Source organism: Nonomuraea jiangxiensis, assembly GCF_900099965.1.
Classification (GTDB): Bacteria; Actinomycetota; Actinomycetes; order Streptosporangiales; family Streptosporangiaceae; genus Nonomuraea; species Nonomuraea jiangxiensis.
In genome coordinates this window covers 1-110,881 of the sequence record NZ_FNDJ01000023.1, presented here as the reverse complement: position 1 = coordinate 110,881, position 110,881 = coordinate 1, and the positions used below count along the sequence as shown (strand labels likewise).

At 69.5% G+C, this 110,881-nt stretch carries 118 protein-coding genes and 8 pseudogenes (1 of these 126 cut by a window edge); 64 read left to right on the top strand and 62 right to left on the bottom strand.

Annotation, left to right across the window (positions count from 1 at the left end):
• On the top strand, positions 1-682 hold the 3' portion of the coding sequence (locus tag BLS95_RS39105) for an epoxide hydrolase family protein (protein ID WP_090943765.1). It extends 455 nt beyond the left edge of the window; only the last 682 of its 1,137 coding nucleotides appear in the window; its start codon lies beyond the left edge, outside the window; it ends in the stop codon at positions 680-682.
• Between the two features lie 36 nt (positions 683-718).
• On the opposite strand, the gene BLS95_RS39100 is transcribed toward BLS95_RS39105, so the two are convergent.
• From BLS95_RS39100 to BLS95_RS39090, 3 genes are all read right to left on the bottom strand, one after another.
• Positions 719-1,663: an acyltransferase domain-containing protein gene (locus BLS95_RS39100; RefSeq protein ID WP_090943762.1), complete on the bottom strand. Its 945-nt coding sequence runs from the start codon at positions 1,661-1,663 to the stop codon at positions 719-721.
• Between the two features lie 127 nt (positions 1,664-1,790).
• Positions 1,791-2,108 (bottom strand): DMT family transporter, encoded by a 318-nt coding sequence (locus BLS95_RS39095; protein ID WP_090943759.1) that lies wholly within the window; start codon positions 2,106-2,108, stop codon positions 1,791-1,793.
• A gap of 5 nt (positions 2,109-2,113) precedes the next feature.
• Positions 2,114-2,845 carry an SDR family NAD(P)-dependent oxidoreductase gene (locus BLS95_RS39090; protein ID WP_090943757.1) on the bottom strand — a complete coding sequence of 244 codons (732 nt, stop codon included), beginning with the start codon at positions 2,843-2,845 and terminating at the stop codon, positions 2,114-2,116.
• A gap of 176 nt (positions 2,846-3,021) precedes the next feature.
• Between BLS95_RS39090 and BLS95_RS39085 the strand changes: the two genes are divergently transcribed.
• Positions 3,022-3,591, top strand: coding sequence for a TetR/AcrR family transcriptional regulator (locus tag BLS95_RS39085; RefSeq protein ID WP_090943755.1), 570 nt, complete (start codon positions 3,022-3,024; stop codon positions 3,589-3,591).
• A 139-nt stretch (positions 3,592-3,730) separates the two neighbouring features.
• On the opposite strand, the gene BLS95_RS39080 is transcribed toward BLS95_RS39085, so the two are convergent.
• A complete protein-coding gene (locus tag BLS95_RS39080; RefSeq protein ID WP_090943752.1) occupies positions 3,731-4,933 on the bottom strand; it encodes an MFS transporter in 1,203 nt (400 codons plus the stop codon).
• A gap of 85 nt (positions 4,934-5,018) precedes the next feature.
• Between BLS95_RS39080 and BLS95_RS39075 the strand changes: the two genes are divergently transcribed.
• Entirely contained in the window at positions 5,019-5,486 is a 468-nt protein-coding gene (locus BLS95_RS39075) for a winged helix-turn-helix transcriptional regulator (protein WP_090943749.1), read from the top strand.
• 61 nt (positions 5,487-5,547) lie between these two features.
• Here the strand turns inward: BLS95_RS39075 and BLS95_RS39070 are convergent, their stop codons facing one another.
• The 3 genes from BLS95_RS39070 to BLS95_RS57190 form a co-directional block, all read right to left on the bottom strand.
• Positions 5,548-5,979 carry a nuclear transport factor 2 family protein gene (locus BLS95_RS39070; RefSeq protein WP_090943746.1) on the bottom strand — a complete coding sequence of 144 codons (432 nt, stop codon included), beginning with the start codon at positions 5,977-5,979 and terminating at the stop codon, positions 5,548-5,550.
• 233 nt (positions 5,980-6,212) lie between these two features.
• Positions 6,213-7,136, bottom strand: a complete 924-nt coding sequence (locus BLS95_RS39065; RefSeq protein ID WP_090943743.1) for a LysR family transcriptional regulator — start codon at positions 7,134-7,136, stop codon at positions 6,213-6,215.
• A gap of 96 nt (positions 7,137-7,232) precedes the next feature.
• Positions 7,233-7,376 carry a hypothetical protein gene (locus tag BLS95_RS57190; RefSeq protein WP_218136206.1) on the bottom strand — a complete coding sequence of 48 codons (144 nt, stop codon included), beginning with the start codon at positions 7,374-7,376 and terminating at the stop codon, positions 7,233-7,235.
• Positions 7,377-7,658: 282 nt separating this feature from the next.
• Between BLS95_RS57190 and BLS95_RS57185 the strand changes: the two genes are divergently transcribed.
• Positions 7,659-7,931, top strand: coding sequence for a hypothetical protein (locus BLS95_RS57185; protein ID WP_218136205.1), 273 nt, complete (start codon positions 7,659-7,661; stop codon positions 7,929-7,931).
• Positions 7,932-8,250: 319 nt separating this feature from the next.
• Here the strand turns inward: BLS95_RS57185 and nhaA are convergent, their stop codons facing one another.
• A complete protein-coding gene (gene nhaA / locus BLS95_RS39050) occupies positions 8,251-9,429 on the bottom strand; it encodes a Na+/H+ antiporter NhaA (protein WP_245765554.1) in 1,179 nt (392 codons plus the stop codon).
• A gap of 330 nt (positions 9,430-9,759) precedes the next feature.
• Between nhaA and BLS95_RS39045 the strand changes: the two genes are divergently transcribed.
• From BLS95_RS39045 to BLS95_RS39025, 5 genes are all read left to right on the top strand, one after another.
• Positions 9,760-10,245: a SigE family RNA polymerase sigma factor gene (locus BLS95_RS39045; protein WP_245765553.1), complete on the top strand. Its 486-nt coding sequence runs from the start codon at positions 9,760-9,762 to the stop codon at positions 10,243-10,245.
• Positions 10,242-11,288 (top strand): hypothetical protein, encoded by a 1,047-nt coding sequence (locus tag BLS95_RS39040; protein ID WP_090943734.1) that lies wholly within the window; start codon positions 10,242-10,244, stop codon positions 11,286-11,288. Before BLS95_RS39045 ends, BLS95_RS39040 begins: the two co-directional genes overlap by 4 nt.
• An 88-nt stretch (positions 11,289-11,376) precedes the next feature.
• Positions 11,377-11,742: a YbaB/EbfC family nucleoid-associated protein gene (locus BLS95_RS39035; protein ID WP_090943731.1), complete on the top strand. Its 366-nt coding sequence runs from the start codon at positions 11,377-11,379 to the stop codon at positions 11,740-11,742.
• On the top strand, positions 11,739-12,647 hold the full coding sequence (locus BLS95_RS39030; protein ID WP_090943728.1) for a WXG100-like domain-containing protein: 909 nt from the start codon (positions 11,739-11,741) through the stop codon (positions 12,645-12,647). The genes BLS95_RS39035 and BLS95_RS39030 overlap by 4 nt, the downstream gene beginning before the upstream one ends.
• A gap of 7 nt (positions 12,648-12,654) precedes the next feature.
• A complete protein-coding gene (locus BLS95_RS39025) occupies positions 12,655-13,014 on the top strand; it encodes a hypothetical protein (RefSeq protein ID WP_090943725.1) in 360 nt (119 codons plus the stop codon).
• 89 nt (positions 13,015-13,103) lie between these two features.
• Here the strand turns inward: BLS95_RS39025 and BLS95_RS39020 are convergent, their stop codons facing one another.
• Positions 13,104-13,988 (bottom strand): SDR family oxidoreductase, encoded by an 885-nt coding sequence (locus tag BLS95_RS39020; RefSeq protein ID WP_090943931.1) that lies wholly within the window; start codon positions 13,986-13,988, stop codon positions 13,104-13,106.
• Positions 13,989-14,103: 115 nt separating this feature from the next.
• On the opposite strand from BLS95_RS39020, the gene BLS95_RS39015 reads away from it, so the two are divergent.
• A complete protein-coding gene (locus tag BLS95_RS39015; RefSeq protein WP_090943722.1) occupies positions 14,104-15,024 on the top strand; it encodes a LysR family transcriptional regulator in 921 nt (306 codons plus the stop codon).
• 29 nt (positions 15,025-15,053) lie between these two features.
• Here the strand turns inward: BLS95_RS39015 and BLS95_RS39010 are convergent, their stop codons facing one another.
• Both BLS95_RS39010 and BLS95_RS39005 read right to left on the bottom strand, forming a co-directional pair.
• Positions 15,054-15,617, bottom strand: a complete 564-nt coding sequence (locus BLS95_RS39010) for a DUF6624 domain-containing protein (protein WP_218136204.1) — start codon at positions 15,615-15,617, stop codon at positions 15,054-15,056.
• 198 nt (positions 15,618-15,815) lie between these two features.
• Positions 15,816-16,412, bottom strand: coding sequence for a TetR/AcrR family transcriptional regulator (locus tag BLS95_RS39005; RefSeq protein WP_090943719.1), 597 nt, complete (start codon positions 16,410-16,412; stop codon positions 15,816-15,818).
• Positions 16,413-16,467: 55 nt separating this feature from the next.
• On the opposite strand from BLS95_RS39005, the gene BLS95_RS39000 reads away from it, so the two are divergent.
• Positions 16,468-17,259, top strand: a complete 792-nt coding sequence (locus BLS95_RS39000; protein WP_090943716.1) for an SDR family NAD(P)-dependent oxidoreductase — start codon at positions 16,468-16,470, stop codon at positions 17,257-17,259.
• A 159-nt stretch (positions 17,260-17,418) separates the two neighbouring features.
• Complete coding sequence (locus BLS95_RS38995) at positions 17,419-18,645, top strand: glycosyltransferase (protein WP_245765552.1); 1,227 nt, start codon at positions 17,419-17,421, stop codon at positions 18,643-18,645.
• A 146-nt stretch (positions 18,646-18,791) separates the two neighbouring features.
• Here the strand turns inward: BLS95_RS38995 and BLS95_RS38990 are convergent, their stop codons facing one another.
• The 4 genes from BLS95_RS38990 to BLS95_RS38975 are packed head-to-tail and all read right to left on the bottom strand — an operon-like array spanning position 18,792 to position 22,310.
• The gene (locus BLS95_RS38990; protein WP_090943712.1) at positions 18,792-20,042 is read right to left on the bottom strand and encodes an ABC transporter permease; all 1,251 of its coding nucleotides are present in this window, start codon (positions 20,040-20,042) and stop codon (positions 18,792-18,794) included.
• The gene (locus BLS95_RS38985; protein ID WP_090943709.1) at positions 20,039-20,725 is read right to left on the bottom strand and encodes an ABC transporter ATP-binding protein; all 687 of its coding nucleotides are present in this window, start codon (positions 20,723-20,725) and stop codon (positions 20,039-20,041) included. Before BLS95_RS38985 ends, BLS95_RS38990 begins: the two co-directional genes overlap by 4 nt.
• Entirely contained in the window at positions 20,722-21,765 is a 1,044-nt protein-coding gene (locus BLS95_RS38980) for an efflux RND transporter periplasmic adaptor subunit (RefSeq protein WP_176993615.1), read from the bottom strand. Before BLS95_RS38980 ends, BLS95_RS38985 begins: the two co-directional genes overlap by 4 nt.
• Before the next feature lie 53 nt (positions 21,766-21,818).
• Complete coding sequence (locus BLS95_RS38975; RefSeq protein WP_143044043.1) at positions 21,819-22,310, bottom strand: hypothetical protein; 492 nt, start codon at positions 22,308-22,310, stop codon at positions 21,819-21,821.
• Positions 22,311-22,451: 141 nt separating this feature from the next.
• Between BLS95_RS38975 and BLS95_RS38970 the strand changes: the two genes are divergently transcribed.
• The 10 genes from BLS95_RS38970 (at position 22,452) to BLS95_RS38925 (ending at position 31,366) form a co-directional block, all read left to right on the top strand.
• Positions 22,452-23,780: a sensor histidine kinase gene (locus BLS95_RS38970; RefSeq protein ID WP_176993614.1), complete on the top strand. Its 1,329-nt coding sequence runs from the start codon at positions 22,452-22,454 to the stop codon at positions 23,778-23,780.
• Complete coding sequence (locus BLS95_RS38965) at positions 23,777-24,463, top strand: response regulator (RefSeq protein ID WP_245765551.1); 687 nt, start codon at positions 23,777-23,779, stop codon at positions 24,461-24,463. The genes BLS95_RS38970 and BLS95_RS38965 overlap by 4 nt, the downstream gene beginning before the upstream one ends.
• A 218-nt stretch (positions 24,464-24,681) precedes the next feature.
• Positions 24,682-25,182: a pyridoxamine 5'-phosphate oxidase family protein gene (locus BLS95_RS38960; RefSeq protein ID WP_176993613.1), complete on the top strand. Its 501-nt coding sequence runs from the start codon at positions 24,682-24,684 to the stop codon at positions 25,180-25,182.
• On the top strand, positions 25,179-26,135 hold the full coding sequence (locus BLS95_RS38955) for an RNA polymerase subunit sigma-70 (protein ID WP_090943691.1): 957 nt from the start codon (positions 25,179-25,181) through the stop codon (positions 26,133-26,135). The genes BLS95_RS38960 and BLS95_RS38955 overlap by 4 nt, the downstream gene beginning before the upstream one ends.
• Before the next feature lie 62 nt (positions 26,136-26,197).
• Positions 26,198-26,761 carry a dihydrofolate reductase family protein gene (locus BLS95_RS38950; protein WP_090943688.1) on the top strand — a complete coding sequence of 188 codons (564 nt, stop codon included), beginning with the start codon at positions 26,198-26,200 and terminating at the stop codon, positions 26,759-26,761.
• Positions 26,762-26,983: 222 nt separating this feature from the next.
• A complete protein-coding gene (locus BLS95_RS38945; protein ID WP_090943922.1) occupies positions 26,984-27,868 on the top strand; it encodes an SDR family oxidoreductase in 885 nt (294 codons plus the stop codon).
• Positions 27,869-27,969: 101 nt separating this feature from the next.
• Complete coding sequence (locus BLS95_RS38940) at positions 27,970-28,896, top strand: NHL repeat-containing protein (protein WP_218136203.1); 927 nt, start codon at positions 27,970-27,972, stop codon at positions 28,894-28,896.
• A gap of 373 nt (positions 28,897-29,269) precedes the next feature.
• A complete protein-coding gene (locus BLS95_RS38935) occupies positions 29,270-29,608 on the top strand; it encodes a hypothetical protein (protein WP_090943685.1) in 339 nt (112 codons plus the stop codon).
• A gap of 43 nt (positions 29,609-29,651) precedes the next feature.
• Positions 29,652-30,482 carry a maleylpyruvate isomerase family mycothiol-dependent enzyme gene (locus BLS95_RS38930; RefSeq protein ID WP_090943682.1) on the top strand — a complete coding sequence of 277 codons (831 nt, stop codon included), beginning with the start codon at positions 29,652-29,654 and terminating at the stop codon, positions 30,480-30,482.
• 143 nt (positions 30,483-30,625) lie between these two features.
• Complete coding sequence (locus tag BLS95_RS38925; protein WP_090943680.1) at positions 30,626-31,366, top strand: hypothetical protein; 741 nt, start codon at positions 30,626-30,628, stop codon at positions 31,364-31,366.
• A 264-nt stretch (positions 31,367-31,630) separates the two neighbouring features.
• Here BLS95_RS38925 and BLS95_RS59985 read toward each other — a convergent pair whose 3' ends face one another.
• On the bottom strand, positions 31,631-31,924 hold the full coding sequence (locus tag BLS95_RS59985) for a hypothetical protein (RefSeq protein ID WP_425434780.1): 294 nt from the start codon (positions 31,922-31,924) through the stop codon (positions 31,631-31,633).
• 29 nt (positions 31,925-31,953) lie between these two features.
• Here BLS95_RS59985 and BLS95_RS38920 point away from each other — a divergent pair, with 29 nt between their 5' ends.
• On the top strand, positions 31,954-32,784 hold the full coding sequence (locus BLS95_RS38920) for a cation:proton antiporter domain-containing protein (protein ID WP_281250081.1): 831 nt from the start codon (positions 31,954-31,956) through the stop codon (positions 32,782-32,784).
• A 26-nt stretch (positions 32,785-32,810) separates the two neighbouring features.
• On the opposite strand, the gene BLS95_RS38915 is transcribed toward BLS95_RS38920, so the two are convergent.
• Complete coding sequence (locus tag BLS95_RS38915; RefSeq protein ID WP_090943677.1) at positions 32,811-33,200, bottom strand: nuclear transport factor 2 family protein; 390 nt, start codon at positions 33,198-33,200, stop codon at positions 32,811-32,813.
• An 87-nt stretch (positions 33,201-33,287) separates the two neighbouring features.
• Between BLS95_RS38915 and BLS95_RS38910 the strand changes: the two genes are divergently transcribed.
• On the top strand, positions 33,288-34,082 hold the full coding sequence (locus tag BLS95_RS38910; protein ID WP_090943674.1) for a helix-turn-helix domain-containing protein: 795 nt from the start codon (positions 33,288-33,290) through the stop codon (positions 34,080-34,082).
• 27 nt (positions 34,083-34,109) lie between these two features.
• On the opposite strand, the gene BLS95_RS58420 is transcribed toward BLS95_RS38910, so the two are convergent.
• The 4 genes and pseudogenes from BLS95_RS58420 to BLS95_RS38895 form a co-directional block, all read right to left on the bottom strand.
• Positions 34,110-34,415 (bottom strand): alpha/beta fold hydrolase, encoded by a 306-nt coding sequence (locus BLS95_RS58420; protein ID WP_245765560.1) that lies wholly within the window; start codon positions 34,413-34,415, stop codon positions 34,110-34,112.
• 31 nt (positions 34,416-34,446) lie between these two features.
• Positions 34,447-35,118: pseudogene (locus BLS95_RS59980) on the bottom strand (alpha/beta fold hydrolase); the annotation flags it as partial.
• A gap of 226 nt (positions 35,119-35,344) precedes the next feature.
• Positions 35,345-35,869, bottom strand: a complete 525-nt coding sequence (locus BLS95_RS38900) for a hypothetical protein (protein WP_143044040.1) — start codon at positions 35,867-35,869, stop codon at positions 35,345-35,347.
• A gap of 354 nt (positions 35,870-36,223) precedes the next feature.
• Positions 36,224-37,342 carry a hypothetical protein gene (locus BLS95_RS38895; RefSeq protein ID WP_090943667.1) on the bottom strand — a complete coding sequence of 373 codons (1,119 nt, stop codon included), beginning with the start codon at positions 37,340-37,342 and terminating at the stop codon, positions 36,224-36,226.
• Between the two features lie 471 nt (positions 37,343-37,813).
• On the opposite strand from BLS95_RS38895, the gene BLS95_RS38885 reads away from it, so the two are divergent.
• A complete protein-coding gene (locus BLS95_RS38885) occupies positions 37,814-38,389 on the top strand; it encodes a chloramphenicol phosphotransferase CPT family protein (RefSeq protein ID WP_090943661.1) in 576 nt (191 codons plus the stop codon).
• A gap of 317 nt (positions 38,390-38,706) precedes the next feature.
• Here the strand turns inward: BLS95_RS38885 and BLS95_RS38880 are convergent, their stop codons facing one another.
• The gene (locus tag BLS95_RS38880) at positions 38,707-39,414 is read right to left on the bottom strand and encodes a hypothetical protein (protein ID WP_090943657.1); all 708 of its coding nucleotides are present in this window, start codon (positions 39,412-39,414) and stop codon (positions 38,707-38,709) included.
• 357 nt (positions 39,415-39,771) lie between these two features.
• On the bottom strand, positions 39,772-39,894 hold the full coding sequence (locus BLS95_RS59275; protein WP_281250088.1) for a hypothetical protein: 123 nt from the start codon (positions 39,892-39,894) through the stop codon (positions 39,772-39,774).
• Between BLS95_RS59275 and BLS95_RS58410 the strand changes: the two are divergent.
• A pseudogene (locus BLS95_RS58410) lies at positions 39,851-39,958 on the top strand (4Fe-4S dicluster domain-containing protein); the annotation flags it as partial. The gene BLS95_RS59275 and the pseudogene BLS95_RS58410 sit on opposite strands and share 44 nt — an antisense overlap.
• 706 nt (positions 39,959-40,664) lie before the next feature.
• Positions 40,665-41,804 (top strand): vanadium-dependent haloperoxidase, encoded by a 1,140-nt coding sequence (locus BLS95_RS59270; protein ID WP_218136202.1) that lies wholly within the window; start codon positions 40,665-40,667, stop codon positions 41,802-41,804.
• 331 nt (positions 41,805-42,135) lie between these two features.
• On the opposite strand, the gene BLS95_RS58400 is transcribed toward BLS95_RS59270, so the two are convergent.
• The 6 genes and pseudogenes from BLS95_RS58400 to BLS95_RS38845 form a co-directional block, all read right to left on the bottom strand.
• Positions 42,136-42,348 carry a Rossmann-fold NAD(P)-binding domain-containing protein gene (locus BLS95_RS58400; RefSeq protein ID WP_245765550.1) on the bottom strand — a complete coding sequence of 71 codons (213 nt, stop codon included), beginning with the start codon at positions 42,346-42,348 and terminating at the stop codon, positions 42,136-42,138.
• A gap of 139 nt (positions 42,349-42,487) precedes the next feature.
• Positions 42,488-42,841, bottom strand: a pseudogene (locus BLS95_RS59975) (SDR family NAD(P)-dependent oxidoreductase); the annotation flags it as partial.
• Between the two features lie 157 nt (positions 42,842-42,998).
• Positions 42,999-44,162 carry an MFS transporter gene (locus tag BLS95_RS38860; RefSeq protein WP_090943651.1) on the bottom strand — a complete coding sequence of 388 codons (1,164 nt, stop codon included), beginning with the start codon at positions 44,160-44,162 and terminating at the stop codon, positions 42,999-43,001.
• 12 nt (positions 44,163-44,174) lie between these two features.
• Entirely contained in the window at positions 44,175-44,399 is a 225-nt protein-coding gene (locus BLS95_RS38855) for a Rossmann-fold NAD(P)-binding domain-containing protein (protein ID WP_090943648.1), read from the bottom strand.
• A gap of 209 nt (positions 44,400-44,608) precedes the next feature.
• Positions 44,609-44,869 (bottom strand): hypothetical protein, encoded by a 261-nt coding sequence (locus BLS95_RS38850; protein ID WP_090943643.1) that lies wholly within the window; start codon positions 44,867-44,869, stop codon positions 44,609-44,611.
• 170 nt (positions 44,870-45,039) lie between these two features.
• Entirely contained in the window at positions 45,040-45,966 is a 927-nt protein-coding gene (locus BLS95_RS38845) for a tyrosine-type recombinase/integrase (protein ID WP_245765549.1), read from the bottom strand.
• A gap of 118 nt (positions 45,967-46,084) precedes the next feature.
• On the opposite strand from BLS95_RS38845, the gene BLS95_RS38840 reads away from it, so the two are divergent.
• From BLS95_RS38840 to BLS95_RS38825, 4 genes are all read left to right on the top strand, one after another.
• A complete protein-coding gene (locus tag BLS95_RS38840; protein ID WP_342742814.1) occupies positions 46,085-46,783 on the top strand; it encodes a DUF5994 family protein in 699 nt (232 codons plus the stop codon).
• 122 nt (positions 46,784-46,905) lie between these two features.
• Positions 46,906-47,229, top strand: a complete 324-nt coding sequence (locus tag BLS95_RS38835) for an STAS domain-containing protein (protein ID WP_090943634.1) — start codon at positions 46,906-46,908, stop codon at positions 47,227-47,229.
• Positions 47,230-47,234: 5 nt separating this feature from the next.
• Positions 47,235-48,257: an acyl-CoA desaturase gene (locus tag BLS95_RS38830; RefSeq protein ID WP_090943917.1), complete on the top strand. Its 1,023-nt coding sequence runs from the start codon at positions 47,235-47,237 to the stop codon at positions 48,255-48,257.
• Between the two features lie 87 nt (positions 48,258-48,344).
• Entirely contained in the window at positions 48,345-49,715 is a 1,371-nt protein-coding gene (locus BLS95_RS38825) for a PP2C family protein-serine/threonine phosphatase (protein WP_245765548.1), read from the top strand.
• Here BLS95_RS38825 and BLS95_RS38820 read toward each other — a convergent pair.
• Together BLS95_RS38820 and BLS95_RS59970 are read right to left on the bottom strand one after the other, a co-directional pair.
• Positions 49,671-51,137, bottom strand: a pseudogene (locus tag BLS95_RS38820) (transposase); the annotation flags it as partial. The gene BLS95_RS38825 and the pseudogene BLS95_RS38820 sit on opposite strands and share 45 nt — an antisense overlap.
• 575 nt (positions 51,138-51,712) lie before the next feature.
• Positions 51,713-52,198 (bottom strand): annotated as a pseudogene (locus tag BLS95_RS59970) (ATP-binding cassette domain-containing protein); the annotation flags it as partial.
• 99 nt (positions 52,199-52,297) lie between these two features.
• Between BLS95_RS59970 and BLS95_RS38810 the strand changes: the two are divergent.
• The 8 genes from BLS95_RS38810 to BLS95_RS38775 all read left to right on the top strand — a co-directional run bounded on the left by BLS95_RS38810 (position 52,298) and on the right by BLS95_RS38775 (position 60,463).
• Complete coding sequence (locus tag BLS95_RS38810; RefSeq protein WP_218136200.1) at positions 52,298-53,917, top strand: TIGR04028 family ABC transporter substrate-binding protein; 1,620 nt, start codon at positions 52,298-52,300, stop codon at positions 53,915-53,917.
• Positions 53,914-54,846 (top strand): ABC transporter permease, encoded by a 933-nt coding sequence (locus BLS95_RS38805; RefSeq protein WP_090943626.1) that lies wholly within the window; start codon positions 53,914-53,916, stop codon positions 54,844-54,846. Before BLS95_RS38810 ends, BLS95_RS38805 begins: the two co-directional genes overlap by 4 nt.
• Complete coding sequence (locus BLS95_RS38800; protein ID WP_090943623.1) at positions 54,843-55,631, top strand: ABC transporter permease; 789 nt, start codon at positions 54,843-54,845, stop codon at positions 55,629-55,631. Before BLS95_RS38805 ends, BLS95_RS38800 begins: the two co-directional genes overlap by 4 nt.
• A gap of 37 nt (positions 55,632-55,668) precedes the next feature.
• On the top strand, positions 55,669-57,216 hold the full coding sequence (locus BLS95_RS38795; protein WP_090943620.1) for a dipeptide ABC transporter ATP-binding protein: 1,548 nt from the start codon (positions 55,669-55,671) through the stop codon (positions 57,214-57,216).
• Positions 57,213-58,205 (top strand): putative FMN-dependent luciferase-like monooxygenase, encoded by a 993-nt coding sequence (locus tag BLS95_RS38790; protein WP_090943617.1) that lies wholly within the window; start codon positions 57,213-57,215, stop codon positions 58,203-58,205. Before BLS95_RS38795 ends, BLS95_RS38790 begins: the two co-directional genes overlap by 4 nt.
• A complete protein-coding gene (locus BLS95_RS58390; protein ID WP_090943614.1) occupies positions 58,202-58,795 on the top strand; it encodes a CMD domain protein in 594 nt (197 codons plus the stop codon). The genes BLS95_RS38790 and BLS95_RS58390 overlap by 4 nt, the downstream gene beginning before the upstream one ends.
• Positions 58,792-59,361 (top strand): alkylhydroperoxidase domain protein, encoded by a 570-nt coding sequence (locus tag BLS95_RS58385; protein ID WP_090943611.1) that lies wholly within the window; start codon positions 58,792-58,794, stop codon positions 59,359-59,361. Before BLS95_RS58390 ends, BLS95_RS58385 begins: the two co-directional genes overlap by 4 nt.
• A gap of 145 nt (positions 59,362-59,506) precedes the next feature.
• The gene (locus tag BLS95_RS38775; protein ID WP_245765546.1) at positions 59,507-60,463 is read left to right on the top strand and encodes a cyclase family protein; all 957 of its coding nucleotides are present in this window, start codon (positions 59,507-59,509) and stop codon (positions 60,461-60,463) included.
• Between the two features lie 56 nt (positions 60,464-60,519).
• Here BLS95_RS38775 and BLS95_RS38770 read toward each other — a convergent pair whose 3' ends face one another.
• Positions 60,520-61,260 (bottom strand): SDR family oxidoreductase, encoded by a 741-nt coding sequence (locus BLS95_RS38770; RefSeq protein ID WP_090943605.1) that lies wholly within the window; start codon positions 61,258-61,260, stop codon positions 60,520-60,522.
• Positions 61,261-61,359: 99 nt separating this feature from the next.
• Here BLS95_RS38770 and BLS95_RS38765 point away from each other — a divergent pair, with 99 nt between their 5' ends.
• From BLS95_RS38765 to BLS95_RS56170, 4 genes and pseudogenes are all read left to right on the top strand, one after another.
• Positions 61,360-61,911, top strand: coding sequence for a TetR/AcrR family transcriptional regulator (locus tag BLS95_RS38765; RefSeq protein ID WP_090943602.1), 552 nt, complete (start codon positions 61,360-61,362; stop codon positions 61,909-61,911).
• A 324-nt stretch (positions 61,912-62,235) separates the two neighbouring features.
• Positions 62,236-62,742, top strand: a complete 507-nt coding sequence (locus BLS95_RS38755) for a PadR family transcriptional regulator (protein ID WP_090943599.1) — start codon at positions 62,236-62,238, stop codon at positions 62,740-62,742.
• Positions 62,735-63,401: pseudogene (locus tag BLS95_RS38750) on the top strand (ABC transporter ATP-binding protein). The gene BLS95_RS38755 and the pseudogene BLS95_RS38750 overlap by 8 nt, the downstream one beginning before the upstream one ends.
• On the top strand, positions 63,398-64,624 hold the full coding sequence (locus tag BLS95_RS56170; protein WP_090943596.1) for a hypothetical protein: 1,227 nt from the start codon (positions 63,398-63,400) through the stop codon (positions 64,622-64,624). Before BLS95_RS38750 ends, BLS95_RS56170 begins: the two are co-directional and overlap by 4 nt.
• Here the strand turns inward: BLS95_RS56170 and BLS95_RS59965 are convergent, their stop codons facing one another.
• Positions 64,625-65,005, bottom strand: a complete 381-nt coding sequence (locus BLS95_RS59965) for a tyrosine-type recombinase/integrase (protein WP_425434782.1) — start codon at positions 65,003-65,005, stop codon at positions 64,625-64,627.
• A 281-nt stretch (positions 65,006-65,286) separates the two neighbouring features.
• Positions 65,287-65,421 (bottom strand): hypothetical protein, encoded by a 135-nt coding sequence (locus tag BLS95_RS59265; RefSeq protein ID WP_281250079.1) that lies wholly within the window; start codon positions 65,419-65,421, stop codon positions 65,287-65,289.
• 6 nt (positions 65,422-65,427) lie between these two features.
• Here BLS95_RS59265 and BLS95_RS38735 point away from each other — a divergent pair, with 6 nt between their 5' ends.
• Positions 65,428-65,757, top strand: a complete 330-nt coding sequence (locus tag BLS95_RS38735) for a hypothetical protein (protein WP_176993612.1) — start codon at positions 65,428-65,430, stop codon at positions 65,755-65,757.
• 207 nt (positions 65,758-65,964) lie between these two features.
• Positions 65,965-67,977: a WD40 repeat domain-containing protein gene (locus BLS95_RS38730; RefSeq protein ID WP_176993611.1), complete on the top strand. Its 2,013-nt coding sequence runs from the start codon at positions 65,965-65,967 to the stop codon at positions 67,975-67,977.
• An 84-nt stretch (positions 67,978-68,061) separates the two neighbouring features.
• On the opposite strand, the gene BLS95_RS38725 is transcribed toward BLS95_RS38730, so the two are convergent.
• From BLS95_RS38725 to BLS95_RS38700, 6 genes are all read right to left on the bottom strand, one after another.
• Positions 68,062-68,877, bottom strand: coding sequence for an SAM-dependent methyltransferase (locus BLS95_RS38725; protein WP_090943588.1), 816 nt, complete (start codon positions 68,875-68,877; stop codon positions 68,062-68,064).
• 153 nt (positions 68,878-69,030) lie between these two features.
• Positions 69,031-69,486: a (2Fe-2S)-binding protein gene (locus BLS95_RS38720; RefSeq protein ID WP_090943585.1), complete on the bottom strand. Its 456-nt coding sequence runs from the start codon at positions 69,484-69,486 to the stop codon at positions 69,031-69,033.
• Between the two features lie 11 nt (positions 69,487-69,497).
• Positions 69,498-71,723: a xanthine dehydrogenase family protein molybdopterin-binding subunit gene (locus tag BLS95_RS38715; RefSeq protein WP_090943582.1), complete on the bottom strand. Its 2,226-nt coding sequence runs from the start codon at positions 71,721-71,723 to the stop codon at positions 69,498-69,500.
• A 533-nt stretch (positions 71,724-72,256) separates the two neighbouring features.
• On the bottom strand, positions 72,257-72,529 hold the full coding sequence (locus BLS95_RS38710) for a hypothetical protein (RefSeq protein ID WP_090943579.1): 273 nt from the start codon (positions 72,527-72,529) through the stop codon (positions 72,257-72,259).
• A gap of 1,257 nt (positions 72,530-73,786) precedes the next feature.
• Entirely contained in the window at positions 73,787-74,779 is a 993-nt protein-coding gene (locus BLS95_RS38705; protein WP_245765544.1) for a tyrosine-type recombinase/integrase, read from the bottom strand.
• A gap of 66 nt (positions 74,780-74,845) precedes the next feature.
• A complete protein-coding gene (locus tag BLS95_RS38700; protein ID WP_090943577.1) occupies positions 74,846-75,289 on the bottom strand; it encodes a MarR family winged helix-turn-helix transcriptional regulator in 444 nt (147 codons plus the stop codon).
• Between the two features lie 92 nt (positions 75,290-75,381).
• Between BLS95_RS38700 and BLS95_RS38695 the strand changes: the two genes are divergently transcribed.
• Positions 75,382-76,236 (top strand): NmrA/HSCARG family protein, encoded by an 855-nt coding sequence (locus tag BLS95_RS38695; protein ID WP_090943574.1) that lies wholly within the window; start codon positions 75,382-75,384, stop codon positions 76,234-76,236.
• The gene (locus BLS95_RS38690) at positions 76,233-77,060 is read left to right on the top strand and encodes an SDR family oxidoreductase (RefSeq protein ID WP_090943569.1); all 828 of its coding nucleotides are present in this window, start codon (positions 76,233-76,235) and stop codon (positions 77,058-77,060) included. Before BLS95_RS38695 ends, BLS95_RS38690 begins: the two co-directional genes overlap by 4 nt.
• 217 nt (positions 77,061-77,277) lie before the next feature.
• Here BLS95_RS38690 and BLS95_RS59260 read toward each other — a convergent pair whose 3' ends face one another.
• Genes BLS95_RS59260 through BLS95_RS59250 form a run of 3 tightly spaced genes read right to left on the bottom strand, consistent with a single transcriptional unit; the run spans position 77,278 to position 78,100 of the window.
• Complete coding sequence (locus tag BLS95_RS59260) at positions 77,278-77,403, bottom strand: hypothetical protein (RefSeq protein WP_281250078.1); 126 nt, start codon at positions 77,401-77,403, stop codon at positions 77,278-77,280.
• 27 nt (positions 77,404-77,430) lie between these two features.
• Positions 77,431-77,730, bottom strand: a complete 300-nt coding sequence (locus tag BLS95_RS59255; RefSeq protein WP_281250087.1) for a Tn3 family transposase — start codon at positions 77,728-77,730, stop codon at positions 77,431-77,433.
• A gap of 4 nt (positions 77,731-77,734) precedes the next feature.
• The gene (locus tag BLS95_RS59250) at positions 77,735-78,100 is read right to left on the bottom strand and encodes a Tn3 family transposase (RefSeq protein WP_090943563.1); all 366 of its coding nucleotides are present in this window, start codon (positions 78,098-78,100) and stop codon (positions 77,735-77,737) included.
• Positions 78,101-78,335: 235 nt separating this feature from the next.
• On the opposite strand from BLS95_RS59250, the gene BLS95_RS38665 reads away from it, so the two are divergent.
• On the top strand, positions 78,336-78,806 hold the full coding sequence (locus BLS95_RS38665) for a recombinase family protein (RefSeq protein ID WP_090943560.1): 471 nt from the start codon (positions 78,336-78,338) through the stop codon (positions 78,804-78,806).
• Positions 78,803-79,084: a hypothetical protein gene (locus BLS95_RS38660; protein WP_090943557.1), complete on the top strand. Its 282-nt coding sequence runs from the start codon at positions 78,803-78,805 to the stop codon at positions 79,082-79,084. Before BLS95_RS38665 ends, BLS95_RS38660 begins: the two co-directional genes overlap by 4 nt.
• A gap of 178 nt (positions 79,085-79,262) precedes the next feature.
• On the opposite strand, the gene BLS95_RS38655 is transcribed toward BLS95_RS38660, so the two are convergent.
• The 7 genes from BLS95_RS38655 to BLS95_RS59245 form a co-directional block, all read right to left on the bottom strand.
• Positions 79,263-79,895: a 2OG-Fe(II) oxygenase gene (locus BLS95_RS38655; RefSeq protein WP_143044036.1), complete on the bottom strand. Its 633-nt coding sequence runs from the start codon at positions 79,893-79,895 to the stop codon at positions 79,263-79,265.
• Positions 79,859-81,274 carry an MFS transporter gene (locus BLS95_RS38650; RefSeq protein ID WP_176993609.1) on the bottom strand — a complete coding sequence of 472 codons (1,416 nt, stop codon included), beginning with the start codon at positions 81,272-81,274 and terminating at the stop codon, positions 79,859-79,861. Before BLS95_RS38650 ends, BLS95_RS38655 begins: the two co-directional genes overlap by 37 nt.
• Positions 81,271-82,497, bottom strand: coding sequence for an arginase family protein (locus BLS95_RS38645; RefSeq protein ID WP_090943548.1), 1,227 nt, complete (start codon positions 82,495-82,497; stop codon positions 81,271-81,273). Before BLS95_RS38645 ends, BLS95_RS38650 begins: the two co-directional genes overlap by 4 nt.
• On the bottom strand, positions 82,494-83,594 hold the full coding sequence (locus BLS95_RS38640; RefSeq protein WP_090943545.1) for a JmjC domain-containing protein: 1,101 nt from the start codon (positions 83,592-83,594) through the stop codon (positions 82,494-82,496). Before BLS95_RS38640 ends, BLS95_RS38645 begins: the two co-directional genes overlap by 4 nt.
• Positions 83,591-84,754 carry a hypothetical protein gene (locus tag BLS95_RS38635; protein WP_090943541.1) on the bottom strand — a complete coding sequence of 388 codons (1,164 nt, stop codon included), beginning with the start codon at positions 84,752-84,754 and terminating at the stop codon, positions 83,591-83,593. Before BLS95_RS38635 ends, BLS95_RS38640 begins: the two co-directional genes overlap by 4 nt.
• 115 nt (positions 84,755-84,869) lie before the next feature.
• Positions 84,870-85,022: a hypothetical protein gene (locus BLS95_RS56160; RefSeq protein ID WP_176993608.1), complete on the bottom strand. Its 153-nt coding sequence runs from the start codon at positions 85,020-85,022 to the stop codon at positions 84,870-84,872.
• Between the two features lie 270 nt (positions 85,023-85,292).
• A complete protein-coding gene (locus BLS95_RS59245) occupies positions 85,293-85,427 on the bottom strand; it encodes a hypothetical protein (RefSeq protein WP_281250077.1) in 135 nt (44 codons plus the stop codon).
• Between the two features lie 381 nt (positions 85,428-85,808).
• Here BLS95_RS59245 and BLS95_RS38625 point away from each other — a divergent pair, with 381 nt between their 5' ends.
• Positions 85,809-87,923, top strand: coding sequence for a TerD family protein (locus BLS95_RS38625; RefSeq protein WP_218136199.1), 2,115 nt, complete (start codon positions 85,809-85,811; stop codon positions 87,921-87,923).
• A 446-nt stretch (positions 87,924-88,369) separates the two neighbouring features.
• The gene (locus tag BLS95_RS38620; protein ID WP_090943538.1) at positions 88,370-88,816 is read left to right on the top strand and encodes a hypothetical protein; all 447 of its coding nucleotides are present in this window, start codon (positions 88,370-88,372) and stop codon (positions 88,814-88,816) included.
• Positions 88,817-89,212: 396 nt separating this feature from the next.
• Here BLS95_RS38620 and BLS95_RS38615 read toward each other — a convergent pair whose 3' ends face one another.
• Positions 89,213-89,947 carry a peptidase inhibitor family I36 protein gene (locus BLS95_RS38615; RefSeq protein WP_090943536.1) on the bottom strand — a complete coding sequence of 245 codons (735 nt, stop codon included), beginning with the start codon at positions 89,945-89,947 and terminating at the stop codon, positions 89,213-89,215.
• A gap of 562 nt (positions 89,948-90,509) precedes the next feature.
• Here BLS95_RS38615 and BLS95_RS38610 point away from each other — a divergent pair.
• The 5 genes from BLS95_RS38610 to BLS95_RS54715 all read left to right on the top strand — a co-directional run bounded on the left by BLS95_RS38610 (position 90,510) and on the right by BLS95_RS54715 (position 92,429).
• Positions 90,510-90,704 (top strand): hypothetical protein, encoded by a 195-nt coding sequence (locus BLS95_RS38610; protein WP_090943533.1) that lies wholly within the window; start codon positions 90,510-90,512, stop codon positions 90,702-90,704.
• Between the two features lie 56 nt (positions 90,705-90,760).
• The gene (locus tag BLS95_RS38605; RefSeq protein ID WP_090943530.1) at positions 90,761-91,012 is read left to right on the top strand and encodes a hypothetical protein; all 252 of its coding nucleotides are present in this window, start codon (positions 90,761-90,763) and stop codon (positions 91,010-91,012) included.
• Positions 91,013-91,156: 144 nt separating this feature from the next.
• Positions 91,157-91,540: an ArsR/SmtB family transcription factor gene (locus tag BLS95_RS38600; RefSeq protein ID WP_245765543.1), complete on the top strand. Its 384-nt coding sequence runs from the start codon at positions 91,157-91,159 to the stop codon at positions 91,538-91,540.
• A gap of 80 nt (positions 91,541-91,620) precedes the next feature.
• Positions 91,621-91,923, top strand: coding sequence for a hypothetical protein (locus tag BLS95_RS54720; RefSeq protein ID WP_143044035.1), 303 nt, complete (start codon positions 91,621-91,623; stop codon positions 91,921-91,923).
• Positions 91,924-91,949: 26 nt separating this feature from the next.
• The gene (locus tag BLS95_RS54715; RefSeq protein WP_143044034.1) at positions 91,950-92,429 is read left to right on the top strand and encodes a hypothetical protein; all 480 of its coding nucleotides are present in this window, start codon (positions 91,950-91,952) and stop codon (positions 92,427-92,429) included.
• On the opposite strand, the gene BLS95_RS38595 is transcribed toward BLS95_RS54715, so the two are convergent.
• Together BLS95_RS38595 and BLS95_RS38585 are read right to left on the bottom strand one after the other, a co-directional pair.
• Entirely contained in the window at positions 92,417-93,175 is a 759-nt protein-coding gene (locus BLS95_RS38595; protein WP_176993607.1) for an erythromycin esterase family protein, read from the bottom strand. The two genes, BLS95_RS54715 and BLS95_RS38595, sit on opposite strands and share 13 nt — an antisense overlap.
• Before the next feature lie 528 nt (positions 93,176-93,703).
• A complete protein-coding gene (locus BLS95_RS38585) occupies positions 93,704-95,194 on the bottom strand; it encodes a carboxylesterase/lipase family protein (protein ID WP_090943524.1) in 1,491 nt (496 codons plus the stop codon).
• Positions 95,195-95,291: 97 nt separating this feature from the next.
• Here BLS95_RS38585 and BLS95_RS38580 point away from each other — a divergent pair, with 97 nt between their 5' ends.
• Positions 95,292-95,891: a TetR/AcrR family transcriptional regulator gene (locus tag BLS95_RS38580; RefSeq protein WP_090943521.1), complete on the top strand. Its 600-nt coding sequence runs from the start codon at positions 95,292-95,294 to the stop codon at positions 95,889-95,891.
• A 154-nt stretch (positions 95,892-96,045) separates the two neighbouring features.
• The gene (locus tag BLS95_RS38575) at positions 96,046-96,591 is read left to right on the top strand and encodes a GNAT family N-acetyltransferase (RefSeq protein ID WP_090943518.1); all 546 of its coding nucleotides are present in this window, start codon (positions 96,046-96,048) and stop codon (positions 96,589-96,591) included.
• 243 nt (positions 96,592-96,834) lie between these two features.
• On the opposite strand, the gene BLS95_RS56155 is transcribed toward BLS95_RS38575, so the two are convergent.
• The 3 genes from BLS95_RS56155 to BLS95_RS38565 form a co-directional block, all read right to left on the bottom strand.
• A complete protein-coding gene (locus BLS95_RS56155) occupies positions 96,835-96,990 on the bottom strand; it encodes a hypothetical protein (RefSeq protein WP_176993606.1) in 156 nt (51 codons plus the stop codon).
• Positions 96,991-97,220: 230 nt separating this feature from the next.
• Positions 97,221-99,425, bottom strand: coding sequence for a hypothetical protein (locus tag BLS95_RS38570; RefSeq protein WP_090943515.1), 2,205 nt, complete (start codon positions 99,423-99,425; stop codon positions 97,221-97,223).
• 546 nt (positions 99,426-99,971) lie between these two features.
• Positions 99,972-101,423 (bottom strand): coiled-coil domain-containing protein, encoded by a 1,452-nt coding sequence (locus BLS95_RS38565; RefSeq protein ID WP_090943512.1) that lies wholly within the window; start codon positions 101,421-101,423, stop codon positions 99,972-99,974.
• Between the two features lie 120 nt (positions 101,424-101,543).
• Here BLS95_RS38565 and BLS95_RS38560 point away from each other — a divergent pair, with 120 nt between their 5' ends.
• Complete coding sequence (locus BLS95_RS38560; protein WP_245765542.1) at positions 101,544-102,656, top strand: tyrosine-type recombinase/integrase; 1,113 nt, start codon at positions 101,544-101,546, stop codon at positions 102,654-102,656.
• 130 nt (positions 102,657-102,786) lie between these two features.
• Positions 102,787-103,251 (top strand): zinc ribbon domain-containing protein, encoded by a 465-nt coding sequence (locus BLS95_RS38555; protein ID WP_090943509.1) that lies wholly within the window; start codon positions 102,787-102,789, stop codon positions 103,249-103,251.
• A gap of 158 nt (positions 103,252-103,409) precedes the next feature.
• Here BLS95_RS38555 and BLS95_RS54710 read toward each other — a convergent pair whose 3' ends face one another.
• From BLS95_RS54710 to BLS95_RS38540, 5 genes and pseudogenes are all read right to left on the bottom strand, one after another.
• A complete protein-coding gene (locus BLS95_RS54710; RefSeq protein ID WP_143044032.1) occupies positions 103,410-103,892 on the bottom strand; it encodes a hypothetical protein in 483 nt (160 codons plus the stop codon).
• A gap of 188 nt (positions 103,893-104,080) precedes the next feature.
• Complete coding sequence (locus BLS95_RS54705) at positions 104,081-104,395, bottom strand: hypothetical protein (protein ID WP_143044031.1); 315 nt, start codon at positions 104,393-104,395, stop codon at positions 104,081-104,083.
• A complete protein-coding gene (locus BLS95_RS38550) occupies positions 104,385-105,233 on the bottom strand; it encodes an RHS repeat-associated core domain-containing protein (protein WP_425434781.1) in 849 nt (282 codons plus the stop codon). The genes BLS95_RS54705 and BLS95_RS38550 overlap by 11 nt, the downstream gene beginning before the upstream one ends.
• Positions 105,234-105,439: 206 nt before the next feature.
• A pseudogene (locus tag BLS95_RS59960) lies at positions 105,440-105,829 on the bottom strand (transposase); the annotation flags it as partial.
• Positions 105,830-105,914: 85 nt separating this feature from the next.
• Complete coding sequence (locus BLS95_RS38540; protein WP_143044029.1) at positions 105,915-107,255, bottom strand: alpha/beta hydrolase family protein; 1,341 nt, start codon at positions 107,253-107,255, stop codon at positions 105,915-105,917.
• Positions 107,256-107,664: 409 nt separating this feature from the next.
• Between BLS95_RS38540 and BLS95_RS56150 the strand changes: the two genes are divergently transcribed.
• On the top strand, positions 107,665-108,132 hold the full coding sequence (locus BLS95_RS56150) for a hypothetical protein (RefSeq protein WP_176993605.1): 468 nt from the start codon (positions 107,665-107,667) through the stop codon (positions 108,130-108,132).
• Here BLS95_RS56150 and BLS95_RS38530 read toward each other — a convergent pair.
• Complete coding sequence (locus BLS95_RS38530) at positions 108,129-108,968, bottom strand: transposase (RefSeq protein ID WP_090943497.1); 840 nt, start codon at positions 108,966-108,968, stop codon at positions 108,129-108,131. The two genes, BLS95_RS56150 and BLS95_RS38530, sit on opposite strands and share 4 nt — an antisense overlap.
• Before the next feature lie 24 nt (positions 108,969-108,992).
• Between BLS95_RS38530 and BLS95_RS38525 the strand changes: the two genes are divergently transcribed.
• The 3 genes and pseudogenes from BLS95_RS38525 to BLS95_RS38515 all read left to right on the top strand — a co-directional run bounded on the left by BLS95_RS38525 (position 108,993) and on the right by BLS95_RS38515 (position 110,860).
• The gene (locus tag BLS95_RS38525) at positions 108,993-109,295 is read left to right on the top strand and encodes a hypothetical protein (RefSeq protein WP_218136198.1); all 303 of its coding nucleotides are present in this window, start codon (positions 108,993-108,995) and stop codon (positions 109,293-109,295) included.
• Positions 109,292-109,873 carry a hypothetical protein gene (locus BLS95_RS38520; protein WP_143044028.1) on the top strand — a complete coding sequence of 194 codons (582 nt, stop codon included), beginning with the start codon at positions 109,292-109,294 and terminating at the stop codon, positions 109,871-109,873. Before BLS95_RS38525 ends, BLS95_RS38520 begins: the two co-directional genes overlap by 4 nt.
• 40 nt (positions 109,874-109,913) lie before the next feature.
• Positions 109,914-110,860: pseudogene (locus tag BLS95_RS38515) on the top strand (IS5 family transposase).
• The last annotated feature ends 21 nt before the right edge of the window (positions 110,861-110,881 follow it).

Here is a 110,881-nt window from a genome sequence, read left to right as displayed (position 1 = left end):
CCCGCGCCGGGTGGCCCGCGCCTGGGCCGAGCTGATGAGCCGCCTCGGCTACGACCGGTACGGCGCCCAGGGAGGCGACACCGGCGCAGTGGTCTCCCCCGAACTCGGCCGTGTCGCACCGGACAAGGTCATCGGCGTGCACGTCAACGGCGCCCTGGGCTTCCCGACCTTCCAGCCTGACGAACTGGAGGGCCTCACGGAGGCGGAGCAGGCCCGGCTGGCCCTCTACACCGACCAGGACAGCTCGGGTTACGCCATGATCCAGTCGACCCGCCCGCAGACGCTCGCCTTCGGCCTGCATGACTCCCCCGCCGGCCAGCTGGCCTGGATCGTGGAGAAGTTCAAGGAGTGGACCGACCCCGCCCACGACCTCCCCGAAGAGGCCGTGGACCGCGACCAGATGCTCACCGACGTCACCATCTACTGGCTCACCGGCACCGCGGGGTCGTCCGCCCGCCTCTACAAGGAGGGCGCGGCCGACTGGGGTCAGCCCGTCGAGAAGTCCGAGGTTCCCACCGGGGTGGCGGTCTTCCCGGGCGACGCCGCGATCCGCCGCATCGCCGAGCGCGAGCACAACGTACTCCACTGGTCGGAGTTCGACCGGGGCGGCCACTTCGCCGCGATGGAGGCACCGGACCTGCTGGTCACCGACATCCGCACGTTCTTCCGGCTGGTCCGCTGACCCGCCGGCATCGGCCGGACCGGCGAGGAGCCCTGGCTAGATCGGGAAGCTGCCGCGGCGGACCTGCCAGTGGCGGCCGGCCTTCAGGTGGTCGATGATCGCGCGCTGGAGCGCGGTACGGCGCGGCAGCTGGTCGAGCGGCGTGGTCAGGGTGCGGAACACGAACCGCAGCACCTCGACGTCGGCGTCCACCCCTTCCGGCTCCTCGTAGGGCTCCAGCTCGAACCTGCGCTGGAACCGGACGATGTTGGAGTCCTCGGGCAGGTATTCCAGCAGTTGCGGGTCGAGGAGCCACGAGCCGCAGGTGAACGTTGTGTAGCACTCGTCGGGAAAGTGATGCGGGAAGAACGCGCGGGCCTCGTCGAGCGACGCCTCGACCGCCTCCGGGGTCATCGGCCCCGACTCGGGGATGTGCAGGTTGATGGCGGTGCCGCCGCGGTGGTGCTGCAGCCGGCCCAGCTCGTAGATGCCGCCGCGCGCGTGCAGCGTCAGCCAGCTCTGCATGACCGGCCAGCCCTCGCGGCGCATCCGCCGGTCGATCGCGAGGTTGCGGCCCAGGTCCGCGAGGGTCGACCACGTCACGGCGTCGGCGATGCCGTGGTCGCGGTGGTATCCCGTGACGACGTCGACCAGGGCCAGGTACGTGTACACGTAGAGATGCCGCCAGGCTGGGCCCCGCTCGCGCGGCAGCTCCGGACCGGGCGACAGCCAGCCATAGCCCCCGAGATCGGCACGGACCAGGGCGATCGAGCGGTCGAGCAGCCAGCGCAGCTCCGGAGTCCACAGGGGAGAGTCCGGGTCGGGCCAGCCCGCCATGATCTCGTCGGCGTCGTCCGGCCGCACCGCGAGCCGGTCGAGGATGGCGGGCGCGTCGGCCTTGGCCGGCAGCGGAGCCGACGGCCGGTCGCCGGCGAGCCGGTGCACGCGCTCGACGTCCTCGACGGATACCCCGAGCCGGGCGGCGATGTCGTCCAGGTCCACGCGGACGATCCTAACGGTCGATGGGGTCACCCGGTCTCCGGCGATCTGCTCGCTGCCGGGCCACACGACGACGACCCCGCCTTACCGGTTGGCGAGTCGATGCGACGGGCGCGGCGCCGGTCGCGCCTTACTCGGTCAGGAGCCGCAGCCCGATGACTCCGGCGAGGATCAGACCCAGACATGCCAGCCGGAGCGGTGCGACGCTTTCGCCCAGGACGAGGATGCCGACGGCGGCCACGCCGACCGCGCCGATCCCGACCCACACCGCGTAGGCGGTGCCCATCGGCAACTGGCGCAGGGCGAACGAGAGCAGGACGAAGCTCAGCGCCGCGGCGGTCACGCCGAGGACCGACGGCCACGGCCGGGTGAAGCCGTCGGAGCGCTCCAGGGCCGTGGCCCAGACGATCTCCAGCAGGGCGGCTCCGATGAGCAGCAGCCAGGCCATCGCGGTTACGCGGTCGTGCCGGCGTCGACGGCGATGGCCGCGCCGGTGATGTTGCGGCCTCCGTCTCCGGCGAGGTGTGCCACCGTGGCGGCGATGTCGTCAGGAGTGCAGTACCGGTTCAGGGCCGTGTACTGGCGCTCCTCTTCGGCGTCCGGCCCGTCGGCGGGGTTCATTTCGGTGTCGGTCGAGCCGGGGTGAACGAGGTTGGCCGTGATGCCCCGTGGGCCGAGGTCGCGGGCGAGGCCCTTGGTGAGGCCGCTCAGCGCCGATTTGCTCATCGCGTACAAGGTCCAGCCCGGGTAGGGGACGCGCTCGGCCAGGCTGCTGCCGATGTTGATCACCCTGCCGCCCTCTCCCATGTGCCGGACTGCGGCCTGGGCGAGCACGAAGCACGCGCGTACGTGTACGGCGAGCGCCCGGTCGAGGTCCTCCAGCGTCACGGCCTCCAGGGGGCCGTAGACGGCGATGCCCGCGTTGTTCACCAGGACGTCCAGCCGTCCGAATGTGGCCACGACGTGGTCCACGGCGCCGGCCAGCGCGGCCGGGTCGGTTGCCGGAGCGGCGACCGCCGTCCCTCGCGCGCCCACGGCTTTGACGGCCGCGACGGTCTCGGCGGCGCGGTGAACGGCGTGCTCGTAGGTGATCCCCACGTCCATGCCGTCGCTCGCCAGTCGTCTGGCGATCGCGGCTCCGATCCCCCGGCTGCCTCCGGTGACGAGGGCGACTCTGCGTGCCATGCGTGTTCTCCGTCCGGCGATTAATCGGAATCAATTCCGCTTAATCGAAGCGGAATCCGTTCCGGATGTCAAGGCGTCGGCTGGGCCATGGTGGGGCCGCGCCCGTGGCCAGGACGCCTGAGGGAGAAGCGAACCGAGTTCCGTTAGGCTGACGTCCGGCCCGAAGGAGGTGGTCAATGGGCGCGAAGCGCGAAAGGGCGGACGCCGCCCGCAACCGCGCCAAGATCCTCACCGCGGCCGGCGAGATCGTCGCGGCCCGCGGCGTCGAAGCCCTCGCGATGGCGGACGTGGCCACCGCGGCCGGCGTCGGAGTGGGCACGCTCTACCGCCGCTTCGGCGACCGGTCAGGGCTCGCGTACGCGCTGATCGACGAGCGCGAGCGGGAGTTCCAGGCGGCGTTCATCGAAGGGCCGCCACCGCTGGGCCCCGGCGCGCCCGGCCTCACCCGGATCCGGGCCTTCCTGCATGCCTTGGTCGACCGCACCACGGCCCAGCTCGACCTGCTGGTCATGGCCGAGACGGCGACCCCGCTGGCCCGGTTCGGCGCCGCGTACGATCTCTACCACAGCCACCTGACGATGCTCATCGCCCAGGTCGACCCGGACGCCGACGCCTTCTGCCTGGCGGACGCCCTCCTGGCCCCGCTGGCCGCTCCCCTGCTGGCCCACCGTCTCCGCGCCGGCGAGGTGACCGCCGACCGCATCAAGTCGGCGCTGGACGGTCTGCTGGCCGGCTTCAAGGCCTGAAGAAGGCCCGATTGCCCCAGCGACACCGCTCATCACCTCGCCCAGAGCCGCGTAGTCGCCGGACTCCACCAGAGCGGCACAGCGCCGGCAGGCGTCGACGCGGGCCCAGGCCGGTGCCCGCCGGCATGGAGTCCGGGGGTCATGGCCGGCTTGCTCGCTGCGGGTCCTTCAGGGGCAGGTGCGGGCCGGTCGCCACGCGGCGGCTGGATGCCCAGACGGCGAGCGCGCAGGCCGCGAAGGCAGCGCCCAGGATGCTGGAGCCGGTCCATTCGGCGCCGGCGAACACGGTGGTCGTGGTGGTGGCGCCGAGGGCGGAGCCGAGGGAGTAGAAGATCATGTAGCCGCCGATGACGCTGCTGGTGCGGTGCGGGTGGGTCATCGTGAGCAGGTGCTGATTGCTCACGTGCACGGCTTGGACGGCGAAGTCGAGCACGACCACGCCGATGACGACGAGCCACAGCGACCACGACGCTTGCCCGATGGCCAGCCATGAGGCGGCGAGGAGGACGAGCGCTCCGCCGGTCACGGCGCTCGCGCGTCCGGTGTCGGCCGAGAGTCCCGCCCGGGCGGCGCCGAGAGCGCCGGCCAGGCCGGCAAGGCCGAACAGGCCGATCTGCGCCGTGCTCAGATGCCACGGGGCCGCCGCGAGCGGTAGCGCCAGGCCGCTCCACAGCGTGCCGAAGGAGGCGAACAGGAAGAACGCGATCAGCCCGCGCGAGATGAACAGGCGCTCGCGGAACAGTCCGCCCAGCGATGTCAGCACCTGTCGATACGTGGCGTGGTCGGCGCGCGTGTCCGGCGGCAGGGTTCTCAGGACGAGGAACGCCAACGTCACCAGGAGCACGGCGAGCGCGACGTACACGCTGCGCCAGCCCCACACCGCGGCCAGCGCGCCGGCCGCGACCCGTGCTCCGAGAATGCCGATGACGACGCCGGAGGTCACCACGCCGAGGTTGCGGCCGCGTTCCTCGGGCGTGGACAGGGCGGCGGCGTAGGCGACCGTCGTCTGCACGACGACCGCGAACAGGCCCGCGACCACCAGCCCGGCAAGCAGCACCCAGGTCCGAGTGGCTGTCGCGGCCAGCGCCGCACCGGCCGCGGTCAGCAGAAGGTGCCCCGCCATGAGCCTGCGCCGATCGATCATGTCGCCCAGCGGGACGAGAACGGCCAGTCCCGCCAGATAGCCGAGCTGCCCGGCGGCGACGACCCATCCCAGGTGAGCCTCCGGCACGCCCAGATCGCTTCCGATCTGGGCGAGCACCGGCTGCGCGGCGTAGATGCTCGCGACGGCGACCGCGCAGGTCGCGGCGAACAAGGTCCTTCGGCCAATGGTCAGGCCCACTCGCTCCCCCTCAATCAGTAGCACATTGCAACTGATTCGAGAGTACGGAAGAATGGTTTCAAACAGCAACTCTTCGGGAGCCGTGATGCCTCAGACCGCGATCAATGCCGAGGACGTGACCTGGACCGACCAGACCTGCCCGGTGGCGCGGACCCTCGACCTGATCGGTGACCGTTGGAGCCTGCTCATCGTCCGCGACGCCATGGACGGCGCGAGCGCGTTCACCGACTTCCAGCAGCGCACCGGCATCGCCCGCAACATCCTCACCGACCGGCTCCGCCGGCTGGTCGAGCGCGGCGTGCTCGACCGGCGGACCGCGCCATCGGGCAGGCGGCAGCTCTACACACTCACCCCTGCCGGGCGCGACCTGTTCACCGTCATCGTGGCCCTGCGCCAGTGGGGCGAACGCCATGCTTTCGCCCCCGACGAGACCCACTCCGTCCTCGTCGACGAACGTGGTCTCCCGCTTCCAGAGCTTCGGCCGATCAGCTCAGGCGGCAACCCCGCCGACGTCGACACGACCTCCGTGCAGAAGGGTCGCCACCGCCAGTAGATATGGCTACTTGTGGCGAGCGGGTCGTCCCGCCACGGCAGATCGGTTTCGCGTTTTGCCGTCAGGCCTTCGGCAGGGCGTCCACGACGACCTGGAAGCGGCGAGGATCGAAGTAGTCGTGGTATTCGCTGATCAGGCCATCGGTGAAACGGAAAACGGCGATATTGTCGTTGGTGTATTCCGTTCCGCCGATCAGGGTGGCGACGTTGCGGTATTCGACACAGACGGCGTCGGAGTCGGCCGCGGGATAGATGCCGGTGATTTGGGCGTTGAAGGTCTCGAAGTTGCCCATCAGGTGGTGGAAGCCGTTGACGATGTCCTCCTTGCCACGGATGGCCGAGGCGAATCCCTCCGGCGGGTAAGGCACCGTGATCACCGCGTCCGCGTGCCACAGGGTGCCCCACCCCGTCACGTCCTTGACAGACAGCAGCCGGAAGAACTCCCGGACTGTGGCAACGTGGCCGACGCCCAACTGCTGGGTCGACTGGCTCATCTGATCGCTCCTCTTGGTTCATAAGTGCGGTAGTGAGAAGTGCGTTCCGAACGGAGATTGCCCAAGCGTTCGGCGGTGCCGGCGCACCGAGCGTCAGATCCCCACTTTTATCGGTCCGGTCGGCAATGGACCGGCTCTGCCAATGGTGGGGGGACAGCCGGATGTCGATCAACCGGCGATTCCTCATAGCAGCCAGTCGTACGGCTCATCGATCGGAGGGCGACTCACCTGGGTCAGGACGACCCGGGACCGTCGTCGGTCCTGGCGAGCAGTTCCTCAACCACGGCGACGAAGGCCTGCGCGGCAGGCCCGAGCCTGCCGGTGCGCCAGACCAGCCCACTGCGCGACAACCTTTCGGTGGGCATCGGCACGGTGACCACGTCCGGGTGGCGGTAGTACCTCTCCGTGGACATCACGGTCGGATGCACGATCTCCCCGAGCGCGACATGCGCCAGGATCTCGGGCATCGACATCAGTCGCGGTCCTCGGTGAATCGGCCGGCCGCTCGGCGTGCGCGCCGGATAGAGCTCGGCGATGATCTCCTCGGGCGCGTTCGGGATGCTGACGACGGTCTCGCCCGCCAGGTCCTCGAAGGTCACGGCCTCGCGGGTCGCCAACCGATGATTGCGGGCCACCATGACGACGCGCGGCTCCTCGGTCAGCACCGGGCCGACCGTGTATCCGGGCTGGGTGATCGGCAGGCGGATGGCCAGCAGGTGGATGTCGTCGTCGAGCCGCCCGAGCAGCGGACGGTCGTGCCCGATGTCGACCAGTTGCACCCGGCACCCTGGATGACGCCTCTCGAAGGTCCGGGCGATCTCCGCCAGCCGGTCACCTCCGGCCATCAGCGTCGCCAGGCCGACGCGGACCCGCCCCGTGACGCCTCCCGCAGCCTCAGCGACCTCCGCCAGCGCGGCGTGCAGGCCCTCGTAGTGCGGACGGATGCGCTGCAGCAGCTTCTCGCCGAGAGGGGCCAGCATCACCCGGCGGCTGCTGCGCTCGAAGAGCGTGCCGCCCAGACGTCGTTCGAGCTCGCGGATGACCTGGCTGACGCGTGACTGGGTCAGGTGCAGCCGCTCGGCGGTCCGCCCGAAATGCAACTCCTCCGCCAACGTCAGAAACGTCCTGATCTCGTGCAGCTCGATCGCTTCCCACATCAGCGCACCCCTTCCGACCCGCCACGAAGGCTATTCGAGGTTGAAGCATGATGTCGTCAGGGTGGGGCGGGGAGTCCGGGGCCAGGGTGCCGGCGGTCATGACACGCCCGCCCGCATGCTCGACCACCGTGTGCCGCCGTCCACGAAATGCACGTCAAAGCGGTCCTGCTCCGGCAGCAGGCTTTCCGGCGCGTCCAAGCCTTGTGCGATCCGCCCGAGCAGCCTGAAGTAGTCGAACACAGCGTGTGACAGTGCGGCCTGGCGCCGTCGGCCCCGCGCTCAACGTGAGCCGGTTGGCGCCGAGTGGGCCCTCTGTCCCGCCGGCATCGGCCAGTAGCCGGAACGCGCTGCCAGGCGACAGCTCCACCACCTCCGCGGCCCCGTCTGACACGACCATGGCCTCTGACATGGCAACTCCTTCCAGGAACGATCAGGACCCATTCCAGCGCGGGAACATCCGCCGAACCAGAAGCAGTTGTCGCAGGGAGAAATCATCAATCGTGATAAATCCCGGAAGGACGAATGGAGCTCCGGCAACTGCGGTACTTCCTCGACGTGGCCGAGGAAGGCGGCTTCGCCCGGGCGGCCGAACGCACCCGCCAGGTGGCCGCCGACATTGTCGCAGGCACCGACGGCGCCCTACGACTCGGCACGATTCACGGCCCCGGCCAGCGCCTCTACCGCAGCCTGGCAGCGCTGGTCGCTGTCGCGCCCCGACTGCGCGTCCGGCCGAAGCGGCTCCCCCCGGCCGAACGGCTCACCGCCGTACGCGAAGGGCAACTGGACGCCGACTGATCCGCGCCCTCACCACGGCCCCCGGCCTGAAGCTGATTCCCGTCTGGACCGACCCCCTCTACGTCGCGCTTCCTGCCGGCCCCCCGCTGGCCGCCGAACCCCGGCTGCGCGAGATCCTGGCCGACATCGCCGCAAGTGCCCCGTCCTGGACCGTCTTCTACGAGGTCTCCGGCCTCCCCCTCGCCCCGGGCATCGCCATCCGCCCGCTGACCCGGCCAACCCTTGTCACGTCGCTCGCCGTACGGGCCGAGCCGCTCACTCCCGCGCTGGAGCAGTTGCTGACCGCGCTGGCAACCGGCGCCCAAGGGCGATGAGTTCGTCATTCCCGGTTGCGGTTGCGGAGGCCGAGCACCACCGCTCCCAGCACGCAGGCGACGGCGGAGGCCAGCAGGATAGCGCCCTTGGCCTGGGTGAGGTGGGCCTGGCTGGTGTAGGAGAGTTCGGCGAACAGCAGGGAGATGGTGAAGCCGATGCTCGCGAGCACGCCGAGACCGGCGATGTCGATCCAGGACAACTGCGGGTTGAGGTGAGCGCTGGTGAAGCGGGCGACCAGCCAGGACGCGCCGAAGACGCCGATGAGTTTGCCGCCGATCAGTCCGGCCAGCACGCCCCAGGTGATGGTGCTGGACCAGAAACCGCCCGCCCCGGACAGGCTGATGCCGGCCGACATCAACGCGAACACCGGCAGCACGAGGCCGGAACTGACCGGCCGTAGTGCCTCCTCGGCCCGGTGGGAGGGTGAGGTCGTCTCGCCGTCGCGGGCACGGGTACGCATCAGCAGGCCCATCGCAACGCCGGCGACGGTGGCGTGCACGCCCGAACCGTGCACCAGCACCCAGATCAGTACGGCGAACGGCCCCTGCAACAGCCGGCCCGTCACCCTCGACCGCAGCCCGGCGGCGGCCCGGTCGCGCCCGTACTGCAACCAGGCCCAGCCGGCCAGACCCGCGGCCGCCATGACCAGCGCGGCCAGGTTCAGGTCGGCGGTGTAGCCGACGGCGATGACGATGACCGCGCACACGTCGTCCACGGTCGCCAGCGTCAGCAGGAACGTCCGCAGCGGCGTGGGCAGGCGCCGCCCCACGATGGCCAGCACCGCCAACGCGAAGGCGATGTCGGTGGCCATCGGGATGCCCCAGCCGCGCGCCGCCTCACCGCCGGAGCCGGCATTGACCGCGAGGAACACCGCGGCGGGCACGGCGACACCGCCGAGCGCGGCGACGATAGGCAGCATCGCCCGGCGCGGATCCCTGAGTTCGCCGTGCACGAGCTCCTGCTTGAGCTCGTTACCGACGATGAAGAAGAACACCGTCAGCAGCCCGTCAGCCGCCCACTCCTGGACGGTCAGGCGCAGGTGCAGCCCGGCCGGGCCGAAGGCGAAGGTGCGCAGTGCCTCATAGGAGCCGGCGAGTGAAGAGTTCGCCCAGATCATCGCAACGAGGGCGGCGCCGATGAGCAGCAGGCCGCTGACCATATCCGAACGCAGGGCAGCGATCATTCGTGTGAAAACAGCAGGCATGGAGGAACGTCTCCCGGGACGGTACGCAGGGTGGGCGCCGACAGCGCCCCCAGCTCGTGTGCCTGAGCCGAGCGGTGGGCTCAGGCGTGCTTCGGTGGGCAGACGCTCATGATCGCGCCCCACGTGCTGACGTAGCCGTTCGTGCCGATCGGCCGGAACTCCAGCGGCCGCGGCGACTGCCCACGCCGTCCCGGCCGAACCCGGACGCAAAGGTGAACGCGGACGTTGTGCACCGCCGCCTCCTTCGCGCCCTCAGCCTGCCGTATCGTCCCCACCCTACAAAAGTTCTTGCAACGAGGACGTCGGCCTGTGCGTCCCTGGAAGGTGGAGTTCGAGGAGTTCGTCCGCGCCAGAAGCCATGCACTGCTGCGCTACGGCCTGGTGCTGACCGGCAACGCCGATGACGCGGCCGATCTGGTCCAGGAGGCGCTGCTCAAGCTGAGCTCCTCGTGGCGGCGTGTGCGCAACAAGGACGACCCCGAGGGCTACGTGAGAACGATCATGGCGCGGCAGCATGTGAGCTGGTGGCGCAGGCGACGGCGGGAGCACCTTACCGCTGACATTCCCTCGCCGGTCCACGATGACGAACCCGAGCTCGGCGAGATCTGGCAGCGTCTGCGGGCCTTACCGGCCAGGCAGCGCGCGGTGCTGGTGCTGCGCTACTACGAGGATCTCGCCGATGAGGAGATCGCGGCGAGGCTCGGCATCTCGCAGGCGACCGTCCGCAGCCAGGTCTCGCGTGCGCTGGCCACGCTCCGCGTCCGCGCGGACGCTCTCACGGGGAGGTGGAGATGACAACCGAGGAACGGTTGGCCCAGGCGTTGCGCACCATCGCCGATCGGGCCGAGAACCGGGATGTGCTGCCCGGCGTGATGGCGAAACAGCGGAGCCTGGTGCGCAGGAGGGCCAAGGGGGCGCTCGCGGCGGTCTGCGCGGCGACCCTGGGGTGGGGCATGCTGGTCGCCTGGCCCGCGGCAGCGCCTGGTGTCATGGACACGGTGGAGCCGCGGAGGAACGCGGTCGAGCGGGTGTGGCCGCAGGCCGTGTTCACCATGCCTGGGCACTCCAGGCCGTTGGCGGCGATCAGCGCCACAGAGGTGCTGGTCTGGGCCGAGCCGGGAGCACTCAAGGTGTACGACTCCCGCTCCAAGCGTTCGCGCTTGGTCGCCACGCTCGGGCAAGCCCCGCAACAACTGGCCGTCGACCGTGAGCGGGTGCTCTGGATCGCCGACGGGCATTTCTGGGTCGTTCCCTTGCGGCCCGGTGGGCAGGCCAGGAAGGTCGGCCCGACCCTGGGGAAGAACATCGATCGCATCGCGCTCGCCGGTCAGGATGTTGTCTGGTCGGCACCGCTGGATGGCGTCTGGCGGATGGGGATCGACGGCGGGACTCTCGAACGGGTGGCCAGGTCCAAGGGGCTGCAGCTTGTGGAGTGGCCGTGGGCGACGGACGAGCCTCTGGACGTGCGTACGAATCCGACGAGAGTCGTCAATCTGCAGACGGGGCGCACCATCGAGGTCCGCCCCGCGGCAGGGGTTGAGGGCCTGCGTTGCGGGCCGACCTGGTGCACCGGGACACGCGGGGAGCATGCCATCGTGCAGCGCAGCGACGGCGGCTGGAACCAGGTGCACCGGGGGTTGCGCGGTTATCCGTACCGGGATCGCTTCCTCACCGGCTCTGGGGAGATTTACGACGCCCGCTCGAATACGACCGTGAGCTTCGAGGGAGCCAAGCTGCCGTCGGGTGAAACGCAGTGGTCGACAGGCGGCGGCGTCATCTTCTGGACCCAGGCCGACGGAGTGCGCGTGGTGAACCTGGCCGCCGTTCCTCAGCCATGACAGAGCGGCCCACCCCGGAGCCGGAAAACCCTTATTTCCTATCTTTTTATGTATATTAAGGAGCTCGCGCGGGTGATCAGGAGGCGGGATGACATCACCGACAGATCCGTTCGCCACCGATGGCGACCAGGAACTGGGCAGGCTCCTTCAGGGCTTTCAGCAGGATCTGGCGGCGCTGGAAGGGCTGCGCGATCGGATCGGCTCCGTCAAAGGCCGGGGTGAGGCGGCCGACGGCCGGGTGGTGGTGAACGTGACGCAGACCGGGACGCTCGTCGGGCTCACGATCGATCCGCGCGCCATGCGGCTCGGCTCCGACCAGCTCGCGGCGGCGATCATGGAGGCCGCCGCACGGGCGGCGCGCGACGCCCAGCAGGAGGCGAACGACCTGGTGGCGCCGTTCATCGCCGGCACGCTGCTGGACGGCGACCGTACTGATGGGGCTCGGCGGCGTTGAGGATCAATCCCGGTCGCGCGAGCATCTACGGGTTCGGCACCCTCGGCATCGCCGCCTTCGTGTTCGAGATGCTGGCCGTCGACTATCCCGAGGGCGATCCGGACAAGGCCCGCCAGGCCGCCGCCGTCTGGGCCCGCCTGGCCGACCGCATCGAGCAGAGCCCCGACCGCACCTACCCGGCCGCGGAGTCGGTGTGGCGCAGGAACGAAGGGGACGGAGTGGAGGCGTTCAAGTCGGCGGTCACCGCCGAGCTGTACCGGCAGCCCGAGGCGGACGGGTACGCCGCCAAGCTCGCAAGACGGTGCCGCGACAACAGCGCCGCCTGCGTCGACTTCGCCGAGACGATCAAGGCCGCCCGGGACGCGTACTGGACGCTGGCCCTGGCGAACCTCGCCAGCTTCGTCTTCATCACCACCTTCCCCTGGCAGGCCGGGGCGGCGTACCAGATCACGCAGATCCTCATCCGGCGGGCGCAGGCCCGGCTGCTGGCGAAGCTGCTGGAACACAGCATCGCCAAGATCGTGCTGAGCAAGCTGACGGAGTACACGATCGGCAGCGTCTTCTTCGCCGTGGGCGACGTGGCGGTCGTGGCGGGCGTCAAGGCGGCGCGCGGTGAGGACCCCGGCTCGCTCGGGGAGAACGCCACGCAGGCGCTGAAGGAGTTCGCCGCCTCGGTCGCCTTCTACGGGGTGTTCGACGCGGCCGCGCCCGTGGCCAGGAAGGTGACCGCGAACGCGGACGTCCAGTATTTCCTGAGCCGCCTGGCCGGCGGGTCGATCGGGTACGGCCCCTCGTACGACGCCATGAACGGGCAGTCGGGCGAGGAGCTCATCCCCACCTGGAAGGAGACCCTGGGCCGGGTGCTCCTGTACTTCACCATGGCTCACAAGCCGGCGGGAGGCTGAGGACGGCATGGAGTTCCACAAAGCTCCGGTCCGCGGGGTGGCAGCAGCGTTCGACCTCGAAAGGGAGGACCTGGCCAGGTTCGTCACCGAGGCCGCCGAGGACCTGAACGCCATCGGCGACTTCTGGGGCGGCACCACAGAGGGCGCGACGTTCTTCAAGGGCCAGGGCGGCGCCAGCGGTTACGAGGCGGTCACCGGTCAGATCATCGCGGGCATCCAGGTACTCCTCGACGCGCACCACGAGATCGCCGAACGACTCCGCCTCATGACCAACAACGTCGAGGTGGCCGACTGGGACAGCGTGGCCGCCATCTTGTCGAAACTTCCTCCCGCCGATCCCGACCGGCCGATCTGGGGCGTGGGCTGAACCGCATGCCGCCGCGACGACCCTTATGCGACTGACCGGCACGTTCGTTCGACAACGGCCAGCGGCCGGTCAGGACCAGGGAGGAGGGGTCAGCCCTTGAAGTAGTGTCCCGCGTTCAGGTCCTCGATGAGCCCGGGCCGGGCGGGATGCCAGTCCAGCAGTTTCTGGGTCAGGGCGGAGGAGGCCGGCATGTCCAGCGTGACGAAGGAGGCCAGCCAGCCGAAGTGCTCGTACGCCTCCCCCGAGGTGATCGCGGTCACCGGCACGCCGAGCCGGCTCCCGATGACGCCGGCGATGTCGCGTACCGGCACGCCCTCCTCGGCGACGGCGTGCAGCCGTGCGCCCGTGGGAGCCTCCTCCAGGGCCAGCCGGTACAGGCGGGCGGCGTCCAGCCGGTGCACGCTCGACCAGCGGTGGTCGCCGTCGCCCACGTAGGCGGAGACGCCCTTCTCGCGGGCGATGCCGATCGCGGTCGCGACGAACCCCGGGTCGCCCTCCCCATGCACCAGCGGCAGCCGCACCAGCGAGGCCCGCACCCCGCGCTCCACGAACGACAGCCCCACCTGCTCGGCGGCCCCCCGAGGCGAATGCGTCCCCGGCTCGTCCTCCTCGGTGCCGACGCGGCCGGGCGGGAGCACGCCGGTGCCCGAAGTGATCACGAACGGCCGGCCGGACCCCGCCAGCGCCTCGCCGAGCGCCGCGATGGCCCGCCGGTCGGTCTGGTTGGCGGCCTCGAAGTTCGCGAAGTCGTGCACGAAGGCCAGGTGGATGACGCCGTCCGCGGCGGCGGCCCCGTCGCGCAGGCCGGCGAGGTCGTCGAGCGAGCCGGGGCGGGGCTCGGCTCCCGCGGCCCTCAACGCGGCGGCGGCCTCGTCCGTACGGGCCAGGCCGGCCACCTGGTGCCCGGCCTCGATGAGCTCACGAACGACGGCGGAACCCACGAAACCCGTGGCCCCGGTGACGAAAACACGCATGATGATCTCCTTCTTCAGCGGTGTTCCCATCGTCGGAGCCGGCGCCGTCCCGCGTCCAAAGCCTGTTCCGCATCGGGCAATACGTTTCAGGCATCACCGCAGTAAGCTGCGGGATATGACCGAATCGCCCGACCTCGATCTGCGGCTCGTACGCTACTTCACGGCCGTCGCCGAGCACCGGCACTTCGGCCGCGCCGCCGAGGCCCTGCACATCACCCAGCCGTCGCTGAGCCGCCAGATCCGCGGCCTTGAGCGGCAACTGGGCGCCCGCCTGCTCGACCGTACGTCGCAGGGCACGCGGCTCACCGAGGCGGGCGAGGTCTTCCTGCCCCGCGCCAAGACGCTGCTGCGCTCGGCCGCCCAGGCGGCGGCGCAGGCCCGCGCCGCCGCTCGGCCCAGCCGGATCACGATCGGGTACACGTCGGGCCTCATCGTCACGCCGGCCGTGCGCGAGCTGCGCCGCCTGCACCCTGACGCCGACGTACGCACCTCACACGTGGCCTGGAACGAGCCGCGCCCCGCCCTGCTCGACCACCGTGTGGACGCTGTGGTGACCCGCCTGCCGTTCGCGACCGACGGGCTCGACGTGACGATCCTGTACGACGAGCCGCGCATGCTGCTGGTCTCGCGTGACCACCGCCTGGCGGGCCAGGAGTCCGTGACGCTGGACGACATCGCCGACGAGCCGCTGCCCCGGCTGGCCGACCCGGACCCGGTCTGGGAGGCGTACTGGCGTATCGATCCCCGGCCCGACGGCCGCCCGGCCCCCGGCGGCCCGCTCATCGCCGGCATCGAGGACAAGTTCGAACTGATCGCCGCCGGGGAGGCGGTGGCCATCGCGGCCGGCCCGATCTTCGTCAGCCTCCGCCCGGACGTCACCTCGATCCCCCTGGAGGGCGTCGAGCCGAGTCACGTCGTGCTGGCGACCCGGGCCGGCGACCGCAACCGCCTGGTGGCGGCGTTCCGCAAGTCCGCCAGGGCGCTGCTCACCCGTTCACCGGCAGCCCAGGGCTCGTCGGAGGCGGCGGAAACCTGAGGCGGCCCGCGAACGGCGGGCCGGGTGCGTCACTGCATGGACTGCAGCTCCTTCAGGTAGTCCCGCAGCGGCTGCAGCCCGGCTTCGGCACGGCGTTCGTCCACCTCGGCCTCGTTCTCGATGGGGGTGCGCGGCTGCCACGTCCCCTCCGCGTCCACACCCCACTGCGTGCCGTACACCTGCGGCTTCTTCTCCGCCACCCGTACCCGGTCGGTGAGGTAGGCCAGGTCTCCCGGATCGGCGTCGTCCTTCGCCACGGCCTGCCGCATCAGCGCGAGGCCGCGACGCTGGAATTCGGGGTCGAGGTCGGCGTGCTGGACCATCACCCAGGCCGCGTGGGCGCCGTCCTCGCCCACCAGGGCGTGGCCGGGCCAGCCGTGCGTGTCGAGGATCCGCCGCATCCGTTCGGTGTTGGCGCGATCCACGCCGGCCATCCGGTCGGGGTCCGCGCCGGGGGCTCTGACCTGCTGGTCGCGTTCCATCATCGTCAGCAGCTCGGCCCGCAGCGCCGGATCAGCCGGGGCGTCCTCGCCGCACCCCGTGATCAACATGACCGCCGCGAGCAGCGACAGCGACGCAAACAACCCGCGCATGATCGGCCTTTCCACCGGGGGGAGGCAGAGACGCAAACGTACAACGGCGGAGGCGTGCTCACCAGAGGTCCTACCCGGCGAGCAGCAGGCCCTCCCTCACGACAGACATCCGGCTCGTCACGGCCAGGCGCGGGGCCCTCGGACTCAGCGGCGGCCAGGTACCAGGCGGCGCTCCCCCACCGTCGCTGACATCACCGCTCAGCAGTCCCGCAGTGCGGCGCGGGTCTGCGCGGTGGACATGGGAGGGATCGGCAGGGGGTGGGCCGCGGTGGCGTGCAGGCCGTCCAGGGCCAGGGCGAGGTGTCGCCGCCAGGCTCCCGGGGCCACCTTGTGGGTGGCTCTGACGGTCGCCGCCACTCCCCAGACCACGAACGCCATGTCAGTGAGTGTGACGTCGGCCCGCAACTCCCCGCCTCGCTGGGCGCGTTCGAGGATCTCCCGCATCAGGCCGTACCCGCGATCCCCGTCCACCGCGGCCGTGCGTGCGGCGAGGTCGTTGTAGCCGAGGTCGGCCGCTTGCAGTTCGCACACGCCGGTCAGGAACGCGACGAACCCCTCCCAGGGGTTGTCCATGGCCAGCGCGTGCTCGGCCAGCTCGGTCACGGTCGCCGCTCGGTCCGCGAAGGCCGCCTCCACGAGGGCGTCTCGGGTGGGGAAGCGATTGTAGAGCGTGCCGATGCTCACCCCTGCCGCGCGGGCGATCTCGTCGAGCGGCACGTCGAGCCCCCGATCCGCGAACAGCTGCCGCGCCGCCTGCAGGAGGCGCTCACGGTTTTGCACGGCGTCCTTGCGCATGCCCGCCAGCTTAGCTAACTTGAGGGGCCTCTCAACTTGAGGAGGTCCTCAACTTATGGCTCGGACCATCGTGATATCCGGCGGCACGAACGGCATCGGCAAGGCCCTGGCCCGCCACTACGCCGAGCTCGGCGATCAGGTCGTGGCGGTGGGCAGCAGCGACGAGGGCGGGCGGCGCCTGCGCGAGGAGGTGCCGAAGGCCCACTTCGTCAGATCCGACCTCAGCTCCCTGCGCCAGACCCGCGACCTGGTGGAACGACTCAACGCCGAGCACCCCATGATCGACGCCTTGGTGCTCGCCGCGTTCCGGTTCAATCCCACACGAGTAGAGACCGAGGAGGGTTTCGAGCACACCTTCGCCCTCTACGTGCTCAACCGCTGGCTCATGGCCGAAGGACTGCGTGGCCCGCTGGAGAACGCGGCGACCCCAGTGATCATCAACCTGTGCGGCGCGGGGCAGGGCGGCCGGATTCACTGGGACGACCTCCAGCTGAAGCACAAGTACCGGGCTGTCACCGCGACCATGCAGGGAGCCAGGGCCAGCGAGTTACTGGGGACGGCCTATGCCTCTGAGCGTACGAAGTACGTGCTGTACAACCCGGTGTTCGTGGCGACAGGGCTGCACGAGCCCTTCAAACAGCCGCTACGCGGCATCGTGCGAGTGGCGTCGGCGGCCTTCGCCCAGCCGCTGGCCAAGGCCGTGCCGCCGATCACCGCGCTCATCGACCATCCGCCGGCCGAACCGTTCACGACCTGGAAGAAGGGAAAGATCCTCGATCGTGCCGTGGACCGGAACGAGGCGCGGCGTTTCGAGGAGACCATCCGCGCCCTGACTCAGCCCGGCTGATCCCCTCGCCTGGAAAAATGGCAAGGGGGACATCCGCTCCTTGCCACTACCAGCCTATAGCGCATGGGGGGCCTTGCCACAAGGCCCCGGTCGTACCGCACAATCACCCTTCGGCCGGAACGTACGGAAACTGGGGGCTGCGGGATGCGGGTTGTGTTGGTGAGTTACGGGTCGCGCGGGGACGTCGAGCCCATGGCAGGGCTGGCGGTGCGGCTACAGGCTCACGGCGTCGAAGTAACGGTGTGCGCGCCGCCGGATTTCGCGGAGCTGCTGGACGATGTCGCCGTGCCGCTGACTCCCGTAGGCTGGCCGATCCGCGCGCTGGCGACGGGGGCGATCCCCGGCAAGGCGGGCCTGTCCGACATCGCCGCCGAACTGACCGCCATGGCCTACGAGGCGGTCGCCGGGGCGGCCGAGGGCTGCGCCGCGGTGGTGGCCGCCGGCTCGTTCCCGGCCCTGGCCGGTACGCGGACGGCGGCCGAGAAGCTGGGCGTGCCCTATGTGTTCGCGTCCTTCTCCCCGTGTTACCTGCCGTCGTCGCATCACCCTCCTCTCCGCCGGCCGGGCCAGGTGATCCCCCCTGAGGTGACCGGCAACCGGGGCCTGTGGGACCTGCACGCCGAGCACATGGAAGCCCTGTTCGGCGACACGATCAACACCCACAGGACCTCGATCGGCCTGCCGCCGGTGAGCGGCGTCCGCGACCACGTCTTCACCGGCCACCCGTTCCTGGCGGCCGACCCGGTTCTGGGCCCGTGGCAGGAGACGCCGGAGCTCGACGTGACGCAGACCGGCGCGTGGATCCGGCCGGACCAGCGTCCGCTCCCAGTCGGCCTGGAGGCGTTCCTGGCCGCCGGTGCGGAGCCGGTGTACGTGGGCTTCGGCAGCATGCTGATCCGGGGCGCGAACGCGCAGGAGGTCTCCCGGGCCGTCATCGAAGCGGTCCGGACGCGGGGTCGCCGCGTTCTGCTCGGCAGCGGCTGGGCCGACCTGGCCCTGATCGACGACCGGGACGACTGCTTCGTCGTCGGGGAGGTCAACCAGCAGGCGCTGTTCCGCCGGGTGGCCGCGGTCGTGCACCACGGCGGCGCGGGCACGACGACGACGGCCGCTCGTGCCGGGGCGCCGCAGGTGATCGTGCCTCAGGTCGCGGATCAGCCGTACTGGGCGGGCCGGGTGACCGAGCTCGGCATCGGCACGGGACACGACGGTCCGACGCCGACCGCCGAGTCCCTCTCGGCCGCACTCAAGATCGCCCTGGCCCCCGAGACCGGTGCCCGCGCGGCCGTCGTGGCCGAGACGGTCCGCACCGACGGGGCGGAGGTGGCCGCGAAGCTTCTGCTCGACATGATCGGCCGGAGCGGGTCCGCGGTGTCCACGGGCTGATCCCCGGAGGTCACATGACCAGGTCTACATCCTCTGCGGGTCCATACGGATCCGTCGTTGCGTGGCGACGAGCTCGGGGCCGCGTTCGCCGACGTCTGGTGCGCTCTCCCGAAGGTCGTCTTCAGGACGGGCCGGCGCAGTGCGGCTCAGGACGTTCGGAGTGCCTGGGTCGGTGGCATGGAGGCCGCGCGTAGCGCCGGGTAGATGCCCGACAGCACGCCGATCGCCATCGCAGTCCCCAGCCCCGCGGACATCGCGGCCGGTGGGATGATCACCTGCCAGCCGAGGTGCACCGCCATGCCGTAGGTGACGGTGACCCCGACGAGCACGCCCGCCACGCCGCCGGCGGTCCCCAGCAGGAACGATTCCACGACGAACTGCGCGGCCACGTGGCGGCGCGCTGCGCCCAGCGCACGCCGCAGCCCGATCTCCGACCGTCGTTCGAGCACCGAGATCACCATGACGTTCGCGATGCCGATGCCGCCCACCAGCAGCGCGACCGCACCGAGGCCGACGAACATCGTCGTGGTCGCGTTCGCCACCTCCAGACGCGCGGTGAGCACGTCGGAAGGCCGGCTCACCGCCACCTCGTTCGGGTTCTTCGGGTTCGCGGCGCGCGCCAGCACCTCGAACACCTCCAGGGTGCGCTCGGTCTGGCTCCGCACGTAGATGCGGCTGGGCCGGTCGTTGTACGCGAAGTCCCGCGCCGCGACAGGGAAACCGATCAGGGCCGATCGGTTGATCTCGGAGGCGAGCTCGATCGGACGGAGGATGCCGATCACCGTGTACCAGCGGCCGCCGAGCCACACGCGGGGAGCGCCGGAGAGATCGGTGATGCCGAGTGTCTCCGCCGCGGTGTGCCCGAGCACGGTCGTAGGGTATCGGCTGGTCGCCTCGTTGAGGTACGTTCCGGCGAGCATGTCGGCCCCGAGCGTGGAGACCAGGGACGAGTCGGCCGCCCGTACGGACAGGCCGCCGGTGATCTGCGGCGGGATCTTGTCGGACCGATAGACGCCGACCCCGGCGAGTTCCGCGGTAGGGGCCACGGCTTCGACGCCCTCGGTGTGCCCGATGGTGGTCGTGGCCGTCGCGGGCAGTGGCACCTCAGCGTCCGACAGGTTGCTGCCGTTCACGACGGTGAGCAGGTTCGTTCCGAGCCGGTCCAGCCGGGCCAGCAGGTCCGCCTGGCTGGAGCGGGTGATGCCGAGCACGGCCACGACGGCGGAGATGCCGATCGCGATGCCGAGCATCGACAGCAGGACCCTGACCCGTCGGGTGCGCAGCCCACCGGTTGCCACCGGAATGAGGTCCGCGGCGCGCAACCGGGACAGCCCGATGTCGCTGCCGCTCGTAGCAGGCGTTCCCGGGAACGTGCGGGGCCGGTCGGTCGCGGTCATCCGGAGCTCCTTGAATCGTGCACGATCTGCCCGTCGCGCATTTCGATGTGCCTTCGACCGGCGCGGGCGACCTCCTCGCTGTGGGTGATGACCACGATCGTCGTTCCGTCGCCGTTCAACTCGTCGAGCAGCGCGAGCACGCCCGCGCCCGAACCGGTGTCCAGATTGCCTGTCGGCTCGTCGGCGAAGACCAGCTCGGGCCGGCCGACCACCGCCCGGGCGATGGCGACCCGCTGCTGCTCGCCGCCGGACAGCTCGTGCGGTCGGTGGTGCGCCCGGTGGCCGAGCCCCACCCGTTCCAGCGCCTCAGCCGCGGCCGCGCGGCGCCGCCCGCCCGGGATCGCGCGGTACAGCAGTCCCGTGGCCACGTTGTCGAGCGCGGAGAGGTGGTCCAGGAGGTGGAACCGCTGGAACACCACGCCCATGTGGTGCGCGCGCAGCCCCGACAACCTGCGGTCGGACAACCCGTGCGCGGCGCGACCGGCGATGCGGATCGAGCCCGAGGTGGGCCGGTCGAGGCCGGCCGCCATGTTCAGGATCGTCGTCTTCCCCGAGCCTGACGGGCCGACGATGGCCACGAGTTCGCCGCGTTCCACGGTGAAGGACACGCCGCGTACGGACTCGACGGGCGGGTTGCCCGGATACACCTTCCAGGCGTCCCGTACCTCCAGCACCACGCTCATTGGACCGGCACCTTGATCTGGTCTTGTGTGGAGAGTTCACCGGCCACTTCCACCATGCCGGTGCTGCTGTCGAACAGGCCGGGCTCCACCTTCACCAGGCGGTTGGAGGCCAGCCGCACCTCGTAGCCGCCTCCGGAACGGGCCAGCAGCGCCGTCACCGGCACGGTCAGCACGTTCTTCCGGGTCATGGTCGCGATGCCCGCCTGCACCGGCGCCTGATCGAGGCTCGGGCCGTCCTTCGGCAGCGTGACCCCGATGGTGACGGGCACGGCGGCGGGCAGGCTCGTCGACTGCGCGTTTCCCGCGGACCGCGGTTGCGTCGCCACCCTGCCCACCCGAATCACCGTGCCCTTGAGTGGCTTCACCCCGGACAACGTGATCTCCACCGAGTCGCCCGCCTTGACCAGGTGCTGCCGATCCGTGCTCAACTGGACGGTTACCACGTGCCGGTTGGAGGTGCCCGTCAGCACGTTGGAGTTCGCGCTCACGGCGCTCCCGACCTCGGCCCTCGCCTCCGCCACGCGCAGGGATCGCGGCAGGAAGGCCACCGTACCGAGCGGCAGCCGCCCGGTACGCTCCCACGACCGCACGCCCCACCTCGCCTCCCATGCGCGGATGGCCTGTGAGGTGGCGTGAGTGAACCGGTCGTCGACGTCGATCCGGCGATCGGGGTCGAGGCCGAGACGGACGAGGTTGCGCTCCAGTTGCCTGACGTCGGGACCGCTCGTCATGCCGTACTCGAAGGCGCGGTAGGCGGGCAGGTCACCGTACAGGAGGCGGACCTGCTTGCCGTCCACGGAATACAAGGGTTCACCGCGCTCGATGAGGCTTCCTGGCGTGGGAACGCTGGTGAGGATGGCCGAGGCACCCTGGTGCACCACGGAGTAGTCGCCCTCGTAGCCGAGGGTGCCGCCGACCTGGATGCGCTCCGTGATCGTGCCGCGGGTCACCGGCGCGGTCTGGGTGGCGACGCTGGGAGCCGGCGTCACGGGCCGCTGCCGGCTGGGCAGGGCGATCCAGGCGGTCACTGCGGCCACCATGAGGAGGAGCGTGGTCCACAGGACCCGGGCTCGGGACCGCACAGCGGGACGGTTCACGAGGCGCGCCACCCCTTGGCCCAGTGCTGGACGCATGCCTGGCGGGCGCGCATCAAACGCTCGGTCTTTCCGTCCAGCGGGGTGCCGACGACGGGGAAGCTGCCGTCGGACTTGGGATCGGGCCACTCGGGAACCCCGTTCTCGCGGATGCACTGCGCGAACTTCCGCAACTGGGCGATCTCGGCGTCGGAGTACCGGTCGTCGACAGCGGACTGCGGCAGTTTCCTCGTGATCGAGTCACAGGCGGCCAGTGCCTTGTCGACCTGGTCCTCGGGCTGGTTCTGGGCCATGACGAGCCGGCCGTCTTTGACCGTGGGGTCAGGGAAGTTCGGAGCGCCGTTCTGGCGTATGCACTGGGCGAGCTCCTTGCCGATGCCGAGGATCTCCGCGTCGCTCGTGGCGCCCGAGCCGGAGGCCGCCCCCTCGGATCCGCAGGCGGTGGACGCGGCGAGTAACGCCACGGCGCCGAGTCGAAGGAATTTGGTCATGCACGTAACGTGACAGCGCTGGGAGGTGCCCGTCGTCGGATCGGGCTCCGGTTCGCCTCCTCCCTCAGGACGAAGTCGCCGTGGCCCATGTACGAGTCGGCGCTGATGTGCGGCCGGCCGCGGCTCCCTACGATGGGCGGTATGGCCCTGATCGCTGAATGGCGCCGTCTCCTCGGCGCCCGGCGGGTTCTGCTCCTCGACGTCGCCGTGGCCGTCGTCTTGACGCTCCTGTCCAGTCCCAGCACGCGGGTCCACGCCGATGCGACGGCCTGGTGGGCGTTCAGCGCCGTCATGGTCGCCGGCCTCCTCATCCGGCACCGACGTCCGCTACCGGCGTTCCTGCTGGCGCTTGCGGGAGGCGCGGCGCACCAGCTCGATCTGTACGTGCCCCTGCAGCCGATCGACCTGATCGTCCCCATCACCCTCTACGCGGTGGCCGCCCACAGCAGCACGCGCCGAATTTCCTACGTCGTGCTCGGCCTGGCGATCACGACGGCGTACGTGATCGGCATCGTCAACCTGCTGCGCCCGGGAGTCGCCGGTGGCAGGTTCGCCCTCCCCGGGACGGTCAGCTCCAAGGCTGAGCTGTCCATGGAGGCGCTTGCCGGTCGGCCGGCGCCCGATTCCGTGGCCGCATTGGCCGCCCTGTTGGGAGAGGCGGTGACCTCCGCCATGAGCGTCATGTTCGTCCTCGTGCTCGCCTTCGCGTGGGGCACGGGCGTACGCAGCAGGACAGAACGCCTCCTGCTGGCCCGCCGGCGCGCTGAGGATCTGGAGCGTGAGCAGCACCAGCGCACCGCGCTGGCCACCGCGGCCGAGCGCGCCCGGCTGGCCCGCGAGATGCACGACGTTGTGGCCCACGGGCTGTCGGTCATGGTCGCCCAGGCTCAGGCGGCGGTGGCGGCCCAGCGGCGCAACCCCGAGTTGAGCGCACAGGCGATGCGCGAGGTCGTCACCGTGGGCAGGAGCTCCCTGGCGGAGATGCGTCAGTTGCTGGGCGTGCTGCGCGGCTGCTCAGAGGGTGCCGACCGGCTGCCGCTGCCGGATACCGGCGATCTGCCCGCGCTGATCGACCGGGTCCGGGCGGCTGCCACCCCCGTTGCCTTCCGGGTGGAAGGCGAACCGGTCAACCTCCCGACCAGCGTGGATCTGTCCGTTTACCGGATCATCCAGGAAGCGCTGACGAACACGATGAAGCATGCGGGTCCGGGTGCGAGCGCCGATGTGCGCCTCACCTTTGGGCGGAGTCAGGTCGAGATCGAGGTCTCCGACGACGGTGTCGGGTTCTCCGGGGCAGAGGAGGGTAACGGCCTTCGCGGCATTGCCGAGCGGGTCAAGCTGCTCGACGGCGAGTTGGAGCTCGGCCGTTCCGCGGCCGGCGGCGTACGCGTGCACGCCCGCCTGCCGACCTCCGCGGGTGCGCGTTTCGATCGTGTCGTGTTCCACGCGCCGGAGGTCGCGCCGGCGTGAGCGATGAGGCCGCGGGGTCGCGGCATCCGACGCGTGTCGTGCTGGTGGACGATCAGTCACTGCTCCGCGCCGCCTTTCGGATGATCTTCGATGAGACGGACGACATCCGGGTCGTCGGCGAGGCGGCGGACGGTGATCAGGGGCTGGCGGTCGTCCGGGACAAGCGGCCGGACGTGGTGTTGATGGACATCCGCATGCCCGGCATGGATGGTGTCGAGGCCACCCGGCGCATCAGGGAGGACTGCGCCTTCGCCAAGGTGCTCATCCTCACCACCTTTGACCTGGATGAATATGTCTATGATGCGTTACGTGCCGGGGCGAGCGGATTTCTGCTGAAGGACACGCTGGCCGAGGACCTGCTGTCGGCGGTGCGCGCGGTCGCCTCAGGGGCGGCCGTGACCGGGCCGACCGTCACTCGCCGCCTCATCGATCACTACGTTCGGCGTGAACCTGAGACGTCGCAGGCCGAGAGACTGCGGGCACTGACCGCGCGGGAGCTGGAGGTGCTCACCATGATCGCCCGCGGCCGGTCGAACAGCGAGATCGCGCGGGAGATGTATCTGTCCGACGGGACGGTGCGCACTCATGTCGGCCGGATATTCGCCAAACTCCGCCTACGCGACCGGGTGCAGGCGGTCATTCTCGGTTATGAATGCGGCCTGGTGCCGCGCGGCCGGGAGTAGGCGAACCACCCGATCGGACCGCTGCTTCAGTGGGTGTAGAACAATTGTTCAAGTCTCGTCGTTGATGAGACCGTGTGGTGACCGCGAGGATGTGGCGACACACCGACGATCACAGGAGGAACGATGGCGAACGCGAGCGCGGCCCCCACGGGAGGGCACGGGACCGCACCGATCGCGGAGCTCACCGCCGGGCACCTGGTCCCCGGCCGATGACCGGCATGTGGGAGACGGTTCCCCGGCTGCTCGGCGACAGCCGCTACCTCGTGCTCGCCACCGCCGATCGCCAGGGGCGGCCGTGGGCCACCCCCGTCTTCTTCGCCGCCCGCGACGAGGACCGGCTCTTCTGGGTGTCGGCGCCGGACAGCAGGCATTCCCGTAACCTCGCCGAACGCCCGGACGTGGCCATCACGGTCTTCGACTCCCATGCGCCCGTGGGCGGCGCCGAGGCGCTCTACCTTGAGGCGACCGCCGGCCCCGCGGACGATCCCGTCGCGGCCCTGGCGGCGCTCAACGCCCGCCTCCCCGCGGGCAAGGAGCTCACCGGCGACGACCTCGCGCCGTCCGGCCCCATGGTGGCCTACAGCGCCGACGTGCGAAGGCACTTCGTCCTGATCCGAGGCGGGGACTCGCGCTTCGACAACGTCACCGACGCGCGGCTCCACGTCACGCGCCCCCGGCAGGGGGCTCAGCCGCGGTACGCCCGGAGGGCCGCCCGATGACCGACTTCGCCGAACGTGTCGAGCGGCACCGGGGCGAGCTGCGGGTGCACTGCTACCGGATGCTCGGGTCGTTCGACGAGGCGGAGGACCTGGTCCAGGAGGTGTTCCTGCGTGCGTGGCGCGGCCGGGACGGCTTCGAGGGCCGTTCCTCACTGCGCGCCTGGTTGTACCGGATCGCCACCAACGCCTGCCTGGACTACCTCGACGGCCGGAGCCGCCGGACGCTGCCCGACCAGGCCGATTCGCCGGCCGGCCCGTGGTTGCAGCCGTTCCCCGGTCACCTGTGGGAGCCGGTGGCGCCGAGCGCCGACGACCCGGAGGCCGCGGTGGTCGCGAAGGAGACCCTGGAGCTGGCGTTCCTGGCCGCCATCCAGTACCTGCCGCCGAGGCAGCGCGCCGCGACCATCCTGTGCGACGTGCTGGGCTGGCCGGTCCGCCAGACGGCCGAGGCCCTCGACGGCAGTGTCGCCTCGGTCAACAGCGCACTGCAGCGGGCCAGAGCCACCCTGCGCACCCACCTGCCGCCCGACCGGTCGGACTGGGCCCCGTCACCCCCGCCCACCGACGAGGACCGCAAAATCCTGCGCCGCTACATGTCCGCGGTGGAGCGCGGCGACCTGACCGAGGTCGCCGAGCTGCTGGCGCGGGACGTGCGGGCGACGATGCCGCCGTACCCGGAGTGGTTCGCCGACCGCGACGGCGTGCTGGCAGCGCTGGCGACGAGCTGGGACCCAGGCTCACCCCACTACATCGGAACGCTGCGCATGCTGCCGGCGAGCGCCAACGGCCAGTTGGCCGCGGCGACGTACCGGTGTCCGCCGGGCGGGCACGCGTACGTGCCGTTCGGCATCGGCGTGCTGCGGGTCCGCGACGGCCGGATAACCGAGATCGTCGCGTTCCACGAGCCGGCCCTGTTCCCGTCGTTCAACCTCCCGCCCACCCTGGACCGATGACGTTCCGCGGTGGATGCCGTCTCAATACCGCACGAGGCAATCAGCCGGCAGAGGAGACAGCAGTGAACGACATCCAACCGCAGACCGCGAGCGGCAAGGTGCTCTGGCACTTCACCATGTCCCTGGACGGGTTCGTGGCCGGGCCGGACCACGACATGGAGTGGATGATGACCGGCATCTCGCCCCAGCCGGGCCTGATCGAGGAGTACGTCGCGACCACCGGCGCCATCCTGGGCGGCCGGCGCGGCTGGGACCACTTCCCGGATCCCCGCAGCGTCTACGGCGGCGCCTGGACCGGACCCATCTTCGTGCTCACCCACCATCCGGAGGACGCCAAGCCCGCCGACGGCGTCACCTTCCTGGACTGTGACGTGGCCGAGGCGGTACGGATCGCGCTGGCCGCGGCCGGCGGCAAGAACGTCGAGGTGCATTCGCCGACGATCGGCGGCCAGCTTCTCGAACGCGGGCTGCTCGACGAGATCAACCTGCACATCGCGCCCGTGCTGCTCGGTGACGGCATCCGGCTGCTTGACCTCCCCGGTGGCCGGCCGCACTATCTCCACCGGGTCGGCGCCGGCGACCCCACGGCCGAGCTGAGTGTGCGGTACCGGCCGGTCAGGGCGTGACCCCGAGCATCCCCACGATCGGATCAATCTTCATTCGCGATCGATCCGATGACAAACATGTGTTGGACTCATTGACCCCCTTTCGCCCAGGCTGGGGGCCGTGACTGCGAGACAACCTCACGCAGCCGGCGGCGTGTCGCGCGGACTGCTCCTGCTCATGTCGGTGGCGACCGGGTTGGCAGTCGGCCAACTGATCCGAACGAGCATGACAAGGGGATGAACGTGCCGCGCACCGTACTGATCACCGGAGCCACCGGGACCGTGTCCACCGCGCTGATGGACGCGCTCGAAGGGGCCGAGGTGAGCCTTCGTGCTCTCGTCCGCGACGAGTCCAAAGCCGAGGGGCTGCGCCGGAGGGGCGTCGAGGTCGTCGTCGGCGACCTCGGCGACCCCGGATCGCTGCCGCCCGCCTTCGCGGACGTGCAGGACGTGTGGCTGCTCACCCCGAACGGCCCGCGCGCCCCGGAGCACAACATGAACGCCGTGTGGGCCGCCCGCCAGGCCGGCGCGGAACGCATCGTGCGCCTGTCCGTCGTCGGCGCGGCCCACGACGCCCCCAACCGAAGCGGCAGGCTGCACGCGCTGTCCGACCGAGAGACCGAAGCGTGCGGCATGCGCTGGACGATCCTGCGCCCGCACTGGTTCATGCAGAACCTGCTGAACGAGGCGGGCGACATCGCCGCCACCGGCACGTTCTCGCTGAACATGGGCTCGGCGCGGATCGGCATGATCGACGTACGCGACATCGCCGAGTGCGCCGCTCGCGTGCTCCTCGACGGCCCTGAGCGCCACCATGGCCGGACGTACACGCTCACCGGCCCGCGATCGATGTCATTCGACGAGGTCGCCGGCCAGTTGAGCCTCACTCTCGGCAGATCCATCACCTACCTGCCGGTCAGCGACGACGCCAAGCGCAAGACACTGCTCGGCTACGGCGTTCCGGTCTGGATCGTCGACATGCTCGAAGAGTACGCGCAGGCCTACGGCCCCGGCTGGGGGGACTTCACCACCGACACGGTCGCCGGCCTGCTCGGCCGCCCGCCACACGACCTCGCCGGCTTCCTCCGCGACCACGCAGCAGCCTTCACCCCGACGGACGGCAACTGAAATCGGGGCACTCCGCGAGTCTCGCCGAGACGCTCGCGGTGCCTGCCCGACGAGCTGCGAGCGGCCTGACACCACCAGGCCAAGAAGAAGAAAGGCATCAGATGATGCGACCCCTCAGCGGTATCGGCGCGATCATCTGCGCGCTCGTACTGACCATCACCATGAACGGTTCCGCCGAAGCGGCAGTGGACCCCGGAAACATGCCGACCTCGATCGTGTTGCCCGACGGTTTTCAGCCCGAGGGCATCGCGATCGGCCCCGGCCCGTACGCCTTCATCGGCTCCATGGCCGACGGCTCCATCTACCGCACCGACCTGCGCACCGGACGGGGCGCGATCTTCAGCCGCGGGTCCGGCACGCCGGCGCTCGGAATCAAGATCGACTCACACGGACGCATGTTCGTGGCGGGCGGCACGGGCGGTGACGTGCGCGTCCTTGACTCTCACACCGGCCGGGTGCTCGCCTCCTACCGGCTGACCACCGGAGAGGCGTTCGTCAACGACATCGTCCTCACCAAGGACGCCGCTTGGGTCACCGACTCCACCAACCCGGTGCTCTACAAGCTGCCGCTGAACAGCGGACGGCTACCCGCCGCGGCGCAGCGGATCCCGCTCACCGGGGATCTGGTGTACGGCGAGGGCTTCAACGCCAACGGCATCACTCCGACTCCGGACGGCCAGGGCTTCATCGTCGTGCAGTCGAACACCGGCGGACTGTTCCGTGTCGACCCCTCCGGCAGGACCCGGCGGGTCAACCTGCACGGCGAGTCACTGAAGGAAGGCGACGGCCTGCTGCTGCGCGGCCGGACACTGTACGCCGTGCAGAACCGGCTCAACGCCGTGGCCGTCCTGGAGCTCAATGCGACGGGGACCGACGGCCGCGTGGTGCGGCGGGTGACCGATCCCCGGTTCGACGTGCCGGCGACCATAGCGGCCTACGGATCCCGGCTCTACCTTCCCAACGCCCGCTTCGACACTCCCCCGACCCCCACGACCCCGTACACCGCCGTCGCCATCCCCCGCCCCTGAGCGGGCATCCGAACCCTTCCCTTCACACGGCATTCAGCTCCGAACATGATCATGTGAACTCGAATGCCCCCTGACCTACAAGTGGGGCGCTCATGCCCCCCAAAAAAAGGGGGGCTCGAAAAGGGGGAAACACGTGTTCAGGGTGTGGCGAGAAGGCAGAAGGCCCCGGCGGAGACGGCGGCGACCCCCGTGGCGGCAGGGAACGAGTGGGTCAACGTGGTCTATCCGAAGCGGCTGGTCGACATCCGCAACGGCAGGTGCCGCATGCAGGGCTACTGGAGCTCGAAAGCCGTCAAACCGGGCAGCGGGCCCCTCGGTGGCGTCTTCTTCGACACCCCTTGCGTACGTCGTCGGCCCCAAGTGAGCGATCACCATGCACCCGCAGATCATCGACTACCAGATGAGGGGTCTGGGGTTCTACGTCGCCGACCACTCCTACGACAGCAGCAAGCCGTCCAGCTCGGGCCACAACGAACGCTGGATGTTCTGGGGACCCATCCTCGGCGGGAACTATCAAGGACATGACCACCGGCGGTATCGCCTCGGTCGGGGCGATCTGGGGACCGAAGGCGAACTGGTGCGACGGCTGGAACAACCCGGGCGCCTGCCCCACCACAACCTGAGAAACCGGAGCGACCTCGCCGGCGTGCCCGGTCAGCGTGGCGGCGGGGCGGTTGCCGGTCGCCCCGCCCCACACGTGAGCCGCTGGTGACGTCGTCGCCAATGCCCGGGGCCTGAGCCGATACTGTCGGAGTATGACGATCTTCGGCCCGGTCATCGACACCCGCCCCCTGTTCCCGCGCGAGCGGGACGCCATGCTCGGCCTGCTCGGGTCGCTGGGGCCGGCTGACTGGTCGAAGCCGACGGTCTGCCCCGGCTGGGACGTCCACGACATCGTGGGCCACGTGCTGAACGACCATATGCGGCGGCTCTCCGGCAGCCGCGACGGGTACGGCGGCGCTGTGTTCGCCGACGACGAGACGTTGCCCGCCTATGTGGCGCGCGTCAACGAGGAGTTCGTCCGGGCGACACGCCAGCTGAGCCCGCAGGTCATGATCGACCTGCTGGGCCACCTGGGCCGACAGCTCGACGCCCTGTGGGCCACCTACGACCTGGAGGCGCCCGCCGACCTCAACGTGTCCTGGGCCGCGACCGACGTCGACAGCCCGGCGTGGCTGGACATCGCTCGCGAGTACACCGAGTTCTGGGTGCACCAGCAGCAGGTGCGCGACGCGGTCTCCGTTCCCGGTGCTGACGGCCCCGAACTGGTGGGGCCGGTTCTGGACGTCTTCGCCCGGGCGCTGCCGTACGCGCTCAGAGAGGAGGAGCGCCCGGAGGGTACGGCGGTCAGGCTGGAGGTGACCGGCCCGGCGGGTGGGCGGTGGTCCGCGGTCAGGCGTGCGGGCCGCTGGGTGATGTCGCCGGCGGACGCGGCTCCCGCCGCGCTGGTCACGATGGACCAGGACACGTTCTGGCGGCTCGCCACCAGGGGTGTCACGGTCGAGCGAGCCCGCGAGCGCGCGGACATGGACGGCGACCCGGCGCTCGCCGCGGCGGCGACCACGCTGCTGGCGGTCGTCGCGTAGGGTTTCGCGGACTCTGGCGGGCGGTGCCGGCGCAGAACCGTATCCGGCCGGACAAGGAGCCGCAGCCGGCGCGGAACCTCGCGCGCAGTTCGGCCTCCCCCCGGTGGCCGCGCCGGGATCCCGCTGCGGCATGATCGCTGGTCATGAACAGAACGATCACCGCTTTGCCGGTGCTTGCCGCCGTGCTCCTGTTATCCGCCGTACCCGCCCAGGCGGCTGCCCCGGAGCCCGTACGCGCGCTGAAGGCCACGTTGGTTCCCGGGCACGGCGTGCACTTCACCGAGGTGGCCACCTGGTCCAACGGCCTCGACACACTGCAGACGGACACGGCCCAGGGCGTGCTGCAGTTCAGCAAGAAGGGGGTGGCCGGCTACGACGTCAGGAGCACGACGTGGGACGACGAGAAGTACCGCGCCGTCTCCGTCGGCGACACCGCGTACTACTCCGGCGCCATCTACCAGTTGCCCAAGGGCAAGACCTGGTTCGCGACCGGGGGCGGCGCGCTGCCCACCATCTACGGGCAGATCCTGAACCCGGTCGAGCTCACGACGCTGTCGGCGCTGCTCAAGAAGGGTACGAAGGCCGGTAACAAGATCACCGGTAAGATCACTTTTACGGACCTGGCCAAGGTGTCGCAGTGGTTCTCCCGCTCGGTCCTCACCGACTGGGACGACGACACGGAGATCTCCTACACGCTGACGCTGAACTCGGCCGGCCTGGTCAGCAAGTTGTCGAGCTCGTACCGGGCCAAGGATGTCACGGAGGACTTCGCCGAGTTCGAGGGCGGCATCATCGCCGTCGACACCCGCTACTCCGGATGGGGAAGCAAGGTGTCGGTCAAGGCTCCCGACCCCAAGGGCGTGACGTACAAGCTGCCCGAATGAGCGCTCTCTGAGACAACGGCTGGTACGACACGATGGGCCCGGACCGCGTAGGTTCGGGCCCATCGCGTCGCCACCGGCTGGCGGAGAACTGTGGACAACGCCGCGGTTGTTCGGCGAGGGCAAAGCGGATGCTGGGCGATCTTTCGGGCATTGAGCCGGAATGCCCTCCACGGACCTCGTCCTGGCCATCGGCGGCGCCGCGGCCATGCTCGCCGCCGTCCTGCCCAGCGTGCTCGCCCGCCGGGCGCTGTCACTGCCCCTGGTCTACCTGCTCGGCGGCATCGCCCTGTACCTGCTTCCGCTCGGCCTGCCCCGCCCCGATCCGATCGCCCACCGGGTGGCCATGGTGCACATGACGGAGATCTGCGTACTCGTCTCGCTCATGGGAGCCGGCCTGGCGCTCAACCGGCGGATCGGGTTACGGAGCTGGGGCACCACCTGGCGGCTGCTCGGCTGGGCGATGCCGCTGACCGTGGCGGGCACCGCGGCCGTGGCCATGGCCGTACCCGGCTGGCCCCTGGCGGCGGCGCTGCTGCTGGGCGCGGTGCTCGCGCCCACCCGACCCGGTGCTCGCCTCGGACGTGAACGTGGGCGAACCCGCAGACGCCGAGAACGCCGACGACGAGGTCCGCTTCGCGTTGACCTCCGAGGCGGGGCTGAACGACGGGCTGGCCTTCCCGCTGGTGTACGCCGCCATCGCGGTGGCCGTCGCCGGCGGGACGGGGTGGCTGGGCGAGTGGGCCCTGGTGGACGTTCTCTACCGGGTCGCGGCCGGGCTGATATGCGGGCTGCTCATCGGGCGGCTGCTGGGGCGGCTGTTCTTCCACTCCCCCGCCGAGGTGCTGCGCCTGGCGGAGCGGCGTGACGGCTTCGTCGCGCTCGCCGCCACCCTGCTCGCCTACGGCGTGACGGAGCTGGTGCACGGTTACGGATTCATCGCCGTGTTCGTGACCGCGTGCACCATCAGGCGGGTCGAGCACGGTCACGGCTACAACAACGTTCTGCACGGCTTCGTCGAGCAGCTCGAACGGCTGTTCACCGCCTGGCTGCTGCTCCTGCTCGGCGGCTTCGTCGCGACCGGCGGCCTGGCCGCGCTCACCTGGCGCGGCGCCGCCGTCGGCCTGCTGCTCCTCCTGGTGATCCGCCCCCTTGCGGGCTGGTTGTCCCAGGTGCGGGGCTCGGCCTCACGTAAGGAACGGCTGGTCATCTCGTTCTTCGGCATCCGGGGGATCGGCTCGCTGTTCTACCTGGCGTATGCGCTCGGCGAGGCAGACTTCGGCGTCCCGCCATCGGAGTTGTGGGCCGTCACCGCCTTCACGGTCGTAGTGTCGGTGGTGCTGCACGGCGTCACCGCCACGCCGGTGATGGGGCGCCTCGACGCACGACGCGACGCCGGCGTGACGGCCGGGCCCGGGTAGCCCCCATACCCGTGACGCTGCCCAGGTCAGTGAGCGGCGGGTTCCCACCACGTCAGGTGCTCGGTCGCCCGGGCCACCGGCTCGATGATCTCCCACGCCTCGGCGATCAGGCCGTCGTCGAGGCGCCAGATGTCGACGACCGCGATCCCCGGCTCGGCGCCGGGCAGCCAGCGCCGCGAGTACATCACGACGTGATCCCCGTCGGCCAGCACGTGCTGGATCTCCACTTGCATGCCGGCGAGCGGGATGAGCGCGGCGCGTACGGCGGCGAGCCATTCCGCCTTGGTCGACGAGGTGGAATCGGGCCTGTGGTGGACGAAGTCGTCGGTCAGCAACGGCGCGAGCGCATCCACGTCGCCCGTCCCGACCAGCTCCGTCAGCGCCCGCTGGACGATGTTCTTGTTCTCTGTGGTCACGGCAAGCAGTGTTTCCGCCGTTGCCCCGGTTGTCGATGAAATGCCACTTCATGGCGTACGGCGCCACGAAAGGTAACATCGACCGCCATGTACACCGTCGGGGAACAGTTGCGGCAGTGGCGGCACCGCCGGCGACTCAGCCAGCTCGACCTCGCCATCGCCGCCGACATCTCGGCTCGTCACGTCAGCCTGGTGGAGACCGGCAAGTCGAACCCGAGCGCCGACATGATCCTCCGGCTCGCCGATCAGCTCGATGTGCCGTTGCGTGAGCGCAACCGCCTGTTGCTCGCGGCCGGCTTCGCTCCCCGCTACGCCGAGCGGCCGCTGGACGGGGAGGCCCTGTCGGCGGCCTGGGACGCGATCGAGCGGGTGCTGCGCGCCCACGAGCCGTACCCCGCGCTGGCCATCGATCGCCGGTGGAACATCGTGATGAGCAATCGCGCCATTGACCCGTTCCTCGCCGGTGTGGCCCCTGACCTGCTGCGACCGCCGATCAACATGGTGCGGCTCGGACTGGACCCGCGTGGGCTCGCCACCCGGATCGTCAACCTGGCCCAGGTGCGTACGGTGCTCCGTACCAGGATCGCGCGCCAGCTCGCCACGGCTCCCGACCCCGAGCTCACCGCACTCTACGAGGAATTCCTGGCGCCCGGCTCCGAGGACGTGAGCCACCCGGTCGAGTCCGAGATCGCGATCCCGATGATCTTCCGCTTCGGCGATCGGGAACTGCGGCTGTTCTCGACCACCACCACGTTCGGCACCCCCATGGACATCACGCTGGACGAGGTCGCGATCGAGTCCTACTACCCGGCGGACGCGGACAGCGCCGCCTACTTCACGAAGCCCGGCGAGGGAACGACGACCAGCTTTCAGGCGGGGTAGAGGCACGGATGCCTTCGGTCCTGGGCATCATCGGACACGGCGCCCCGAAGGGCCGACAGCGGGCAGGGCCGTGAGCCAGTCGGTCAGGAGCTGGTTGACCTCGTCGGGACGTTCCTGCTGGATCCAGTGGCCGCAGCCGTCCAGGAGGTGGGAGGAGACCAGCCCGGGAAGGGCGGCCGGGTAGGCGTCGATCGCGTCGGCCATCCAGGTCGTGGAGGCGTCCAGGCTGCCGCCGATGAATAGGGAGGGCTGCTTGATGGGGGCGCCGTTGAAGCCGGCGAGGTCCTCCCAGTCGCGGTCCATGTTGCGGTAGCGGTTGAGCGCGCCGGTCATGCCGGTACGTTCGAACTCGCCGGCGTATACCTCCAGGTCGTCCTCGGCGAGCCAGGAGGGGCAGCCGGCCGCTGGGGAACCGGTCGCGCAGCGTTGCGCCGGGACTGACGAAGTGCGGGTCCGGGGCATCGGGGCCGGGCATGGTCTCGGCGGACAGCGCCGCGTAGAAGCCCGCGAGCCAGCCCCGCACGTCGGGTTCCATCTCGGCCTCGGCGCGCCCGGGCTCCTGGAAATAGGAGACGTAGAACTCCTGGTCACCGCCCAGCTGAGCGAAGACGCCGGTGGGGCGGGGGCCGCCGGGCGGCGCGTACGGCACGCTCAGCAGCCCCACCGCGCGGAAGACCTCGGGGTGCAGCAGGGCGGACGTGGCGGCGATGTTCGAGCCCCAGTCGTGGCCGATGATCACCGCGGACTCCTCGCCCAGGGCGCGCACCAGCGCGACGTTGTCCTCCACCAGGGCGAGCATCCGGTAGCCGTCCTCCGCGGCCGGTTTGGAGGATCGGCCGTAGCCGCGGACGTCGAGCGCGACCGCCCGGTAACCGGCCTGCGCGAGCGCCGGGAGTTGATGGCGCCAGGAGTACCAGGACTCCGGGAAGCCATGGACGAGCAGCACCAGCGGCCCGCTCCCCTGCTCCGCGACATGAATCCGGCCGCCCGGCACGGACACCGAACGATGCGTGATCTCCGCGACGTGCTGTGGCATGCGTCTCCTCCAGATGGCGTGCCCGCCTCTGCCGGCGGCAGTGCTCCTGTCCCCCGCTCCGCGTCGGCTCGGCTCCGCGGGCGCTACCACCGATCATCCCGCTGACCTGGGAAGTCGCCCAATCCTGTTGCCGGATCAGCAACGTCTACGATGCGGCTCCCTGGGCGGGAACCATGAGAGCCTGACACCTCCTCAGGTGGGGTGTCAGGCTCGGTGACCGTCGGGCTCAGAGCTTGCGGATCGATACGGCGTTGTCGCCGACCCCGCCGCCTCGGGCGTACACGCACAGGTAGGTCTGCACGACGGCGACGACCGTCCAGCCGGGCGGCGCCGACTGGACGCCGCAGATGACGAGTGTGCGGCCGGAGGGCAGGCCGTTGAGGTTGGTGAGGGTCTGCTGGTTGTTGAGGACGCCGTTGGGGGTCTTGCTGATTTCACAGTTGTAGGAGTAGGACAGCGCCGTGGCATAGAACCCGGCCGGGGGCGGAGGCGTGATGCAGGTGGTCACCGTGCCGCCGGAGGGGGTGTCGCTGATGACCTTGATGGTTTTCGCGTTGTAGTAGATGGTGCCGGGCTGGCCACACTGGTACCAGTCGAAGTAGGCCGTCGGCATCGAGCCGGTGGGGATGGGGGCGTTCGCGCAGACGTTCGTGCTGGGGCCGAGCATCTGCGTCGATGCACCTGCCGGGGAGGGCGAAAGGCACATGACGGCGGCTGCCGCGACGACGATGGCGGTCAGCAGTCTTCTCATCGGCGCTCCTGTCGAATCGATGTCGGGGGGGAACATCACGACTCATCATTACTGGGCATCTGCCTCGGAGAAATGCGCATCGTTGCATAAATGTGCAAATGGCATTTATTGCCACACGTGTTGCGCGTTTCGGAGAAAACTGCGATACTCCCGCCAAAAATAGGATATGCGTATCACCTATTTACGGTAGCGACCTCAATGTGAAGGACCTGAAAGCTCCAGCACCCGCCCAGCTCCATCCGGCAACGCCCGCCAGGTCGACACCCGCACCGCTCTGAGGACGCGACCCGTATGCCGAGCGGCGGAAGTTCCATGCCCATGGATCCGCGTCAGGCGCTTCGGCATTACAGAAGGTCAGGCCAGGAATCCAGTGGCTCCGAGGGGCGGCACCGCGCCCTCTGGTACAAGGGCGCGCAGCGCCATCCGGGCGTCGCCACTGGACCACATGCGTGGGGAGTCCGGGCTGAAGCAGCGGGCCGCGATCACGTTCAGGAGTGCTCGCTGGGCGGTGTCGAGCGGCTCGACGGGCGGGAACCCACCCGGGAATGCCTTCATGCGCAACCGGCCGCCCCAATCGCCGAGGTAGATGATGCGTGGCGCGCCGGCAAGGAGAACGTCCAGGACAGGGGTCAGGTCATCCAGGGTCGCCCGGTCGATGGCTGCGGGCAGGAAGTCGGACATGAAGATCGGACCGAAGTGCGGGTAGTCACGCTTGCACCACACTGCGGCAGACGGCGCCGACAACACCTCCAGCAGCGCCCGCGTGCCTTGGATGCTGTCCGCGTTCGCGGGTGAGAGCGCTGCGGCTGCCCGTACCACCGGATCCGGGTCCGTTTCCATCGCTGGTTTCGTGTCGTACCCCCACGATTGCAGGGTCATGACCGCCATCACCCTGGCGTGCTTGTCGAGGCCGGCGAGGGCGCGGCCGCCGCGCGACCACGCAGCGGCCTCGGCTCGGTGGTCCGCGAGTTCCGGGGCGTCGAGCAGACAGGCGAGCAGGGTGCCCAGCGCCTCGGAGGCGACCGCTGGGTCGGGGTCGGTGCGCATGGCGTACGCAGCGCGGTAGACGGATGGACGGATGGCACGGCACGCGGCGACGTCGGCCGGGAAGCCCCGCCGACGCCCGTCCGGCTCGGTGATGTGCTGCATGACCGACGTCAGCCAGCGCAGCAGGGCGACCCGAAGCGGCACCATGACGCCACGGATGCCATGTCTGGGCAGAACCGGCGTCAGTGTGCGGGGATCGTCGAGCACTGCGGCAACGAAGCGCGCCACCGGCGCCGTCGCACTGTAGATGCCGCCCTGGTGGTGGACAACGTGGCAAAGGTCGTGAAGCGCCCGACCCTGGCGGCCGGCGTTCTCGGTCAGCAAGGCCGCGAGAATCTCCGGCGACGAGGGCGCGTCGGGGTCCCCGGCGTACGCGTGCTCGACCACAGACCAGTCCGTCTGGGCCAGGAGGTCCTCGTGTCGCACCGACGAAGCATAGATCCCTGCGGTGCAATGTTGTCGCGCTGAAAGCCCGCCAGACAGCCGACGAGGCATACCGGCCAACCCGACCGGCCCACTCAGGGCAGCGTCGCCATTGCCTGCGACGAGTCCTCCAGCAAAGCGCACATGTTCCTGCGAACCTGTGCAAGGTGGTGCCGAAAAGTCACAGGCGTACGGCGACGGGGCCCCTCGTGGGTGCGCTCGCGCGGGGTCCGCTCCTGGTCGGTCAGGCTCGTACGTAACTCCGCCTTGGTCGTGAGGCCGTCCAGAGCGGAGACCCGATGGAGCGCCGCAACACATCGCCCGCTGGCTGTCCGCTGACCTGCCACGCTCGCCCCGTCACTGCCGGCCCCGCCTACACCCTGGACGCACGCCGCGCCGACCTGGACCCCTTCACCTTCCTCCCCGGCGGCAGCGACGGCGAGCACCTCTCCGAACCCCCGCCAGACTGAAGCCATGAGTTCCGCAACACCCCGGACCGGGCAGGTCCTCTTCCTCAACGGGACGTCCAGCTCGGGCAAATCGAGCATCGCCGAGCAACTCCTGCTCGTCCTGGACCGTCCCTTCTTCCACATGCCCGTCGATGCGATCAACGCCATGCGCGCCCGCCAGCGCTCGCTGGAGCTGGACCCCGACGAGCTGGCCACCGTCCTGACCCGGACCCGGGCCGGCTTCCACCGCGCGGTCGCGGGCATGGCCCGAGCCGGCAACGACCTCGTCGTCGACTACGTCCTCAGCGAGCAGTGGCGCCTGCTGGACTGCCTCACCGTACTCAGCGGCCTAGACGTCGTCTTCATCGGCGTCCGCTGTTCAGCACAGGAACTGGCACGGCGGGAGAAAGCACGCGGCGACAGGCAGCTCGGGCAGGCAGCAGCCCAGCTCGGGCAGGTCCACTCCTACGGCAACTACGACATCGAATGCGACACCACCACCGCCAGCCCCCGCGACTGCGCCCTGACCATCAAGCAGTCCCTTGACCACCTCCCGACCTCGCGAGCCTTCGACCGCCTCAGATCCGAACTCCTGGGCTGACCAGTACAGAGGCTTAACCGCCCGACCCCCGGACCGACACGTCCACCAGAGTGCCGATCCTCAACTGGCGGGCATGAACACGGAGCCTGGCCAGGCTCCCCCCAACCACAGCACGGAACCGCCATCTACAACTTGGTGGTCGCAGCAACCGCGTGCGGCTCACATGTCCCGTCACAAGGTGGCTGGGCGGTGGGACAAGGTTCGCCGTCCTGAATGCTGGGCGCGGCCAGAGGAGTCAAGCCGACGAGCGCCAGGCAACACTGCCGCCCGCCTGAGGCGATTGAAATGCCGCGGTGAACAACCCGAATGCGGCGCGCTCAGGAGCAGTAATAGATCTTGGGTTGCCATATGTTGGGTGTCCGGCACGTCCGCGGTGTAGGCATGATGGTCGGCCGCTCCTCGGTCTCCTCAGCGATCGCCGCCTTGCCCTTGCCGCCCTCGGGGCGTGCCCGAAACGCGGTTTGATGTGGCGAATAGCGATACGTTCCGTGCTCGGCCTTGGCGTTCAACCGGGGAACGCGGCGGGAGAAGGGGAGGTAATACCAGGCGTAGCCCTTTTCCGGCTGTATATCGTCGCAGTAGCCGTCGTCCGTACGCACGCGGGTCCTCGTCCGCACGCAGATCTCGATGCGCTCGCCATCGTCGAGGGGCAGGGCGATCTTCCTCCCTCTGCCACCCTTGCCCGAGACCCGCACGCCGTCGTAGCCCGGCAACTCGAACGTTCCGGACCTGGCTTTCCCGCCGGTTGCTGGGATCTCGGCGTCGAGAGACAGGTAGTACCAGGCGTGGCCCTTCTCGGCGTCGTCGCAGGACCGGTACGCGGCGCGCACCATGGTCTTCTTCCTGACGCAGATCTCCGCGAAGGAGGGCTTGACGTTCTCGTCGGGGACCTCCTCTTCAGCCAGGAACGGATCCTCCTCAACGCCCTCCTCGAAGTCCCCCTCCCACGAGCCCGAGCTCCAGCCGTTCCTGTCTGATCCGTTGGAGAGGGAGGCGCATCCGGTGAGAAGGAGGAACGCGGCCATGGCCAGTCGGACGGCGCGTAACGGGGATGGCGACAAAGGCTGCCTCCGTCTGTGATCTTCTGCTTTCGCGTAGGGAGCAACGAGAGCAGTCGCCCGACAGTTCCGGAGGTGATACCGGCTCGGGCAGGAGAGGTTCGATCAGCTCCCCCACTGCGCGTCGGTCAGGTGCGAAGGGTAGCGGTCTGGGGCAGACCGGCAGCCCTGGCGGCGAAGATGAACGATCTTCTCAAATACGCAGTAAGGGGCTCCGCACGTGGGCGGCCATAGGGAGCCGCCATGATCGAGCGCGGCATCCTGGTCCCGGCAGAGGAAGATTGACTTAAAAACCTACCTGATATATAGGTTTTACATGGTCGGTCAGTCGGCGCGACGGCGGCGCCTCATCCTGTCCGGGCTGGACACGGTCACCATCCGGCCCGAACCCGTGGGGGCGTAGATGATCGAACTGATCAGCCCGGACCGCTGCGTGAAGTGCGGCATCTGCGTCAAGGTCTGCCCGACGCACGTCTTCGACGGCGCACGCGGCGAGGTGCCGGTTGTCGCCCGTCAGTCGGACTGCCAGACCTGCTACCTGTGCGAGGCGTACTGCCCCGTGGACGCCATGTACGTCGCCCCCTACGCCGACACCCCGGCCGAGGTAGCCGAGGCGGAGCTGGCCGAGGCGGGGCTGCTCGGGAGCCGGCGGGCCACCATCGGCTGGGGCGCGGGCCGCACCCGGCTCGCCGCCGTGGACACCACCCCGTTCCTGCACCAGATCGAACCCAGGCCCCGCTGGACCCGCCTGTACCGAACAGGAAAACTGACGGTGCCCGTCGCCTCGTGCGCCGCCTACTACGCGGGCAGCGGACTATCCGGCCTCCCCCGACGACGCCGAGCCCGGACTGCGCGACCAGCTGACGCGGACCGGCTGGGCATTCCCGTACCTCGTGGACGCCGACCAGGCGGTCACCGCAAAACTGCCCCGCGACGCCACCGACCGGTTCCTCACCCGGAGCCCACGTCCCCGAACCGCACATCCTGTCCATCGGCTGCGGCATCACGTGGCGCTCTGGCAACGAGCCCACCTGACGCGGCCACCCCTGCATTGACCACCTCTGAAAGGATGTCCCGCCTTGTTAGAGCGTTCCTCCTCTGCGCGAGCCCGGTTGCGCTCCGCTGTCACCGTGGCCGCGCTCGCCACCAGCACGGCCTTTTGCGGCACAGCCGCCTCCGCTTCGACCGGGCCGACACCGAAACAGGGTGGCGTCGACGTGGCGGTGGAATGGTACGACGTCACCGCCGACACCATCGCCGCCGCCGGATCCTCCGCGCAGGTCACCAACAGCCGCACATGGGCGATCAGCTGGCTGTCCGCCGCCCGCGCCCTGCGATCCGGACCCCGCCAGACCGCCTTCCAGGACGCCGCGCTCGCCTCCGCGGTCCACACCTCACTAGCGGGCCTGATCCCGGCCCGCACCGCCGAGCTCGACGCGGCCTTCGCGGCGACGCTGGCACGCATCCCCGCTAGCCCGTCCAAGGATCGCGGCGTGGCGGCCGGAGCAGAGGAGGCGACGGCGCTGCTCGCCGAACGGGCCGGCGACGGTCTCGACCCGGCCTCGGTCAGCCCGCCGTACCCGGTCCCCCAAGCCGCACCCGGGGTCTGGCAACCCACGCCGCCGGCTTTCGGGCCGGCCACCCAGGCGGGCACCAGGTATGCCAGGCCGTTCCTCCTGGGCCGCGCCGACCGGTTCCGGCCGGAGCCCCCTCCCGCGCTCGGCTCTCCGAAATACCGGGCCGACCTTGAGGAAGTGCGCGATTACGGCGCCTTGAACAGCAGCCAACGCACACAAGCCCAGACGGACATCGCGCAGTTCTGGCTGGGATCCTCACTCACCATCTACAACGGCGTGTTGCGTGCCGCCCTCGTCCAGTCCCGATGGCAGACGTCAAGGCAGGCCGAGCTCGTCGCGCTCTTCCACGTCGCCCTCGTGGACACCCAGATCGCCACCTCAGATGCCAAATACACCTACGAAAGATGGCGCCCGGTCACCGCGCTCCGCGCCGCCGACACCGGCCACCCCTCCATCCCCTCGGACCCGACCTGGGCACCGCTGCACACGACACCCTCGCACCCCGACTACCCGAGCGGCCACAACACCTACTCCGGCGCCGCCGAGCAGGTGCTGACCTCGTTGATCGGCGCCCACTCCCGCGAACCGTTCGCGCTCACGAGCCCGACCGCGCCCGGAGTCACCCGGACCTACACCACCTGGAAGGTCCTGACCGACGAGAACGTCGGCGCCCGGGTCTGGTCGGGCATCCACACCCGCTCCGCCGACAAGGCCGGGGCGACACTGGGTCGCCAGGTCGCGGCCCACACTCTGCGTCACGCCGCACGACTGCTCTCGTAAGTCGTCGTACCCGGAAGACCGCTGAAGATCCTTGCCTGGCTTCGTCCTCCTGGGATGGAGCCACAGTGGTTCAGGCCTTCTCGGGCACGCCGGGAGGAAGTCCTCCGGCGAGGCGTCCTCGGTGCTCGGGTCCGCGACACCGGCACGGGCGGCTTCCTGCGTGCAGCCGCCCGACGGCGCGACGGCTGTCCGCTCTCAGCGGGCTTGCAGCTGGTGGCGCAATACGAACCGGCGGGTGCGGAAGGCGAATCCCCCGCTCCACCTCGGGGCGGACCGGCCCCGGTGTGATCGGCTGTGAGCCCGTGAGCGACCACACCGGGCTGCCGGCGAGCTATCGCGATGCGAGAGCCGGGTACAGGGCGGTGACGGGCTGGGAGAGCGCGGCGTGCACGCCCTTGGTCATGTCATCGACGAGTACTTCGTGCTCGCCAGCCTCCAGAGCGTCGAACACCGCCGCGACGACGTCGGCGGGCTTGTGCTTGTCGGGCGAGGGGTTGTCCGCTTGCATGGGCGTGTCGGTGGGGCCGAAGTAGGCACTGAGCACCTGCACTCCGTCGGGTGCGAGTTCGAGCCGCAAGGCGTTCGTCGCCATCCACAGGCCGGCTTTTGGAGACGCTGTGGGCCTTGCCGATCGCGAGCCAGCTGAGGACGGAGCCCACGTTGACGAGCGCGCCCTTGGCCGATCGGAGCGCGGGTGCGAGGGCGCGGGTGAGGCGGATCGGGCCGATGAGGTTCGTCTCGATGGTCGCCGTGATGTCGTCGATCGGGGCGCTTAGCAGGTCCCCTCGAGGGAGGACGGCCGCGTTGTTCACCAGGATGGTGGTGTCGCCGGCCTCGCCCGCGGCGCGTTCGATGGAGACGGGGTCGGTCAGGTCCAGTCGCAGTGGCACGACGCGCTCATCGTGCCATTCCTTCGGGTTGCGCGCGGCAGCGTAGACGCGGCCGGCGCCTCGATCGAGGGCGGCTGTGACGAGGGCGGTGCCGAGTCCGCCATTGGCGCCGGTGACGAGGACCGTTGCGTTGGTCAGCGTTGTCATTTGTGTTCCTTTTCTCTCCGGACGGATTTCTGACGGTGAGGGAGGTGGTGCTACACCGCGTGGGCCTTGCGGTGCCGCGCCGCGTACGTGCTGGTGACGACCACGCCGGCGATGGCCACGATGGCGATGGCGAGGCCGAAGCCGACCGCCATGGACGTCACGCCGACGGTCCGGCGAACTGGCCGGCGATGATCGCGGGGATGCCCATGGCGAGATAGCCGACCAGGTAGATGGCCGTGAACGGCCTTGCGTGGTCGTGGGTTTTCACTTCGGGTACGAGTCCTCGGGTCGCGCCCGAGAATGACGCGCCGAGCCCCGCTCCGCCGGAAACGGCGGCGGCCCACAGGAGGGGCAGGGTTCCGGTGCCGACGCCGGCGATGAACACGACCGCGCCGAGCGCCAGCGCGCCGGCGCCGACAAGCCTCAACCGGTGAGGCCGGACACGGGTCGTGAGCGCCGACACCGCGGTTCCGGCGCCGAAGGCGACGAATGCGGCCAACGCGCCGACGAGCGGGGTTCTGGCCTCGAACACGGCACCCATCACGATGGGGACCAGGCCCAGGAACAGCGCCATGGTCATGAACGCGCTGATCACCACGGGCATGGTCGCTGCGAACAGGCTGCGTACCTGGGGCGGCACCGAGGCACGCGGGACCAGCGATGCCAGCGCGCCCGGCTTGCGGGACGAGGTCTCCGGGGTGAAGACGGTGAGGACGGTCCCGATGGCCATGACCACGACGAGGACCAGCCAGACCGTGTATACGGGGTCTGGGGCGAGTTGGGTGAGGATGCCCGCGAAGAGCGCTCCGATGCCCAGGCCCGCCAGGGGCGCCATGCCGGTCATCAGGGCGCCGAGCTTCTTGTGACGCTCGGGAGCGAGTTTCACGACCGCGGCGCTGAGCGCGCTGGAGGCAGCTCCCGTGGCGACTCCCTGGATGATGCGGGCGGCGATGAGCCAGCCGATCGAGGGCGCGAACAGGAACACCAGCATCGCCGCGAGTTCGACCGCGAGCGCCGCGATCATGAGTGAGCGCCGGCCGACGTGGTCGGACAGCGATCCGATCACCAGGATCGCGATCAGCAGCGCGATGGCATAGACACCGAACGCGAGCGTCAGGTGCCAGGGCGCCAGGCCCCAGTTCTTCTGGTAGACCGGCAGGAGCGGCGTGGGGGCGCCGGCCGCGACGAGGATCGCCACCATCGCCGCCGAGATGCCGGCGAACCCGACGGTGCGCGGCAGGTAGGGGCGTTGCCTGGACCGGGTGCCCGCCCGGGTTTCATGCGAGGTGGGGAGCGCCCCACCCCTGTTGCCAACGGTCACCGGATCACCAGGTCAGACGTTGACGCCGGTGAGGAGGCCGGCGTGTGCGCGGGCGTACTCACCGACGGTCATCGACCGTCGGCCGGTGAGCTTTTCGATGTTGTCGCCGGCGGCGACGGGGGAACTGGTGCCCTTGCCCACCGGCATGGACAGGACGCCCTCCCGCAGCTTGGGCAGGATCCAGAAGTACTGCAGCCACTCCAGGAAGAGGGTCGGGCGGAGATGGACGACGTTCATCCCGGACCGGTTCAGCGCCTGCTCGGCGATGTAGGGGGGCAGACCAAGTACGAGAGAAAGGGGCAGTGACGCTATGACCTGTGACGTTGCCCGTTCGATTTCGGCGTACGCGGTTTGACCGGAGGTCCGCTGCTTCGGTCACCGACGTGCCATCGTCGACAACCGCGTCCGGCTGGCCACTGTCAGGGCGTGTTCGGGCACGCCCGCTGCTACAGGTACTGGCCCGCCTCGGCGCTGTCTGTCTTCGACACACGCGCCGACACCACGTTGGCGAGGTTGATGACTATGCCGTTCACGTCGGCTTCGCGATCATATCTCGCTCGCATCAACACCAGGCTGCGCCGCTCGTCCATGGCACGAGCGATCGCCGCCACCGCCTCTGGCTCTCCGTCGAAGTCCCCGCTGATCACGGAGACGTCTTCGCCGCCCATCAGGTGGAATCGAATGATCAGTGCGACATTCTCAGGCACGGCCGGCTCCTTTCGCCAGCATCCGCAAGGGGCCCCTGCCCAGGGTCGAACGCTGTAGGCAGTTGCCCTCCGCATTCGCCTACCGTGGCGCGGACGCGGTGCCCTCAAGCCGGGGTGGGATACGGGAGTGACAATCGCGGCACCCACTCCGAACCGGTTTGCTGCTCTGGTCAGTGGTCGGTGATGAGGGCGTCCAAGGCGGCTTCCTTGTCGGCTTCGGTCGGCAGGGCGTAGCGGCGGGTGGTGTCCAGCGAGCCGTGACCGAGGAGTTCCGCGACCAGGATGGGGTCTTTGCCGTCGCGGATGAGCTGGGTGGCGAAGGTGTGGCGCAGGACGTGCGGGCTGAAGGGTTCGGTGGGGTCGTCACCCAGGCCGACGGCGTCGCCGAGGCCGGTGATGATGTCGCGGGCGGCGCGGTCGCTCAGGCGGCCGCCACGGTGGTTGAGGAACACCGCGGCGTGGGTGCCGGCCCCCTTCCAATCGGCGCGGGCCTCCAGCCAGTCGATCAGGGCCTGGCGCAGGTCCGCATGGACGGGCAGCAGGCGGATCTTGCCGCCGTCGCGGCCCTTGCCGCGGATGCGTAGTTCGCCCTTGCGGGCTGAGAGGCGGACGTCGGCCAGGTCGAGGCCGACGACCTCGGAGATGCGCAGGCCGGCGTAGTAGGGCAGCAGGGCGATGGCCTTGTCGCGTGGGGATGCGGTGAGCTGGACGTGGCGGACGTAGCGGCGGGTGCGCCGGGTGTCCAGGGCGCGGGGTGCGGTGCGGCGGGTGTCTCGTTCGCGGCGGGCCTGGGGTTTGCCGAGGCCGCGGCGGGTGTAGAAGTCGTCGATGGCCGACAGGTAGGTGTCGATGGTGTTGGGGGCGCGGCGGCCGTTCTTCAGATGCCGCCGGAAGTCGCGTACGGCGCCGGTGACGGCGATGGGGTCGGTGAGCGGGTCGCCGTCCAGGGCGCCGGCGTCGGCCTGGTCGGCCAGCCAGGCCAGGTAGCCTCGCAGCCGGGAGGCATACTTGGTCTTGGTGGAGCCGGCCAGCGGAGCCTGCGCGAGCGCGGCGGTGTAACCGGCCAGGACGGCGGCGTGGGGGGCGGAGAGTGGCACGGCCCGCGACCGGCCCGTGTTTCCAGAAGCTGCTCCGGCCGGTTGCGTGATCCCTGAGGGCGTGTTTCCGGAAGTCACCCCCTCAGTTTACTTCCGGAATTGCCGAATTCCGGAAGTCATGCCGTACAATGAAGATACCGAGGTCTTTTCGAGCGTTGGCATTCAGGTCTGCGTCGCCCCCGGCGAACCACCACCGGCCTCTTCGGGGGCCTGGACAGGTCAGACGACCATGACGCCGACACTTCTTTCTCAACCCGCACCGCTCAGCCCCGCCTCGCCCGCGATCCCTCGGGTCGATTCCGCGCTACGGCTCAGTCTCCGCCCGGTGCCGAACAGACTGGCTGTGGTGGACGGGGCCTGGTGGCCCTCCTCCCGTGACGCGGCCACCGAACTGCCCGGCCTCATCGCCGCCGCGGACCGGCTGCTGGATCGGGTCACGCTCCGCATCGGCCTGCACTGTGATGTGTGGCAGAACATCCCGCGCCGCATCCCCGCGCGCGGGCGTCAGGTCCGCATCGGCTGGTTCCGCCACACCGACCCGCGGGTGATCACTCTCATCTTCGCCGCCGGCGAGCCGGTCGTCCTGCTGATCATCCCGTCGGGCACCGCCGCCGGCACCGCCGAGGCCACGCTCAAGCTCACCGCCCAGGACATCGCCGGCATGAGCATCGACGCCATCCTCACCCTCGCGCATCTGCCCGCCGGCCCCGCTCCGCATGCCACGGCCGACGGCTCGGCCCGCTGGGAGGACGAGGGCGGGTCGCTCATCGGGCAGGTGGCGCAGCCATCCATGGGACGGCCGGCAACGTCGGAATGACCCCGGTGTGCCGCCTGCCGGCCAGATCGAGCGGTCCTGGCACCGCCCGTACTGGCGGCGGGCCGATCTCCGGCCGGCAAGCATCTCATCACCTTTCAGCTTCTCCCATGAGGAGGACTTCCATGACCGTCATCGACATCGCCCCGCTCGCCGGGGCCAGCGCCTCGGCGCCGACCCTCGTGCATCTGTCAGGGGACATCGACATCTTCACCACAGCCCGCCTGCGCCAGAGGCTGATCAACACCCTCGCCCACAGCACCGACCTGCTCATCGTGGATCTGTCCCAGGTCACCTTCTGCGGGGCAGGCGGGATCGGCGTGCTGATCGGCGTGCAAGGCCGTGCCCGGACACGAGGCATCACGCTGGCCCTGACCGGCGTTCCCCCGCGCGTGGCCCGGCTGCTGCGCATCACCGGGCTGGACCACCGCTTCCCGGTCATGGCGTGACCGGGATGCCGACCGCCACCCGCACCGCCGCCGAGGCGGGCTATGACGGCCATGCGCCGTTCCCCCGGCCCGCTGCGCCCGCGCGGGCCGGTATCGTCCCGGTGACGCTGACCGCGGCGATCGTCATCGCGCCGTTCCTCGCGCTGGGCGCCGGCATCTGGCTGGCGTGGGGAAGCGGAATCACTCTCACCGACCTGCTGCTGGCCGCCGTCTTCTACGTGGTGACCGGGCTGGGGGTGACGGTCGGCTTCCACCGGCTGCTGACCCACCGTTCCTTCACCGCCCGCCCTTGGCTGCGCGTCACCCTGGCCGTGGCCGGGTCGATGAGCTTCCAGGGCAACCTCATCGACTGGGTGGCCGTCCACCGCCGCCACCACGCCTTCACCGACCAACCGGGCGACCCGCACTCCCCCTACCGCTACGGCACCGGCCTCGGAGGGCAACTGCGCGGCCTGGCCCACGCCCACCTAGGCTGGCTGTTTTCCAGCGAACCCACCTCGGCCACACGTTATGCCCCCGACCTGCTCCGCAATGATCCGGCCATGCTGCGGATCTCGCGCGCCTTCCCCGCCTTGTGCGCAGCCTCCCTGCTTCTGCCGTTCGCGGCGGGCTGGGCGATCAGCGGCGGCCTGTACGGCGGGCTGACCGCATTCATCTGGGCCGGCCTGGTCCGCATCGCCCTGCTGCAGCACGTCACCTGGAGCGTCAACTCCCTGTGCCACATGATCGGCGAGCGGCCGCACACCACCCGCCGCCACGACCGCTCCACCGACCTGTGGCCGCTGGCCCTGCTGTCCTTCGGCGAAAGCTGGCACAACGGCCACCACAGCCAGCCCGGCTGCGCCCGGCACGGCCGCGGTTCCCGCCAGATCGACCCCTCGGCCGCGCTCATTGACCTGTTCGAACGCCTGGGCTGGGCCACCCACGTGCACTGGCAGCCCGCCGACGTCCTCGGCCACCCACGCATGGTGGCGGGCAAGCACACACTGCGCACCAGCACCCGCCCCAGCACGCCCGGGAGACGTTAGCCCTGGTCAGCACGCTTGAAGGAGCTCGTTCCGCATGGGGGAGACGATCTATTGTGAGGGGAGAGGCTCCAGGGGGAGGGCGTCAAGGTGACGGGTGATGGTGAGCGGATGCTGGGCGGCCTGCTGGACGCCACTCAGCTGTCCGCGATGGAGGATCTGCCGGGCCTGGTCGCCGCGTACGGACGGCTGGCCGGCTTCTCTCAGACGATGATCTACGTAGCTGACCTGCAGCAGCAGCTGCTGGTGCCCTTGGCCGGGCAGCGCGACGTGTACGGCGAGCGGCTTGAGGCGATCCGGATCGACGCCACCATGGCCGGGCGCGCCTTTCGCGGCGTGGAGATCGTCGAGGCCCGGCATATGATGGATCCCGCCGCTCCTGAGAGCGTCCCTGCCTCGTCGGCCGGCGAGGGGCCGCAGCGACTATGGGTGCCGTTGCTGAGCGGCACCGAACGGGTCGGCGTCCTGGGAGTGAGCGTGCAGCGGGGATCTGAGGCCGCGGCGTTGCTGGCCGGCCGGCTGGCCTCGCTCGTCTCGCTGCTGCTGATCAGCAAGCGCCCCTACAGCGATTCCTACGCCCGCCTGGTCCGCACCCGGCCGATGATGCTGTCGGCCGAGGTGTTGTGGAATTTGCTGCCGCCTGGGGGCTTCGCCGATGACAGGGTGGTGGTCAGCGCCGCGCTGGAGCCGGCCTACGAGGTGGGCGGAGATGCCTACGACTACGCGATCGACGGCGACACCCTGCATGTGTCGATCTTCGACGCGATGGGGCACGACACCGCGGCCGGGCTTACCGCCACCATCGCCATCGGGTCCGCTCGCACCAGCCGCCGCCAGGGCACGAACCTGCCCGCGATGAGCGAGGCTATCGACGCGGCGATCGCCGAGCAGGTCACCGGCCGCTTCGCCACCGGCGTCCTGGCCGATCTCGATCTGCGGACCGGCCGGCTGGCCTGGGTCAATCGAGGTCACCATCCGCCGTTGGTGATCCGAGGCGGCCAGCAGGTCGCCACCTTGACCAGCGTGCCCGACCCACCGATGGGTCTCGGCCTGGACCTGTCCACCGGCCTGCTGCACTACCAGCTCGAACCCGGGGACCGGCTGCTGTTCTACACCGACGGCATCATCGAGGCCCAGAGCCCGAACGGGGAGTTGTTCGGGCTGGAGCGCTTCATTGACTTCATCATCCGCCGCGAGGCCGACGGCATGTCGGCCCCGGAAACCCTGCGCCGCCTGATCCAGGCCATCCTGGCGCACCAGCGCGGCCGGCTGCAGGACGACGCCACCGTACTGACGACCGAATGGCGCACCCAGCGGCAACAGCCGCTCAGCTTGGAACGCTCCAGGCTGACCGCGCCGCACGAGGCACGAGGCACGAGGCAACACGATGATCAAAAGCCATCGGCACGCCGAAAATCAGGCGGCCAGCTCGACGTCGGTGAAGTCGACCTCTTTGAGTAGGGGGTCGAACGGATCTGGCCGATGACGGAGCTCGTCGGTGGCGTACGCGCCGAAGCGGCTGATGTGGGCCCGCAGGTAGGGGGCGATCTGGCCGAGCTGGTCGGCGGTGATCTCCCAGCCCTCGGCGACGAGCTGCCGCACGATGTCGGAGATGTCCAGGGTGTTGTGGAAGACGACCAGGTTGGCCAACAGCGTGTTGAACTTGATCAGTTTCTCCTGCTCTTCGGGGTCGTTGTCGGCCAGCACCCCGCCGAAGCCGAGCCACTTGGAGAACCCGTTGTAGGACTCGACCTTGTTGGTCGCCGCGGTGACCCGGGTCCGCAGCGCCGGGTCGGCCAGATACCGCAGCAGGGCGACGGTACGGACGCTGCGGCCGACCTCCCGGAAGGCCTTGTAGATGCGGTTCTTGCGGGAGTTGGACCGCAGCCGCCGCATTAGCGTGGCTGAGCTCAGCTGGCCCTCGCTGATGGAGATCGCCACCTGCATCAGGTCGACCCAGTGCTTGTCGATCAGCTTCCAGTCGATGACGTTGCGGCCGCTCTCGCCGAACAGCTGGTCGATATGCGGATAGGCGATCTTCTCCGAGGCACAGAAGAAGATCAGGTCCTTGAAGTTGCGGATGCGCGGCATCAGGTCGAACCCGAACAACGTGGCCAGGGCGAAGGCGTCGAAGTTCTGGCCCTGGGTGTCGGCGTGCACCGTGGAGGGCTGGATGTCGGAGGTGTTGGCCAGCAGACCCTCGATCAGGTGCACCGCCTCCCACACCCCGCACGGAATGAACCGGGAGAACAGCGCCACGTAGGTGTCGGAGATGTAGTGGTAGGCGATGCCGCCGAATCCTCCGTACCGGATGCTGGTCTCGGCCAGGAGATTATCGATGTAGGTGTCCACCTGGGTGCCGGCGGCGGCCACCGTGCTGCCGTCCCCCCAGGCTTTGACCACGTCCAGCTCGGCGAAGGCATTGACGACATCGGCGATCGCGGCGTTCAGCTTCTTCAGGGTGATGTGCCGGTTGCGGACCATGGACAGCTCGCGGGCGGTGACGCCGGCGATGTGCTTGGCCGCCTTGTACGGGCCGATGTTGATCCCGCCGGTGAACACCGCCAGCGAGTACCGCCCCAGCTTATTCTTGATCTTGGGGTCGGAGCCGGAGGCCGGGCCGAAGTGGCGATACCAGGTGAGCCAGTGGGCGGTGCGCGCGACGATCGACAGCAGCGAGCGTTCGGGCATGCGCCGCTCGATCTCGGCCGCCAGCCGTTCGGCCTCGGCGTCGGTGCCCTTGCCGCGGCGGCGCTTGAGGGTGGGCACGCCAGCTTCGTCGATGACCAGGTCGGCGTTGTCGAGGTAGCCGGCGTCCAGGTGCGCGGCCGCGCTCAGGTGAGCGTCCTTGAGGTGGGCGGCGAAGCCGGCAGGGGTAGGCGGTCCGCTTGATCCACGTCATCCCAAGGCCGTCCCTTGCCTCGCTTCCGGCGTCCAGACGCCGAAACCGTAGCGACGATCAACTCCACCGGACGCCTTGTTCACCGAACCGCAATCAACCAAAGCGCAGGGTCACACCATCCGAGGAACACCCCCTCTGACCAGCAGTTCAGCAGCCCACTGCCCCTTTCTCCCGTACTTGGGCTGCCCCCCATGTAGGTGTCACGGCACGAGGGGCTGGTGGACTCACGGTTCGCCGACCTCTGAGCCCGAGAGTCAGGGACTCCCGGACGGCCGCCCGCCCGGTGTCACCGGTCGCTCCTGAGACGAGGACGGTCTTGCTGCTGGCTGATGACGACATATGGTTCTCCGCTGGTCGAGTCACGAGGCGGTGATGGACTGCAAAGCGAGCGCTGCACGCTCCAAGGAACGATCCGCTTGCGGCCGGCCTTGTCGGCGAGACGGCCGTACGGCAGCAGAAGCGCCGGCGCAGCCGGCCACGAACACGTCGGGCACCCGGCTCACATCACCGGCCGACGAACCGCTCCTTCCGAATGCGGCGGTGACGACGAAGACGACTACGCGCGGGCTGCGCGTGAAGGCTCGCGGCAACGCCTGGACCTGGTCATTCGCCCTGGCCTGTTCGGCCATGGCAGGTACCGGGCGCCGCGAACTGCTGGGCACCTTCCTGCACCTGTTCGCCATCCCTCAGTCGGCCTGAGGCGACCAGGTGCCACCGCCCGGCACGGGCCGGCGGACAGCGGGTCGGGCGAGTACGGCAGCTCTGAGGAGCGGTCGAGCACCACGCGGCCGGGGCGGCGGCTCATCACCAGCAGGCGGGTGCCGAGGTAGACGGCGGCCTCGTCCACGCTGTGCGTGACGAACAGCACGGTCTTGCCCGTGGCCTGCCAGATGCTTCGGATCTCCTCCTGCGGGCGCGCCCTGGTGAGCGCGTTCAGCGCGGCGAACGGCTCGTCCATGAGCAGGATCGCGGGGTCGGGCGCGAGCGCGCGGGTGAGGGCGGCACGCTGCTGCATGCCGCCCGACGGCTCGTACGGCCGCCGCCCGGCAAGTCGGCCGGCCCGGCCACTGGTATCCCACTATTTAGGTAGGTTATGCTGGCTTTAGTGGATCACGCTTGTTCATGGAAAGGCAGTTCCCCCATGTCCTCATCCAGGCCGCTGTTCGCCGCCGTCATGCTCACCGTCGTGGGTCTTCTCGGCGCCTGTGGCGGCGGTGGAGCTGCCGGAACGGCGCGAGGCGACGGCAAGCCGGTCTACGGCGGCACGCTGACCTACCTAGAGCACCAGCCCCCGACCTGCCTCTACCTGCCGGCCGCCGGCTTCTATCCCAACGGCGGCATCCTCAACCAGCTCACCGACAAGCTGACCTGGCAGAACCCGGAGACGCTGGAGATCGAGCCGTGGATCGCCACGAAGTGGGAGGTCAACGCGGACGCCACGGAATACACCTTCCACCTGCGCGAGGGCGTCACCTTCAGCGACGGCAGCGCGCTCGACGCCTCCGCCGTGGCGGCCAACTTCGACGTGTACGGCCTGGGCGACGCCGACCTCAAGCTGCCCGTCGCCGAGTTCGTCAACAACTACGACCGTAGCGAGGTCGTCGACCCGCTGACCGTGAAGTTCCACTTCAAGCAGCCCTCCCCCGGCTTCCTGCAGGGCACGTCCGTCATCGGGGCCGGGCTGGTGTCCAAGAAGACGATCTCGCTGCCGTACGAGCAGCAGTGCCAGCTCAAGAACATCGTCGGCTCCGGCCCGTTCACGCTGAAGAACCAGGTCGTCGACAAGGAGGTGGACCTGGCCGTGCGTAAGGACTACAACTGGGCCCCGCCGTCGTCCAAGCACCAGGGCCGGGCATACCTGGACGAAATCAAGATCATCGTCACACCGGAGGACAACGTCCGCGTCGGCGCGCTGATCTCCGGCCAGGCCGACTTCGTCCGCTATGTCCAGGCGTACGACGAGAAGACCGTCAAGGACGCCGGGTTCACGATCTACGCCGAGCCGACGAGAGGCGTGAACAACGGCCTCTACCTGCGGCCGACCAACAGCATCCTGAAGGACCTCGACGTCCGCAAGGCGCTGCAGGCGGGCACGAACGCCAAGGAGGTCGTCGACACCCTCTTTACCGCCGGCTACCCGCTCGCCACCTCCGTGCTCAGCCACCTCGCGCAGGGCTACGTGGACCTGTCCAAGGAGCTGGCCTACGACCCGGACAAGGCCAACGCGCTGCTCGACCAGGCGGGCTGGGTCAAGGGCGCCGACGGCATCCGCGAGAAGGACGGCAAGAAGCTGCAGCTCGGCGTCTTCGTCTCCGGCCCGCAGCCGCTGTCGAAGCAGACGCTCGAACTGATCGGCCAGCAGTGGGCCAAGCTCGGCGTGAAGCTGGAGATCCGCCCCGCGGACTCCGGCACCCAGGCCGTGGACATCAAGGACGCCGAGAAGACCCCCCTCACGCACAGCATGGTCGGCCGCGCCGACCAGGACGTGATCAAGAGCCACTTCCACAGCCAGAATCGGGACGTCATCCTCTCCGACGACAAGAAGCTGGACCGGCTCCTGGAGGAGGAGTCGGCCGAGCCGGACACCACCAAGCGCAACGCCAAGGTCGCCGAGATCCAGCGCTACGTGATCGACCAGGGCTACGCGATCCCGCTGTTCGAGGAGCCCCAGGTGTACGGCGGCGCCCCGTACGTCCAGGGCGTGGCCTTCGAGGCGGTCGCCCGGCCGTGGTTCTACTCGGTGTGGAAGTCCGGCCAGTGACGAGATACCTGCTGTCGAGGGTCGGGCAGGCGGCGCTGGTGCTGTGGGCCGCCTTCACGGCGAGCTACGTGCTCCTGCAACTCCTGCCCGGCGACTCGATCCTGATCAAGTTCCAGAACCCGGAGCTCGGCCTGTCACCACAGCAGATCGCCGAGATCCGGGCGTACTACGGAGCCGGCGACCCGCCGCTCCTGGACTACCTGAACACCCTGCTCGGCTTTCTGACCGGCAGTTTCGGCTACTCCATCGACACCGGCAGCCCCGTGGTCGAGCGGCTGGCCGAGGCTCTGCCAGAGACGGCCAAGCTGGCCTCGGCCGCCTTCGTGCTCGCGGTGCTGATCGCCGTGCTGATCGCGTTCGCGGCGAGCTACTCCAGGACCTCCTGGCTCAGGGGCGCGCTGCTGTCGGTGCCGTCGCTGTTCATCTCGGTCCCGGCGTTCTGGCTGGGGATCCTGCTCATCCAGGTCTTCTCGTTCCGGCTGAGGCTGGTGCCGGTCATCGGGGGCGGCGAACTGCAGCAGCTCATCCTGCCCGTGCTGACGCTGGCCGTGCCGATCTCGGCGCCCATCGCGCAGGTGCTGGCGCGCGGTATCGACCAGGTGTACGCCCAGCCGTTCGTGCCGGTGATCGCGGCCAAGGGCGCCACCCGGTGGTGGATCCTGTGGCGGCACGTGGCCCGCAACGCCGTGCTGCCGGCGATGACCGTGGCGGGGCTGACGTTCGGCGAGCTGATCGCGGGCTCGGTCGTCACCGAGACGGTCTTCGGCCGGGGCGGCATCGGGCGGCTGACCGAGCAGGCCGTCAACGCGCAGGACACCCCGGTGATGCTGGCCGTCGTGGTGCTCGCCGCCGCGGTGTTCGTGCTGGTCAACCTGGTGGTGGACGTGCTGTTCCCGGTGCTGGACCCGCGGCTGAAGGCGGCGTCGTGAAGGGCGGGCTGATCCTCTCCTGGCTGGTGATCGTCCTCGTGCTGCTGTGGGCGGTGGTGCCGGGCGTGTTCACCGGCTACGACCCGATCGCCGGCGTACCCGCAGAGAAGCTCCAGGCGCCCGGCGCGGAGCACCTGTTCGGTACCGACGCCGTCGGGCGCGACATGTTCGCGCGGGTCGTGCACGGCGCCGTGCACTCGTTGTCCGGCGCGTTCGTGGCCGTCGCGGTGGGCCTGGTGCTCGGCACGCTGCTCGGGCTGCTGGCCGGTTCCGCCGGCGGCGTGCTGGACGCGGTGGTCATGCGGGTCGTGGACGTGCTGCTGTCGGTGCCCGGCCTGCTGCTGGCGCTGACCGTGATCATCCTGCTCGGTCCTGGCACGGTGAACGTGGCGATCGCGGTGGGCATCGGGTCGGTGGCGGCGTTCGTCCGGCTGTCCCGCTCGGAGGTGGTCCGGGTGCGGCGTACCGATTACGTGGAGGCCGCGTTCGGCAGCGGCGGCCGCTTCCCGGTGGTGTTGTGGCGGCACGTGTTGCCGAACTCGCTCGGCCCTGTGATCGCGCTGGCCGCGCTGCAGTTCGGGGTGGCCATCCTGGCCATCTCGACGCTCGGCTTCCTCGGCTACGGCGCCGAACCGCCCACGCCGGAGTGGGGCCTGCTCATCGCGGAGGGCCGCAACTACCTGGCGACGTCGTGGTGGCTGACCACGTTGCCCGGCGCCGTGGTGGTCGCCGTGGTCCTGGCCGCCAGCCGCATCAGCCGCTCGATCGCTAAGGAGGGCCCGTGAGCCCGCTCGACGTCCGCCCGATCGCCAAGGAGGGCCTGTGAGCCTGCTCGACGTCCGTGACATCGCGGTCTCCTACGACGGCCGCCGGGCGGTCGAGGGCATCTCCTTCACGGTCGAGCCGGGCGAGGTCGTCGCCGTCGTCGGCGAATCCGGGTCGGGCAAGACCACGACCGCCCACGCGATCATCGGCCTGCTGCCGCGGAACGCCTCGCTCGACGCGGGTCAGATCCTGCTCGGCGAGAACGACCTGGCCACCTGGTCCGCACGCCGGATGGAGTCCGTACGCGGTGCGCAGATCGGCCTGATCCCACAGGACCCGTCCAACTCGCTCGACCCGGTCAAGACCATCGGCGCCCAGATCGGCGAGGTGCTGCGCATCCACAAGCGCGGCGACCGCGGGACCATCCGGCGCCGGGTCGTCGAGCTGCTCGCCCGCGTCGGCCTGCCCGACCCGCAGGCCCGCGCCCGCCAGTACCCGCACGAGCTGTCCGGCGGCATGCGGCAGCGGGTGCTCATCGCCATCGCGATCGCGCTCGAACCCCGGCTCATCATCGCCGACGAGCCCACCAGCGCCCTGGACGTCACCGTGCAGCGGCGCATCCTGGACCTCGTCGACGACCTGCGCGCTGAGTTCGGCACGGCGGTGTTGCTGGTGACCCATGACCTCGGCGTCGCCGCGAGCCGCTCCGACCGCCTGGTCGTCATGAAGGACGGCCGCGTCGAGGAGCAGGGCACGACCAGGGAGGTCATGTCCGCACCCGCCGCCGAGTACACCAAGCGGCTGCTCGGCGACGCCCCCGCCCTGTCGGCGCGCCCGTTCAAGGACGCCGCCGCGGCCGAGCCCGCGATCGTGGTGCGCGACCTGGTCAAGGAGTTCAGGGTCGGGCGGAGCTCGTTCCTGGCCGTGGACGGCGCCTCTTTCGAGGTGCCGCGCGGCACCACGCACGCGCTGGTCGGGGAGTCCGGATCGGGCAAGACCACCACCGCGCGCATGGTGGTGCGCTTCACCGAGCCCACGTCGGGAACGGTGAGCATCGCCGGGGCTCCCGACGACCGCCGTTTCCGCCGCCACGTGCAGCTCGTCTACCAGAACCCCTACGGGTCGCTGGACCCGCGGCAGTCGATCGCCGACATCGTGGAGGAGCCCTTGCGCAACTTCCGGCTGGGCGACCGCGCCACCCGCCGGGCCCGCGTGGGCGAGCTGCTCGACCGGGTGGCGCTGTCCAGGGACCTGCTCACGCGCAGGCCACGCGAGCTGTCGGGCGGGCAGCGGCAGCGGGTGGCCATCGCCCGCGCGCTGGCGGCCGGGCCCGAGGTGATCGTGCTGGACGAGGCGGTCTCGGCCCTCGACGTCACCGTACAGGCGCAGATCCTCGACCTGCTCGAACAGCTCCAGCGCGACCTGGGGCTGACCTATCTCTTCATCTCGCACGACTTGGCGGTGGTGCGGCAGATCTCGCACACCGTCTCCGTCATGAACAGGGGACGCATCGTGGAATCGGGAACAACGCGGCAGGTCTTCACCGAGCCGCGGCACGAGTACACCAGGGAACTGCTGGCCGCCATCCCGGAGCCGGTGCGATGAGGCTCGGCTTCTTCACCCGGCTGCTCGACGACGTGACGCCCGGCGAGCGCTACCGGCTGGCGGCCGAGCAGATCGCTCACGCGGAGGCGTACGGGTTCGACACCGCGTGGGTGGCGCAACACCACTTCGACGGCGTCGAGGGCGGGCTGCCCGCGCCGCTGGTGTTCCTCGCCCACGTGGCGGCCAGGACCAGCCGCATCCGGCTCGGCACCGGCATCATCACGCTGCCGCTGGAGCACCCGGTGCGGGTGGCCGAGGACGCCGCCGTGCTCGACCTGCTCACCGGCGGGCGGCTGGAGGTGGGCGTGGGCAGCGGGGGGACGCCGTCGTCGTTCGCGCCGTTCGGGCACGACAGCGCCGACCGCTCGGCCGTCTACGCCGAACATCTGGCGGTGCTGGTTCGCGCCTGGTCCGGGGAGGACCTCGGCGGCGGTAACCGGCTCTACCCGCCCGCGCCCGGGCTGCTGGAGCGGATCTGGGAGGCGACGTTCTCGGTGGCCGGCGGGGCCCGCGCGGGCCGGGCCGGGAACGGGCTCATGCTGTCGCGCACCCAGCCGCGGCCCGCGGACAACCCGCAGGCGACGCTGGCCGGCATCCAGCGTCCGATCGTGGACGCCTACTACGACAACCTGCCGCCGGGCGCTGTCCCGCGCATCGTCGCCTCGCGTACCGCGTTCGTGGCCGACAACCGGGCGGAGGCGTTGCGCTGCGCCGAGCTCGGGCTGGGCCGGGGCAGGCTGCCGTTCGAGCTGCCCGACAACGACCTCGACACCCGCATCGCCGCCTTCGACGTGCACGTGGGCACCCCTCAGGACGTCATCGAGAGCCTGCGTGCCGACCCGACGCTGGAACACGTCACCGACCTGGTCTTCCAGGTGCACTCGGTCGATCCGCCGCACCCGCTCATCCTCCGCTCGATCGAGCTGCTGGCGACCGAGGTCGCGCCTGCGCTCGGCTGGCTCCCCTCCACCGAATTGAGTTCGACATGATCACCGATGTCATCGACCACCTGGCAGGGATAACGCCGGGATCCCCACTCGACCAGCTACGCGACCGGCGGCCCGGTGCCCGTGAGCACGCCCAGCGCAGCTTCGACGCCCTCTTCTCGCCCGACTCGGAGGGCGAGGTCACGCTCGTCGAGCGGGACGCGGTCGCGGCCTTCGTGACCGGGCTGCACCGGGACGGCAGGGTCGCGGCCTTCTACGCCTATCGGCTGGCCGCGCTCGCGCCCGGCCTGCTCACGGCCGTCGAGACCGAGATCAAGGAGGGCCGGACCACGGGACCGTACGGGATCTACCCGGCGGACGGCCCGCTGGCCGCCGAAAGCGACGAGGGGCTGCGTTACCGGGTCAGCGATCCGGACGCGCTCGGCGCTCGGCTCACGGCCGCGTTCGAGCATGCGCACCTGCTCGTCTTCCGCCCCCGGGAAGCGAGCAGGCAGGCTCTGGACGCGCTTTCCCTGGCCGGCTGGACCACCACGGGCATCGTGACGTTGTCGCAGCTCGTCGCCTTCCTCAGCTTCCAGGTACGCGTGGTCACCGGCCTGCGCCTGCTCAACCAGAAGGGATCCGCGGCATGACCGGCTTCACCCAGGAACAACTCGGCTGGGAGCCGTGGCTGGCGCCGCTGGCCGAGGACGAGCTGACCGACGTTCACCACGAGGCGCTGATCGACAAGGGGCGGGCCGCGTCCCCGTACTTCCGGCTGCTGGCCCGCGACCCGGAGATCCTCCACGCGCGAACCCTGACCGACAACGACATCTTCTACAACGCCGACGGCGGACTGCCGCGCGCCGAGCGGGAGCTGGCCGCCACGGCCACCTCCCGGCACAACGGGTGCGTGTTCTGCGCCTCGGTCCACGCCCGTTTCGCCTCCCACTACTCCAAGCACCCCGGCGACGTGCAGCGGCTGCTGGACGAGGGGGTCGCCGCTCCGCAGGCGGGCAGGTGGCGGGCCGTCATCGACGCCTCGGTCGCGCTCGCCGCCACGCCCGAGCAGCTCGGCCCCGAGCACGTCGCGAACCTGCGCGCCAACGGGCTCGACGAGCTGGCCATTCTCGACACCATCCACGCCGCCGCGTTCTTCAACTGGGCGAACCGGCTCATGCTCTCGCTCGGCGAACCCACAGAAAAGGCAACAAAATAACGCTTTCCGGACCAGAGGCGCGGCGCTGCCGGGGCCGCTGATCTAGTACCATGCCCGCTCAGCGGACTTTGGCATGTCAAAGGAGAGGGCGGGACACCCTGCCTTCGGTGCCTCGAACCGCCTGACCGGAGGAGCCGATGCTGGGATGACGGCAGGGCGGCCGATGCCCACACAGGACGACGTGCTGGGCTACTTCAACATGCTGTCGAACTGGGGCCGGTGGGGCGACGACGACGAGCTGGGCACTCTCAACCACATCACCGACGACGTCCGGCTGACGGCGGCGCGGGCCGTGCGCCACGGCAGGAGCGTGTCGTGCGCATGGGAGGTTGCCGTACCGCAGGACATGGAGCGGTCGACGACGACGTGTCCGTGCGCGGCCGACATGCCGGGTGCCGAGAACATGCCGGTAGCCGCATTCCACGCCGACCGGCGCTGGGGCTTTTCGTCCGAGCGACTCGGCATCACGTTCCACGGCAACACCCTCACCCACCTCGACTCGCCGTGCCACATCTTCTGGGACGGCACGATGTACAACGGGCGGTCGCACTCGCTGGTCGACGCCGCAACGGGATCGGCGTGGGCGGCCGTCACGGCGGCGGCGAACGGGATCATCACGCGGGGTGTCCTGCTGGACATTGCGGGGGCCCGCGATGTGCCGTGGCTGGAGCCGGGGCAGGGTGTGTTTCCCGACGATCTCGAGGAGGCCGAGCGTCGCCAGGGTGTGCGGGTGCGATCCGGCGATGCCGTACTCCTGCGGACCGGCTATGGTCGCTTCCGGCATGAGGCCGGTGCGGCCGGCGGTTTCACGCAGGCCGGCTGGCACGCGTCCTGCCTGCCGTGGCTGCATGAACGGGAGGTCGCGCTGATCGGCGCGGACACCCCCCAGGACGTTCAGCCGTCGGGGTACGCGGACGTGTTGATGCCGGTTCACGCCGTGAGCCTCGTCGCGATGGGGCTGTGGATGCTCGACAACTGCGACCTGGAGGCGTGCGCGACGACGGCTGCCGAGCTCGGCCAGTGGGACTTCCACCTCGCAGTCGCGCCGGTCCGCTTCGCCGGTACGTCCGGCAGCCCGGTCAACCCGATCGCCACATTCTGACCGCGGTTCACGAGGGGGTGCGACGCCATGAAGAACCCGGCCCGCACCAGGCCGGCTCAACTCTGGGTCGTCGGGCGGATGACGATCTCGCCGATCTCCACATCATGGGGCTGTTCGATGGCGAAGGCGACAGCGCGGGCGACGGCTTCCGGCGCGATGGCGTACTGGTTCATGTTGCGGCGGATCTCCTCGCGGACTTCGGGGTTGTCGATGGAGCCGACGAGTTCCGTACGCACGTAGCCCGGCGAGACCGCCGTCGTCCGCAACACGCCGTCGGTCGACTCCTGCCGCAGCCCTTCCAGGAGGGTACGCACGGCGTTCTTGGTCGCGGCGTAGACCGCCATCGTGGGTGTGATCTTCAACCCGGCCGTCGACACGGTGGTCACGAGGTGGCCCTGTCCCTGCTCGCGGAACACCGGCAGCGCGGCGGCGATGCCGTGCAGCACGCCGCGTAGGTTGACGTCGATCATCGCCGACCAGCCGGCCACGTCAAGGTCGGCCACGGGGCCGATCTTGCTGATGCCGGCGTTGCCGACCAGCACGTCGAGCCGCCCGAACGCCGTCACGGCAAGGCCGACGAGTTGTTCGAGGTCCTCGCGGGCGGTGACGTCCACGGCCCGGGTGACGGCGCGCCCGCCGCGGTCGCGGATCTCACGGGCGATCTGGTCGAGCCGCTCCGTCCGCCGCGCGCCGAGCACGACGGCGGCGCCCCGCTCGGCGAGCAGGCGCGCGGTGGCCTCGCCTATCCCGCTGCTCGCCCCGGTGATGGCCACGACCTTGCCCCTGATGGCTGACATGGCAATTCCCTCCACAGTAAACTGGACACGTGTCCGTTTAGGTGACTCCCACCGTACCGGACACATGTCCGCTTAACCAACCCGCCCAGAAGAGGACCGATGAACGCCCCCCGCCGCCGAGCCGACGCCACCGAGAACCGCGCACGGATCCTCCAGGCCGCACGAGAGGTCATCGTGAACGCGAACGAGGTGCGGCTCAATGAGATCGCCAAGCGGGCGGGCGTCGGCCAGGGCACCCTCTACCGCCACTTCCCGACTCGGGAGGCCCTGCTCGCCGAGGTCTACCGCAAGGACGTGGACGACCTCGTGGCCGCCGCACCGGAACTGCTCGCCGAGCACGAACCGCTGCCTGCCCTGGCCGGCTGGCTGGACCGGGTGGCCGAATACGCCAAGGTCAAGCGCGAGGTGTTCGCGGCTGTCGAGGCGGGAGTGTGGCAGGACCTGTCCGCGCACAGCCTCGGCCCGATCGGCGAGGCGCTGACCACGCTCCTCGACGCTGGCAAAGCCGAGGGCGTCATCCGCCCCGACGTGGACGCCCGCGACATCATCCTGCTGATCGGCTACCTGACCCGCCTGGAACCCGCGGAGTGGGACGCCCGCGCCCACCACCTCCTGCGCGTCATCCTCGACGGCCTACGCCGTCACACCTGAGCAGGGCCGACCGCCGAAGGCGAGCCGATCGACGACGCCGACGCGAAGGCGTGAGCCAAAGGTGAGTCACGCCCGCGTGGGAGCCTCACCGGAGAACATGACCGCCGCAGCGGCCGCCGGACCGGGGTGGCGTCCACGTGCACCGGTTTCGCGCCGCAGCCGCCGGCGCCGAGCATCGACCAGTCGGCGTGGCCGGGGAACGCCGGGTCCTGCCAGGTTGCGGGGGCGGTGCCGCAGCAGGCGCGCCGCTCCAGCGCGTGGAGGCGAAGCGGGCGCGGGACCGGCCGTTGGTCGCGACTATTCATTGAATGTATAGTCGCGACCATGTCAACCGCTCATGTGCTACTCGGCTTCCTCGCCGAGCGCCCGAAGCACGGTTACGAGCTCAAGAAGGAGCACGATCACCGTCTCGCCGGCGCCAAGCCGCTGGCGTACGGACAGGTCTATGCCACGCTGCAACGCCTGGAACGTGACGGCCTGGCAGAGGTCGCCGAGACGCAGCAGGAGGGCGGACCCGAGCGCACCCTGTACGCGATCACCGACAGCGGCCGGGCGGAGCTGGAGCAGTGGCTGAACACCGTCGAGCCGTCGGCGCCATACGTCGCCAGCCCGCTGTTCGCCCGGGTCGCCGTCGCGGGGAAGGCCGCCGACGGCTATCTCCTGCGGCAACGCGAGGCGCACCTGGCCCGCATGCGGGAGCTGACCGCCGAGAAGGCATCTGGCGCGCCCGCCCAGGTGCTGGCGGCCGACTACGCGCTGCAGCACCTTGACGCCGACCTGCGCTGGATCGAGACCGCGCTCGCGCGGATGAAGGAGGACAGCAATGCTTGAGGCCAGGGGCCTGGGCAAATCGTTCGGCCAGACCACGGCGTTGACTGGTGTCTGCCTGGAGATCGCGGAGGGTGAGATCGTCGCCATTACGGGACCGAGCGGCGCGGGCAAGTCAACTGCTGCTGCACTGCCTGGCAGGGGTCGTGCGGCCGAAGTCCGGCGAGGTCGTCCTGGACGGCCGGCGGATCGACACGCTTGCCGAGGCTGAGCTGACAAGATTACGGCGCGAGAACTTCGGCGTCGTCTTCCAGTTCGGCGAGCTGGTGCCCGAGCTGACCGCGGTGGAGAACGTCGCGTTGCCGATGCTGTTCAACCGGCACGGCCGGCAGGAGGCGATGACCGCCGCGGCGCAGTGGCTGGCCCGGCTGGAGGTGTCCGACTGCGCCGAGCAGCGCACCGGTGAGCTGTCCGGGGGGCAGCGGCAGCGGGTGGCCGTCGCGCGGGCGCTGGTGACCGGTCCGCGCGTGGTCTTCGCCGACGAACCCACCGGAGCGCTGGACACGCTCGGCGGCGAGCAGGTGATGAGTGCACTGCTCGATGCGGCGCGCGCCAGCCGTACCGCCGTCGTCCTGGTCACCCACGACAATCGAGTGGCCGCCTACGCCGACCGGGAGATCGCTCTGCGCGACGGAGCGGTGCTGGCAGGGGTGCACCGGTGATCGCCGTACTGCGGATGCTGAACAGGGGACGCTCGCGGGCCGAGCGGGTACGCGCCAGGCTGGTCGCCGCGGGCGCGTCGGTGGCGACGTTCCTGGTCTGCACGGCCGTCAGCCTGGCGGACTACAGGGACGAGGGCGGCTCGCTGACCGGGCTCGGCCTGGCGCTGCTGGCCGTGCCGGTCGCAGGCCTGGTTCACCAGGCCAACCGGCTGGCCTCGGCCACCAGGGAGCGGCGGCTGGCCGTCTTGCGGCTGGCGGGGGCGACGCCGGCTGACGTACGAGTGCTGGGCGCTTGGGAAGGCGGCTTGCTGGCACTGGGCGGGTCTCTCGTCGGCGGCGCGCTCTACGTGGTCACCCATCTCTCGGGGCCGGTACCGCAGGTGCCGGTGGTGGTGGCTTTGGTGACGCTCGGCGGGGTCTTGTCGGGGGTGCGCGCCGGTCGGCACGTCGTCGCCTCGCCGCTGGGAGTGGTCCGTCGGGCACGCGTACGGGGGCCGCGCGTGCGAGACCTGCTCATCCTTGTGGCAGGGGTCGGCTTCTTCGTTCTCGGCGCCGTGGTGAAGGGAAGTTTCCCGCTCGTCGGCAAGTACGGTTCTGTGGTCGTCATGGCAGCGGGGCTGGTGCTGGTGCTGTTCGGCGTGACTCTGGCCGCGACCTGGCTGATCAGGGTGTACGCCCGCCGTACCGGCCTGCGGGCCCGGTCTCCTGAGACGCTGCTGGCGGCACGCCTGGTCGAGGCCGACCCGCGGGCGTGGGCCAGAGCCCTGTCCGTGGTGAGCCTGACCGTGTTCTTCGGCGCGGGAGCCGGGGCCCAGCAGGCCGGTGTCGGCTACTCCCAGGCCCACGCGCTGGTGGACGTCGCGCTCCTGGTCGCCCTGGTGACCTCGGCGGCCGCTCTGGTGGTGCACCAGGCGGAGGAGCTGATCGACCTTCGCCGCTCGTTCGCCGCGCTGGCCGCCTGCGGGGTACCGGAGCGGGCGCTGGGCGGGGTGCTCGTGCGACAGGCGGTCATTGCCGCGCTGCCGGTCTGCGTGGTGGCGGCCGTCTCGGGTGTCGCGGTGGTGATCTTGACCGTGTGGGACGTCTACCAGGTCCAGTGGCTCGGTTGGGCGGTTGCCAGGGCTGTGGCCATGGCAGGCGTCGGGGTGCTCACCGCGGCGCTCGTCGCCCTGGCGGCCCGTCCCCTGCTGCGCGGCGCACTCCGTTTCGAGACGCGGACATGACTACGATCCCGTAGAAGAGCCTGGGAACGTGCTAGTCGGAGACGCGGTCGAGGACGGCGGCTTGCTCGGCTGTGCCAGCGCGGAAATACCGAGCCGAGGTGTCGAGGGGGCGTGGCCGAGGAGGGCCTGGACCTGGGCGCCGGCTTCGCGCAGCCGGGTGGCGTAGGTATGGCGGAGCCGATGGGGGCGGAGGCCGGGGAGCTTGGCGTTGTCGCCGACGGCCGGCACCACCTGGATGATCCCGGAGATGGTCAGGGCTCCGCGCTGGCCGGTCCACAGCGGGCCGGGTTGGCGGCCGCGGAGGTCGAGCCAGGCTGAGACGCGGGCCCGGGGGGTGGGTGGGCTCGGGACCGTGCGCACTTGGTCGCCCTTGCCGTGCAGGCGGACCGTGCCGGTGCGGGCAGTGATCGCGATATCGTCGATCTGCAGCCGCGCACTCCTCCTCGCGGGCTCCGGCGTACATTAGGACGGCGATGATCGCCGCGTCGCGGACCCTGCGGCGGGCGGCGGCTCGGTTGACGTCGATGCGCAGTCGATGCCCTCGATCTCGCAGCACGCCTGGGCACGCCCGGCCATGCCGACCTCGGAATGCCGGCCCTCCCGCCCCGCTGAGCACACCGTCAAGCACTCCACAGGGCGAGTTCGCATCACCTCAGCGGTCATCACGCCATCACCCACCGCCGCGCCGCCGCGCAGCCGCAAAGAGGCTGCGTGCCCTGGCCAACCCCGCAGCCGGCCCTGCGCTGCTCGACGCCCTGCAGCGAGAGATCCGCGATCCACGGACCTGGGAAACGCATTACCAGATGATCATGGCGCTGGCAACGTGCGGCCACCAGTCCGCTCTCCAGCTGCTCAGAGAACTCGCGCTCAAGCCGCTGGGCGCCACGATGATCTGTGTCGCCCTTGGCGACGGAATCGTCCGACTTGGCCGAGACCACCCGAACCTGAACTTCCTGGCCGAGCGCACCCCCTACGACGGACTTCGCTTCTGGCCTGCGGCCGCAGCAGCCGGCTGGAACGGCTCACGAATCAAGGCATTCCTCACCGCATGCGCATCTTCCCCGCGAGAGGACGTAGCCGATGCCGCCAAGGCCTCGCTTGAGGGACGGTACAAGACCTATCAGCCGCTCTGACAACGCAGCGCTGCAGGGAAGGTCGGAGACGTGGGTATAGGTCGACAAGGCCTTCCCGCCGTGGATGGTCATGTTCCGGGCCGTCAGCAGTACTCGCGGGTCGCTGGGCATGGCGAAGCCCGCCGCTCGCTGGAGTTCACCGCAAACATCGGGCGCGCGTTTCCAGATGAGTCGCCGGACACACCGGACATGTGCTACCTCTCAGGGATGCCTGACGAAGATGATCTTTGCATCGGGCCGTCGGAGGACCACGGCGATGCCGTCACCGCGGTCGCGGTCTCCCCGGACGGGCGGATCGGGGCGACCGGCGCGCGTTCCGGTGAGATCCGGCTGTGGGATCTGCGCCATGGCCTGCTGACCGCCTATGTGGGAGGGCTGCAAGGCGGGCCTGTGGAGAGCGCCGCGTTCATCGGGGACGCCCGGCAGCCCCGGTTGTTGACCACGGGGCCATCGGCCTCGCTCTGGATGGTGACGGCCGAGGCCCTGGAATGGCGGCAGTTCCCCTGGGACGGCGGGCGGCTCCTCACGTCCTCGGACCGGGAGGCGGTGCTCAGGCAGTGTGGAGATCTTCGCTGGCTGGGCGTTTTCGGCTCCCTGTACGGCAGCATCAAGTCGGAATCCCCGATGGCATTGGGGCGCACCGCCTCCGGTCTGATCGTCGTGAGCAGTGACGAGGGCCTGATCAGGGCCTGGCGGCGGCCTGCTGGGGAGACCTACGGCGACGCCGGGCTCGTATGGGCCTTCGGCGGCGATGCGGCGGATCAGCGGCTGACACGCTGTTGCGACGGGTGGCGGCTTGTGGTGTCCCCGCGGCGCGGCCGGGTGGTCGTTCTCGACTCGGAGAGTGGGGCGGTCGTGACCGCGTTCGTCCCGCCCGCCCGGCCGACGGCGATCGCGGCGCATCCGGACCGGCCGCTGGTGGTGCTCGGCGGGCGGGACGGTTCGCTGTCGTGGTGGGATGCCCGCTCGGCGCACTGCCTCGGGCGCGTTCAGGCGCATGGCGGCCGTGTCCGGGCATTGGCGCTCGCCACGGACACGGACCTGGTGATGTCGGTTTCCCAGGATGGAACGGCCGCGCTCTGGCGGTTGCACGGCCGTGGACCCGCCGGCCGCTTCGTACCTCCCACATCCTCCGGCCCCCGGGAGCTGACCCATGTGGCCGGTACGCCGGACGGGCGGTGCTGGCTGGTCGGCGGGCGCGGCGGCCAGGTCCACGTTCTCCACTGGTCCGGTCATGCCGGGCTCGTGCCGCAACGCGTCGGCCGCCCCTCCTGGGTGATGGACGGCGGTGACGTGGAGACCCTGCTCGATGACGTCCGCCACCACTGGGACGACGGCCCGGCGAGCGTGGCCGCAGTGCGTGAGCTGGCTTCGGGTGATCTCGACGAAGCCTGGCACGGGTCGGCGGTGGACGCGCTGACGGACCTGATCGTGAACGGTGCGGACCCGGCGACCCGCGAGGCCGCGGTGATCGCGCTGGCGGAGATCGACCAGGGCAAGGCCACCACCGCCCTCTATCAGATGTTCGGTCGTCACGATGGCCACGGTTCCGCCGGGCGGTTGCTGGCGTACTTCACCGGCGAGGACGAGTCCACGACGGAGGAGCTCGTCGCGAGCCTGCCCGGGATCGGCGACTTCCTCGGTGTGCTCACGTCGGCCGCCTTGGGCGAACGGGGCGCCGCCGCGGTTCCGGCGGTGCACGCGGCGCTCCGCGCGTTTCCCTTCCCGACCCGGGAAGACGCCGACCACTGGTTTCGCGACGAGTCGACCAAGTACCGGCTGATGTACGCCCTCCGGCAGGCCGGTGCGGCCGCGGCGCCCGCGACGCCGACCCTGCTGGCCGTACTGGAGGACGACGAGATCTACCGGGACACCCGGCACCAGGCGAAGGTGACCCTGCAGGCGATCGGTCTCCCGGAGACGGCCGACACGATCGCCGCTGAGGTCCGGCGGCGGGCCGACCTTGTCGTCCACCACGAGGACGGCCAGGACGACGACACGGAAGGTTGCAGCCTGCTGCTCGAGGTGCTGCTGGGCATGCCACCTGCGGCTCTGGTGGCCTCCCGCGAGGTCGGACCGGCGCTGGAGGCGGTGCGGCGCCGCCTCGGCGACGGCATCAGGACGTACGAGGACAACGGCGAGGTTCACGAGTACACGGTTTTCGAGATACGACTCGCCGACTGCATCGATGAGGAGATCGCCGAGCAGATCAAGAGGTGAGCAGCCTGCGGACGTGCGAGACGACCGGCGTCTCGATCACCGAGGCTGCCGCACCCTCAACATTGGCCGCGTTCTCATCGATGGTCAGGGGACGCGGCCGACCGCGCAGAGGAACCCGGCTCCTCCCGGGCCGGCGATCGACAGCTCCCCCGGGCCTTCGGCACGCCAGACGGACGGCTCCACCAGGCCCGGCTCCAACAACTCCAGGCCCTCGAAGAAGGCGGCGATCTGCTCGCGCGAGCGAGGGGCCAAAGCCCCCGAGGTGGTTCCACGGTAGATCGCGCGGCCCTTGCCGACGTCCTCACTGCCGAGCTCGCCCGCCGTCACGTGGGAGAGGATCAGATGGCTGCCGGAGGGCAGGGCTTCGCGGATGTTACGGACGATGCCGAAAGCCTCGTCGTCATCGCCGACGAAGTGCAGCACCGAGACCAGGAGCACGGCCAATGGACGCCGCAGGTCGAGGTGTCGTGTGACATCCGGGTCACCGAGGATGGCCTTGGGCTCACGCATGTCGCCCTTCACCACGATGGTGTCCGGGGTCTCCGCCAGCAGGGCACGGGCGTGCGTGAGCACGATCGGATCGTTGTCCACGTAGACCACCCGGGATTCGGGAGCGGCCCGCCGCGCCACCTGGTGGACGTTCTCCTGGGTCGGCAGGCCGGTGCCGATGTCAAGAAACTGGCGGATCCCGACCTCGGCGACCGCGCGTACGGCGCGACCCAGGAACTCCCGGTTGTCTCGCGCGATCTCTCTCCCATTGGGAGAGATCTTCAGGATTTGCGCAGCGGCCTCGCGATCGGCGGCGAAGTTGTCCTTACCACCGAGCAGGTAGTCGTACATCCTGGCAACGCTCGGCACGGTGGGATCTATCCCCGCTGGGGCTCGTTCCTGCTCGGTCATCCCTAACTCCCAGCTTCGTACGGATAATCCACAACCACGCTATCGATCATCTCACCATGATCCATTCCTCCGGCACCTGGTGCTCCCGTGGCCCGAGCACGCGGGAGACCGCACCAAGCCCGGGATGCCGCTCTCCGGCCGACACCGAGGGCACTACATCTTCGCCGCCGCGCTCTTGATCGCCTCCCGGATCCGGAAGTAGGTGCCGCAACGGCAGACGTTCTCGATCGCGTCGATCTGTGCGTCAGTGGGGTTCCTGGTCTGCCTCAGCAGTGCCACAGCGGCCATGATCTGGCCTGGCTGGCAGTAGCCGCACTGCGCGACGTCCTGCTCCAGCCATGCCTCTTGCACCGGGTGCAGCTTGTCGCCGTCGGCGAGACCCTCGATCGTGGTGACCTCTCTGCCTTGGGCCTCCGACACCGGGACAACACAGGGGTTGATCGCCTTTCCGTCAAGGTGACTGGTGCACGCCTTGCAAACGTCGATCCCGCAGCCGTACTTCGGGCCGGTCACGCCGAGCCGATCACGCAGCACCCACAGCAGGGGCAGGTCTGCGGGCGCGTCGACGGTGACGGTCCTCCCGTTCACTGAAAAGGTGTAGCGGGGCATCTCGTGGCTCCTCAGCGGGGGAAGGGGGTGAAGTCGACGTCGAAGTTGATCGGAAAGCTACGCGGCCTGGTGCCGGTGGCCCGCGCGTAGGCGTTCGCGATGGCGCCGACCGCGGCAGGCACGCCGAGCTCGCCCGCGCCACCCGGCTCACCGTTGGCGGGCATGATGAAGATCTGGACGTCGGTCGGCGAGTCCTTCTGCCGCGCGTAGTGGAACTGTGAGTAGCTGCCTTCCAGCGGCAGGCCCCTGTCGATGTGCAGGCCCGCCCGCAGGGTGGTGGAGATCGCGTCGGTCAGGCCGCCGAGCAACTGCGCCTCCAGCCCGCGCGGGTTGATCGGGCGGCCGACGTCGGCGGCGATGACGGCCTTGACCACCCGCGGCTTCTTCGGATTCCGCGCGTCGATCTCGACCAGGCAGGCGGTGCAGGACTTGTACTCGTCGTGGAACCCGACGCCTTGAGCGAAGCCCGCCGGCATGTCGCGGCCCCAGTTGCCCTCCTTCGCCACCTTGTCGAGCACCGCGCGCTGCCGGGCGGTCTTGAGGAACTCACGGCGGAACTCGACGGGATCCTTGCGCATCTTCGCCGCCAGTTCGTCGACGATGATCTCGTCGGCGCCGCGGGTGTTGGCGGACCACACCGACCGCCAACTAGCGGTGTGCATTTTCAGCGGCACCTCTTTGAGCAGCTCCGTGACGACGCCGAAGCGGTAGGGAACCTTCACGCTCAGGTGGAAGACCGCCTGGGCGAAGCTCATGTTGCCGGCGACCGGAAGCCTGGTCGCGACAGCGGTGAGCATCTCGCCGACGCCGTGCCTGAAATCCGTCTCCACGGCGGCCACTCGGTGCTCATAGGTCAGCACCTTGCCGCGCGTGTAGGTGGCGCGGATCTTGTGGTGGCTCGCCGGGCGGGCCCGGCCGTGTCGCATGTCGTCGATTCGCGACCACATCAGCTTGACCGGCCTGCCCACCGCCTTGGAGATTCGCGCCGCCTCGACCGCAGCATCGGCGAACAACTTGCGGCCGAACGAGCCGCCACTCTGCGTCACATGGACGGTGACCTGTCGTTCGGGCAGGCCGAGCGCCGCGGCGATCTCCTGCCGGGCGAGGATCGGCGACTTCAGCCCGGCCCAGATCTCGGCCCGGCCCTTCCGCACGTCGGCGACCGCGCAGTTGGTCTCAAGGGGTGCGTGGCTGACGAACGCGAAGTCGAACTCCGCCTCGATGTGGCCGGTGAGCGGCGGCACCACGGGCGGCAGGACCGCGGCGCGCAAGCGCTTGCGGATTCCGGCGTCGGACAAGGAGTCGGCGGTCCCGGCGTTCCAGGTGACGTCGAGGGCCTCGACGGCGTCCATCACCTGGCCGAACGTCTCACCCACGACCGCGACACCGGTGGGGATGACGGTGAGAGCGATCACGCCGGGCATGGCCCGAACAGCGGTTTCGTTCTTCACCAACCGTACGGTGCCGTTGATCGTCGGTGGGCGCCGTACCATCGCGGGCTTGGCGCCCGGCACGTCGATGTCGAGCGCGTACCGTAACTGGCCCGTGACCATCGCGCGGGCGTCCACACGCGAGGTCGGGGTGCCCACCAGCTTGTGCTCGGACTCCGGCTTGGGCTTGGCGGTGAGACGCGACAGGGGAAGTTTCGCCGCGCGAGTCGTGAGGGAACCGTACGCGGCCCTGCGCCCGTCCGGCGCGACCACCGCGCCGCCACGGGTGACCAGACGGCCGGCCGGTACGTCCCACAACTCCCCCGCCGCGGCGACCAGGCGTGCCCGCGCGGCGGCGGCCGCCTTGCGCACCGGATCGTAGAGCGCGCGGACCGAGTTGGAGCCTCCGGTGAGCTGGCTCAGCAGCAGCTCGGGCCGCGCGTCGGCGAGCCGTACACGCACCTTGCCCAGTGGGACGTCGAGCTCCTCGGCGACCAGCATCGCCACGGCCGTGGTGATGCCCTGACCGACTTCGGCGCGGGGCAGTTCGACGCGCACCTCGCCATTCTCGGCCACCTCCAGGACCAGCATCAGGTGCGCGGTCGGGGTCCCTGCGAGGATGAGCGCGTCGCCGGCGTCCATGATGTCCGCGGGTTGCGGGACGCTCGAACTGGCGTCCGCCGGGGCGGCCGTCTCCGCGCTGAGCGCGAGTGTCAGGGTTGGAGCGGCGACCAAGACCGTCAGAAAGCGGCGCCGGTCGACCGCGCCGTCCTCGTGCCGGGCGGAGCTCGGGGTGGGGCTGCCCATCGGATCCCTTCTGACTGTGAGGATGGTCGTTCTTAACAGAAGCGGCCAAGTCCGAGAGATCGGATAGATTATCTCGGCAGGCCTCGCGCCGCCACGGTTTGAAGGGATTGCCGCAGTACTCGCGGAAAACCGGCCGGATATGGCCTGACCTGATGCGCTTTATGCGTTACCGGCGTCGCGTCGCTCCCGGTTGTTCTGCCAGCGGCACAGCGCCTCGGGGAAGACACGGGCGTGGCGGGTTGGCGAGACAACCGAGGTGTGGCCGGAATCTGCCCGGGCTCGCTCGGAGTCGGGTCGAGGTCGCCGGGTGGCAGAGCGACCTGGGCGTGGCGAACGGTGAGAACGACCGACCCGGCGCGGCCGGCCCGGCGTTCGGCCGGCAGGCTGGGCAGGGGCCGGGCGGTGGCGATGCGCCAGGCGATGATGTCGACGGCGCCGCCCTGCCTGCTGACGGGTGATGGCCATGTGCCATTTGCTGACAATGCCACTCGAGCAGATGATCTGCTGTTTTTGCGCATGGCGTTGTCGTGCCCTCAGGCGGGTGGTGGGGCGGTGACGGCCTGGAGGGCGGCGCTCAGTGCTCGGGCCTGCGCCGGCGACTGCGGGGCGTCGCCGAGGGGGATGGCGCCGTCGTCGCGGTGCAGCATCACCACGCCGTCCTGCAGGGTGACGGTGTCGAAGGCCCCGCCCGGCAACCGCACGCCGGGCCGTCCGTCGACGTCGGTCAGCGGCGGCACCACCAGGCCGGTGGCCGCCTGGGCGGCGGCGAGCTGGCGGCGCAGGGTCTGCAGTTCGCGTTCGGCCATCTCCAGGCGGGTTTCGGCGGTGGCCTGGCTCAGGCGGGCCTGGTCCCGTTGCGTCTGGAGCCGGTCGCGTTCTTCGTCGAAGCGGCGCTGCCGTTCGGCCAGGTCGTCGCGTACCGCGCGGGTATCGGCGCGGGCCTCCTCGGCGGCGGTGGGCGGCTCGCATCGAGGTACGGGCCTGCTCGGCGTCGGACTCGGCCTGCTGAACGCTCATCTCCGCCTGGGCCAGCTGGGTGGCGATGGCCTCCGATACCTGCGTGAGGCGCTCGTCCAGCTGGTGCAGGTCCTCGCGTTCGGCGGCCAGCTGGGCGTCGCGCTGGTCCAGCCGGGTGGGACCCGCCACTCAAATTTCTTGGGCGTTCGTCACAGGGTTTCAGCGCATTGGTCACATGATTGCACCGTCCAGATCGGGACAAAGCAACCCACAGTGCTTGTTTCTGCCCTGCATGATCTTCATGTCTGCGATCTCGCGTCTGCCTGAGCTGGCCGTGACGCTGACCCCCTAACCGCCGCGGCGAAGCGTCGGCCAGCTGAATCTCGCCATGCGCGGGCGTGGACGCGGCCTGACCTGTCGCCTGATGGACCTTCTGTCCGTCTCCTGAGCTGCTGGCCACTGCAATAGACGTGACCAATTCCATTGAAATCGGGATGAGCAACCAGGCCTCGACCAGCGGTTTCATCATGTGATTGCAGTGGTTGGTCATCACGGCTGCAGTGGAATCTGCCACCGTATCGCTAGGATGACGGTCGGGACTGACGTGTCCTTGCCGTGCGTGCCGAGCACTACAGTTAGCGTGGCTGCAGAGCCCCGGGCCTCTGCGTGCATCCGTCCCGGGAGCACCGCTCACCTGGCACGCGGTGGCCTCGCCGCGCCGATCCGGCCGTGTGACCATAGGCCGTCCCGCCAGGTACGCGGCCCTGGACGCACGGCGCCTTTCGTGGTCGCAGCCGCCTCACACCGTTCGGGAAGCAATCACCGTGTTACGCCCAGCGGCTTGACGGGCCTTTACCGACTCGCTGGTATAGTCCCTTTCGATTCCCCTACCTGCTTCGGTGGGTGGGTGCGGGCCCCGCCTCCGGGCGGGGCCTTTGCGTTGTCACCGCCTCCTTGTGAGCGAGCTTTTCCAAGGGATGTGGTAGGGCCCTTTCCTGCTTGTCCGGAGAGGGCCTGGGGCGCGTCAACGGGTCCAGCCGAGATACGGCCAGAACCGGCCATGAGTCGATCTTGACGCCCGTTTCCGCAGGTAGGCGTACGTACGGTTAGCGGTCAACCGTGATCAGGTTGAGGGCGCCTTCCTTGTCCTTGTCGGAGGGCAGGCTGTAGCGGCGGGTGGTCTCCAGGCGGGCGTGGCCGAGGATCTCGGCGACCAGGACGAGGTCGGTCTTGCCGCGGACCAGGGTGGTGGCGAGCGTGTGGCGCAGGACGTGCGCGGTGGTGGCGTCGTCCAGCCCGGCTGTCTGGGCGATCGCGGCGATGATGCCGCCGGCGGCGCGGGCGGTCAGCCGTCCGCCCTTGGCGTTGAGGAACAGGGCTCGGTTGTCGTCGGCGCGGGGCCAGTTGGGGCGCTCGTCGAGCCAGAGTTGCAGTTCGGTGCGGAGCTTGGGGTGGATGTCGACCTCACGGAACTTGCCGCCCTTGCCGTACAGGCGCAGCTTGCCCTTGCGGGCCGACAGGTGGACGTCGTCGACGTCGAGGTGGGCGACCTCGCTAATGCGTGCGCCGGCGTAGTAGGGGATCAGCGCGATGCACCGGTCGCGTGGGGACAGGTGCGCCTCGACGGCGCGCAGCCAGCGGATGCGGGCGCCCTTTTCGAGTGCGCGGGGCGCGTTCTTGGGGAGGTCTTCCCGGCCGATGTTGGCCTTGCCCAGGCCCCGGCGGGTGCAGAAGTCGTCCAGCGCGGTGAGGGCGGAGTTGACGTAGAGGCGGCTGCGTTTGGCGGGTCCGTCGCGCAGCAGCCACATCCGGTAGTCGCGCACGGCCCAGTCACGCGCCTGGCGGTCTGTCAGAGGATCGGCGGTGTAGGTGGCGGCGTGGTCGGCCAGCCAGGCCAGGAACATGCGCACGCGGGAGCGGTAGGTGCGCCGGGTCTCGGCCGACAGCGGCACGCGTTCCAGCGCGGCGGCGTACTCGCCGAGGACGGTGTCGTAGGCGGCAGGGAGCCGGGTGGGGCGAGCGCCCGGACCGCGCTTCGTAATCTCGGAAGCGGATCCGGGCTCCTGTGACGCCGCGCTGCGCGTAATCTCGGAAGTCACACCTGGGAGTGTACTTCCGAGATGACATTTGATCTCGGAAGTACATCTGTTCCGAGTGGAGGGCCATCAAGCTGGAGTACATCCAGACCCGTGGGTCGTGTCGAGGAAGGCGCGGAGCAGGCGGGCCAGGTCGCGCTGATCCTCGGCGGACATGCCGCTGAAGATGTCCTCGCTGATCTGCTGTTGTAGGTCGGCGATCTGGTCGATCGCGCTCAGCCCGTCGTCGGTGAGCGTGAGTCGGAAGGCCCGCCGGTCGCCGGGGTCCGGCCTCCTGGTGATCAGGCCGTCGGATTCCAGCGCGTCCACCAGTGGGGTGATCGCCCGTCCGCTGACGCCGAGCACGTCCGCTAGATCCCGCATACGGCTTCCCGGGCGGTGATGAAGGGTGGTCAGCAGGCGCACCTGGGCTGGCCAGAGCCCGTGCTCGCCGAACCTGGCTCTCCCCTGCTGCGCGAAAGCCCTGTGCGCGGCCACCAGCAACTCACCCAGTTCCGTCGCTGCACTTGACATTCGAGCGCGTTCCTTTCCACACTGTCAGCACGTATGCTGAACTAGGTAACTATCTATGGGTTCAGTAATTCTGATCCTACGGGAGGAATGTCATGGACAGGCCGCTGATCCTCGTCGCCGGGGCGACCGGCAACCAGGGCGGTGCCGTCGTGGACGCGCTGCTTGAACACTCGGGCCAGTGGCGGGTGCGGGCGCTGACCCGAGATCCGTCGGGTGCCCCCGGCAAGGTGCTGGCGGCGCGGGGCGTGGAGGTCGTCGCCGGAGACATGGCGGACAAGGAGTCGCTGAAACAGGCGCTGAAAGGCGCCTACGGCGTCTTCGGGGTGCAAAATTCCCGGACCGCCGGGCTGAAGGGGGAGGTCCAGCAGGGCATCACGCTGGTCGACGCGGCCAGGGCCGCGGGCGTCGAGCATTTCGTCTACGCCTCGGTGGGCGGGGTCGAACGTGTGCGCGGTATTCCGCACTTCGACACTAAGTGGGAGATCGAGCAACACCTGCGGGCCGCCGGACTGCCCGCGACCCTGCTGCGCCCGACCACGTTCATGGACGTGTTCACCATGCGCGGTGCCTCCGTCGGGCTCGGCATGATGGCCGCCGCGCTCGGGCCGCGCAAATCCCTGCAGATGGTCGCAGTACGGGACATCGGCGTCTTTGCCCGGCTCGCGTTTGAGCAGCCGGAGACGTACACCGGTCAGGCGCTTGAGCTGGCCGGGGACCAGCTCACCGTGCCGGACATCGCCACCAGGCTCAAGGCCGCGGGCAGGCCGGGTCGCTATGCGCGCGTTCCACGGGTGCTGCTGCGGGCGATGGGCAAGGAGGCGCGGATGCTGTTCTGGTTCGAAGAGTCCGGATACAACGCCGACATCCCGGCCCTGCGCAAGCAGCACCCCGGCCTGCTCACGCTCAAAACCTGGCTCGCCCAGACCAGTGGGCTGGAGGCGGCATGATACTGGTCACGGGGGCGACGGGCAACGTCGGGCGCGGCATCGTACGGCGCATGACCGCGGCGGGTCACAAGGTCAAGGCACTCACTCGCAACCCCGGCACGGTGTTCGACGGCGCGGACGTCGTAGTCGGCGATCTCGACGAACCCGGCACGCTGCCCGGCTGCCTTGAAGACATCGACAAGGCGTACGTGATGGGCCTGGGCCCGCGGACGGCCGAGCAGGTCGCCAATTTCGTGCACGCTGCCGACGGCCTCCAGCACATCGTGCTGATGTCTTCGCTGAGCGTCGAGCTCGAACAGGGCGGCGTCATCGCCCGCTGGCATCGCGAGGCGGAGGACGTGGTGCGGGAGTCCGGCATCCCATGGACTTTCCTGCGTCCTGGCGTGTTCACTTCCAACGCCCTGCAATGGGCGGTGTCGATCCGCGCCGAGGGTGTCGTCCGATCGCTGACGGGCGACACGCCCGTGGCGCCGATCCACCCGGACGACATCGCGGCGGTTGCGGTGACGACGCTGCTGTCGACCGGGCATGAAGGGCGCGCTTACGCGCTGACCGGCTCGGAACGCACGACTCCTTCCGCCCAGACTCGCCTGCTCGGCGAGCTGCTGGAACGGCCACTGACCTTCGAGGAGGTGCCCGCGGAGGCCGGGGCGCGCTCCATGACGGCCTTCGGTATCTCAGCGGAGGAGGCCGAGGCGAGCGTGCGGTCGGCGCACCAGGACGGCCTCTTCGGCACCCCGCTGCCCACCGTCCACGACCTGACCGGCCTGGCGCCGCGCACCTTCCGCGACTGGGCGGTCGAGAACCTCGACGCCTTCAGGTGAGCAGGCGACAGAGGGCAGGCAGTCAGGGCAGTTTCCATAGGGGCGTGGGCGTGTCGCCTGGTTGGTGGCCATCGCGCCGCATGGTCGTATTCCTGATCGTTGGTCTCACCCACGACTCGGGTGGGCGCGATGAGTCCGTGGACTTTGAGAGCGAGCGCCAGGCCGTGCTGGACGGCCTGTTCAGCGCTTTGAGAACGTGGGTTTCGCTGAGCGCGGCTCAGCTGACCGCCTGCTTCACCAGCGCGGCGGTCCGCGCCTCCACCTCGGCGGTCACCTCGGTCAGGGCGAATGCGGCCGGCCACATCGTGCCGTCGTCCAGGTTAGCCTGGTAGAGATGCTCCACGGCTCATAACCCGGCGGTCAGGGGAGGTCACGCCGCGTCGGCATCCTCGCCGAGATCGAGATTGACCTCCATGCCGTCCAGCGGCCCGTTCAAGTCGTAGACATAATCCCCGAAACGGCGCACATTGTCCTCCTGATAGGGGGACATGATCACCACGTCGGCGCGATGGACCGCCTCTCCCTCGCTGCGCAGCTGGTTGAGCACCAGCGACATGTCCAGCGTGGTCTGGTACATGACCAGGTCGGCGACCAGGGTGTTGAACTTGATCGCTTTCTCCTGCTCCTCGGGCTCGTTGTCGGCGATCACCCCGTTGTCGCCGAACCCGATCCACTTAGGACTCGACCATGTTGGTGGCCCGGGTGATGTTCTCCCGCAGCGCAGCGTCGGAGATGTAACGCAACAGCACCATCGTCCTCTTGACCCGGCCCAGCTCGCGGAAGGCGCGGTAGATCTTGTTGCGCTTGGAGTCGTGCCGCAGCCGCCGCAGCAACGTGATCGACGACAGCTCACTCTCCCGGATGGAGATGGCCACCTTCATCAGGTCCTGCCAGTGATCCTCGATCAGCCGCCAGTTGATCGGCTCACCGAACAGCGCGTCGATATGCCGATAGGCGATGCCGGCCTCCGGCCGGTGGAAGGTCAGATCCCGGAAGTTGCGGATCCGGGGCAACAGCTCAAACCCGAACCGCGCGCTCACGAGGCTGCTACGGCGCGCCGAGGGTGCATGCGCAACTGCAGCGGGACGGGCAGCAGTGTGGACGGCGGCGGGTGGCCCGGCTGATGCGCGCGCTCGGCCTGACCGGGGGGCATCGGCGCCGCCGCCGGCAGACCACCATCCCCGACCCGAACGCCGAGGCCCGACCGGACCTGATCGGCCGTGACTTCACGCCCGATGCCGCCGTCGATACCCGCTGGTGCGGCGACATCACCTCATGGTGCCCTCGCTGGACCGGCTGGGCCGCTCCTTGCAGGACCTCATCTCCATCGTGGCAGGGCTGCGCAAGCGCGGCGTCGGCTTCCGCTCCCTCCATGAGGCGCTGGACACCACCACCGCCGGCGGTCGACTCATCTTCCATGTCTTCGCCGCGCTGGCGGAGTTCTTCCGCGAGTTCATCGTGGAAGGCACCCACGAAGGGCTGGCCGCCGCCCGCGCCCGCGGCCAGCGTCTCGGACGCCCGCCGGTGATGACACCCGAGCAGATCCGGCACGCCCGCGACCTGCTCACCCGGCCGGACAACACCGTCTCCTCCATCGCCCGGCTCCTCGGCGTCAGCCGCTCCACGATCTACAAGTATGTCCCCGAGCTCAAGCCCAGCGGCGTCCAGCAGATCGAGACGGGCGACGCCCGCACGTCACCACCCGAGCTCACAACAGCCACCCCACAGGAAGGGCATCTGCCATGACGCCATCCGTCTCGCTCGACGACTTCGACAGCCCATCGCCGTCGCTGGCCACCGCGGCGCGCGGCGATGGCGCCGCGCACGACCGGCACCGCGAGATGATGGATCGGCTCAACGCGCAGATCGAGGACTTGGCCCGAGAGCCCAGTCCGTCCACCTTGATCGCCGCCTGCGTCGTCGTGCGCGCCCAGCCGGCGCTCCAGCACGCCGTGGAATTGATTGCGCTGTGGCCCGGCTACCCAGAATCGTCGGCAGTGCTCCGGCCTTCAGGCCGGCGGTAAAGCCGACCAGCCCGCGTAGCGGGGCAAGAACAGTCGATGCGCCGCCAGGCGAACCGGCGTCCACCCGGCTCAGAGCGGCCGGTTCTGCTGCTCGATGTACTGGCGCAACTCTACGTTGTCGTCGGACATGCCCAGGGCCAAACACCGGCCGCGCCGCCGCCATTCCTGGCGGGGCGCGTCAGGGAGTCAGGAAGCCGGTGATGGAGCGCCGAAGGTTGTCGCCCGCGCCCGCCTCCACCTTCCTCACCCGGTGGAACGTGCCGGCCACCATCACCACGAGCCGGTTCGGCCGGGGCGCGATGGACGTGGCCGGCACGGGAGCGTTCATCAGGTCCTTGGGGACGTCGAACTCGGCACACGGCACCTCGCCGACCGGGCAGTCGAACAGCTCCAGCTCGCCGCCCCACGTCGCCCGCCACTCGCCCGACAGGTAGAGCGTGTACGCCGCCCCCCGGCCGCTCCCGTCGTCGTGCCAGTCCAGCCCGGACCCCCGGCCGTACCGCCAGAACTTGAACCGGTCGTTGTCCTCCGCCGTCACGCCGAGCGCGTCGAGGCCCCTCCTGACGGCCGACGTCACCTCTCCGGCGTGCTCCTCGCCGGCTTTCGCGGAGGCGTACGACGCGTCGGCGTAGAACGCCACTCCGTCGAACATCGGATCGACCGAGCTGAAGGTGGGCCGGTGCTGCACGGCCCGCTCCTCCTCCCGCCAGGCGGCCAGGGCGTCCGGGGACAGGGCGTTGTCGACCACCACGAACCGCCGCCCCTGTACGAGGGTCACGGCCTCGGCGGTCCGTCCGTCATGAGCTGCCACGCTCGCGCCTCCTGATCTCCTTTGACATGGCCTTCCGCCTCGCCTTCTCGGCCGCCCTCGCGACCGGATCCCGGGGAGGTCGACGAGGGCACCCCCTGCCACGCCGAGTCACCGGCGCCGTCCTCAAGAGCGCGGTCCCGCAGCCCCGAACGCGGGACCGCCCAGACGAGCACCGCCGCCGCCGTGGCGACGATGACGGCCGCCAGCCCGGCCAGGTACACCGTCCGGCCCACCAGGTTCGCGAGCGGCAGCGCGATCACGAAGCCCAGCGGCACCATCGCCGTGGTCATGGTCGTCTCGAACGATCCGACCCGCGACAACATCGGCTTGGGGACCGTGAGCTGCACGAGGGTGTCGAAGACGACCCCGGCGACCCCCGCCGCCAGAGCCGCCAGGAACAGGGCGCCCGCGACCACGACCAGATGCCGGCCGTACGCGAGAGCCAGGAGCTGCACCGGCATCGAGACGACCAGCAGGGCGACGGTGAGCACCCCGCGCCACTCGACGCGCACGTGCCCGCTCACCAGCGCTCCCAACAGCCCGCCCGCGGCCAGGAACGTCACGATGACGCCCCACTGCTCGATGCTCCCGAACCTGTCCTGCACGGTGATCGGTCCGAGCACGCTCACCGAGGCCAGCCCGACCTGCACCGGAACCCAGACGAGGATCGCGCCCAAGACCAGCGGCAGGCGGGGCATGACGCGCACCGCGTCGAGGAACCGCACGCGCTCCCCCGCGCCGCCGTCATCGTCCTCGGCGGGTCCGCGCTCCGGCGGCCGGGCCCGGATCAGCCGCCTCAGCCAGGCGAGCGAGACGAGGGAGACGACGAAGGTGGCGGCGTCGAAGAAGAGCGCCAGCGGCACGCCTCCCACCACCACCAGCAGCGACGCGAGCGCGGGCCCGGCCAGCCGTCCGGTGTCCCCGGCGACGTCGAGCCAGGAGTTGGCCTTCTGCAGCTGGGCGGGGCGGACCAGCTCGGGGAGCAGCCCGACGGCGCCCGGTGTGAAGAAGGCCGTCGCCGCGCCATAGACGGCCGCGGACACGACGAGGTGCCAGAGCTCCGGGTTCCCGAGGGCGAAGGTGATCGCCGGGAACACCTGGGCGGCCAGGCGGACGGCGTCCGCGCCGAACATGACCGGCAACCGCCCGACCCGGTCCGGCAGGCTGCCTCCGTACGCGATGAAGACGAACCTCGCCAGCCACAGGGCCAGCAGCACCATCGGGATGCCCCGCCCGTCGGGCGCGACGGCCAGGGCGGCGAACGCGAAGGTGACCGAGACGACCCCGTCCCCCAGCTGTGAGACCGCCTGCCCCGCCAGGTAGACCCTGTAGAGCGGCGACGACAGGGGCGAGCCGGGTACGGCGGGAGCGTCGGTCATGCGTCTTCTCCGGCGAAATTGTTCACCGGCGAGCCCCGCCCCACCACCCGCTCCACCACCTGCCCCGCCTCCGCGAGCTGGACGGTCTCCACGAGATCGGCCAGATGGGCGGCCGTCAGGTGGCGGCCGAACGGGGAGGGGCATGCCTCCACCAGGTCGCTCGCGACCAAGCGGCCCGCTGCGGCGACGCTCCGTACCAGGGCCGTCAGAGTCGCGGGGTCGAGACCGCCGCCAGCGGGATAGACGACATCGGGAGCGTACGCCGGGTCCAGCACGTCGATGTCCACCGTGAGGTGCACGGGCGCGCCGGCGCAGAACCGCGCGATCGTGTCCGCCGCCTCCGGCGCGCGGGCCTCGTCGGCCGTCAGGTAGGAGACGCGCCCGCTCGTGGCCTGGTCCAGGTTCGTGTCGACGCCCCGCACGCCGATGGTGAGCCATTCGACGTGGGGATGCTCGGAGAGCACCCAGCTGACGAAGTTCCCGCAGTCCGCGGTGACCGCGTTCCCGGCCGGGCGGCGGTCGGCGTGCGCGTCGAAGTGGACGACGCGCAGCGCCGGATGCCTGCCCGCGACCGCGCTGATCACCGGGTAGCCGATCGAGTGGTCCCCGCCGATCACCAGAGGCCGGTGGCCCTGCGCCAGGACGGTGCCGACGAGGGCCCGCAGCCGCTCGTGGGCCGCCGCCCCCGTGTCGATCTGCGGATGGACCGCGAGGTCACCGTGATCCACGAGGCCGGGCAGTCCCTCGGCCGGCCGGGCCCGCAGCGTCCACGACCAGGTGCCCGGCTGGGCCAGAAGCCGGAACCTGCCCGCGAGGGCCTGGCGGATCACGGGGACGGCGTCCTTGGGCCGGGGGCCGGGAGGGCCTCCCAGGTCCACCGGCGCTCCGATCAGTCCCCATACGGCCGCGGCGGCCCTGGTGCCCGCGGGCAGGGACAGCGGGGTCCCGGCCATCCGCGCGAGCCCGCCGGTCGCCGCCGCCGAGGCGTCCGGCGGCACGATCAGGCGGATCCTGCGCAGGGCCTTTTCCGCCTCCTCAGTGAGCCGCACCGCTGGCGCGCCGTCACGGCGTTCCCCCAGCTCCCACAGCTCTCGCAGGGGCGGGGTCAGGGTGAGCCGCGTGCCCTCGGCCTCGTTGACGAGGTCGCCGCCCTGGATCCGGAACGCCGGGTTGAGGACCCACGGGGCCCCGGACTGGTCCACGCTCGTCATGGCGAGGTTCACCGGGCCTGCTCGACCAGGAGGAGCCCGGCGCGGACCAGCGAGTCAAGCGCCTGGTCGATCTCCGCGTCGGTCAGGGCGATGCCCGCCGTGTCATCGCGCAGCGTGGTTCGCCCCGCCGACCACTCGTTCATCCAGGGTGCGAGACGGCCGTCGATCCTGAGCCGCACGCCGAGGCTCTCGATCGCCATCAGGCCGTCCCCGGCCTCGACCAGCGGCGGGAACCGGGCCGCCCACCTGAGCCGGGTACCGGTGTACGGGACGCTCTCCACCGACCACGGCAGCGACAGGCCCTCGCGCCTTTCGAGCGACTGCGCGGAACGCACCTCCCGCGCCCGGTGCACGTCCGAGGCCAGGGCGGTCATGAGGGAGTCGAGCTCGCCGCCGTCATCGGGCGTCCCCTCGGTCCTGGGCCGGTTGGACCAGGCGTCCAGCGCGGTCCGCGCGAGGTCCTCGGGGGTGGACGCGTGCAGGCCGAAGGTCCAGTGCAGGCTCGGCCCGATGCCGGTGGCCTCGTGGTCCCATCCCCGGGGGATGTGCCACACGTCGCCGGCGTGCATGTCCGCCTCCTCGATCAGCCGCGCGCCGGGCCCGGAGCCCTCCCAGATCCGCCAGTGCTTGCTGCCCTCCGCCTGAAAGATCACCGTGGCGTGGCCGTCCGCGTGGCGGCCGAACGCTGACTGCGTCGTCCAGCAGGCGTAGCAGTTCACCCAGGCCGGGTCGTCGGCGAAGTACTCGAACTCCTCCCGCAGGCGAGCAGGGCCCACGTGGATGCGGTCGGCCCTGTTGGCGACGAGGGTCGCGCCGGAGCGGAGGTACTCGACCATGGCGCCGTAACGCCAGTTGCGGTGCACGATGTCGCCGCCGTCGATCCGCGTGCTGATGTAGGTGCCGGGATAGGCCATGGGTTCGGACGACAAGCGGATCATCAGCGGTTCGATCGTGGTCGTCCTCATGATGTGGTCGATGACGCCCCATCCGAGCGACGCGCGCCACGATCCCTGCGGGACCCGGCCGGCCAGAAGCTCGTTCCCGAACGACTTGCGCCAGACGGACTCCCCGCCGAGCGCGTCGACGATGTTCTCCCACGACAGTGTCATGACTGTGTCCCAACGCTCCGAAGGACGCCCACGCGGACCAGGGCCCGCACAGCGGCTCGCAGCTCTGGCGTGGTGGCCGCGTCGCGCAGCTCGTCGGCGCCGACGAGGGCGCCGGGCTTCAGCAGGCGGGCCAGCTCACCGAGATCGACGGAGAGCTCTCTTCCCAGGGCGAAGACGCTGTGGTCGGCGATCACGACCGGCAGGCGGGTGACTGTATAGGGTGGACCTTGATCGCTGGTTCTGCCGGGGAACCGGGGCGGCGAGCCGTACCCGCACGACCGGCGGAGCATCGCCTGCCGCCGCACGGCCCGCTCGACGCCGTCGTTGCCGAGGGCGTCCCGGAAGGCGTCGATCGCGCCGGCGACCGGATCCCCGTCGGCCTGTTCCCGGTGCTGGGCGTTCCGGCGGCGCATCTGGTGGAACAGCGCGTCCGTGGCGGTCTGCCCGGGATCTTCCGGATACACCGTGAGCCCCAGGAACAGCGACGGGCCGTCATTGCGGAAGAGGTGGTACATCCCCGCGGGGATCAGTAGGAAGTCACCGGGCGCGAGGCGGACGCTGTCCGCCGACGGCAGAAGAGGCTCCGCGTCCAGCGTGTGCGGGCGCCCCTGGCCGAGTGCTGGCAGGCTCAGCCCTGGCCAGGTCCACGCCGTCTTCGCCGCCGGGCCGAGGTGGAAGATGAAGGAGGGCTCCGGGTCGGTGTGCACGCCGAACGGGGTGGTGCCGGAACTGGCCACGAAGCAGTACCAGTCCACTCCTCTCGTCAGCGGAACGCCCGCCGATTCGAGCGGGAGGACGAAGCCGGTGTAGAGAAGCTCGGCGAGCTCGGCGTCCCAGGAGTCCAGGCCGTTGATCGCCAGGCAGATGTCGTCCTTTCCGGTGCGGGCGGAAAGCCAGGAATGTACCGCGGACCGCCCGGAAAACGCCCCCGATACCAGTTTTTCCGAGGCGTCATAGTCGAGGCAGGTGTCACGGAACGCTCTCATGGCGGGCAGATCCGTGTCGTCGCCGTCCACTCTGGTGGTGGCGGCCCGGAGAGCGCCGAGAACGAGCTCCGCGAGAACGCCCGGTTCGCGGATCAGGCCGGGAATGTGCACGCGTTCGGCGAAATGCGGCCCGTCCCGCTCGCAGAGTTTCCGCCAGGTGCCTTCGTCCAGCAAATCTCAGACCTCCGGAATCGTGCGGTGAATGGTCCCGTCAAGCCGCCTGACCAGCCCGGTGGGCGCGGGAACCCGTCCTGTGCTCAGAGAAGTCCCGCGCCCACCGGCCTGCGGATCAGTGACCGACGTCCCGCTGCGGCCGCATCCAGAGCTGCCGGTCCTGCAGAGCGGCGACCGACTCCTCCGACACGATGATGTCCGCGATGTCGACGAGAACGGGGCCCCGCCCTTCGTGCCGGTCGAATTCGTTGTGCGACGTCATTTCCATGTGACTTCCCTTCTTGTTGTCGCGGGCCCGCGACGTGCACGGACCCGGTAACAGGAATCAGCGGCTCCGAACCGCGGGAGAACCCGTGCCGCAGTGTCACGGGCATTCCGGCTTTTCTTGTGCCGCTGAGGGCGTTATTGCTGAGTCTTCACCCGTGGAAGGGCGTTCGCCCAGGTCACCGACCGGGCATTCTCCGGACATTCACCGGGCGAATCCGTGCCCCTTGCCGCCCGGCGTCTTCGATTCACGCCGCCACCGGTTGCTGACGGCTCAGGTGTCGCCCGCCCGCGCGGCGCGGCCGAGGCGGAGGGCCGAGATGAGGAAGAAGATGCCGCCCGGGATGGCGTAGCCGGCCGCGTTGAACAGCGTCGGGCTCTGCGCGGAGGCGCCGGTGATGAAGGACACGCCGGCGAGCGCCAGCCCCGTTCCCTCCGGCGAAGTCCCACGCCCCTCGCCTGAGAACGGGGTGCACGTGGTGCGGTCTCACAGGCATAGGGAAATCACTGCGCCGGGCCCACTGAGGACGTTCTCCCTTTCTCCGCCGCGACCCCCTGCGTGGGAGGGGAAGGGCTCAGGGACGGCTTCGCGCCAACCGTGGCCGGGGATACACCACCGGGAGAATCTTGGCGATTCAGGCGTGGACCCGGGCCGCTTGGCGACCGCGAGCCCGATCCCCCGGGTACCGCCGCTCCCGTGAACTCAGCAGGAGACGTGCCCGATCCGATGATGATCTCACCCGGCGAAAATGGCACGGCATACGACATCTACCAGCTATATGGTGCGCTCGTGGACAATCTTGAAGGCCTCGTCATCGCCCGGCGGCTGCGTGTCCCTATCGGCGACGCCCCTGCCGGTTCGCACCCGGGCTGGGGAGAGGTCGCCGCCCGTCAACTCGACGCCGCCCTGCTGAGTGTCGGCTTCAAATGCTCGGCGGCCTTGCTGGAGCGGCTGTCGAGGCTGCGCGGAGAGACCGTGGTCGATCTGGGCGTGCGCGTTCTGGCCGCCGTCCGCCCCCTGGTCGGTGACCAGGTGCAGCACAACGCCTACTTCCTCAACTTTCCCCGTAATGTGCCCGACACTGTGGAGTTCTGGGCCGGGCTGCTGCGCGAGGCGCTGCTTGACCCGGTCGCCGCCACGCGCGTGCAGCCGGCGACGCTCAACCTGCTCGCGCTGCCCGGCTACGGCCGCTACCAGCACACCTACGCCGACTTGCTGGCCGCCCACGCCGAACTGATCCCGCTGGCCGGCGACCGGGTGAGCGTGCTGGAGCTCGGCGGCAGCCTGGAGTCGGAAGCGCGCGAGCTGTACTTGTCGCTGGCGGGCTCGGAGGTGCCGCTGGCCGCCGAGGACCTGAACGCCCTGCGGACGCTGGCCGCATCGTGCACTGAGCAGCCGGAGCGCATCCCGGTGCGGGAGAACCGCGCCGTCATCAACGAGCTCCGCTTGGCCGCGGGCAGGCCGCTGCTCGTGGACACGGTGACCGACGTGCTCCGGCTCGCCTGCGGCGCGTCCGGCGGCGACGTCACGCTGGCCGCGCCCACCCGGTTCCGTTCGTTCCGGCGGGCCGAGCGCCGTGCCCTCCTGCAGGCGTTGGACGCGGTCGCGTCCCCGGCGAAGCTCGGCGACGTGCCGCGCCACCGTGAGCAGTGGAAGCGGCTCGGCGAGCGGCTGCACCCGCACGAGTACCCGCAGTTCCCGGCCGCCGCCCAGGTGTTCGAGGTCGCGCGAGGTGATCGTCGCGCGCGCAGCCTCGACGCCCGGGTGGAGGCGGCCCTGCTGGCCGACCGCGCCGGCGAGGCGGTACGCCTGCTGGAGAAGGCGCCTGGCGCGCTGCTTCGCCGTCTCGACCACCTGCTGCGGATCGGCGAGTCGGCGTCGGCTGTCCTCGACGCCATGGAGGAGGCGGCGGCGCAGGCGTCCGGCCGGGTGCTGCTCTCGTTGCGCGAGCACCTGCAGAACCGGGCCGCTCCTGCTGCTGGCCGCGTCTTCGCCAACCGGCACAGCCGGGCGTGGGCGGCAGCCGACGCCCGGCCGCCGCTGGACACGGAGGTCGTGGCGCGGGCGGTGGCCATCCTCGACGAGGAGGTCACCCGACGCCTGCCCGACCCGGGCGAGCTGATCGTCGATCCGGACGTGCTGGACGTCGCGCTGCCGCTGTCCGGCAAGGCCGCCGCGCCGGGGCTCGGCATGCTGCCGCGCGGCTCTCTTTCGGCGGTGGACGGCGAGCTGTTGCGGTTCTTCGTCTACTGGCGTCAGGCCGAGCGGCGCACTGATTACGACCTGTCGGCTCTGATGCTGGACACCTCCTACGGCACCCCCGAGCACATCTCGTGGACCAGCTACCGCAACGCCTTCGCCGAATACTCCGGCGACCTCACCGACGCCACCAACGGCGCGAGTGAGTTCATCAACATCCGCCTCGCCCAGGCGACCAAGCCGATCATCATCCCGCAGGTGAACATCTACGCCGGCGAGGCGTTCGACGAGGCGGCCGAGGCGTTCTTCGGCTACATGACCAGGGACGCCGGCCAGGAGGGGTTACCGTTCGAGCCTCGCACCGTGCGGATGAAGTCCGACCTGCGCGGCGCGGGCCGGGTCGCGCTGCCGCTGGCATTCCTGCGCGGCGTCGACGGCGCGTGGCGGGTGAAGTGGCTGCACCTGTACCTGAACGGGCACGCCCGCTTCAACCAGGTCGAGGGTAACCGGGTCACGACCTCACTGCTGGTGCGGTCGATCGTCGAACGAGACCAGCTGCGGGTCCGGTACCTGGCCGGCCTGCTGCGGGCCAAGAGCTCGCCAGGCGAGCACACCACCTACATCGGGCTGCAGGTGCCGGCCGGGCTGCCGGACGGGGCGCGGGTGTACACGCCGGCGACCCTGCATGAGCTGATCCCCGCCTGATAGAGTAAAGATCGTGAGGCCATGGGAGGGCTTCCTTCTCACCTTCTTGGAAAAATCTCTAGTTCTCCCGCTTTCCTCGCACCCTGGTCGTGAGGCCATTTGACGGCTTCCTTCTCCTGGTTCGATTCCAGGCAGGTCCTGCGGGCCTGCTGGGTCATCTAGCCGCTGAGCCTTCCTCACAACCAGGTTGCCGAGTGCCCTCCACTCCGGCCGAGGGCTCTCCACTCCGCACGTGCGTGGCCGAACGCTTGGGTGGCGTCGGTGGCGGTTGGTAGCGTCCCCTTATGCCCCCATCGAAACGTGCCGTCGAGGCGTGGGATGGCCTGAACGAGCGGCAGTGCACGTACATGACGGTGATCTACCGTGCAGACCAGTCGGCCGAGCGGATGGCCGAGGGACCCCGGTCGAGGCGGGACGGAGATCCCTGAGGAGGCGTATGCGCGGGCGTGCCCGCGGCCGTGATCGCGGCCGTGATCGCGGCCGGGGTGCGGTCGGGCCGTCTCGACTCGATTCACCTGGTGGAGCGAAAGTCGCGGAAGGGGCCGATGGCGGCGGGGTTCGCCGCCGTGGTGGTGGGCCTTGCCGTGCTTGTCCTCTTGGATGCGCCGCAGGTGGTGGTGGCGTCGGCGGCCGTGATGCTGGCCTGGGTTCTGGTGATGGGCCCGATCACGCTGGTGTGGAAGGTCAGCTTCCACACGGGGGTGTCGGCCGGTACCGCCGTGGTGCTCGCGTTCGTGCTGCCCGCGCTGCCGATGCTGGTGGTCGGGGCTGTGCTGGTGGCGGTGATCGGGTGGGCCCGCGTTCAGGTGTCCCACCACTCCCCCGCCCAGGCGCTCGCGGGCGCGGCGGCCGGGGCCGCCGCCTCCTGGGCGACGCTCGCCGTGATGCTGTAGGCCACGTCTCCTTGCCCGAAGGCAAGGAGGCTATGACCCGTCACTGTGTCGGGGTCCGTTCCCGGGATCGCCCGTAGGGTGACCTCGATCGTTATCTTGGGTTATTGACTTCTTCTAGCAGGTCAGAGCTCGATGATCTTGTCAGGCACGTAAGGCACGTCGACTGTCTCTGAAGGCACGTTGCATCCAAGGCATATCCGGGTGCCTCCGGCAAGCCGTCTTTCTGCGTAGGGCGGTCCGAGCAGGCCGCGCCCTCTGGCCGGGGCCGGGTCAGGACAGATAGGTCGCCTTCTCCTCGGCGGTCAGTTCCCAGGCGGCGAGGCCCATGCCGGATCGGGCCGAACTCCCCCAGACGCGGCCGTCCAGGGGAGTTCGGTGGGGCCACCGGGTGCCGGGTCAGCCCAGTTGCTGGGCGTTCAGGCCGGTGAGGCGTTCGTAGGCGGGGTTTTGGCCGGGGTAGATGACCTGGATGTCGATGGGGAGGGCCGTCCCGGGATCGACGCTGTGTCCGCCGCCCTCAGGGGAGCCGAGCAGGACGGCACCGTCGGTGCCGTCACGGAGGATCTCGCCCCAGAAGGTGTCGATGAAGCTCTTGGACAGTGAAGTTCCCTCCGGCAGGTCACCGAAGCCCACGGCCCATTTCATGACGCGGGTGTCCTCGGCGTGCATCGTGAGCCGGTAGGAGTAGAGGTGCCCCGGGCCTTCCGCCCAGTGGCCCCGCAATTCCTGGTCCACGCGCAGGTTCCCCACGAAGCGGGAGGCCAGCGCGGACTGGGCCTGGTCGTTCCAGGAGCCGTTCGGGCTCCCGGCCATGGGGATGTCCGCCAGCCTCGCGATCGAGGTCCCCCGGTCCACCGGCAGTGAGTGTCCCTGCTGGTTGGCGGCCGAGAAGAGCGCGTTGTCCTCGACCGTGTTGTTGACGACGGCACTCACCCCGTCGCCGCTGTGGTCGAACCCGTACTCGGAGAAGTCGTTGACATACGCGCCCGTCGGAATGGCCAGGATCTTGTCACCACGCCCCGGGCTCTGACCCGCGTTGAAGTTATTGGCCCGGTAGAGACAGAAGTGCCCCTCAGGGCACGCCTCGGCGCCCTGGCCGTAGATCAGCTTCGGTTCCGTGTTGTCGCTCATTGTGCTCCCTTACCGTTGACGGCTGACGCGGCGGTCCCCGGGAGGGTTGAACCGCGCCGGACAGGCGGCGTGAGCGGCCGCCAGCCGTGGTGTTCTGTAGAGATCGTCTATGCGGAGAGATGCTCCTACCAGCGGAAACGCGGTATCGACCGCAGTCAAGATCGGCTTTGGCTGCCGTAGATCGTTCCGCGGGTGCGTGTCACAACCCTGCCCATCGTGATCGCAGAAGCTGCTGTGATCGCGATGGCAGGGTTTAGCGCTCGGCGCTTAGCCGTTGATCCGGCTGATGGTGTACAGCTGCGGGGTGGGCCCCGGTAGACGGAGAACCGTCCTTGTGGAAGTCCCATAGATCCCTCCCGGCTACTTTCTGTAGTCGCATATGCCCAGAGAGTGGCAGTTCAAAGCCAGAACAGGCCGCACCCAGACCGGCGGGGCAAAGAAGGGCGTTTCCCGCATGCCCTCGGCCACCGCCTACGTCATCGGCCATCCGAAGGCGGTCAAGACCGCGCTGCTGGCCGCCGACGCGTCCATGGACGTCTTCAACGCCATGGCCTAGGTCCGCATGGCCGGCTCACGGGCGCTGGCGCGGCTGCACAAGCAGCAGATCCGGTTCACCGCCGATCGCGCTGAGGCCATCGCCGAGCTCTGCGACGGCGCCGAGGCGGCCATCGCCGCCGTCCGGGACCTGGCCACCGGCTCGGCGCTGGGCGACGCCGCGCTGGCGAAGTTCCTGGACGAGAACGGCGGGCTGCTGTGAGCCGGCGGCAGACATCCCGACAGCAGGCCTCGCGGAGGGCCTCACGGCGCGACGCGATGGGCTTCACGCAAGCCGAGAACGACGTCGCCGACGTGATGATCTGGCTGCGCTGCAACCACGGGCGCGAGGTCAGCTACGCCGACATCGCCGCCGGGGTCGAGTTCCCGGACGGTCACCGGCTGCGGCGGGCCGTCGGGGATCATGACTCCGACGGCGATGTCGGCGCTGATCGGGTCATGGCAGCCGGGTCACCTCCGCCCCTCGCCGGGCTGCGTCCAGGAGCCACGGTCACCCACGGTCAGCCATAGTCAGCCAGTCAGCCACAGTCAGTCATCGTCCGCTCGCCCACGGGCCGCGGCTCCAACGCCGCCGGCCGAGCAGGAGCAGTACCGGCCGGGGTACCCGGGCCCCCTGGCGCCGATCGCCTCCGGCGAGCCTGTTACGGTGACGCGATGGCCGCCGAGCACCCGATGATCGAACAGCAGCGGTGCGACCTGTTGTGCCTGGACCTTCCGTATGCCGAGGACGTGCGCGCCGGCCTGCCGGATACGGCGGAGATCGCCGCCGCCGCGGCACGGGCGAGGGCCCTGGCCGACGCCTCCCGGCTGCGTATCGCGCTGGCCCTGCAGGCAGGCGGCGCGATGTGCGTGTGGGACCTGGCCTGGGTCTGCGACCTGGCCCAGAACCTCGTCTCCCATCACCTGCGCGCGCTGCGCACCGCCGGGCTCGCCACCTCGCGGCGCGAGCGCAAGCTCGTCATCTACTCGCTAACCGACACCGGCCGCACCCTGCTGGCTGCCTTGATGGGCACGTCCGTCCCGACCACACCGCGCTGATCGCCGATGACTCAGCCGATGGGGGCCCTCCGCTCAAAACGCCTCGCGTCGTGGCCGTGGGGCCGCGTAGCGTCCCAGAGGTGGACACCAACGAACAGCGGGACCTGCGCCGGCTGATCAGCTGGCTGGAGCGTATCGAGCCGTGGCAGAAACTCACCGGTGAGGACTCGCGGACCTGGCAGGCCGACCCGCGTAGCCCGCTGGCCGGCGCACTCACCAACGAGGGCAACGCGGCGGGTCATGAATGGCGTTGTGCCATTCGCGTGCCATGGTTCTTGGACTGGGCCGTGTCGACGGTAGGCGTGTGGGATCGGCCCAGGCGAGCGGCCTGCCAGGCGGATCTTGTTCTCCTTGCAAGCGGTGGGTCGCTGGTTCGAACCTAGTGCCGCCCACTTCCTGTGAGGGCGTCGTGGGCGTCGTCACGCTCGTGCCCGCATGGTCAAATACTGTGGTGAGCGAGGAGACGTGGAGTCCGGAGTGGTGCATCGTGGGCACCCTGCTGCCGTATCCGTACAGCCAGAACGGCCCGCACGCGGAATTTCGGAGCCAGAAGATCTTCCCAGCCGGGGCAAAGCTGTACGTGGTCGGCGGGTTCGCGGGCATGGGCTACGAAACGGTCACCGTGGTCGGCTACGCACATCGCCGTCGCAGGCCAGTGAGAGCGCATATCCAGGCCAAGTATGTGGGTGGTTGGCGAGCGCAATTGGTCTACCGGCCGGTGATTCTCCGTGCGATCAACGATGCTCAGCTTGAAGAGCACAATGGCCACCGCTGGCTGGTCGACCGCCGTGAAGGCCGCCGTGTCGTGTTCCAGCCAGGCGAACCAGAGTACGGTGCGCACCTGGCAGAGATAGCCGCTGGTTTCCAGCGAACTCTTCACGGAAGTTGATCGAATCCAGGATGAGCAGGTGGCGCGTGGATCGCAGAGCGCGCTCGTACTTCTCGGCGGTGGTGCACCGGATGTACTCCAGGCGCCGGCCCTGCATACGCGCGGGGAGGCCGGCGAGGCCCGCCGTCAGAGCGTCCTTCGTCGCCGACGGCGAGCTGAGCATAGAGGTCCAAGGTGGCGGGGGCGGCGAACGCTGAGGTCGCGGCGAAGGCCATGGCCGTCTCCCTGACGGCCGGATCGATTTGCCATCCGCTATCGGCCTGCGCGAGGTAGGCGAGAACGGCGTCCAGGGCGGGAATCAAGGAGGCGTTCTGGCCGCCCAGGTCTATGCCGTAGAAGCCGACGGGGTGCTCGGCGGTGGCGTCGTGCCGGCGCATCCACTCCAGGTGGACGCCCATCTGCTGCCACAGCCCCGTCAGCGAGGTCAGGCCGCCTGCCATGATCTCGCCGAGCAGGTCCTCGCCACCACGGCCGCCGTACCCACTGATCAGGAACTTCTCCGAGTGGGAGGGGACGCTGCCCCTTTCTCTCGTACTTGGTCTGGCCCCGATCATGAACAGGCTGCTGACCGAGGCCCAGGCCGGGGAGCGCTGGCCGGGTTCGCGCGCACGTTCACCAGCAGTCTCGACACCACGGGCCTGTCCTGGAACCAGACGTTCTCCCTCGGGGTGCCGCTCGGCACCGAGGTGCTCTCCGTACTGCTGACGTTCGTGGCGGCCCGGCACCGCCATCTTCCGCGACCTCACCGCCCCCTCCGCCCCCGTCGAACTATCCGGCGGCCGGGACATCTCGGCCGCGCCCGATGTCGGCACTCCGCTGCCCTGGGGGTGAGAGACCGGCGTCACCGAGGCGACGCCCCGCGCTTCACCCGACGGGGCCGTTAGATCGAGCGCGGCCCCGTGGTGCGAGACGCGGAAGAGGCCATGCCCTCGCCAGCATGGACGGGCCCGTGGTGCTCTTCCCCGCCCACGTCACCCGGTACTGGGCACGGCCGGACATCGCCTACCTGCCGGTCACCGATCTGGAGCCGCTACCGTGTACGCGCTGGTGCGGCGGAGGGAGGCGGAGAGCGAGCCCATCCGGGCCCTGGCCGGCATCATCCGTGACCTGGGCCCTCTCCCGTCGGCCTCTCCCGGCTCTTGATGTCGTCCGTCACCCTCGGGTGGGATCTGATGCCAAGCGGGCCGGGTGTTGCCTGGCTGTACGCCAATTCGCGCTGTCCCCGATGGGCAGGTGAGTGGCGGCGTCGCAGTCGTAGGAGCCGACCCGGACAATTACGAGAGATCGAAGGGGGCGGGGGAGTGGCCTTCCCAGATCTGGCGGGATGCCTGTTCGGGGTAGGGCAGAGTCTTCGACTCGGTGTCCAGGACGCGGGTGAGGTGCCCGTCGGGCCGGTGGGCGGACCAGCCCGCGTCGCCGGTGGTGACGAAGCGGACCCATGCCTCCTGGAGTTCGCGGGAGAGTGCGACGGCCTCGGGAGTGGGCTCCTCGCCGATGAGCTGGGTACCGACGGGGCTGTCCAGCGTGCCGAACGCCAGGGGCACGTCGAGGCTGTGGCAGGCGCCCAGGATGCCGCCGAGGGCCGGGGCAACCCAGCACAGTTCGAACAGGTACGAGGTGCCGCCGGCTGCGGCGTTCGCCTCGGCCAGCTTCTGTGACGGCATGCGGAAGAGGGCGTCGGAGTACACCGTCTCCACCAGCTCCTCCGGGCCTGCCTGCGGGAACGCGGCACGGTAGGCCCGCGCGCCGTCCGGCTGCGGGGCGTGCAGTTCCAGGGCTGCGTGGGCGTCCTCCTCGGTGAAGGTGCCGTACCGTCCGCTCATGACGCTGAAGTACCGGAATTCGTCCCGGGTGTGGCCGACGAGCAGTTCGGTCCCGCTCGCGCGCGCGCCGGTCAGCGCGGGCCAGGGCGTTTCCGGGAGGACCTCGCCGTCGACGACGGGGCACAGCGCGGTGCCGGTCTCCGTGAGGCGTCCCCAGCTCTCCCGGTGCGCGTGGAGGCCGGCGTTGAAGGAGGTGAGCTCGGCGGCCAGGTGCCAGGGGTCGATGTCGCGCAAGGCCTCGGCGGTGGGGGCCGCCGCGCCGAGCCGGTCCGCGAACGCGGCGGTGACCTGCCGTGCCAGCGCAGGGGTGCTGTGCAGCCCCGGCACCGAATGGGCGATGGCCCGCCGGAACAGGCCGCGCGCCGGCTTCATCGTCAGCAGGGCGGCGACCGACCCCGCCCCGGCAGACACCCCGGCCACGGTGACCCGGCCGGGGTCGCCTCCGAAGGCGGCGATGTTGCGCTGCACCCACTCCAGCGCCGCGATCTGGTCGAGGAATCCGCGGTTGGGCGGCACGTCGTCGAGGAACGCGAAACCCTCCGCGCCCACGCGGCAGTTGATGGTCACCACGACGACTCCCGCCTCGGCCAGCGCTGCCGGGTCGAACATCGGGTCGCTCGACGCCGCCGAGAGGTAGCCGCCCACGGGGATCCACACCAGCACCGGCAGTCCCGCCGCGCCGGGATCCGGAGTGCCGACGTTGAGCGTCAGCCAGTCGGTGCCCTGCGGGGGCACGTCGATCGGCAGGGACAGCGGCACCACGGGGCCGAACTCGACCGCCTGCCTCGTCCCCTCCCAGCGGTGCGGCGGCGCGGGCGCGGCAAAGCGGAGCGCTCCGACCGGGGGCTGGGCGTAGGGGATGCCGCGGAACACCGCGTGCCCCTGCCGCCAGCGCCCCTGCACCACGCCTTCCGTGGTCCGTACCTTTGGCTGTTCGGACATGACGATTCCTTCCCTCGAGTGGACCCCAGGATTATGGGTCAGGTGTATTATGTCAACTGTATTGGAACAGTCCCGGGGTACGAGGGAGGGGCCGGCGATGCCGAAACAGGTGGATCACCGCGGACGCCGCGAAGCGATCGCCCGCGCACTGTGGCGGGTGGTGGAGCAGCGCGGCGTCACACAGCTGACGATGCGCGTGGTGGCGCAGGAGGCGGGCATGTCACTCGGGCAACTGCAGCACTACTTCGCCTCCCGGACCGCCATGCTCTCCTTCGCCATGGACTTCGCGTCCGAGCAGACCTCGGTGCGCGTACACCAGGGGCTCGAAAAGCTCGGTGACCGTCCGCACCCCCGTGACGTGCTGCGACTGACGCTCGCGGAAATGCTCCCCCTGCATGCCGACGCCCGCGCGACCAGCCGGATGAGCGCCGCCTACGTCCTGGAGGCGCTGCACGACGAGGCCGTGCACGAGCAGGCGCGCCGCGGCCTCGTCCAAGGGCGGGCCCTCGTCGAGCAGTTGGTCCACCAGGCGATCGCCGACGGGTACATCGACTCCGGCCGCGACCCGGCGACCGAGACCAACCTGCTCCTCGCCCTCACCGGCTTCACCTCTCTGATCGAACTCGACGTGATCGAGCCCCAGGACGCGCTCGCCGCGATCGACGTGCATCTGGACCGGTTGTTCAGGAGTACGTGACCTGCCCCCGGACACGGGGGGCAGGTGGGGACAAGATCGCTCCAGTCCGGCCGCTCCCCGGCCTGGTGCCATCTGACCGGCCACCTCTACCTCGGCACCGCGCCCGGGCAACGACCGTCCCATCTTGTCGGGACCGTTTGCGAGAATCCGGGCCATGACTAGCAGGAATGCCCCCGAGTTGCGTCAGCTCTGCCACCAGGACGAGATCGACACCGACCAGTCGCGCGAGCTGATCGACTGCTGGATTGAGGTCAGCAATGCCGGTGGGGCCGTGGGGTTCCCGTTCCCGCCCGTGACCGTCGAGGAGGTCGCCCTAGCCGCCGAGCAACTCATCGCAGGTCTGCATCCCGACCGCAGCCGCTTGGTCCTGGCCACGCTCAATGGCGTCCTGGCGGGCTGGCTGAACGTCCGTCGCGATCCCCACCCGCTCGTCGCGCACTGGGGCACCCTGCACCACGTCCAGTCGCACCCCGCCTTCCGAGGCCGCGGCATCGGGTCTGCCCTGATGAACCACGCCCGCCAGGTCGCCCGTGAGGATATGGCTCTGGAACACCTTCACCTTGCCGCACGATCCGGCATGGGGCTGGAGCACTTCTATGGGGGTTTGGGCTTCAAAGAAATCGGCCGCCACCCCGGCGCCCTCCGTCTGGCGCCGGGTGACGACCGAGACGAGATTTTCATGGTCTTGACGCCGCTGTGATCTGCGGGGGTGGCTCCGCCTCGCGCGCATCAGCGAGCTGATGGGTTCACGACGATCATCGGCACGGCAGCCGCGGCCAACCTATGTGCCTGACGTGCCTGACAGACCTTCAAGCGGCTGACCAGCTATTTCGCCTGACTACCCAAGATAACGATCGCTACTGGCGGAACCGGCTTCGGTCGAGCGAGTCGCCGTGGCCCCTCAGATCGCTGCCCAGGCTGCTCATCGCGTCGGCATGATCGGTCAACGCTTCGGCGTGCTTCGCCAAGCCGCCGTCTGCGCTGCCGCCAGGTCGTTGCCGTGACGAAGCTCGCGGTAGATCGCCTGCAGCACCAGCAGTTGGGCGTTGGCCAACCGCTCGGACGGTGTCTGAGGGGCCAGGTCGGCCGCCGTGGTCATGCTCAGCGTCGATCCTGCCGATGGGCCTGCAGGGCGAACTGAAAGAGCATGTCGCCCATGGCGCGGACAGAGTAGATATGGCGGCTGGTAACACGTTCGTTAACGGCACCCCTACTTGGTCTACCCCCCAACGACACCTGGTACCAGAACCTCCTGACGTAGTGGGGCGCCGTCGAGTGATCACGCCTGCCCGGACTCCCCTCGCGGAGGGGAGCCCGGGCGGCCTCGGCTCAGGAGTGAGCCTGCCGGTAGAGGGCACTGTGCTCCTGCCGGCGGGCGTCCATGATCTCCTTACCCACGTCGCCTTCCGTGCCCGCGCGCAGCAGCAGCGCCTGGTTGCGCAGTCTCGCGATCGACTGGTTGACCGCCTCCATGATCGTGGTGTCGGTGTTCCAGCTGTCCTCGTCCTCTTCCAGCAGGGTCTCCTCCAGTTCCGTGGCCACCGCCGTGAGCTGCCGGCACAGCGCCGCCCAGACGCGCCCGCGTTCGGCGACCGACAGACCGATCTGCTCCTTCAGCGCCTTGGCGTCGAACGTGTCCTCCTCCGTGGCGGTCAGACTCTCGCCGTGCCCGCCGCGGTCACCCGGATCCACCGTGGCGAAGGGCAGCAGGTTGCGGAAGGTCAGGTAGGCGGTGGCCGCCTCGCTGGGCGTCTCCACGCTCAGCGTGTCGTAGGCCGCCTGGAACAGCGCGTGGAGCTGGCCGCCCGCCAGCTGCGCCAGCGGCAGCAGCCGGTCGAGCGCCATGACCGGTGAGGCCAGATCACGGCCTACGGCCTGGTCCAGCGTGAGCAGCGCCTCATCGTCCGTTCGCGTGCGCAGCAGCAGTTTCTGCACGGCGGTGCTCTGGATGACCCACGCGGTGGTGTGGCAGCCCATGCCGGAGACGCCGGCAGGCGCCCCCGGGCGTCCGTTGATCACCAGCGGTTTGCCCGGCTCGTAGACCACCACAAGCGGGTCGTGGGTGTCGTCGACGACCCACGGCTTGATCTGGTCGGTGGCGGGCAGGGCCATCGCGTCCAGCGCTGCCTCCACGGCCGCCAGGATCTCGCCCGCCTGCCGGGTGCCGAGATTGAGCTTGGGGTAGAGCGCCGCGATCTGCTGCTTGAGCTGGGTCACCGCGGCCTGCCCCGGGCTGGGCTGCAGGAAGCCGGAGAAGGCCACGCCGCAGGGGTACGCCGTGGCGCACAGCCGCTGGTGCTCGTGGAGCAGCGACGACATGATCTGCACCACGCGTCGCGGAGCCGAGGCGGCCAGGTGCTGCTCGCCGGTCGCCTCCACCTTGGCCAGGCCCAGGTAGCGGCCGATCTGGGTGCGGTAGGTCTTGAGCGACCTGGCCAGTTCCTTCTTCTCGTCGCCCCACACGTTGGGCAGGTCTCGGGCGCAGTTGCGCAAGGTCAGCGCGGCCTTGAACAGGTGCTGCTGGTCGGTGACCTTACGCAGCCTCTCAGCGATCTCGTCCGCCGTCGCCTGCATCCGCTGCAGATCCAGGCTGAAGGAGGCGCGGCGGTGCAGGTTCCCGGTCAGGTTGGCGGCCATCTCGCCCAGCACCTGGTTGTCGGAACGGTTCTTGCCGATGCTGTCCGGGTCGATCGCGTAGGCCAGGCCGGTCTCGCGTAACGCGGCGTCGAAGGAGAACAGCCGCCACAGCGCCGCCTTGACCGCCTCCGGCTCCGGCGGCCGCGCGAAGTACTCCGCGCCCTGCCTGAACAGCGCCGGCATGCCGCCCGCCGCCGGGTGCAGCGCCTGCGCCTGCTGGTGCTCGAGCTGCTCCTTCACGATGTACCGCTCGGAGTACATGACGACGCCGCGGGCGTGGGCCTCGGCCGAGCCGATCGACCCGCGCGAGGTCAGGTTGCGTACGGTGGAGTACGGCAGGTAGTTGACGTAGGCCAGGTGATGGGCGATGGCCGAGCTGAGACCGGCCGCGATCTCGCGGCGCATCCCGGCGTCCAATCCGTTCCGCGCGGCCCTGATGAATTCGCGCGTGCGGTGGCAGGAGTCCTCCAGCAGCGGGATGCGCTGCTCATAGTCGCTCAGCCACTTCAGCATCTGCATCTGGGGGCTGGCGCTGTCTTCCATCCACAAGGCGGCGGCGTTGTGGGCATTCTCCAGCCAGTCGACCGCCTCTTCCAGCGTCTTGCCGTACAGCTCCGCCTTGATCACGTCCAGGTGCACGGTCCAGGCGATCGTGTGGTCGCCCATCCTGCTCCCGTAAGGGGAGGGGGTACGGGGGGTGGGGCTGATCTGCACCCGTCCGACCCTGACGGGCTGGGTGGGCGCGTCCTGGACTTGTAAGATCCACGGCAGCAGCCGGACCACGGCTCCCTTCGGCAGGTCGGTGTGCTCCTGGGCGACCAGCTTGAGAGCCTCTCCCTGTTTCGCCCCCTCGACAGTCGGTCCGGTGCTCGCTGCAATCGTCCTGGCGCGCTTCATTCGCGCCCCCTCCCGTGAGTCGCAGACTTCCCTTCTCTCCCACCCGGCGTTCTCGCGCAAGACTCATGGCCGGAGGTGGTCAATACGAGTTGGGAACGATCCATCGCTCTTCTGGTGATGTGGCCGGTGCGGATTGCCACGAAGTTGTCCTGGGGTTATGCCACATGGCGTCAGTGGGAGTGCCACGAGGTGTCAGCAAGATCCTTTGAGTAAGCAGCGTTGAGGGGGCGCCCTCGGGCTATATTCGCAGTTGAGCGCCCTGTTCAGAGCGGAAGCCGCGTCGTAGCTTGCCTCCGTGTCATCCGTCGTCCGCCTGCGCCCTGCAGGTGATGACCTCGCAGCCCTGCGGCGTTTCGACAGCGAGATCCATGCGGAAGGGACCCTGCTCTACTGACACGCGGTGGCAATAATGCCATCTGGACATTGCCGATCGAGCCGATGACCTGGTGTTTTGCCATGAAGTGTCAGTAAGAGGTGCCAGTGCATGTCAGTACGGATGCAGTGGCACCCAACATGGAGCGTGTGCCGCACGGGATTGCCACGCCCTCAGGCGGGTGGTGGGGCGGTGACGGCCTGGAGGGCGGCGCTCAGTGCCCGGGCCTGTGCCGGCGACTGCGGAGCGTCGGCGAGGGGGATGGCGCTGTCGTCGTAGTGCAGCATCACCACCCCGTCCTGCAGGGTGACGGCGTGGAAGGCTCCGCCGGGCAGCCGCACGCCGGGCCGGCCGTCGACGTCGGCGAGCGGCGGTACCACCAGGCCGGTGGCCGCCTGGGCGGCGGCGAGCTGGCGGCGTAGGGTCTGCTGCTCGCGTTCGGCCATCTCCAGCCGGGTGTCGGCGGTGGCTTGGCCCAGGCGGGCCTGGTCCCGTTGGGTCTGGAGCCGGTCGCGTTCTTCGTCGAAGCGGCGCTGCCGTTCAGCCAGGTCGTCGCGTACCGTGCGGGTTTCGGCGCGGGCCTGTTCGGCGCTGCTGGTGGCCTGGTCGAGCTGTTGGCGGGTGGTGGCCAGGTGCGCGCCGGTCTGCTCCAGTTGTTCGTCCAGGCGGCGAAGGTCGGCGTGGGCCTGGTGCAGCTGATGGTCGCGTTCGGCCAGGGCAGTGGCGCGCTGCTCGGCCAGGGCGGTGGCGCGCGAGAGGTCGGCGTCCAGGGCGCGTAGCTGCTCGGCTTGGCGCCTGGTCAGGGCTTGTTCGTCGTGCAGTTGGGCGGTGAGCTGGCCGATCTGCATGCCCAGGCGTTCGGCGTCGGCGCGGGCTTGGCTGTGAATGCGGTCGCGGTGCTCCTCGGCCGCGTGCTGGGCGTGCAGGGCCTCCTGCAGGCCGGTCAGGGCCTCCTGCCGGTCCTGCTCGGCCCTCTGGCGGGCGGCGTGGGCGGCGCGCATCGAGTCCCGGGCCTGCTCGGCGTCGGATTCGGCCCGCTGCACGTCGGTCTCGGCCTGGGCCAGCTGGCTGGCGATGGCTTCCCCTACCTGCTCCAGGCGCTCCTCCAGCCGGCGCAGGTCCTCGCGTTCGGCGGCCAGCTGGGCGTCGCGCTGCTGCAGCCGGGCGCGAATCTGGCCGGCCTCGGAGGCAAAAGCGCTGACCGCGGTATGCGTGGCCGCCGCGGCGGGGGCGCTGTCGGCGGCCCGGCTGGCCTCGTTGGCGCACAGCTTGCAGCAGTACTTGCTGGGGCGGCCGCCCTTGCCGGGTTCGCGTTCGGGCTTGGCCCGGCCGCAGCCGGGGCGGGCGCACTGCCGCAGTACGTCGTCGGTGTCGAGGGCGAGGCAGTCGCGGGTGTGGCCGCGGCCACCGCGGGGCGCCTCCTCGGTACTGAGGAGGCCCGTGTTCGGCCCTGTGTTCGGCCCTGTGTTCGGCTCAGTGCCTGGACCCGTGCCGAGGCTGAGGGGCGCCGCAGTTTCCCCTCGCTCGGCCGGCAACTCGGTCGGCGGTGCGGTGTCCGGGGCGCCGGGGTGGTCCGGAGCCGGGGTGGTGGGGCGCGGCTCGCCCTCGAAGCTGATCTCCGTCACGCACCGAATTTAGCATCAGCACATGCTTGACGAATATCGATTCCGCATATCGCTCATGCGTTTCCTTTATGATCACTGAGAAGTGGAGTTCTCAAAGATCATTACTGGTAGGGTGATCATGTGATCGAGTCCAACACGGCCCCCGGGCCGGAGCCCCGTCCGCTCCCCGCAGCCGCCTTCCCCGTCTCTGCCGCCGGGCTGCCGCCGGGCGCCGGCCCGGCGATCGCGCCCGCGCGCGACCCTTACCTGCTTTATTTGGGACGCCTGGGCAGCGCCGACTCTCGCCGCGCCATGCAGATCTGCCTGGACCACATCACCCGGATGCTCACCGGTGATCGGCTCGACGACACCGCCGTCACCGGCCAGGGCCAGCCCTGGCACCACCTGCGCTACGAGCACACCGCCTGGATCCGCGAGCAGATCGACCAGATGGACTGGTCCCCCGCCTACCGCAACAAGCACGTGGCCGCACTACGCGGCGTGCTTAAGGAGGCCTGGAAACTCGGCCTGCTCAGCACCGACGACCACCAGCGGGCCGTCGCCCTGACCCCCTTCACCGGCCACCGCGAACCGGCCGGCCAGCACGTCCCCGACACCGTCATAGGCGCCCTTATCGCCGCCTGCGACGCCGACCGCTCACCCGCCGGCACCGCCACCAGCGCCGGGCTGCGCGACGCGGCCATCATCGCCGTGCTGGACGCCTGCGGCCTGCGCCGCGCCGAACTGGTCGCCTTGCACTACGCCGACTACGACCGGTCCCGGCGCATGCTCACCGTCATCGGCAAAGGCGACAAACAACGCCGCATCCCGGTCAACACCTTCGCCGCCCGCCGACTGGAGGCCTGGCTCGCCCGCCGCGGCACCCACCGCGGTCCGCTGTTCCCCCGCCTGACCCGCGGCGGCACCGTCCGCACCGACACCGGCGGCCGCCCGTGGCAGATGAACCCCCAGGCGGTACGCGACATCCTGGCCAAGCGCGCCGAAGAGGCCGCCACCACCCCGGTGCGGCCGCACGACCTGCGCCGCACCTTCATCTCCAACCTCCTGCCACAAGCCGACGCGATCATGACCGCCCGCCTGGCCGGCCACGCCAGCCCCAGCACCACCCTGGGCTACGACGTGCGCCCGGACGAAGAGGCCCGCGACGCCGTTGAACGACTTCGCATCCCCACCGTCGCACCCCTGCTGCCCGACACGACCGCAGACCAGAGGCCATCTCCCACACTGCGATGAGGACGCGGCACCAGGTCCGCCACCGGCCCCGGGTCATGGGGTCGTAGAGGCGGACGTCGCCGTCTTTGTAGCGCTGCAGATCCCGGCCGCCGGTGCAGTCGGCGATCTGACCGCCGAGCAGGCCGCCGAGATGATCGCCGCACTTCCCGGCCGTGAGGAGACGGCGGTCGAGTACGGCTGGCGTGCCGACCTGGTCCTCGCAGGACTGGTGAGGTGCGGCGGCTGCGGCGGTGACCTGACCCCCGACATGACCGCCGGTGTCATCACCTTCGCGTGTCCGGCCGACGACTGCGGCCTGGTGCGCATCGCGGCGCGCGTGCTGGTGCCGGCTGTGGTGGAGCAGGCGGTGGAGGAGGTGCTGGAGCAGCTGCGGACCACCGCGGCGCCCGATCTGCTGCTGGCGCTCGCGCATCGCCGCAGCGCCGAGCTCGTGCCGCCGGACACGACGAGCGGGGAGAGCTGGTGGGAGCGCGCAGACCCTGACGCGCAGAAGGAGCTGCTTGCTCTGCTCATTGCTCACATCGTGGTCAAGCCGGTCGATGGGGCGGGGTTCGATGTCGCGGCCCGGCTGTCGGTGGCATGGCGGTCGGCCTGACACAGGGCGGACCGAGGTTCGCGACGCTTCCTCACACGCGATGGCTGCGAGCAGGGCCAGGGCGTGCATGCCGTCAACGTAGCCGTCCAACGGCGATCGGCACCCCAAGCGAGATGCTCGCATCCGGAAGTGCGGCTGGCGTATTAGCTCGGAGAGCTTTATTCTGCGGGCCCGATGTCTGCCACTATTAGAGACTCGGGCTTAGCGTGTGCAAGTGTCTCCCTGATCGCCTTGGCGACCCGTGAGTCTTCCATGAGCGTGTCTGCTCCATAGCTCGCGAAGGACTCAAGCGTAACTTCGACCCCTGGCCATTTATCCGACTCCATCTGAATCCAATCAGAATTCTGACCGACGGTTTTCCAATTGGATTTTTTGAGGAGGTTGCTTGTTTTTATGAGCGCCCCTGCAGCGCTTGAACTCGCTGCATCGATGATGATGACATCCGTGATTTGCGTTTCGCCGTCCCAATAGCCGTCCGTCGATGTGGCCGCAATAAACTTGCCCACCGCTCGTACCTCCTCGACGGCGCCTGGATCGACTTTTACTGTTGCGGGGAGGAGTTCAGAACGGCAAGCGGTGATCATGAAGATGCCGCAAGCGATAGCAGCAATCGACCACAAAGACCGGCGCGACCAGCTCATATCGCCGGCCCGAGAATAGACATTACTGGTGTGGCCCTTTCCCTACGCATGCCACCAGCAGTTAACGCTGACGCATCGCCAATGCTCCTTGGCTTGCGTCTGCCGGATACCGTACATGGCGTTGATGCGGTCCACCAGTCCAGCTGGAGCTTTACCGCCTTCGAGCCATACTTGGAATCGGTTGAACTTCATGGTTCCTTTATCGAGTTTCGGCCAGGTGGCCCCCGAGCATCCACAGTATCCGATCGCCTCCTGCCATCGCTAATATGGACAGATTTATATTGCCCAGCTCCTACATACTGCTGGTAGGCAATCGTCGCTTTAAGGTATTTCATGTATTCAGCGGCCAGTTCGATAGCCGCTCGTGGCTTGTTTACCAGTAGATCGTAAATTTCATCATCGCTCATCTCCACGCCCTTTTGCTTGAGCAGGAATCTCGCCTTATAGATTTCGAGCTGTGCAATCCCGACGGATGCCTTAGCCCCTTCCGCTTTATAGGCCAAACCACCAGGCCGGCTTGCCGATCCGACCCTCCGCGAAGGAGTTCTCGTAGAGAAGGACGGCCATCAACGCATTCTTGTCCACGCCATTACTCTTGGCGGACGCCGCGATATCTTTCGCAAATTGCAAGAATTCCATATAGATGTCGAGGTTGGGAAAATCGCCGCAGGAGGCTTGACGGTTACTGGCCATAGCCTGCACACAACTCGGCACCCTCGGATCGTCCCCCACCTCGGCCGCAGCCACCATGGGAACCATGCTGTCCATGCCCCCGACCGCTACCCAAAGGGCATCACGATCGCGTTGCTCCATAGCAGGGAACCATCCCAGCATGTACGCCTCCTGCACGTCTGCATCGGCGAACCAGAAGTTCGGCTGATCGACAAGGCGCCCGTTGGGCATGACCTTCCAACCGAGTCTTTCGCGCTCCTCCTTCGAAAAACCCGGACCGTAGAGATAGTCATAGCCGGGCGAGTTTACAAGGTCGCTCCGGTATCGCTCGTGGACGAAGGTCTCGTGGCAGACGCCGTCGCTCGCGATGCATCCGGCGTAGCCTGGTCCGGCCTCCTGGAGCGAGCCGCCTGGCACGGTCGAGTGTCCGGTGGGATTGATGCCGGTCAGCGGGGAGGCGTTGGCGTAGGTGTAGCGGTTGGCCTGCACCGAGGGGCTGGGGTCGAGGGTGGCGGTGTCACGGCTGGTGAAGGTGCCGGTGCCGGGCTGGTACCAGCGGGCGAGCATGTTGACGTTGCCGGTGTACGCGCCCTGATAGCCGAGCAAGGATGGGGCGCCGCTCCGCGCTGTGACGGTGCCGAACGGGTCGTAGGCGGTGGAGGTTTGCATGGAAGTGGTGTAGGTGGCCACCAGGTCGCCATGCAGGTCGCTCAGTGCCGACACCGCCGGGGCGGTGCCTTCCTTCAGGCCCAGCAGGTTACCGGTGGCGTCACGCGCGTAGGTGGCCTGCACCGCGCCGCCGCTGTCAGCGATGGCGGCCAGGTCGTTGCCGAGCCCGGAGTAGGCGAAGGTCTGCTTGGCGGTGCCGCGGATGCGGCCCACGAGGCTCTGGTCGGCGTCAGGCACAACTCCACCTTGAGCGCGGCGGCCAGGCGCGGATCGTCGGGGTCTTGTTGGCCGACAGTTGTCCAGGATGACGTAGATCGGGGGCCGTCGGGGCGAGCCCGGCGGATCGACTTGAGCGCGGCCGGCGTGCCGGCGCCGCTCTTGCGCTCGCGGACCACGCCCCACAACTGGTCATCGCCCAGGTTGTAGCAGCCGTGAAAGTAGCGCATGCCCTGGTCACGCCGGTAGGTGGCCGGCCACCGCTCGGGATGACCTTCACGCGCCCAGTCCGAACCAGGCTGTGGGCGGATCGACAGTTGCCCGAACTGGTCGAAGGCGAAGCACCGGTTCGGGAAGCGGGTGGTGACCTCTTCGATTCGCCCTCAACGGTTGCGGGGCTCGGTCGCTAGCCCTGCTCTTTCGCGAGGGTTGTGATAGTGGCTGGTGTCGGCTTGATCGTGATGTTCATGGATGTGTTGCGGGTGTGGCGGGCTTCTTGGCGAAGCGCTCGTTGAGCCAGTTCGCCATGAGGTTGTACATGTTCTTCTGCGCGTTGGCGTAGGATTGACCAGTCACCGCGGAGCAGGCCGTGCAGCCGGTACCGCCGTGGGTGGCACCCTCGATGACGTAGAAGTCTTTGTCCTGGCTGGCAGCCATGTCGTAGAATTGCTCGGCGTCACGGACGAAGTAGTGCCCGCCCATGGCCGTGACCAGCAGCGGCACGTGCACCGACTGCAGCGCACACATCACCGAGTTGTTGCTCGTGCACCACTCGATCCCGTCCAGCGAGTTCGTGGAACGGATGGCACGCACGGACAAGAACGACTTGGCCGTGAGCATCATAGTGCTGCTGAATCCCGACTCATCCCCCGGCTCCAGGCTCTGCACACGCACGCTCTCGACCGGGTAGCGGTCCTCGATCGTGCCGTCGTCCTTGAGCAGCTTGGCTGGTTTCACGGTGGAGTGGTCGATCCCTAGGTCGATCTGCGGCAGACGGGCGTTGTCCATCATCGGCATCACGAACGGGGCGTCGTCGTCACCCTTGGCTTCCGCCTTGGCCAGCAGCTTCTCCGCCTCGTCGATGAGCTTGTTCATCCGGCCGGACTGCGCCTTGGAGTACGCGTCGATGAACGCCTGGGAGTAGTGCGTGTTCCCGTCCTCCGCGTACCCGTTAGCCGGGTTGAACGGGTCCAGCTTCCGGTCAACCATCGGGTCGGTGTCGTAGCGGTTGAGCAGCTTCTTGTCGTTCCTCACACCACCACTGATGGAACGCACCGAGTTGATGGTGTTACCCGGGTGGGAGTCTTGGGTGATGATCCCGTCCACGGGCGGGAAGTTGTCGAACCCAGAACCCTCACACTTGACCAACCGCTGCGGGTCCTTGCAGTACGCGGACCCGTTCTCCGCCACCGCCTGGTAGAACGTCGTGGTCGGCCCACCACCAGAAGCGCCGTACAGCACCACATGCTCCACCCCCGGCATGGCGCGCGCGTACCGCACCGCCTGAGCCAGGTCGAGCGCGTTGTTCTCCCACGGAGCGGCCTTGGCCTCGTTGTTGTCCGAACGCGGGTTCACGCCAATCACGAAGAAACCGCGGTCGGACAAGTTCTTGGTGGTCGCGTTGCTCAACCAGTTGCCGTCCCGGTGGATCCCGATGACGACCGTGTTGGCGTCCGGGAACAGACCAGGGTCGGGCCGGTGTAACGCGGCCTTAGCCGCTCCGGAGAGCTGGATGTATTCCGGCGCGGGCTTACCCTCAGCGGCAGCCGTCGCCATCCGGGGCCCGGCCACCAGGCCCAGACCCACCACGACGGAGGCCGCAAACAGGGTTACGAGCCCACGAGACAATCTTGATCGAGTCATGGCACCTCATTGAGCTTGGGAAATAGTCGAGTGGGAGGCCGCCTGTCGATGGCGGCCGGGCCGACGGTGCCCCACGGATGTCGCGACACCGTAGTCGGCCCACACATGCACAAAGAAGTACCGAGCAACGATGCTCACTACTTCACCCCCCGTGTGTGATGGAGAGGCAAGTCGCGTGTGAATGGTAAGTCCACTGGACCAATAGGTCAATGCCCCAAAGACCTGGTGTCGCCAGCCGGTGACCTCGTCAACCAGCGACAACTGGACGCCGGGGTGGGGTCGTTCCCCGCCGTACGATCATGCGGGTGCCAGCCGGGTAGCCGGTGAGGAAGAGGGCTTGGTCGGCCCAGCGTTGGCCGATCTGATCCGGCGGGAGCTGGAACCGGTCGTCGCGGCAACTGCCTCTGTCGCGGCTGTCGAGTGGCGCGTCAGCGAGATCATCAACACCTACCGAGGCGTGAAGCTGGCGGCAGACCCCCTGGCTCGCGCGATCGACGTCCAACTGCGCATCGACCAGTTCCGCATCGTCCAGGGCGGGCTGGGAATTCCCGACGTTCTCATCGGCATCGCCGTTTTCCATCGGGGAAATCAGACAGGACCTCAGGACCCGAATGGGTGCACGGTGTCGCCTGGCAGCGCCGGCGTCGAGATAACGAACCATCGCTTGATCAGCCGGACCAAAACCCAGTGGCAGGCGAACCAGTATGCCGACGTGTGGCTCCAGTCGGACAAGCAGACAAGCGTCAAACCTCACTACACCGCCTTGTGCTCCACGGGTGTGTCCAGTCATGGGCTCTGCCAAGATTTCTTTGGTGACTAACCGTGGTGCTTCTGGGCGAGGAGGATCCGTTTTCGGAGTAGCGATAACCCGGCCTTGCCGTACGTCTGCCGCTTGAGGAGTTTGATCTTGTTGACGACGCCTTCGGTTGGTCCGTTGCTGTAGGGCAGGGCGAGCGCGGCGGCCACGGCGTCGTGGTCGATGAGCAGGCCTTCGGCGAAGGAGCGCAGCGCGGGAGCCTGCTGGTCGGTGTGGACCTTGTCGATCCAGGCGTCCAGGCGTGCGGTGTGCTCGTCGAGGTTGCCGTCGTGGTCGGTGGTGAGCAGGGCGGCGAAAGAGCGTACGTGGCCGGCGACGGCCTGCAGTTCGGGGCAGCGTTTGAGGGTGTGTTCCAGTCGGGTCTGCTGGGCGGGGGTGAGTTTCGCTGGGTTGGTGGTGATCCAGCGGGTGAGACGGCGGGGCGAAGGCGGCGGGTGTTCGCCGTCGGCGCGGCCCTGTCCCAGGTAGCGGTAGAGCAGGGTGGAACCGCCCTGATATCCCATCGCCTTGATCTCGCCGAGCAGGGTCCAGGTGGCCACGTTGGGCTCGATGGCGCGTCGTTTGCGCAGGTAGTCGCGGAACGGGTCGACCAGGGTGGTGGAGTATCTCGGCCCGTGGATCAGTTGTTCGGCGTGTTCGGCGGCGGCGTACTTCTTGACGGTGTTGCGGGACAGGTGCAGCTTGCGCATGATCTGTCCGTGCGAGGCGCCCTGGGCGAGCAGGGTGTGCACCGCCGCGTGCCGGGATCGGGTGCGCTGCGCGGAGGGGCCCTCGCTGCGGGCGGTGCCGTGATCGGGGTCGCTGTAGCAGGCACGATGTGCGATGGAGGTCTTCTCCACCGCCTGGATCAGGTTCTTCCAGACGTGCCCATCATCGACTCACCGCGTCGGATGGTCATAATGGTGCCCACGCCGGAGTTCCGCCAACACCAGCTCCACGACCTACCCCGAGCCGCCTCGCTCGGGCACCGCGTCAGCGATCCGGCTCGAGCACAGGCCAACCGCCTCACCCGCGATCGCCTCGTCGCAGAGGACGCCGTCCGCACCGCCCACCAGCTCGGCATCCGCGTGATCGAAGTCGACGGTTCGCGCGACGTCGCTGCGATCGCGGAGATAGTCGCCGACCATTTCAGCCCCTACCTCCCAGAGCAAGGTCGCAAGGCTTGATCACCGGAGGCATTCAGAGGGATCCAATACCCGACGTCACCATTATGGTTCAGCGAGGACGAGGCGCTGCGGGCGGCGGCGAACTGGAAGACCTATATCTCGGGATGGAGGACCGCGCCCGGCTGGAGCGCATGCTCGGCTATCCACGGCTGGCGCTGACCGCCCGGCTCCACGACGGGCCCTGGTGGGAACTTGACACCTGGCACCCCTGCTGCGACCCGCGCATCCCGCTGCGCGAACGTGAACCGGCCCGGTCGGTCGGCTGCTCACCTGGCGATGCCCGGCTGCCCTGGGTGAGCAACGCGTTGAAGTGGCACATGGCGATGCTGCTGGAGTCCGGTACGCTCACGTGGACCACGCTGACCAACCAGCGCAGTTCCTCCCTCCTGCGCTTCGCCCGCTGGCTGGAGACCCTGCCCGACCCCGCCGCGGTGATCCAGGATGCCTCCCGAATCGGTGTCTTCGCCGCCGGGTTCCGTCGCTGGACCCTCGAACCGGCCAACCGCTCCTCGGTTAACCGCCCACCTGAGACCGTGAACACACGAAAGATCAATATCGACCTAAGAGCTGTTTCTTAGATCTGCTGACTGATCGTGGTTGAATCGTCACGATGGGCGTATGGGGCGAGGAGACTTAACCAACGCAGAGTGGGAGCGGCTCGAACCGTTGCTACCCGAGGGCGGTCAGCGGGGCGGGCGATGGAATGACCACCGCAGAACGATCGACGGCGTGTTGTACCGGGCCCGCACCGGACTGCCGTGGCGGGACCTGCCCGAACGGTTCGGTCCGTGGATCACGGTCTACAAGCGGCATCGCCGCTGGTCGGCCGATGGCACCTGGCAGATGCTGCTGACCGCGATCCAGGTCGAGCAGGACGCCGAGGGGCGGGTGGACTGGAATATCTCCGTGGACTCCACCACGGTGAGGGCGCATCAGCATGCCGCCGGCGCGCCTCGCACACCGCCCCCTGCACCTCCTGCATCCGGGGGCGGCAAAAGGGGGGATGCCGCCGGGACAAAGCGGGGCGATCCGGTGCTGGCCAGGCTGGCCGCCCGGCTGGCGGAGGTGGTCAGACTGGGGAGTGCTTAGGCCGTTCCCGTGGCGGGTTCACCACCAAGATCCATCTGTCCGCGGATGGCCGCTGCCGGGTGTTGTCGCTGGTGCTGACGCCGGGCCAGTATGGCGACAGCCCGCAGTTCCGGCGAGTGCTGGGCGCCATCCGGGTGCCTCGGCTGGGGCCGGGACGTCCGCGTACCCGGCCCGACAGCCTGGCCGCGGACAAGGCCTACTCCTCCCGCGCCAACCGCGTCCACCTGCGCCGCCGCAAGATCCGCCACACCATCCCCGAACCACGCGATCAACGCGCCCACCGCCGCCGACGCGGCTCGGCAGGGGGTCGGCCCACCGGCTTTGACGCCGAACGCTACAAGGCGCGCAACGTCGTCGAACGGGCGATCAATCGGCTGAAGAACTTCCGGGCCGTGGCCACGCGTTACGACAAGCGCGCCTACATCTTCCTTGGCACCGTCACCCTGGCCGCGTTGGTCATCTGGCTCCGAACCTGATCCAAGAAACAGCTCTTAGGT

Bases quoted from the DNA above. Each gene is read 5' to 3' on its own strand.
- BLS95_RS39095 (WP_090943759.1), bottom strand. From the start codon at position 2,108: ATGGCCTGGCTGCTGCTCATCGGAGCCGCCCTGCTGGAGATCGTCTGG.
- BLS95_RS39090 (WP_090943757.1), bottom strand. From the start codon at position 2,845: ATGGCACGCAGAGTCGCCCTCGTCACCGGAGGCAGCCGGGGGATCGGA.
- BLS95_RS39085 (WP_090943755.1), top strand. From the start codon at position 3,022: ATGGGCGCGAAGCGCGAAAGGGCGGACGCCGCCCGCAACCGCGCCAAG.
- BLS95_RS39075 (WP_090943749.1), top strand. From the start codon at position 5,019: ATGCCTCAGACCGCGATCAATGCCGAGGACGTGACCTGGACCGACCAG.
- BLS95_RS39070 (WP_090943746.1), bottom strand. From the start codon at position 5,979: ATGAGCCAGTCGACCCAGCAGTTGGGCGTCGGCCACGTTGCCACAGTC.
- BLS95_RS39065 (WP_090943743.1), bottom strand. From the start codon at position 7,136: ATGTGGGAAGCGATCGAGCTGCACGAGATCAGGACGTTTCTGACGTTG.
- BLS95_RS57185 (WP_218136205.1), top strand. From the start codon at position 7,659: ATGGAGCTCCGGCAACTGCGGTACTTCCTCGACGTGGCCGAGGAAGGC.
- nhaA (WP_245765554.1), bottom strand. From the start codon at position 9,429: ATGATCGCTGCCCTGCGTTCGGATATGGTCAGCGGCCTGCTGCTCATC.
- BLS95_RS39040 (WP_090943734.1), top strand. From the start codon at position 10,242: ATGACAACCGAGGAACGGTTGGCCCAGGCGTTGCGCACCATCGCCGAT.
- BLS95_RS39035 (WP_090943731.1), top strand. From the start codon at position 11,377: ATGACATCACCGACAGATCCGTTCGCCACCGATGGCGACCAGGAACTG.
- BLS95_RS39025 (WP_090943725.1), top strand. From the start codon at position 12,655: ATGGAGTTCCACAAAGCTCCGGTCCGCGGGGTGGCAGCAGCGTTCGAC.
- BLS95_RS39020 (WP_090943931.1), bottom strand. From the start codon at position 13,988: ATGCGTGTTTTCGTCACCGGGGCCACGGGTTTCGTGGGTTCCGCCGTC.
- BLS95_RS39015 (WP_090943722.1), top strand. From the start codon at position 14,104: ATGACCGAATCGCCCGACCTCGATCTGCGGCTCGTACGCTACTTCACG.
- BLS95_RS39010 (WP_218136204.1), bottom strand. From the start codon at position 15,617: ATGCGCGGGTTGTTTGCGTCGCTGTCGCTGCTCGCGGCGGTCATGTTG.
- BLS95_RS39005 (WP_090943719.1), bottom strand. From the start codon at position 16,412: ATGCGCAAGGACGCCGTGCAAAACCGTGAGCGCCTCCTGCAGGCGGCG.
- BLS95_RS39000 (WP_090943716.1), top strand. From the start codon at position 16,468: ATGGCTCGGACCATCGTGATATCCGGCGGCACGAACGGCATCGGCAAG.
- BLS95_RS38990 (WP_090943712.1), bottom strand. From the start codon at position 20,042: ATGACCGCGACCGACCGGCCCCGCACGTTCCCGGGAACGCCTGCTACG.
- BLS95_RS38985 (WP_090943709.1), bottom strand. From the start codon at position 20,725: ATGAGCGTGGTGCTGGAGGTACGGGACGCCTGGAAGGTGTATCCGGGC.
- BLS95_RS38980 (WP_176993615.1), bottom strand. From the start codon at position 21,765: ATGGTGGCCGCAGTGACCGCCTGGATCGCCCTGCCCAGCCGGCAGCGG.
- BLS95_RS38975 (WP_143044043.1), bottom strand. From the start codon at position 22,310: ATGACCAAATTCCTTCGACTCGGCGCCGTGGCGTTACTCGCCGCGTCC.
- BLS95_RS38970 (WP_176993614.1), top strand. From the start codon at position 22,452: ATGGCCCTGATCGCTGAATGGCGCCGTCTCCTCGGCGCCCGGCGGGTT.
- BLS95_RS38960 (WP_176993613.1), top strand. From the start codon at position 24,682: ATGTGGGAGACGGTTCCCCGGCTGCTCGGCGACAGCCGCTACCTCGTG.
- BLS95_RS38955 (WP_090943691.1), top strand. From the start codon at position 25,179: ATGACCGACTTCGCCGAACGTGTCGAGCGGCACCGGGGCGAGCTGCGG.
- BLS95_RS38940 (WP_218136203.1), top strand. From the start codon at position 27,970: ATGATGCGACCCCTCAGCGGTATCGGCGCGATCATCTGCGCGCTCGTA.
- BLS95_RS38935 (WP_090943685.1), top strand. From the start codon at position 29,270: ATGCACCCGCAGATCATCGACTACCAGATGAGGGGTCTGGGGTTCTAC.
- BLS95_RS38930 (WP_090943682.1), top strand. From the start codon at position 29,652: ATGACGATCTTCGGCCCGGTCATCGACACCCGCCCCCTGTTCCCGCGC.
- BLS95_RS38925 (WP_090943680.1), top strand. From the start codon at position 30,626: ATGAACAGAACGATCACCGCTTTGCCGGTGCTTGCCGCCGTGCTCCTG.
- BLS95_RS38910 (WP_090943674.1), top strand. From the start codon at position 33,288: ATGTACACCGTCGGGGAACAGTTGCGGCAGTGGCGGCACCGCCGGCGA.
- BLS95_RS58420 (WP_245765560.1), bottom strand. From the start codon at position 34,415: ATGACCGGCGCGCTCAACCGCTACCGCAACATGGACCGCGACTGGGAG.
- BLS95_RS38900 (WP_143044040.1), bottom strand. From the start codon at position 35,869: ATGAGAAGACTGCTGACCGCCATCGTCGTCGCGGCAGCCGCCGTCATG.
- BLS95_RS38885 (WP_090943661.1), top strand. From the start codon at position 37,814: ATGAGTTCCGCAACACCCCGGACCGGGCAGGTCCTCTTCCTCAACGGG.
- BLS95_RS38880 (WP_090943657.1), bottom strand. From the start codon at position 39,414: ATGGCCGCGTTCCTCCTTCTCACCGGATGCGCCTCCCTCTCCAACGGA.
- BLS95_RS59275 (WP_281250088.1), bottom strand. From the start codon at position 39,894: ATGCCGCACTTCACGCAGCGGTCCGGGCTGATCAGTTCGATCATCTAC.
- BLS95_RS38855 (WP_090943648.1), bottom strand. From the start codon at position 44,399: ATGAACGTCGTCCATCTCCGCCCGACCCTCTTCCTGGAGTGGCTGCAG.
- BLS95_RS38840 (WP_342742814.1), top strand. From the start codon at position 46,085: ATGCCGTACAATGAAGATACCGAGGTCTTTTCGAGCGTTGGCATTCAG.
- BLS95_RS38835 (WP_090943634.1), top strand. From the start codon at position 46,906: ATGACCGTCATCGACATCGCCCCGCTCGCCGGGGCCAGCGCCTCGGCG.
- BLS95_RS38830 (WP_090943917.1), top strand. From the start codon at position 47,235: ATGCCGACCGCCACCCGCACCGCCGCCGAGGCGGGCTATGACGGCCAT.
- BLS95_RS38810 (WP_218136200.1), top strand. From the start codon at position 52,298: ATGTCCTCATCCAGGCCGCTGTTCGCCGCCGTCATGCTCACCGTCGTG.
- BLS95_RS38790 (WP_090943617.1), top strand. From the start codon at position 57,213: ATGAGGCTCGGCTTCTTCACCCGGCTGCTCGACGACGTGACGCCCGGC.
- BLS95_RS58390 (WP_090943614.1), top strand. From the start codon at position 58,202: ATGATCACCGATGTCATCGACCACCTGGCAGGGATAACGCCGGGATCC.
- BLS95_RS58385 (WP_090943611.1), top strand. From the start codon at position 58,792: ATGACCGGCTTCACCCAGGAACAACTCGGCTGGGAGCCGTGGCTGGCG.
- BLS95_RS38775 (WP_245765546.1), top strand. From the start codon at position 59,507: ATGACGGCAGGGCGGCCGATGCCCACACAGGACGACGTGCTGGGCTAC.
- BLS95_RS38770 (WP_090943605.1), bottom strand. From the start codon at position 61,260: ATGTCAGCCATCAGGGGCAAGGTCGTGGCCATCACCGGGGCGAGCAGC.
- BLS95_RS38765 (WP_090943602.1), top strand. From the start codon at position 61,360: ATGAACGCCCCCCGCCGCCGAGCCGACGCCACCGAGAACCGCGCACGG.
- BLS95_RS38755 (WP_090943599.1), top strand. From the start codon at position 62,236: ATGTCAACCGCTCATGTGCTACTCGGCTTCCTCGCCGAGCGCCCGAAG.
- BLS95_RS59265 (WP_281250079.1), bottom strand. From the start codon at position 65,421: ATGCGTTTCCCAGGTCCGTGGATCGCGGATCTCTCGCTGCAGGGCGTC.
- BLS95_RS38735 (WP_176993612.1), top strand. From the start codon at position 65,428: ATGATCATGGCGCTGGCAACGTGCGGCCACCAGTCCGCTCTCCAGCTG.
- BLS95_RS38730 (WP_176993611.1), top strand. From the start codon at position 65,965: ATGCCTGACGAAGATGATCTTTGCATCGGGCCGTCGGAGGACCACGGC.
- BLS95_RS38725 (WP_090943588.1), bottom strand. From the start codon at position 68,877: ATGACCGAGCAGGAACGAGCCCCAGCGGGGATAGATCCCACCGTGCCG.
- BLS95_RS38720 (WP_090943585.1), bottom strand. From the start codon at position 69,486: ATGCCCCGCTACACCTTTTCAGTGAACGGGAGGACCGTCACCGTCGAC.
- BLS95_RS38715 (WP_090943582.1), bottom strand. From the start codon at position 71,723: ATGGGCAGCCCCACCCCGAGCTCCGCCCGGCACGAGGACGGCGCGGTC.
- BLS95_RS38710 (WP_090943579.1), bottom strand. From the start codon at position 72,529: ATGGCCGAACGCGAACTGCAGACCCTGCGCCGCCAGCTCGCCGCCGCC.
- BLS95_RS38700 (WP_090943577.1), bottom strand. From the start codon at position 75,289: ATGTCAAGTGCAGCGACGGAACTGGGTGAGTTGCTGGTGGCCGCGCAC.
- BLS95_RS38695 (WP_090943574.1), top strand. From the start codon at position 75,382: ATGGACAGGCCGCTGATCCTCGTCGCCGGGGCGACCGGCAACCAGGGC.
- BLS95_RS38690 (WP_090943569.1), top strand. From the start codon at position 76,233: ATGATACTGGTCACGGGGGCGACGGGCAACGTCGGGCGCGGCATCGTA.
- BLS95_RS38665 (WP_090943560.1), top strand. From the start codon at position 78,336: ATGGTGCCCTCGCTGGACCGGCTGGGCCGCTCCTTGCAGGACCTCATC.
- BLS95_RS38660 (WP_090943557.1), top strand. From the start codon at position 78,803: ATGACGCCATCCGTCTCGCTCGACGACTTCGACAGCCCATCGCCGTCG.
- BLS95_RS38650 (WP_176993609.1), bottom strand. From the start codon at position 81,274: ATGACCGACGCTCCCGCCGTACCCGGCTCGCCCCTGTCGTCGCCGCTC.
- BLS95_RS38640 (WP_090943545.1), bottom strand. From the start codon at position 83,594: ATGACACTGTCGTGGGAGAACATCGTCGACGCGCTCGGCGGGGAGTCC.
- BLS95_RS56160 (WP_176993608.1), bottom strand. From the start codon at position 85,022: ATGGAAATGACGTCGCACAACGAATTCGACCGGCACGAAGGGCGGGGC.
- BLS95_RS38615 (WP_090943536.1), bottom strand. From the start codon at position 89,947: ATGAGCGACAACACGGAACCGAAGCTGATCTACGGCCAGGGCGCCGAG.
- BLS95_RS38610 (WP_090943533.1), top strand. From the start codon at position 90,510: ATGGCCGGCTCACGGGCGCTGGCGCGGCTGCACAAGCAGCAGATCCGG.
- BLS95_RS38605 (WP_090943530.1), top strand. From the start codon at position 90,761: ATGGGCTTCACGCAAGCCGAGAACGACGTCGCCGACGTGATGATCTGG.
- BLS95_RS38600 (WP_245765543.1), top strand. From the start codon at position 91,157: ATGGCCGCCGAGCACCCGATGATCGAACAGCAGCGGTGCGACCTGTTG.
- BLS95_RS38585 (WP_090943524.1), bottom strand. From the start codon at position 95,194: ATGTCCGAACAGCCAAAGGTACGGACCACGGAAGGCGTGGTGCAGGGG.
- BLS95_RS38580 (WP_090943521.1), top strand. From the start codon at position 95,292: ATGCCGAAACAGGTGGATCACCGCGGACGCCGCGAAGCGATCGCCCGC.
- BLS95_RS38575 (WP_090943518.1), top strand. From the start codon at position 96,046: ATGACTAGCAGGAATGCCCCCGAGTTGCGTCAGCTCTGCCACCAGGAC.
- BLS95_RS56155 (WP_176993606.1), bottom strand. From the start codon at position 96,990: ATGACCACGGCGGCCGACCTGGCCCCTCAGACACCGTCCGAGCGGTTG.
- BLS95_RS38570 (WP_090943515.1), bottom strand. From the start codon at position 99,425: ATGAAGCGCGCCAGGACGATTGCAGCGAGCACCGGACCGACTGTCGAG.
- BLS95_RS38555 (WP_090943509.1), top strand. From the start codon at position 102,787: ATGATCGCCGCACTTCCCGGCCGTGAGGAGACGGCGGTCGAGTACGGC.
- BLS95_RS54710 (WP_143044032.1), bottom strand. From the start codon at position 103,892: ATGAGCTGGTCGCGCCGGTCTTTGTGGTCGATTGCTGCTATCGCTTGC.
- BLS95_RS38550 (WP_425434781.1), bottom strand. From the start codon at position 105,233: ATGCAAACCTCCACCGCCTACGACCCGTTCGGCACCGTCACAGCGCGG.